This window comes from Azospirillum cavernae (assembly GCF_003590795.1).
In the GTDB taxonomy this organism is placed as follows: domain Bacteria; phylum Pseudomonadota; class Alphaproteobacteria; order Azospirillales; family Azospirillaceae; genus Azospirillum; species Azospirillum cavernae.
On sequence record NZ_QYUL01000002.1, the window covers coordinates 112406 to 227748 of the forward strand.

101 protein-coding genes and 2 tRNA genes (2 of these 103 running past the window's edge) are annotated in these 115343 nt (G+C 67.1%); 52 read left to right on the plus strand and 51 right to left on the minus strand.

Annotation, left to right across the window (positions count from 1 at the left end):
- The 15 genes in view from D3877_RS11985 to D3877_RS12050 are tightly spaced (at most 45 nt apart) and all read left to right on the plus strand, a layout consistent with a single transcriptional unit that may run on beyond the window.
- On the plus strand, nt 1-59 hold the 3' end of the coding sequence (locus D3877_RS11985; protein ID WP_119831042.1) for a phage adaptor protein. It extends 628 nt beyond the left edge of the window; 59 of the gene's 687 nt are visible here — the last part of the coding sequence; its start codon lies beyond the left edge, outside the window; its stop codon occupies nt 57-59.
- A complete protein-coding gene (locus tag D3877_RS11990; RefSeq protein WP_119831043.1) occupies nt 56-2137 on the plus strand; it encodes a hypothetical protein in 2082 nt (693 codons plus the stop codon). The genes D3877_RS11985 and D3877_RS11990 overlap by 4 nt, the downstream gene beginning before the upstream one ends.
- On the plus strand, nt 2134-2841 hold the full coding sequence (locus D3877_RS11995) for a hypothetical protein (protein ID WP_119831044.1): 708 nt from the start codon (nt 2134-2136) through the stop codon (nt 2839-2841). The genes D3877_RS11990 and D3877_RS11995 overlap by 4 nt, the downstream gene beginning before the upstream one ends.
- A 10-nt stretch (nt 2842-2851) precedes the next feature.
- A complete protein-coding gene (locus D3877_RS12000; protein ID WP_119831045.1) occupies nt 2852-3604 on the plus strand; it encodes a hypothetical protein in 753 nt (250 codons plus the stop codon).
- The gene (locus D3877_RS29845) at nt 3604-4281 is read left to right on the plus strand and encodes a hypothetical protein (protein WP_158599895.1); all 678 of its coding nucleotides are present in this window, start codon (nt 3604-3606) and stop codon (nt 4279-4281) included. Before D3877_RS12000 ends, D3877_RS29845 begins: the two co-directional genes overlap by 1 nt.
- 10 nt (nt 4282-4291) lie before the next feature.
- On the plus strand, nt 4292-4966 hold the full coding sequence (locus D3877_RS12010) for a hypothetical protein (protein ID WP_147395176.1): 675 nt from the start codon (nt 4292-4294) through the stop codon (nt 4964-4966).
- Nucleotides 4967-5011: 45 nt separating this feature from the next.
- A complete protein-coding gene (locus D3877_RS30210; RefSeq protein WP_199720783.1) occupies nt 5012-5185 on the plus strand; it encodes a hypothetical protein in 174 nt (57 codons plus the stop codon).
- On the plus strand, nt 5182-5490 hold the full coding sequence (locus D3877_RS30215) for a hypothetical protein (protein WP_199720784.1): 309 nt from the start codon (nt 5182-5184) through the stop codon (nt 5488-5490). The genes D3877_RS30210 and D3877_RS30215 overlap by 4 nt, the downstream gene beginning before the upstream one ends.
- 12 nt (nt 5491-5502) lie before the next feature.
- Nucleotides 5503-6327 (plus strand): hypothetical protein, encoded by an 825-nt coding sequence (locus D3877_RS12020; protein ID WP_119831047.1) that lies wholly within the window; start codon nt 5503-5505, stop codon nt 6325-6327.
- Nucleotides 6328-6330: 3 nt separating this feature from the next.
- Nucleotides 6331-7185: a hypothetical protein gene (locus tag D3877_RS12025; RefSeq protein WP_119831048.1), complete on the plus strand. Its 855-nt coding sequence runs from the start codon at nt 6331-6333 to the stop codon at nt 7183-7185.
- A complete protein-coding gene (locus D3877_RS12030; protein ID WP_119831049.1) occupies nt 7182-7649 on the plus strand; it encodes a hypothetical protein in 468 nt (155 codons plus the stop codon). Before D3877_RS12025 ends, D3877_RS12030 begins: the two co-directional genes overlap by 4 nt.
- Complete coding sequence (locus D3877_RS12035; RefSeq protein WP_119831050.1) at nt 7646-8515, plus strand: hypothetical protein; 870 nt, start codon at nt 7646-7648, stop codon at nt 8513-8515. Before D3877_RS12030 ends, D3877_RS12035 begins: the two co-directional genes overlap by 4 nt.
- Nucleotides 8516-8528: 13 nt before the next feature.
- Nucleotides 8529-9221 carry a hypothetical protein gene (locus D3877_RS12040; protein ID WP_147395177.1) on the plus strand — a complete coding sequence of 231 codons (693 nt, stop codon included), beginning with the start codon at nt 8529-8531 and terminating at the stop codon, nt 9219-9221.
- 1 nt (nt 9222) lies between these two features.
- The gene (locus D3877_RS12045; RefSeq protein WP_119831052.1) at nt 9223-10212 is read left to right on the plus strand and encodes a hypothetical protein; all 990 of its coding nucleotides are present in this window, start codon (nt 9223-9225) and stop codon (nt 10210-10212) included.
- A gap of 7 nt (nt 10213-10219) precedes the next feature.
- Nucleotides 10220-18979, plus strand: coding sequence for a phosphoribosyltransferase (locus tag D3877_RS12050; RefSeq protein ID WP_119831053.1), 8760 nt, complete (start codon nt 10220-10222; stop codon nt 18977-18979).
- On the opposite strand, the gene D3877_RS12055 is transcribed toward D3877_RS12050, so the two are convergent.
- Entirely contained in the window at nt 18960-19181 is a 222-nt protein-coding gene (locus D3877_RS12055) for a hypothetical protein (protein ID WP_119831054.1), read from the minus strand. The two genes, D3877_RS12050 and D3877_RS12055, sit on opposite strands and share 20 nt — an antisense overlap.
- Before the next feature lie 234 nt (nt 19182-19415).
- Between D3877_RS12055 and D3877_RS29850 the strand changes: the two genes are divergently transcribed.
- The 6 genes from D3877_RS29850 to D3877_RS12080 all read left to right on the plus strand — a co-directional run bounded on the left by D3877_RS29850 (nt 19416) and on the right by D3877_RS12080 (nt 27308).
- Nucleotides 19416-19485: transfer RNA gene (locus tag D3877_RS29850), tRNA-Ser, on the plus strand.
- Nucleotides 19486-19736: 251 nt separating this feature from the next.
- The gene (locus D3877_RS12060) at nt 19737-21236 is read left to right on the plus strand and encodes a type I restriction-modification system subunit M (protein ID WP_119831055.1); all 1500 of its coding nucleotides are present in this window, start codon (nt 19737-19739) and stop codon (nt 21234-21236) included.
- Nucleotides 21237-21244: 8 nt separating this feature from the next.
- Complete coding sequence (locus D3877_RS12065; protein WP_119831056.1) at nt 21245-22267, plus strand: virulence RhuM family protein; 1023 nt, start codon at nt 21245-21247, stop codon at nt 22265-22267.
- Complete coding sequence (locus D3877_RS12070; protein WP_119831057.1) at nt 22264-23502, plus strand: restriction endonuclease subunit S; 1239 nt, start codon at nt 22264-22266, stop codon at nt 23500-23502. The genes D3877_RS12065 and D3877_RS12070 overlap by 4 nt, the downstream gene beginning before the upstream one ends.
- A 24-nt stretch (nt 23503-23526) precedes the next feature.
- A complete protein-coding gene (locus D3877_RS12075; RefSeq protein WP_119831058.1) occupies nt 23527-26553 on the plus strand; it encodes a type I restriction endonuclease subunit R in 3027 nt (1008 codons plus the stop codon).
- A 2-nt stretch (nt 26554-26555) separates the two neighbouring features.
- Nucleotides 26556-27308 (plus strand): M48 family metallopeptidase, encoded by a 753-nt coding sequence (locus D3877_RS12080; RefSeq protein ID WP_119831059.1) that lies wholly within the window; start codon nt 26556-26558, stop codon nt 27306-27308.
- A 124-nt stretch (nt 27309-27432) separates the two neighbouring features.
- On the opposite strand, the gene D3877_RS12085 is transcribed toward D3877_RS12080, so the two are convergent.
- From D3877_RS12085 to D3877_RS12105, 5 genes are all read right to left on the minus strand, one after another.
- Nucleotides 27433-27507 (minus strand) — tRNA-Gln (locus D3877_RS12085).
- Between the two features lie 103 nt (nt 27508-27610).
- Nucleotides 27611-29707, minus strand: coding sequence for a hypothetical protein (locus D3877_RS12090; RefSeq protein ID WP_119831060.1), 2097 nt, complete (start codon nt 29705-29707; stop codon nt 27611-27613).
- Complete coding sequence (locus D3877_RS12095; protein WP_119831061.1) at nt 29704-32427, minus strand: DUF4159 domain-containing protein; 2724 nt, start codon at nt 32425-32427, stop codon at nt 29704-29706. Before D3877_RS12095 ends, D3877_RS12090 begins: the two co-directional genes overlap by 4 nt.
- Nucleotides 32428-32477: 50 nt before the next feature.
- A complete protein-coding gene (locus tag D3877_RS12100; protein ID WP_119831062.1) occupies nt 32478-33395 on the minus strand; it encodes a DUF58 domain-containing protein in 918 nt (305 codons plus the stop codon).
- 37 nt (nt 33396-33432) lie between these two features.
- Nucleotides 33433-34398 (minus strand): AAA family ATPase, encoded by a 966-nt coding sequence (locus D3877_RS12105; RefSeq protein WP_238474977.1) that lies wholly within the window; start codon nt 34396-34398, stop codon nt 33433-33435.
- Nucleotides 34399-34601: 203 nt separating this feature from the next.
- On the opposite strand from D3877_RS12105, the gene D3877_RS12110 reads away from it, so the two are divergent.
- The 3 genes from D3877_RS12110 (at nt 34602) to D3877_RS12120 (ending at nt 37263) form a co-directional block, all read left to right on the plus strand.
- Entirely contained in the window at nt 34602-35186 is a 585-nt protein-coding gene (locus D3877_RS12110; protein ID WP_119832405.1) for a DUF1285 domain-containing protein, read from the plus strand.
- A complete protein-coding gene (locus tag D3877_RS12115; RefSeq protein WP_238474865.1) occupies nt 35183-35812 on the plus strand; it encodes a CoA pyrophosphatase in 630 nt (209 codons plus the stop codon). Before D3877_RS12110 ends, D3877_RS12115 begins: the two co-directional genes overlap by 4 nt.
- 209 nt (nt 35813-36021) lie before the next feature.
- Complete coding sequence (locus D3877_RS12120) at nt 36022-37263, plus strand: CCA tRNA nucleotidyltransferase (RefSeq protein ID WP_119831065.1); 1242 nt, start codon at nt 36022-36024, stop codon at nt 37261-37263.
- A 3-nt stretch (nt 37264-37266) separates the two neighbouring features.
- On the opposite strand, the gene hemF is transcribed toward D3877_RS12120, so the two are convergent.
- Nucleotides 37267-38169: an oxygen-dependent coproporphyrinogen oxidase gene (gene hemF, locus D3877_RS12125; protein WP_119831066.1), complete on the minus strand. Its 903-nt coding sequence runs from the start codon at nt 38167-38169 to the stop codon at nt 37267-37269.
- Nucleotides 38166-38663, minus strand: a complete 498-nt coding sequence (locus D3877_RS12130; protein ID WP_119831067.1) for a tRNA (cytidine(34)-2'-O)-methyltransferase — start codon at nt 38661-38663, stop codon at nt 38166-38168. The genes hemF and D3877_RS12130 overlap by 4 nt, the downstream gene beginning before the upstream one ends.
- 276 nt (nt 38664-38939) lie before the next feature.
- Between D3877_RS12130 and petA the strand changes: the two genes are divergently transcribed.
- From petA to D3877_RS12150, 4 genes are all read left to right on the plus strand, one after another.
- Nucleotides 38940-39506, plus strand: a complete 567-nt coding sequence (gene petA / locus D3877_RS12135) for a ubiquinol-cytochrome c reductase iron-sulfur subunit (RefSeq protein ID WP_119831068.1) — start codon at nt 38940-38942, stop codon at nt 39504-39506.
- Nucleotides 39507-39535: 29 nt separating this feature from the next.
- Nucleotides 39536-40786 carry a cytochrome b gene (locus D3877_RS12140; RefSeq protein ID WP_119832406.1) on the plus strand — a complete coding sequence of 417 codons (1251 nt, stop codon included), beginning with the start codon at nt 39536-39538 and terminating at the stop codon, nt 40784-40786.
- Nucleotides 40786-41550 (plus strand): cytochrome c1, encoded by a 765-nt coding sequence (locus tag D3877_RS12145; RefSeq protein WP_119831069.1) that lies wholly within the window; start codon nt 40786-40788, stop codon nt 41548-41550. The genes D3877_RS12140 and D3877_RS12145 overlap by 1 nt, the downstream gene beginning before the upstream one ends.
- A gap of 107 nt (nt 41551-41657) precedes the next feature.
- On the plus strand, nt 41658-42209 hold the full coding sequence (locus D3877_RS12150) for a DUF924 family protein (RefSeq protein ID WP_119831070.1): 552 nt from the start codon (nt 41658-41660) through the stop codon (nt 42207-42209).
- 137 nt (nt 42210-42346) lie between these two features.
- Here the strand turns inward: D3877_RS12150 and D3877_RS12155 are convergent, their stop codons facing one another.
- Nucleotides 42347-43216 carry an ATP-binding response regulator gene (locus D3877_RS12155; protein ID WP_119831071.1) on the minus strand — a complete coding sequence of 290 codons (870 nt, stop codon included), beginning with the start codon at nt 43214-43216 and terminating at the stop codon, nt 42347-42349.
- Between the two features lie 183 nt (nt 43217-43399).
- On the opposite strand from D3877_RS12155, the gene D3877_RS12160 reads away from it, so the two are divergent.
- Nucleotides 43400-43792, plus strand: coding sequence for a DUF423 domain-containing protein (locus D3877_RS12160; RefSeq protein ID WP_119831072.1), 393 nt, complete (start codon nt 43400-43402; stop codon nt 43790-43792).
- 40 nt (nt 43793-43832) lie between these two features.
- Here the strand turns inward: D3877_RS12160 and D3877_RS12165 are convergent, their stop codons facing one another.
- Nucleotides 43833-44195 carry an ArsR/SmtB family transcription factor gene (locus D3877_RS12165; protein ID WP_119831073.1) on the minus strand — a complete coding sequence of 121 codons (363 nt, stop codon included), beginning with the start codon at nt 44193-44195 and terminating at the stop codon, nt 43833-43835.
- A 213-nt stretch (nt 44196-44408) separates the two neighbouring features.
- Here D3877_RS12165 and D3877_RS12170 point away from each other — a divergent pair, with 213 nt between their 5' ends.
- The 6 genes from D3877_RS12170 (at nt 44409) to D3877_RS12195 (ending at nt 49700) form a co-directional block, all read left to right on the plus strand.
- Complete coding sequence (locus tag D3877_RS12170) at nt 44409-44636, plus strand: sulfurtransferase TusA family protein (protein WP_119831074.1); 228 nt, start codon at nt 44409-44411, stop codon at nt 44634-44636.
- 150 nt (nt 44637-44786) lie between these two features.
- Nucleotides 44787-45716 carry a histone deacetylase family protein gene (locus D3877_RS12175; protein WP_119831075.1) on the plus strand — a complete coding sequence of 310 codons (930 nt, stop codon included), beginning with the start codon at nt 44787-44789 and terminating at the stop codon, nt 45714-45716.
- Between the two features lie 125 nt (nt 45717-45841).
- Nucleotides 45842-46123: an exodeoxyribonuclease VII small subunit gene (locus D3877_RS12180; RefSeq protein ID WP_238474866.1), complete on the plus strand. Its 282-nt coding sequence runs from the start codon at nt 45842-45844 to the stop codon at nt 46121-46123.
- A complete protein-coding gene (locus D3877_RS12185) occupies nt 46086-47015 on the plus strand; it encodes a polyprenyl synthetase family protein (RefSeq protein ID WP_119831076.1) in 930 nt (309 codons plus the stop codon). Before D3877_RS12180 ends, D3877_RS12185 begins: the two co-directional genes overlap by 38 nt.
- Nucleotides 47016-47032: 17 nt before the next feature.
- Nucleotides 47033-48946: a 1-deoxy-D-xylulose-5-phosphate synthase gene (gene dxs, locus D3877_RS12190; protein ID WP_119831077.1), complete on the plus strand. Its 1914-nt coding sequence runs from the start codon at nt 47033-47035 to the stop codon at nt 48944-48946.
- Nucleotide 48947: 1 nt separating this feature from the next.
- The gene (locus D3877_RS12195) at nt 48948-49700 is read left to right on the plus strand and encodes a TlyA family RNA methyltransferase (protein WP_119831078.1); all 753 of its coding nucleotides are present in this window, start codon (nt 48948-48950) and stop codon (nt 49698-49700) included.
- Between the two features lie 6 nt (nt 49701-49706).
- Here D3877_RS12195 and D3877_RS29400 read toward each other — a convergent pair whose 3' ends face one another.
- From D3877_RS29400 to D3877_RS12215, 5 genes are all read right to left on the minus strand, one after another.
- Complete coding sequence (locus D3877_RS29400; RefSeq protein ID WP_147395178.1) at nt 49707-50642, minus strand: hypothetical protein; 936 nt, start codon at nt 50640-50642, stop codon at nt 49707-49709.
- A 534-nt stretch (nt 50643-51176) separates the two neighbouring features.
- Complete coding sequence (locus D3877_RS12200; RefSeq protein WP_119831079.1) at nt 51177-53864, minus strand: tetratricopeptide repeat protein; 2688 nt, start codon at nt 53862-53864, stop codon at nt 51177-51179.
- 107 nt (nt 53865-53971) lie between these two features.
- Nucleotides 53972-54973, minus strand: a complete 1002-nt coding sequence (locus D3877_RS12205; RefSeq protein WP_119831080.1) for a glutathione S-transferase family protein — start codon at nt 54971-54973, stop codon at nt 53972-53974.
- A gap of 67 nt (nt 54974-55040) precedes the next feature.
- Nucleotides 55041-55613, minus strand: a complete 573-nt coding sequence (locus tag D3877_RS12210; RefSeq protein WP_119831081.1) for a YceI family protein — start codon at nt 55611-55613, stop codon at nt 55041-55043.
- A gap of 77 nt (nt 55614-55690) precedes the next feature.
- Nucleotides 55691-56542, minus strand: coding sequence for a hypothetical protein (locus tag D3877_RS12215; protein ID WP_119831082.1), 852 nt, complete (start codon nt 56540-56542; stop codon nt 55691-55693).
- A gap of 134 nt (nt 56543-56676) precedes the next feature.
- Between D3877_RS12215 and D3877_RS12220 the strand changes: the two genes are divergently transcribed.
- Nucleotides 56677-57579 carry a LysR family transcriptional regulator gene (locus D3877_RS12220; RefSeq protein WP_119831083.1) on the plus strand — a complete coding sequence of 301 codons (903 nt, stop codon included), beginning with the start codon at nt 56677-56679 and terminating at the stop codon, nt 57577-57579.
- Between the two features lie 3 nt (nt 57580-57582).
- Here D3877_RS12220 and D3877_RS12225 read toward each other — a convergent pair whose 3' ends face one another.
- On the minus strand, nt 57583-59055 hold the full coding sequence (locus D3877_RS12225) for an ATP-binding protein (RefSeq protein WP_119831084.1): 1473 nt from the start codon (nt 59053-59055) through the stop codon (nt 57583-57585).
- Nucleotides 59056-59077: 22 nt separating this feature from the next.
- The gene (locus D3877_RS12230) at nt 59078-59827 is read right to left on the minus strand and encodes a response regulator (RefSeq protein WP_119831085.1); all 750 of its coding nucleotides are present in this window, start codon (nt 59825-59827) and stop codon (nt 59078-59080) included.
- Between the two features lie 293 nt (nt 59828-60120).
- Here D3877_RS12230 and D3877_RS12235 point away from each other — a divergent pair, with 293 nt between their 5' ends.
- On the plus strand, nt 60121-61389 hold the full coding sequence (locus D3877_RS12235) for an ABC transporter substrate-binding protein (RefSeq protein ID WP_119831086.1): 1269 nt from the start codon (nt 60121-60123) through the stop codon (nt 61387-61389).
- 266 nt (nt 61390-61655) lie between these two features.
- Entirely contained in the window at nt 61656-62798 is a 1143-nt protein-coding gene (locus D3877_RS12240; protein ID WP_119831087.1) for a porin, read from the plus strand.
- Nucleotides 62799-63085: 287 nt separating this feature from the next.
- Here D3877_RS12240 and D3877_RS12245 read toward each other — a convergent pair whose 3' ends face one another.
- The 6 genes from D3877_RS12245 to D3877_RS12270 all read right to left on the minus strand — a co-directional run bounded on the left by D3877_RS12245 (nt 63086) and on the right by D3877_RS12270 (nt 69266).
- The gene (locus D3877_RS12245) at nt 63086-64774 is read right to left on the minus strand and encodes a methyl-accepting chemotaxis protein (RefSeq protein ID WP_119831088.1); all 1689 of its coding nucleotides are present in this window, start codon (nt 64772-64774) and stop codon (nt 63086-63088) included.
- Nucleotides 64775-64844: 70 nt separating this feature from the next.
- A complete protein-coding gene (locus D3877_RS12250) occupies nt 64845-65192 on the minus strand; it encodes a RidA family protein (RefSeq protein WP_119831089.1) in 348 nt (115 codons plus the stop codon).
- 50 nt (nt 65193-65242) lie between these two features.
- On the minus strand, nt 65243-66376 hold the full coding sequence (locus tag D3877_RS12255; RefSeq protein WP_119831090.1) for an NAD(P)/FAD-dependent oxidoreductase: 1134 nt from the start codon (nt 66374-66376) through the stop codon (nt 65243-65245).
- 10 nt (nt 66377-66386) lie between these two features.
- Nucleotides 66387-67844 (minus strand): FAD/NAD(P)-dependent oxidoreductase, encoded by a 1458-nt coding sequence (locus D3877_RS12260; protein WP_119831091.1) that lies wholly within the window; start codon nt 67842-67844, stop codon nt 66387-66389.
- Complete coding sequence (locus D3877_RS12265) at nt 67841-68137, minus strand: (2Fe-2S)-binding protein (protein ID WP_119831092.1); 297 nt, start codon at nt 68135-68137, stop codon at nt 67841-67843. The genes D3877_RS12260 and D3877_RS12265 overlap by 4 nt, the downstream gene beginning before the upstream one ends.
- The gene (locus D3877_RS12270) at nt 68118-69266 is read right to left on the minus strand and encodes an NAD(P)/FAD-dependent oxidoreductase (protein WP_119831093.1); all 1149 of its coding nucleotides are present in this window, start codon (nt 69264-69266) and stop codon (nt 68118-68120) included. Before D3877_RS12270 ends, D3877_RS12265 begins: the two co-directional genes overlap by 20 nt.
- 263 nt (nt 69267-69529) lie before the next feature.
- Between D3877_RS12270 and D3877_RS12275 the strand changes: the two genes are divergently transcribed.
- The 6 genes from D3877_RS12275 to D3877_RS12300 all read left to right on the plus strand — a co-directional run bounded on the left by D3877_RS12275 (nt 69530) and on the right by D3877_RS12300 (nt 74935).
- Nucleotides 69530-70453, plus strand: coding sequence for a LysR substrate-binding domain-containing protein (locus tag D3877_RS12275; RefSeq protein ID WP_119831094.1), 924 nt, complete (start codon nt 69530-69532; stop codon nt 70451-70453).
- A gap of 166 nt (nt 70454-70619) precedes the next feature.
- Nucleotides 70620-71654, plus strand: coding sequence for an ABC transporter substrate-binding protein (locus tag D3877_RS12280; RefSeq protein WP_119831095.1), 1035 nt, complete (start codon nt 70620-70622; stop codon nt 71652-71654).
- Between the two features lie 59 nt (nt 71655-71713).
- Nucleotides 71714-72763: an ABC transporter ATP-binding protein gene (locus D3877_RS12285; RefSeq protein ID WP_119831096.1), complete on the plus strand. Its 1050-nt coding sequence runs from the start codon at nt 71714-71716 to the stop codon at nt 72761-72763.
- Nucleotides 72760-73707 carry an ABC transporter permease gene (locus D3877_RS12290; RefSeq protein ID WP_238474867.1) on the plus strand — a complete coding sequence of 316 codons (948 nt, stop codon included), beginning with the start codon at nt 72760-72762 and terminating at the stop codon, nt 73705-73707. Before D3877_RS12285 ends, D3877_RS12290 begins: the two co-directional genes overlap by 4 nt.
- Nucleotides 73704-74504 carry an ABC transporter permease gene (locus D3877_RS12295; RefSeq protein ID WP_119831097.1) on the plus strand — a complete coding sequence of 267 codons (801 nt, stop codon included), beginning with the start codon at nt 73704-73706 and terminating at the stop codon, nt 74502-74504. Before D3877_RS12290 ends, D3877_RS12295 begins: the two co-directional genes overlap by 4 nt.
- Before the next feature lie 131 nt (nt 74505-74635).
- On the plus strand, nt 74636-74935 hold the full coding sequence (locus D3877_RS12300) for a hypothetical protein (RefSeq protein WP_238474868.1): 300 nt from the start codon (nt 74636-74638) through the stop codon (nt 74933-74935).
- 22 nt (nt 74936-74957) lie between these two features.
- On the opposite strand, the gene D3877_RS12305 is transcribed toward D3877_RS12300, so the two are convergent.
- Nucleotides 74958-76742, minus strand: a complete 1785-nt coding sequence (locus D3877_RS12305) for a tetratricopeptide repeat protein (protein WP_119831098.1) — start codon at nt 76740-76742, stop codon at nt 74958-74960.
- Between the two features lie 43 nt (nt 76743-76785).
- On the opposite strand from D3877_RS12305, the gene D3877_RS12310 reads away from it, so the two are divergent.
- Complete coding sequence (locus D3877_RS12310) at nt 76786-77568, plus strand: glycosyltransferase family 2 protein (RefSeq protein ID WP_119831099.1); 783 nt, start codon at nt 76786-76788, stop codon at nt 77566-77568.
- Nucleotides 77569-77572: 4 nt separating this feature from the next.
- Here D3877_RS12310 and D3877_RS12315 read toward each other — a convergent pair whose 3' ends face one another.
- From D3877_RS12315 to D3877_RS30220, 10 genes are all read right to left on the minus strand, one after another.
- Nucleotides 77573-77806 carry a hypothetical protein gene (locus tag D3877_RS12315; protein ID WP_119831100.1) on the minus strand — a complete coding sequence of 78 codons (234 nt, stop codon included), beginning with the start codon at nt 77804-77806 and terminating at the stop codon, nt 77573-77575.
- Nucleotides 77807-77860: 54 nt separating this feature from the next.
- The gene (locus D3877_RS12320) at nt 77861-79681 is read right to left on the minus strand and encodes a methyl-accepting chemotaxis protein (protein ID WP_119831101.1); all 1821 of its coding nucleotides are present in this window, start codon (nt 79679-79681) and stop codon (nt 77861-77863) included.
- On the minus strand, nt 79666-82521 hold the full coding sequence (locus tag D3877_RS12325; RefSeq protein ID WP_119831102.1) for a chemotaxis protein CheA: 2856 nt from the start codon (nt 82519-82521) through the stop codon (nt 79666-79668). The genes D3877_RS12320 and D3877_RS12325 overlap by 16 nt, the downstream gene beginning before the upstream one ends.
- On the minus strand, nt 82518-83690 hold the full coding sequence (gene cheB / locus D3877_RS12330; protein WP_119831103.1) for a chemotaxis-specific protein-glutamate methyltransferase CheB: 1173 nt from the start codon (nt 83688-83690) through the stop codon (nt 82518-82520). The genes D3877_RS12325 and cheB overlap by 4 nt, the downstream gene beginning before the upstream one ends.
- Nucleotides 83690-84655: a chemotaxis protein CheW gene (locus D3877_RS12335; protein ID WP_158599897.1), complete on the minus strand. Its 966-nt coding sequence runs from the start codon at nt 84653-84655 to the stop codon at nt 83690-83692. Before D3877_RS12335 ends, cheB begins: the two co-directional genes overlap by 1 nt.
- The gene (locus tag D3877_RS12340) at nt 84633-85478 is read right to left on the minus strand and encodes a CheR family methyltransferase (RefSeq protein WP_119831105.1); all 846 of its coding nucleotides are present in this window, start codon (nt 85476-85478) and stop codon (nt 84633-84635) included. The genes D3877_RS12335 and D3877_RS12340 overlap by 23 nt, the downstream gene beginning before the upstream one ends.
- A complete protein-coding gene (locus tag D3877_RS12345) occupies nt 85478-85921 on the minus strand; it encodes a response regulator (protein ID WP_119831106.1) in 444 nt (147 codons plus the stop codon). Before D3877_RS12345 ends, D3877_RS12340 begins: the two co-directional genes overlap by 1 nt.
- Nucleotides 85921-87579 (minus strand): methyl-accepting chemotaxis protein, encoded by a 1659-nt coding sequence (locus D3877_RS12350; protein WP_119831107.1) that lies wholly within the window; start codon nt 87577-87579, stop codon nt 85921-85923. Before D3877_RS12350 ends, D3877_RS12345 begins: the two co-directional genes overlap by 1 nt.
- A 10-nt stretch (nt 87580-87589) precedes the next feature.
- Nucleotides 87590-87979 (minus strand): response regulator, encoded by a 390-nt coding sequence (locus D3877_RS12355; RefSeq protein WP_119831108.1) that lies wholly within the window; start codon nt 87977-87979, stop codon nt 87590-87592.
- A gap of 152 nt (nt 87980-88131) precedes the next feature.
- Nucleotides 88132-88584 (minus strand): SPOR domain-containing protein, encoded by a 453-nt coding sequence (locus tag D3877_RS30220; protein ID WP_199720786.1) that lies wholly within the window; start codon nt 88582-88584, stop codon nt 88132-88134.
- Here D3877_RS30220 and D3877_RS30225 point away from each other — a divergent pair.
- Nucleotides 88556-88783 carry a hypothetical protein gene (locus D3877_RS30225; RefSeq protein ID WP_199720787.1) on the plus strand — a complete coding sequence of 76 codons (228 nt, stop codon included), beginning with the start codon at nt 88556-88558 and terminating at the stop codon, nt 88781-88783. The genes D3877_RS30220 and D3877_RS30225 overlap by 29 nt on opposite strands.
- Before the next feature lie 154 nt (nt 88784-88937).
- Here the strand turns inward: D3877_RS30225 and D3877_RS29405 are convergent, their stop codons facing one another.
- The 10 genes from D3877_RS29405 to D3877_RS12405 all read right to left on the minus strand — a co-directional run bounded on the left by D3877_RS29405 (nt 88938) and on the right by D3877_RS12405 (nt 101880).
- The gene (locus D3877_RS29405) at nt 88938-89684 is read right to left on the minus strand and encodes a hypothetical protein (RefSeq protein WP_147395179.1); all 747 of its coding nucleotides are present in this window, start codon (nt 89682-89684) and stop codon (nt 88938-88940) included.
- Nucleotides 89685-89754: 70 nt separating this feature from the next.
- Nucleotides 89755-90141 carry a DUF4280 domain-containing protein gene (locus tag D3877_RS12370; RefSeq protein WP_119831109.1) on the minus strand — a complete coding sequence of 129 codons (387 nt, stop codon included), beginning with the start codon at nt 90139-90141 and terminating at the stop codon, nt 89755-89757.
- A 21-nt stretch (nt 90142-90162) separates the two neighbouring features.
- On the minus strand, nt 90163-90801 hold the full coding sequence (locus D3877_RS12375) for a toxin-antitoxin system YwqK family antitoxin (RefSeq protein WP_119831110.1): 639 nt from the start codon (nt 90799-90801) through the stop codon (nt 90163-90165).
- Between the two features lie 16 nt (nt 90802-90817).
- Nucleotides 90818-92842 carry a type VI secretion system Vgr family protein gene (locus D3877_RS12380; protein ID WP_158599899.1) on the minus strand — a complete coding sequence of 675 codons (2025 nt, stop codon included), beginning with the start codon at nt 92840-92842 and terminating at the stop codon, nt 90818-90820.
- 39 nt (nt 92843-92881) lie between these two features.
- Entirely contained in the window at nt 92882-95539 is a 2658-nt protein-coding gene (gene tssH / locus D3877_RS12385) for a type VI secretion system ATPase TssH (RefSeq protein WP_119831112.1), read from the minus strand.
- Nucleotides 95540-95609: 70 nt separating this feature from the next.
- Nucleotides 95610-95759, minus strand: a complete 150-nt coding sequence (locus tag D3877_RS29855) for a hypothetical protein (RefSeq protein ID WP_158599901.1) — start codon at nt 95757-95759, stop codon at nt 95610-95612.
- 120 nt (nt 95760-95879) lie between these two features.
- On the minus strand, nt 95880-96890 hold the full coding sequence (locus D3877_RS12390; RefSeq protein ID WP_199720788.1) for an eCIS core domain-containing protein: 1011 nt from the start codon (nt 96888-96890) through the stop codon (nt 95880-95882).
- A 102-nt stretch (nt 96891-96992) separates the two neighbouring features.
- Nucleotides 96993-98474 carry a mechanosensitive ion channel family protein gene (locus D3877_RS12395; protein ID WP_119831114.1) on the minus strand — a complete coding sequence of 494 codons (1482 nt, stop codon included), beginning with the start codon at nt 98472-98474 and terminating at the stop codon, nt 96993-96995.
- Nucleotides 98475-98521: 47 nt separating this feature from the next.
- Nucleotides 98522-100459 carry a HAMP domain-containing methyl-accepting chemotaxis protein gene (locus tag D3877_RS12400; RefSeq protein ID WP_119831115.1) on the minus strand — a complete coding sequence of 646 codons (1938 nt, stop codon included), beginning with the start codon at nt 100457-100459 and terminating at the stop codon, nt 98522-98524.
- Nucleotides 100456-101880 (minus strand): chemotaxis protein CheW, encoded by a 1425-nt coding sequence (locus D3877_RS12405; RefSeq protein WP_119831116.1) that lies wholly within the window; start codon nt 101878-101880, stop codon nt 100456-100458. Before D3877_RS12405 ends, D3877_RS12400 begins: the two co-directional genes overlap by 4 nt.
- 480 nt (nt 101881-102360) lie before the next feature.
- On the opposite strand from D3877_RS12405, the gene D3877_RS12410 reads away from it, so the two are divergent.
- Nucleotides 102361-104637 (plus strand): GGDEF/EAL domain-containing response regulator, encoded by a 2277-nt coding sequence (locus tag D3877_RS12410; RefSeq protein WP_119831117.1) that lies wholly within the window; start codon nt 102361-102363, stop codon nt 104635-104637.
- Between the two features lie 12 nt (nt 104638-104649).
- Here D3877_RS12410 and D3877_RS12415 read toward each other — a convergent pair whose 3' ends face one another.
- From D3877_RS12415 to D3877_RS12425, 3 genes are all read right to left on the minus strand, one after another.
- On the minus strand, nt 104650-106224 hold the full coding sequence (locus tag D3877_RS12415; protein ID WP_119831118.1) for a sensor histidine kinase: 1575 nt from the start codon (nt 106222-106224) through the stop codon (nt 104650-104652).
- Between the two features lie 60 nt (nt 106225-106284).
- A complete protein-coding gene (locus tag D3877_RS12420) occupies nt 106285-106521 on the minus strand; it encodes a hypothetical protein (protein WP_119831119.1) in 237 nt (78 codons plus the stop codon).
- 106 nt (nt 106522-106627) lie between these two features.
- Entirely contained in the window at nt 106628-107392 is a 765-nt protein-coding gene (locus D3877_RS12425; protein ID WP_158599903.1) for a transporter substrate-binding domain-containing protein, read from the minus strand.
- Between the two features lie 234 nt (nt 107393-107626).
- On the opposite strand from D3877_RS12425, the gene D3877_RS12430 reads away from it, so the two are divergent.
- Entirely contained in the window at nt 107627-109963 is a 2337-nt protein-coding gene (locus D3877_RS12430; RefSeq protein WP_158599905.1) for a GGDEF/EAL domain-containing response regulator, read from the plus strand.
- A gap of 10 nt (nt 109964-109973) precedes the next feature.
- Here D3877_RS12430 and D3877_RS12435 read toward each other — a convergent pair whose 3' ends face one another.
- Together D3877_RS12435 and D3877_RS12440 are read right to left on the minus strand one after the other, a co-directional pair.
- A complete protein-coding gene (locus tag D3877_RS12435) occupies nt 109974-111218 on the minus strand; it encodes a sensor histidine kinase (protein WP_147395181.1) in 1245 nt (414 codons plus the stop codon).
- Nucleotides 111219-111307: 89 nt separating this feature from the next.
- A complete protein-coding gene (locus D3877_RS12440; protein ID WP_119831123.1) occupies nt 111308-112171 on the minus strand; it encodes a peptidoglycan-binding domain-containing protein in 864 nt (287 codons plus the stop codon).
- 205 nt (nt 112172-112376) lie between these two features.
- Between D3877_RS12440 and D3877_RS12445 the strand changes: the two genes are divergently transcribed.
- Nucleotides 112377-112634 (plus strand): hypothetical protein, encoded by a 258-nt coding sequence (locus tag D3877_RS12445; protein WP_119831124.1) that lies wholly within the window; start codon nt 112377-112379, stop codon nt 112632-112634.
- Nucleotides 112635-112641: 7 nt separating this feature from the next.
- On the opposite strand, the gene D3877_RS12450 is transcribed toward D3877_RS12445, so the two are convergent.
- Both D3877_RS12450 and D3877_RS12455 read right to left on the minus strand, forming a co-directional pair.
- Nucleotides 112642-113070, minus strand: a complete 429-nt coding sequence (locus D3877_RS12450) for a hypothetical protein (protein WP_119831125.1) — start codon at nt 113068-113070, stop codon at nt 112642-112644.
- A gap of 126 nt (nt 113071-113196) precedes the next feature.
- Nucleotides 113197-114633: a GH1 family beta-glucosidase gene (locus D3877_RS12455; RefSeq protein ID WP_119831126.1), complete on the minus strand. Its 1437-nt coding sequence runs from the start codon at nt 114631-114633 to the stop codon at nt 113197-113199.
- 217 nt (nt 114634-114850) lie between these two features.
- On the opposite strand from D3877_RS12455, the gene D3877_RS12460 reads away from it, so the two are divergent.
- The 3 genes in view from D3877_RS12460 to D3877_RS12465 are tightly spaced (at most 5 nt apart) and all read left to right on the plus strand, a layout consistent with a single transcriptional unit that may run on beyond the window.
- On the plus strand, nt 114851-115192 hold the full coding sequence (locus D3877_RS12460) for a hypothetical protein (RefSeq protein WP_119831127.1): 342 nt from the start codon (nt 114851-114853) through the stop codon (nt 115190-115192).
- 5 nt (nt 115193-115197) lie between these two features.
- A complete protein-coding gene (locus tag D3877_RS30845; protein WP_274379630.1) occupies nt 115198-115323 on the plus strand; it encodes a hypothetical protein in 126 nt (41 codons plus the stop codon).
- A gap of 4 nt (nt 115324-115327) precedes the next feature.
- On the plus strand, nt 115328-115343 hold the beginning of the coding sequence (locus D3877_RS12465; RefSeq protein WP_119831128.1) for a hypothetical protein. The gene runs 692 nt beyond the window's last position; 16 of the gene's 708 nt are visible here — the first part of the coding sequence; it begins with the start codon at nt 115328-115330; its stop codon lies beyond the right edge, outside the window.

Below are 115343 nucleotides of genomic sequence, written 5' to 3' on the forward strand. Positions count from 1 at the left end.
GCGACCTTGAGCGCGACCAGCTCCCGACCATCACCGTTGTTGGAGGGGCGCTGGCATGACGCAGCAGACCCAGCATTTCCAAACGGTCGGCGGTCTCGATCTCGTGACACCGCCGATCAAGCGCAACCCCGGCGCGGCCATCGGCGGTGTGAACTACGAGCCCCGCCTCGAAGGCTACACCCGCATCGCTGGCTTCGAACGCACCGATGGGCGGCCCCTCCCCTCCTCCGCCACCTATTGGGTCCTGCCCTTCGACGCGGGCTCCGCCGTCATCGCCGAGGGCGCGACCGTCACCGGCGCGACCAGCGGCGCCGTCGGCGTCGCCCTGATCGATGGGGTGGTCGAGAGCGGGAGCTACGGCGCCAGCGACGCTGTCGGCCATCTGGTGCTCACCGCCGTGACCGGCGCCTTCCAGGACAACGAGGCGCTCCAGGTCGCTGGCATCACCAAATGCAGCGCCGTCGGCGCCGCGACCGCGCGGGGCGCCTTCAACGACGCCGACGACCGGACGTGGCTGCGCGACGCCATCGCGACGGCGCGCGCCAACATCGCGGCTGTCCCCGGTTCCGGCCCGATCCGGGGCGTCTGGAAGCACGAGGGCATCCTCTACGCCTTCCGCGACAACGCAGGCGCCACGGCCTGTGTGATGCACAAGGCGACGGCGGCGGGCTGGGTGGCCTGCCCGCTCGGCAACCGGGTGACGTTCGTCACCGGCACGGGCGTCATCACCGAAGGCCAGACGGTCACGGGCGGAACCTCCGGCGCCACGGGCGTGGTCACGCGGGTGGCGGTGCGTTCCGGCGACTGGACCTCCGGCAACGAGGCCGTGGGCCAACTGGCGTTCGCCACCATCACCGGCGCCTTCGTGATCGGCGAGGCGCTGAAGGTGGGTGGCGTCACGAAGGCCGTCGCCAACGGCGGCTCGTCAGCGATCACGCTGCTGCCGGGCGGGCGCTTCGAATTCACCACCTACAATTTCACGGGTCTCGCGGGTGCGGCTCGGATGTATGGCTGCGATGGCGTGAACCCGGCGTTCGAATGGGACGGGGCGGTGTTCATGCCGATCCTGACCGGCATGACGCCGGACGCGCCGAGTCACATCGCCGCGCACGCCAATTATCTGTTCCTCAGCTTCCAGGCCTCCGACCAGTTCAGCGGCCTGGGCGATCCCTATGCGTGGTCGGTGCTGAGCGGCGCTGGAGAACTCACCATCGGCGAGACCATCACCGGCCATGTCGCGGGCTATGCCGGCACGCTGGTGATCTTCGGCCGCAACCGCATCGGGGTGCTGTACGGCACAGTGTTTAGCGGCGCCAACGCCGACGGCGAGCTGAAGATCATCACCGAGGAGGCTGGCGCCATCGAATGGTCGGTGCAGGCCATGGGTCAGCCGATCTTCCTCGACGACCGTGGCGTGCGCAACCTCGCCTCCGTGCAGGAGTTCGGCGACTTTCAGGCCGGCACGCTGTCCCGCCTGATCAAGCCCCACCTCGACGCCAAGCGCCGGGCCGACGCCGGGGTGGTCGCGTCGCTGCGTGTCCGCGACCTCAACCAGTACCGGCTCTATTGGAGCGACGGCACCGGCTTGGTGATGGACCTCAGCGGCGCCGGACCCGCCTTCATGCCGGTCAAGATCAACATGGTCGTGCGATGCGCCGTGTCGGTTGAGGGGGCGGACGGAGCGGAGGAGCTGTATTTCGGCTCGGATGCTGGCTTCGTCCATCGCATGGACAGCGGAGCCAGCTTCGATGGCGACCCCATCGCGGCCTATGTGCGTCTGGCCTTCAACCACCTTGGCGCGCCCACGCTGAACAAGCGCTTTCACAAGGCGACGGTCGAGGTTTCGTCGGCGCCCAACACCACCCTCTACGCGTCGGCCGATTTCGGCTATGGCGACCCTGACCTTCCATCGGCGGCCGAGCAGACGTTCGATGTGGCCGGCGGGGGTGGCTTCTGGGACGAGGCGGCGTGGAATGAATTTTACTGGTCCACGCCGGTGGAGGGCACGGCCGAGGCGTACATCGACGGCAGCGGCGTCAACGTCTCGCTCGCCATCGGCACCGAAGCGACCCATGAGGCCCCGCACACCATCCACGGCCTGACGCTCCATTCCAGCGCACGGGGGCTGAAGCGATGAGCAACGACTATTTCACCCACGAGAACCCGGAGGCGCGGCGAACGGTTGCGCGCGCCGAGAGCGTGAACGGCACGTTCCAGGCGATTGAGGCTGGATTCGACAAGCTGCCCGCCGAGGGCCAGGTCAAGCGCGGGACCGTCAGCTACGGCGCCGACAGCGGGATCGCGAACGCCTATCGGGTGACGCTGCCGTACCCTCCAACCTCCTACACCGAGGGCATGGAGGTGTCGTTCAGGGTCGGCGTCGGCAACTCCGCCGCGAGCACGGTCGACCTCTACGGAGCCTCTGGGGCGTTGCTGGGCGTGAAGCCCATCCGTCGGCAGGATGGCGGCGACACGGTCGTCGGCGACATGCCGACCGGCAGCATGACGACTCTGCGCTACGACGGCTCCACGTTCCGTATCGTCAGCGTCGGCGCGATGATCACCAAGCCCCAGTTGGATGCGGCTATCGCCAACGCCGTCCTCCCGGTGGGTTCGGGTCAGGTGAAGATCACGGGCAACGACGCGGTCGGCCAATACCTTGATGGCGCGGTGGCCGTGACCGCGCCGATGACCAAGACGATCCAGAACCCTGGCGCCGACGAGGCGCTGCTGCTCGGCATCGACCCGCTCGCCATCACCAACCTCTCCGCCGGTCTGCGGGCCACCATTGAGCGCGCCGCGCGCCGCTCTTCCATCGCCTTCGACGGCGCCAAACTCTGAGGATCTCGACGTGGCCATCGACGCGAACGTTCCCGGCAGCTATCAAAAGTTTACGGAAAGCCTGACCATCACCAACGGCACGAACGCAAAAATCGTTGTGGACTGCCTGCTGCCGGGTGTGGTTGCCGCCATCAGCGGCGAGATGGCCTTGCCCGGCGAACTGCTGCCGCGACAGCGCGTCTGGCAGGGTGGCGGACGGGTGATCGGCGGGTCGATCTCCAGCACCGACGGCACGGCCAAGAGCCTCCTGATCTACGTCGGCCAGTTGCTGACGACGCAGGATGCCACGAACACGGGTGTTCTGGCCCTCACCGCCAGCGGCATTGCCCGCGCGACCGGCAGTTTCATCGCCGACGGCTGGTCCCCCGGCAACGCCGTCATGCTTTTCGGGCCTGCGGCGGCCCGCAACGTCGGCAGCGCCACGCAGGCCAACACAGGGCTTCTCGCCATCGTCACGGCGGTCTCGCCCCTGGCCCTGACCGTCAATGGCGCCTCGTTCACCGCCGATGCCGCACTGCCAGCCGGCGCCCGCCTGTTCCGTGTCGCCTTGCGGACCCGCCGAGGCGTCGCGGTTAACGCAGGTTACGCTGACAATACCCCACCGACCCCGCTGATGGGCGGGGTGCAAGACCCTGCGACCTTCTCGGCGCCTGACACCGGCTGGGAGTTGGGCCAAACGAACGCGCTGATCGTCGCCTTGTTCGCAGCCGCGAGTGCGTTGCCAGCGCGCATCGACGTGATGGCCGAAGTGGGGCTCCGCTGATGGGCCGCTCGCAATACACGGGCCTGCCGCGCGCACCGCATTTGATCGGCCTGCCCGCCGCAAGCATGCAAAACGGTGGCTGGAAGCCCGTCGCGGTCGAGTGCATCTACCTGTCCTCCTCCGAAATATACGCGCCGCTCTACCCGTGCGAGGTGGAAATCATCGTCATTTCTCCCGGCGGTCGGGGTTTTCTAAGCGGCGGCGGGGGCGGCGGCTGCGCCTACAAGCGCCGCCGCGTGCTACCGAACGAAAAGCTCATACTCACAATCGACCCGGGCACAACCGCCACGAACTTTTACGATACGCGCGGCAGCATCTCGATTGACGGCGTGACCGTGACCGGCGGTCAAAATGGTTCGTCGTCGCAGGCCGCTGGCGACCCATTCGGCGGGATCGGTGGCGTCGCGACCGGCGGACAAATCAACAACAACGGTGGTCAAGGCGGTCGGTGGTCCGGCGGAGGCGAGCGCGGTGGGTCCGCCGCCAGCTTGACGGGGCCTGGCCTGATGGCCTCCACCGCCAGCACCGGCCCCTATAGTGGTGGCGGTGGATCCGCAGGCGGCGGGCCAAGCTCGGGCGGCGGCGGGCAGAACTACGGTGGCGGTGGCGGCGGTGGCGGTGAGGGTGGCGGCCAAGGCGGAGCGCATCTGTGCATTCTCCGGTTTATCCCAGTTTGAGTGAGGCACGATGAACGCTATCTATCTCGAAGTCTCGCTGCCGACCCGCGAACCGCGAGCCGGTACTCCGGTCGTCTTGCCGGGTTGGCTGGCAGATCTCAACCTGTCCCCCGCCGAATTGGCCGATCTGACCGACCGTGGCTATTCCGACGTCGGCTATTTGCTGTTCGTGGACAATCCGCCGCCTGTCGCTCCGACCGGGTCGGTTGCCGAGCGCGCGGGCTGGACGCTGGGCGCGACGACGGCGACGCCAGCCTGGGCCGTCCGAACGCTCGACCCCGCAGTGTGGTCGGGCATCCTGTCCTCCGCTCGCTCCGCCGCCGTCGCTGCCAACAACGTCGCTGCCGGTCGGGCGCGCGAAGCCTACCTGACCGCCGTTCCCGGCCAAGCCACGACCTATGCCGCCAAGCAGGCTGAGGTGGAGCGCTGGATCGGCGCGGACCGTCCCGATGACGCGCCCGCCGTCGACTATCCGTGGGCTGGCGACCGCGCCGCGCTGCTCTCCACCACCGTCACCGCCGTCCTGGCCAAATGGGAGGCCGTCACCGCCGCATGGGAGATGGTGGGGCGGCAGATCGAGACGGAGCGGGAGCGCGTCAACCTCGCCATCGCCGACGCCCTGACGCCCGACGCCATCCAGGCGGCGCGGGACAGCGCCGTCTATCCAACGCCCGAACGACCCTAGCGCTGAACGCGCACTCCGTTCGCAGATCCCCATCTGGAGCCGACCATGCTCGACCACCCCGCCGACAACACGGCCATCGCGCTCACCCTCACCGCGCCCGGCTGGGCGGCTGTGCTCGCCGACGTCAACGCCGTGCTGACCACCACGTCGCTCCTGCTCGGCATCGCTTTCCTGCTGTGGCGGTGGCACCGCGCCAACCGCAACGGAATCGACCAATGAGCAAGCCGGTTTGCCAAGCCGCCATCGACCTCGTGAAGCGGTTCGAGGGCCTGCGCCTGTCCGCCTATTTCCGCCCGGCCTCGTCAAACGCCCCGCCGCCGAGCGCGCCCTGTTCCAGAAAGGAGCCTGACCCCATGGCTATGAACATCGTCACCATCGCGCGCGGCGGCATGCTGGCCGGCAAGAAGCGTTACCTGCTGGCCGCCCTGGCGCTCGCCGCGCCAACCGTCGGCTATCTCACCGGCGACCTCGATCTGGCGGAGCTGTTGACCGCCATCGTCCAGGCCCTGGCCGCATTGAATTGAGGAGGGCCGGTTATGGCCTACAACGCAGCAACCGGCGGCGGATCGACGTGGACGCCTGAGGATGACAAGGTCGATTCTGAGGTCTCCCGCATCACGTCGGCGGGCGGCCCCCTCATGCAGCAGGCCAAGACCGACGGTCTGGCCGGCGCGCAGCGGCGTGGCCTGCTGAACAGTTCAATGGCGGTCGGCTCCTCCCAGGCGGCGGTGCTGAACGCCGCCCTGCCCATGGCCGCGCAAAACGCGGCGCAAACCGCGCAGAAGAACCTGTCGGGCCAGGAATACGGCCAGAACCGAGGCTTGCAGGAACAGAAGTTCGGATACGACACGGCGCTGTCCGATCAGGGATATCGGCAAAACTCGGCGCTGTCCGATCAGGACTATCGTCAGAACGCGTCGCTGTCGGATCAAGGATACCGGCAAAACTCGGTGCTGTCCGATCAGGACTATCGTCAGAACCAGGGGCTCACCCAACTCAAGGGCGGGTGGGATTCCCGCCTTCAGGAAGAGAAGTCCGTCCAGGATAAAGCGCTCAGCGACCGCGATTTCCAGCAGAAGAAGGCGCTCCTCTACGACGACAACGTGTCGAAGGAGAAGATCGCCAGTTGGAACGTCAGCCAATACGAAAAGGATCGCGCCACGACGGCGCTGACCGCGATGGAGGGGCTGTACGCCAACGAATTTCAGAACATCGCTGGAAACGTCAACCTGCCCGCCGAAGCGCGCAACACGTACCTGCAACACATCGCGACGTTGCGGGACAGCACGCTGAGTATGGTCGAGCAGATGTACGGCATCAATCTGACCTGGGCCTCGCCCGCAACCCCCAACGTGGCGTAAAGCATGGAACCGCGCAGCGAGACATCCCGTCGGGGATTGGTGGCGGCGGAGAAGGCCGGGCGCGGCGGAGACCGCGCGCTTGGTCATTTGACGCCGGGCGAGCTTGTGGTGCCGCTGTCCTGTCAGACCCATGAGCTGATGGCGCTGTTCGCGCGGATCGCTCACCAGCGCGGACTGAACCCAAACCGCTTCATCGTGGGGTCGGAGGAGGCAAGCCGCAACCCGAAGACCGGGCTTCAGGAGTTCTTGGAGCGCGACAGCGGCGGGGTGGGCGACACCGGCGGGCGCAGCGGCGGCGGGCATGGCGGCGGCCATGATGGCGACGGCGCGAGCGCAGGCGGCGACGCGGGCGATGGTGGCGTCAGCGTCAGCCGCACGTCCACCCCGATGTCGCAGGATCAGCTTGCCGAGCGCGGCGTCACCAGCGTGACCGGATCGGACAAGGCCGAAGGCTTCACGCCCGGCGCGCTCGGGGTTCTGGGGTTCAATCTCGGCTCCCGCCCCAATTCCGAAGGCATGCTCGGCCTGGATGGGCCGGTTGCGGACCAACCGGCGACGCGGACGGTGGTGGGCTGGTCGCCGACCGCCGCCTTGGCGAGCGGCGTCGGGTTGGCGACCGGGTTGCCAGTTGGCTTTGTCGCCGACCAGTTCGGCCTGATCGACCCTCGGAGCTATTCCGAGGTGGCCGATCTTGGCGGCGTCGGCTCCATCCGCTCATCGGGTCAAAGCCTTGCCGATCAAAGCGTCGCCGGGTCATCTCGCGGAACTGGACAGGCTCAGGCCTCCGATCAAGAGGATGACCCCGCCGCGTCGCAGCGCCTGCGCCGTCGCGGCCTTCTGACGAGGAGGACGGCATGATCCGCCCCGCCAAATTTTCCGACATCCTTGGCCTCGCCGACCTGATCGCGGCGACGCACCAGCGCAGCGTCTACGCCGACCGCGCCACGCTGGACGTCGCACGTTTCAAGACCCTGTGCGTGTCGGCGATCCAGAGCCATGGCAAGGGGTCCTGCCTGTTCGTCGCCGTGAGCGATGACGGAACCATCGGTGGCTTCATTCTGGGCGTGGTGGACCGGCTCTATGGAATCGCCAAGGAGCTTTACGCCACCGACCTGTTTTTCTGCGTCGCCCCCGGGACCGACGCGCGGGCCGCGTCCGGTTTGGCTGACGCCTTTCTCAGTTGGGCGGAACGCGCGCCGGGCGTCATCGAGGTGCGGCCCGGCGTCTCGGGCGCGGTCGAGGGGTGGCGGCGCGCCGGAACGCTTTGGGAGCGCAAGGGACTGCGCCTGGATGGCGCGATGTATGTCAGGAGGGTGCGATGAGCGGCGTCGTGAAATCGATTGGCAAGGTGTTCAAGAAGGTCGTCAACACCGCGTCGAAAATCCTTCCCGTGGCGCTTGCCGCTGGCGCGGTGATGTTCACCGCCGGGAACGCGTTGGGGATCACGTCCAGTTGGGGCGAGGCGGTCAAGGGCGTCACCGACAGTTTGGGAGCGGGCAGCGGCCTGTCGAGCATCATCACAGGCGCAGTGACGAATGCCGGGTATGGCGCCGTGGCGGGCGCGGCGACCAGCGCGCTGTCCGGTGGCGACGCCCTGCAAGGCGCGCAGTATGGCGCGGCGGCGGGCGCGGTTCTGGGCGGGGCCCAGGGCGCTTACGACAGTTACGCCAGCGGATCGACGCCAGCGTCCGCCGCCACCGGCAACGACGCGGCCTCCAGCGGCGCGCGGATTGAGGGTGGCGGTCAGCCAAGCGACACGCCGCAAGGAGGCGTCGCCGGGGGCGGCGCGACGATGAAGCCCGCCGTCGCGCCCAGCGCCGTGACCAGCGGCGCGGCTTCGTCCAGCGCCGACGCTGGCGCCGGCATCATCGACAAGGGCGGATGGCTGGAACGCAACGGCGCGCTGGTCGGCAATGTTCTTCTCGGCGTGGGCAAGGGGCTTGCCGGTGCCGACGCGAACGCGCAGACCAAGGCGCTCCAGCAGCAGGCCGACATCGTCCGCCAGAATTATGGTTTGCCGCGCGTCGGGTTGCTGACCGGAACCCAGACCACCAACACGACCGTCGATCAAGGGCCTCCCCGCATGACGCCCGCGCAGCGCTTTAGCCCGACGGCCTACGGCGCCACCGGCCAGGGTCAATACGTCTATGACCCGAGCACGGGCCGCTACACCCTCGTGCAGAGCTGAGGAGCGACACAGGATGCCCGGACTTCTTTCTGGAATGCAGGGGCGCGGCGCTCCGATGATGAATGGCCCCGCCGAGGAGCGCGCCGAAGGTTCTGCCGGTCACAACCCGACCGAAGAGGCGTTGGAGGAGGATCAAGGTGGGCAGATTCAGGGCGATCAACCCAACGTCAGCCCGGAAGAACAGGCCCAGTACGACCAGTTCATGGATCAGGCGTTCCGCCTGATCTACGATCAAAAATCGTTTCCACAGGTCATGAAGCGCCTTGTCGCCACACCCGACCCGGTCGAAGGCTTGGCCGCCGTCGTCGTCATGGTGGTGCAGCGGTTGCAGGACACGGCGAAGCAGCAGGGCGTCCAACTGTCGGGCGATGTCCTCTACCACGGTGGCGCCGATCTGCTGGCCGACCTCGCCGACACGGCGGAGAAAGCGGGCATTCACACATTCAGCCCCCAGGAGCTGGAGAAGGCTCTGTATCGCGCCCTCGACCTTTATCGGACCATGGGGCAGCAGAGCGGCCAGTTGGATCCGCGCCCGTTTCAGCAGGATTGGGATGTCCTACAGCGCGCCGACAAGGCCGGTCGGCTGGACGAGGTTCTGCCGCAGTTCGGCAAAGGCCGGGAAAACAGAGGGGATGAGCCACAGCCATCGGGGCGGCGTGGGCTGATGCCGCCGCAGGGCGTCGCGCAGCAGCAGGGAGGGATGTGAGATGGCGGGGTTGCTGACGGCGCTGGGCGGCGCGGTTGCCGGGATCGGTCAGGGGTTGGCCCAGCAGGCGGAAGAGGATGGCAAGGCTAGGCGGAAAGCGCGGTTGCTTGAACTGCAACATGGCTACCGTATGGACGAAATGGGCGCGCAACAGAGGTTCCAGACGGGCGAGCGGACAGCCACGCAGGACTTCACCACGCAACGCGACACGGCGCGTTTCGGCCAGGAAAAAGATATGGCCGGACTTAATCACGGCTATCGCATCGGCGAGATCGGGGCCAGCGGCGCGAACACCCAGGCCAACACCAGGCTGTCGAGCGAGCTGCAATTGCAGCGCGATGAAAAGCAGCATGGCTACAAGATCGAAGAAATCGACCACACGGCGGAAGCCAGGGAAAGCGCAAAAAGGTCTTTGGGGGATACGTCGGGCCTGAGCGGCGACGACCAGCGGCAGTTCAAGGCGCTGAGCGGGCTGTACGGAGACGATCCGGACAGGCTGCGCCAAGCCCTCGCCGCCTCGGGAAACCCGCGCCTTTCGGCGTTGGCGCAGGGTGGTCAGGGCGGCGGCGCTGCCAAGCCGAAGAGGGCGGAGATGAGCGCCGACGACAAGCGGGTCTATGATGCGGTGATTGAGCGCTATACCGACCCGATGCTGAAAAAGACGGACTGGGCATCGGTTGGTCGCGACCTTCAGGCGGGCGGGCGTGACGATCTCGCGGCGTTTGCGTTCGGGCAGCCTGACCCGCAGGCTTGGCAGAGGCTGGACGTGCCGAAGGATCTCCAGCCACCATCAGGTTCCAGCAGCGGAAGCTCGTCGGCGGCTCGCCCCCCCACAGTATCAGCCGCTCCGGCGACGACCGCCCCCCCATCCGGTAAGGGAACGCAGACGGAGCCGTTCCAGGCAACCACTCAGGCCGACATCGAGTGGTTCAAGAGCAGCGCGCCGAAGGGCGCGGTGATCGTCGTCAACGGCAAGCCCTTCACGAAGTGAGATCAGTATGGCCTTCGATGTTTCGGGCCTGACGCCGCTCGACACCGCCGGATTGCGCCCTATCGGCGGAGATTCCCTCGACGTGTCCGGGCTGACGCCGCTGGATGTGTCTGGCCTCATGCCGATGGATGAACCGACGAAGCCCCCACAGCAGCCCAGCGGCCCGGTCGGCGGAGACCGCGCCTGGACTGACACCCCTCTTGTCGACAAGGTTCTGAACCCCCTGACGGCGGGCGTCCTCAGTTTGAAGCAGGGCGCCGCCGGTCTCGGGGCCGACCTGTCGGGTCGCTCGCTGTCCGTCATGGATCGAATCGATCAGGGCGAATCCGTGCCGGACACGGATGACCCGGTCGGCTACCAGCATATGTCGCCCGGCCAGCGAGCGGCGGCGCGGCGACAGGCGGAGACGGACATCAGTCAATCCGTCGGCATGGTGGCGTCAACCGGACGGCGGATCGCCGACCTTCCGCAGAACCCGGCGGCGCAACGCATGATGGGCGCGAAGAGCTGGGGTGACGCGGGTCGGGCGTTCTGGTCGGACCCTCTGGGCGTCATCGCGTCGGTGGGTCTGCAATCGCTTCCAGCCATGGCGCCCGCGATGGTCGCTGGCGCGGTCGGCGGCCCGATAGCGGGCGGTGTCGCCATGGGCGCGTCGTCGGCTGGCTCCGAATATCTCTCCTCGGTTCTGGAGGGGCTGTCCAACGAGGGCGTGGACACCAGCGATGAGGCCGCCCTCGTCCAGGCGTTCCGCAGTCCGGAAATAATGGCCCGCGTGCGTGATCGGGCCGCGACCCGCGCCGCGCTGATCGGATCCGTCGATGGCGCCACCATGGGCATCGCCGGAAAGACGCTTGTGCCGCAAGCGGTAAAGGGGCGCCTCGCTCGCGAGGTTTTGAACATTCCGACTCAAGTCGTGACGCAGGGAGCCGCCGGCGCCAGCGCTGAGGCTGGCGCGCAGATCGCCACCGAAGGGCGCGTCACCGAGCCGGGTCAAGTGCTGGGTGAGTTCGTCGGGGAGGCCTTCGGCGCTCCAGCGGAGGTCGCCGCGCTGCGCCATCATGCCGCCCGCCCGATGGTGAACATTGCCCCGCCCAACGTCACGCCCGCCGACGTGGCGTCGCCCATCCCCACGGAGCTGATCGCGTCGGGCCGGTCCATCGTTGACGGGCTGTTGGCGCCGAAGGCGGATATCGCCAATCTGCCGCAAGGGGCGGTCCCGGCGGAGCGGCTGCTGGGGCGGGTCGTGGAGCCGACAGCGACCAGCGCGCCCACCGTTCCGGCGGCTCCAGTTCAGGTTGCGCCCGTTCAACCCACCCCCAACGCGAACCCTGCGACGGAGCCTGCGACCGCAGATGCCGCCAGTTTGCCGCAACTCGCGTCAGAGGTCGCGCCGCTGGCCGAGATCCCCGCGCCCACACCGTTGGTTGACGAGTCGGCCCCGGCTTCAGGTTCTGTTGCGCAGGCGGTCAAGCCGCCGCCAGTCACTCAGGCGGTAGCCGAAACCCCCGCGTTCATTTCTCCAGCCGCACATGAGGCGGCGAAAATTAACACGCTCACCGCGCCCGCTCTCGATTCCAGCGCGCAGACCGAAAAGATTCTGCCGGATGCCGCTGCGCCAGCGTTGGAGCCTGCTCCCTTGTCGGTTGATGGATTGGCGCCGATGGCGCATCCGGTTGACAGCCCGGTATTGGGCTCGGTCGCCAAACCTGCCGAGCCGACGACCTTCCGACCGACCGCGCCAGCCTTCGACCTGACCGGCCTGCGGGAACTCGATCAGCAGGGCGCGCAGAACGATTTCCCCGGCGCGTTTCGACCGACGACCGTCGCCTCTCTCCCCTTGCCGCCAATTCAAAGCGACGACGCGCCGCCAGTTGGAAGCGCGCGAGCCTCCGCTCCAGCGCCGGTGGCGGCTCCCTTCATGAGGAAGGACGGCTCTCCGTTCTCCACCGCGAAGTCGGCGGAACTGGCTGTCCGGTCGCGCCCGGACCTGAAAGGGCAGTCGCTGGAGCCGGTGCGGGTCGATGGCGGGTGGGGGCTGCGGCCCCTCGGTAAGGTGGGTGGGGCGGGACGCCAGACGATGTTCGTCGAAAAGAACATCCCACCCGACGCGCATCCAATCGCCGTGCAAAAGAATGACCTGCGGCGATGGGTGAACCGCTTGACGGATGGTGATTACGACCGCTTGGCGTCGCAATACGGTCAGAACACCTTTGGCTGGAAATTTCCAGGAAACGCGGCCGATACGATGGAACCGGGCGCGCTGCGGCAGGAATGGGAGGGATTTCTCAGGTCCGAGGCATCCTTCGCTTCTCCCATGGAGGGTCAGCGCGCCGCGCCGCCTCCCGGACCACCATCCCGCTCCACCTCAGCCCAGCGTCCGCCCAGCCTCTTTGAATTCCTGGCCAGCAAAGGCGGCATCCAGGACCAGAAGGGGGAGTTGCGCGCCCTCGACCTGCGGCGCCAGTTCCTGCCCCGGCAGGGCGCCCTTGTCCGCCCTGGCGGCATGACGCTCGACCAGGCGCGCGAGCTGGCCGAGGAGGCTGGCTACATCCGGCCCGGCGACCGGGCCGAGGGGTTCGGTCGCACCGAGATCACCGACCTTCTCGACGCGATGGACCGGGAGGCGCGCGGCGGCAAGGTCTACCCCATCGACGAACAGGCGGATGTCGTCCAGCAAGACATCGCCCGCCGACAAGCGGACGAGGAGGCGACGCGCCGGGCCGGCGCCGAAGCCGATGTTGGCGCAGTGCTGGCGGATCACGGCATCAACCTGCCGGACGAGCACCGCCGCCGGGCGATTGAGGCGGTGATGCTGGGCGAGGATCCCGAGGATGCGGTGGTGGACGCCATCGAACGGGATGCAATCCAGAAGGAAGCGGCTTATTTTCAGGAAACTGGTGTCGATGCTGATCCACTTCCCTTTGAGGATATCACCCATGCGCAGCAGCGAGGACTACAGCAAGGCGGCCCAGTCGTTGCGCGCGAAGGCGGTGGACGAGAGCCCGCGCGTGACCGAGGGGACCCGGAAAGGGTTGTTGGACGCGGCGAAGAACTTGGACGCGGCGGCCCAGATCGCGGCAAAGCGCGAGGCGGCGAAGAGCAAGTAACCAGCCTCGACGCCGAGCGCGGTCGGCGTGCCTACAGTGGCATCAGCTTTGAGGCTGAGAAGCGGGCGGCCTCCGACATCCGGCAGTTCGAGCGCGCCGTCCAGGCGCTGCGCGACGATCTGTTGGCCCTTGCGAGGACCGACCAGCAGCGCGCGACCGTCGACCAACAGGTGGAGCGGTACCGCCAGGGCTATGTCACCCGCCAAAACATGATTTGGGACGCCAAGGCGCGAACCATGTCGCCGATGATAACCGGGCCGGCGAACTTTCCCGTCGCCCGGAACCAGAAGCGCATGGAGGTTGAGCGCAAGCGCGTCTCGGAGTTCTCCGAGTGGGAGAAGCGCGCCCGCGACGCCGCCCGGAAGGCCGTCTTGGGGCAGCGTACCGATGAGCAGGTGGCGTCCGACCGCTGGGGGGATCTGCGCAAGGAGATCGACAGAGACATAGCAACCATCAACGACATCGACGCAGGCTCGCTCACCTACAGCCGAACGGCCTTCACCAGCAGCATCTCCGGGCGGCTGCAACGACTGTCCACGAACGGCCAAGCCGCACTGGTCCGACAGGCTCTGGAACACATCCGGCAGCGGCAGGCCAGCATGCGCAAGCCGCTGTTCACCGACCGAAACACCGTTTGGACGCTGGCTGACACCGCTCAGGAGGCCGCTGTCGCCCCCAAGGGCACCGGCGAGGATGTCCTGAACGAGTATGATGGCGGTCGCATCGTGAACAACCACGATGCCGAGCGCGTTCAAATATTCCTGGACGTCAAGCCGGACGAGGCGTTGCGGGCCAAGCTGAAGGGATCCGGCTGGCGCTGGAGTCCGCTCGCAGGGGCGTGGCAGCGCAAGAACACGAACGCGGCGCTATCCAGCGCGACGCAGATGATGGCGGGGTTCGAGGTGAAGGCGGTCAGGGTCGCGGCAGAGTCCGCCAACCGACCGGAAGTGGTGATGCCTGCCACCGAGCGCACCGACCAGGGCGAGCAGTTCGTCGTCGATGGCCTGCGCCCCGTCACCGACCGTGATCGCGCCGAAGCGGCGATGGTAAAGCCGCTCCAACCCAAGAAGCGCCAGAAGGCGGCGGACGAAGGGCTGTTCGACGTTGCCGGACGCGGGCAACGGGATCTGTTCTCCAGGGAGGCCGCCGCTTCGGCTGGAGCGCGGTCGCTCGGGGTTCCGAAGATGGCCGATCCGCCCATCTTCAGCCATAGCGACAGCGCGCGCCTGAAGGATCATCCAGATTATACCGCCGCCAAGGCTGGCGACCGGGCCGCAGCCATCCGTTTCGTCTCCGACATCGTCGATCCTATGACGGTCGATGAGGCTCGGCGTCGGTTTGGTGAGGATGTGATCTATGCGCCAGCCGCCGCAGAGGAAGCGAGCGGTCGCAACGCCATCCCTGCCACGGTGGCGGCCTATTACGCGGAATTTTCCGGCGGCGCCGTCGAGCCGAGCATCATCCAGACGGTTCGCGCCCATCACACCGGCGCCAAACCGATGGAACGTCTGATCTCGCGCCCGCTGTTTGGCGGTCCGGTGAAGCCGGGCGGACGGTATGTCCTGGTCGATGACGTCTCGACCATGGGTGGGACGCTGGCCGAGATGGCGCACCACATCCAGGCCAACGGCGGGCAGGTGATTGGAACGATAACCCTTGCCAACGCCAGCCGCTCGGGCCAATTCTCTCCCACGCGCTTGCAGGTTCGCACCATCGAAGTGAGGTATGGCGATGCCATTCGACAACTCTTCGGGATCGCCCCCACCGGACTCACCGCCGACGAAGCCCGGTACATTCTTGGTTTCCGAGACGCTGACACCCTCCGAGCAGCAGCAGCTAAGGCAGGCGACGAAAGAAACCGCCGACTCGGCAAGGCAGGCGTTCAGAGAGATGCGGCGGGCGAAGGTTCCGCCGATTCGGTAAAGCCGAACGAGGACGATTCCCTCCGCCTCGCCCCGGAGTTCGAGCGCAGGCTGCCCGCCATCGAAGCCGACCTCCGGGAACGCCTCCAGCGCTACGGCATCGCCGACCGCGTTGGTCTGCGGCTTGTGGACGCGATCCGCGACCGGCGCACTGGGGAGCCGCTTGAGGGCGCTTCCGGTCGCTATGGTCGCCGCATCATCGAGGTGGCGCTCGACGCCCGAAATCGCACCTTCACCTTCGACCACGAGGTGGTGCATGCGCTGCGCGATCTCGACCTCATCAAATCGGCGGAATGGACCGCGTTGCAGCGGACGGTTCTCCAGGACAACGCGCGCATGGCTGACGTCCGCGCCCGCTACCCGGAGTTCGGGCGGACAAACAATCGGCCCGAACGAACCGAGCGCCTGATCGAGGAAGCCGTCGCCGACCTGTTCGGGGACTGGCAAGCGGGCCGGGTTCAGGCCAAGGGGTTCGTGCGCACGGCCCTGGAGCGCATCCGCGACTTCCTGCGCGCCGTTGGGCAGGCCTTGCGCGGTGAGGGTTTCCGCACCGTTGACAGCGTGTTCCGCGCCATCGACCTCGGCGAGATTGGGCGGCGGGGCCAGAAGGATGCGGCCTTTGTCGGCGCCCCGGCGGAAGCCCACCACGCCGAGACCCAGCCGCGCGGTGAAGATGGTCGTTTCGTGGCCGGTGACGCCTCCGACCGCTTCTCCCTGGAGCAGCCGGACCCGTCCGCCGCTCCATCGCCCCAGGCTGGCGAGCGTCGCCGCAGCATCATGACCCGACTGGCTGGCGCCCAGCCCATCGACCGCGTGGCGCGCATCCCCTTCGACCTGTTCGGCGGGATCAACGACCGCAACCAATGGAAGCCGGGCCTGCACCTGAACCGGCAGGCCGAGCGCCTCATCACCGAGGCCGAGTTCCAGGACGATGGCCGCATGGGGTGGATGAACACCGTGCTGCGCAACGCGCGGGCCGGGCTGATCGACCGCTATGGCTTGGACGCCGCCTATGTCGAGCGTGACCGGCAGCGCGGCCTTGATGAGCGCCGCATCATGGCCAAGGTCCCGGAGCTGATGAAGACGCTGGCCGACCAAGACGTGAAGCCGGAGGAGATGGCGACGCTTCAGGCGGTGTTGACCGGGGAGGAGGTCGCCGACGCGCGGTGGTCCGAGATCGCCTCGCCGATCCGGGCCGCCATCGACCAGCTCGGCGCGGAGGCGGTCGAGCTTGGACTCTTGTCGCCGGAATCTTTCGAGCGGAACCGTGGCACATACCTGCACCGGGTCTACGCCAAGCACGAGGCCGACCAGGGCAGCCTTGCCGCCTGGGTTGATCGCAAGATGACCGGCAGACGCCGCAAGATCATCGGCGACCAGTTCAAGGGTCGGGGCATGTTCATGGAGGTGACGCACGAAGCCTTGATGCGTCATACCGACGAAGCCCAAACGGCGCGCTCCCGATCTGGCCGTCTGCGGATGCTGGAGACGCGCCGCGACGATCTGCTGCGCCGACGGGAGGTGGCCCTCGCCCGCGCCGAAGAGCGCCACGACGAGATGGGGGCGACGCTGGACCGCCGTATGGACACCAGCGAGGCCTCCAAGGCGCTGAAGCGGTCAGGCGGCGCCACGGTGGTGCTGAAGCCAAACCAGTATCAAAAAGGACAAGTGCGTGAGCAGGGCGTTACCCTGACCCGGCTGAACATGAAGGGCCAGCGGGCGCGGGCGCTGATCGACAAGATCAACAGCCAGCTTTCCGACGTGAACAGCCGCATCGTCGAAACCGAGACGCGCATGTTCGCCGCCGACGACCTGCGGGCCGCCAAGGGCCAGAAGTTCCGCATTCTCGACAAGATGGAAGAGGCGAAGGAGGGGGGGCAACCGCGCGTCACCCATCGCGCCTATCTGCCGGAGGGGGCCGCGATCCCGAAGGAGCTGGAAGGCTACCAGGATCGCGGCGTTTGGGAAGTCCGCAGTGAAAAGGGCGGCAGCAAGGACGGCGAACGGCCCGGCAAGCCGGTGCTGTGGCGCGACTTCACCAAGGACGAACGCCAGTCGATGGGCGAGATCGTCGATGCCCGCTACACGGTCGCCAAAACATACATGCTGATGGCGCATGATCTGGCCACCGGGCGCTTCTTCCGCGACATCGCGCAGAACGCCGAATGGGCGCACGACGGCAAAGACGAGCCCCCGTCGGCCACCTGGAAGGAGGCTGGCGACTACAACAGCTTTTGGCACGATCCGGCGATCCAATGGGTGAAGGTGCCGGACACCAAGATCCCCAAAAGCAACACCAAGCGGTACGGCGCGCTCGCTGACCGCTTCGTCCGGGCCGAAATCTGGCGCGACATGGCCGAATTGGAGGCGCTGCAAAAGCCGGGCGTCTGGGACCACATCCTGCGGCAATGGAAGGCGAACAAGACCTATCGGTCGCCCGTGGTCCACATGAACAACATCATGTCGAACGTCATGTTCATGGACATGGCCGACGTCCGGGCAACCGATCTGGCGCACGGCGTTCGGTCGCTGCTGAAGCGTGACGACCTCTATCGCGAGGCGCTCGACCAAGGCGTTTTCGGGGTCGATATGCTGGGCCAGGAAATTCGCGAGGAGGTGCTGAAGCCGATCCTGGAAGAGATCGAGCGGCAAGGACAGGGAAACCAGGGGGGGTGGGAGGCCCGGTTTGGGCTGGCCGGGAAGCTAGCCGACCGCCTGTTCCACGGCGTGAAAACCGCCGACCAGAAGATGCAGCAGGCTTACCAGATGGAGGATGAGGTCTTCCGCATGGCGCTCTACGCCCGTCGGCGGGACCAGGGCGCCTCGGCTGTACAGGCGACGCTGGAGGCGCGCGACACCTTCCTGAACTACGACATCCGGGCGCCCTGGATCAACGCAGCCCGGCGGACGGTGCTGCCCTTCATCTCCTACACCTACCGGGCGGCGCCGATGATCGCCCGCACCATCGTGAACCGACCGTGGAAGCTGGCGAAATACTTCACCATGATGTACGCGTTCAACGCCTTGGCCTACGCCTGGGATAGCGGCGACGAGGATGAGGAGCGCCGCTCACTCCGCGAAAACGAACAGGGCTGGGCCTGGACCGGCATTCCACGCATGATGCGGTTGCCCACCCACGACCAGCACGGGAACCCGGTCTTTCTCGACCTTCGGCGCTGGATCCCGGCGGGCGACGTCTTCGATGCCGGACAAGGACAATCGGTGATTCCCCTGCCGGGTTGGATGCAGCCGGGAGGGCCGCTGGCTATCGGCGCCGAGCTTCTGCTCAACCGCTCCGCCTTCACCGGGCAGAACATCATCAACGAGCACACCGACACCATTGGCGAGCGAATCGGCAAGACCGCCGATTACGTTTACAAGTCCTGGATGCCGTCGGCGGCGTGGGTGCCGGGAAGCTGGTACTGGCAGCGCATCGCCAACGCCATGGAGGGAGCGCGGGATTGGTCGGGCCGCCCCTATTCGGTGCCGCAGGCGGTGGCGTCATCGGTTGGCATCAAGGTGAAGCCGCAGGATGTCGAGGATGGCTTTGCCGCCTGGGGTCGGGAATTCGACCGGGTCGAACGCGAATTGGAAACGGAAGCGCGCCGGGCGAGCAATGATCGGGACCGGGGCTTGCTCAGCGAAACGGGCTTCGAGCGGAAGATGGAGACGCTGACGAAAAAGTTCGAGCGGCTTGGCGAGCGGCGGCGGGAGACCTTCACAGGCTCCAGCCGATGAGCGCCAGAAAAGCGCCCACGGCAAGACCGGCCCATGCACCCATATCACGCCGGTACCAGGGCGGCGCGCTCCGCTGACGATGGATGTGGCGGTCGAGGCGATGCCCCAGGATCAGGGCGCCGCCCATCGTCCACAGGACCGCCCACCAATCCATCGCGCCGCGCAGGCTGAGGCGGGAGATGATGTCGCTCCACCAGGGCATTCGATACCTTTCGCCAAGTTATTGAAGTTGTTGGTAAGTGTTTATAGCGGATTGCCGAGGTGGCGCGGGAGGGACCTGCGTCTCCTTAAAGGAGATGCAGGCCGACCCGGTGAAAGGTTGGTCCCGCAAGGGTCTTGTCCACTATAATCCACTATTCACCCATAACCACCCATACCCACCACAAACCAATATGGCTCAAATAAAGGGGTTCATACTGGTTTGATAGGCCATGACGTCCATATTTTGTAGCTGTTACGCCCCTCTCACGGCGGTAACAGGGGTTCGAATCCCCTTGGGGACGCCATCCTTATTTTTCAAGGACTTCGCGGTCGGGTTGGCTACAGTAGAGACACTGTTTAGCTGCATAAGTTAGCGTCACATGATAGGCCGCACACGCTGTGCGGCTTTTGTCGTTTTCCGCCCTAGAGCGCGTGACGTTTGCAATTCCCAGGAAACGGTCGCCCATCGCCCTCCGCGCCACGGAGGTTGCCGGTCCTACTCCTTCTGGTAGACTGCCGCCGCTTTGCCTGACTGAAAAAGAGACGCTGGGTCCCCATGGCCGTTTTGACGCTCGACACCCTCGAAGGCCATCTGTGGAAGGCGGCCGACATCCTGCGGGGCGCCATCGACGCCGCCGACTACAAGCATTACATTTTCGGCCTGCTCTTCTTCAAACGCCTCTGCGACGTGTGGGAGGAGGAGTATGAGGACCGGCTGGCCAAATACGGCGACGCCGATCTGGCCGCCGACCCGGACGAGCACCGTTTCCACATCCCCCCCGGCCATTCCTGGCGGGACGTGAAGGCCAAGAGCACCGACATCGGCGCCAAACTGAACGAGGCGTTCCAGGCGATTGAAGACGCCAACCACCGGCTGCGGGGGGTGTTTCAGGATGTGGATTTCAACAACAAGGAACGGTTCCCCGACACCACCCTGGAAAAGCTGATCCAGCATTTCGACGCGCTGCGGCTCCGCATCGTCGATGCCGAGCCAGACATGCTGGGTCAAGCCTATGAATATCTGATCGCCAAGTTCGCCGACGATTCCGGCAAGAAGGGCGGCGAGTTCTACACCCCCAAGATGGTCGTCCGGCTGATCGTCGAGTGCCTGCAACCCGCCGAGGGCATGTCGATCTACGACCCGACCTGCGGGTCGGGCGGCATGCTGCTGGAGGCGATCCACCATCTGGAACGCCAGGGCAAGAACACCCGGAGCCTGTCGCTGTTCGGGCAAGAGCGGAACCTGAACACCTGGGCGATCTGCCAGATGAACCTGTTCCTGCACGACATCGACGACGCGGCGATCGCCCGTGGCGACACCCTGCTGGATCCCAAGCATCTGGTCGGCGAGGGCGCCAAGGCCATCCGCACCTTTGACCGCGTCTTGGCCAACCCGCCCTTCTCGCTGAAAAACTGGGGTTACGACACCTGGTCCAAGGGCGACCCGTTCGGTCGCGCCCGCTACGGCTGCCCGCCGAAATCCTACGGCGACCTCGCCTTCGTTCAGCACATGATCGCCAGCCTGAAGCAGAGCGGCCTGCTGGGCGTGGTCCTGCCCCACGGCATCCTGTTCCGGGGCGGGGCCGAGGGCCGCATCCGCGAGGGCTTGCTGAAGGACGACCTGATCGAGGCGGTCATCGGGCTGGCCCCCAACCTGTTTTATGGGGCCGGCATCCCCGCCTGCATCCTGATCGTCCGCAAATCCAAGCCGAAGGACCATGTCGGCAAGGTGCTGTTCGTCAACGGCGTCGAACAGTTCGTCGAGGGCAAGGCCCAGAACCACCTGTCGCCCGCCAACGTCGCGGCCTTGGCCAAGGCGTTCCACGATTACGCCGACGTGGACCGCTTCGCCCGCGTGGTGCCGCTGGCGGAAATCGCGGCCAACGACCACAACCTGAACATCAGCCGCTACGTCCACGTCACCGAGGACGCGGATGACCTCGACGTCGCCGAGGAGGTCGAGAAGCTGCTGGAACTGCGCGACCAGCGGGACGCGGCGGAAGCGACGATGATGGGGTTCCTGCGAGAACTCGGCTATCTGCCGGACGGGGCGTGAGACCGGCGATGGCGGACGGCGAACTCCTGCTCTACCGAACCGACGACGGCACGGCCCAGTTCCGCCTGACCCAGCGGGATGGCGCGGTCTGGATGAACCAGATCGAAATCGCGGAGCTTTACCAGACCTCCAAGCAGGCCATCAGCCACCACATCCGGAACATCCTCGCCGAGGGGGAGATCCAGGCGGAGGGAACTGTCAAAGATAATTTGACCGTTCAAACCGTGGGGCGGCGGCGGGTGTCCCGCCCCATCAAGATGTACCGGCTGGACATGATCCTGGCCGTCGGCTACCGCGTCCGCTCGCCGCGTGGCGTCCAGTTCCGGCAATGGGCGACGGCGACCCTGGGGGAGTATCTGGCCAAGGGCTTCGTCATGAACGACGAACGCCTGAAGAACCCCGGCGGCTGGGATTGTTTCGACGAACTCCTCGCCCGCATCCGCGACATCCGGGCGTCGGAAAAACGCTTCCACCAGAAGATCCGCGACCTGTTCGCCCTGTCGCGGGATTACCCCGACGATCCCAACGCCTCGGCCCTGTTCTTCACCGAGGTGCAGAACAAGATGCTGCACGCCGTCACCGGCCACACGGCGGCGGAGTTGGTCGTCGCACGGGCCGACGCCACCCAGCCCAACATGAACCTGCAAAGCTGGACGGGCGCCCACGTCCGCAAGGCCGACATGGTCGTGGCGAAGAATTACCTGACCGCGACCGAGATCGGCGAATTGAACCGGGTCGTCACCATGTTCCTGGATTTCGCCGAGGACCGCGTGTCGCAACGCAAACATCTGACGCTGGATCAATGGCGGACCAACCTGGACCGCTTCATCACCGTCTACGAACGCCCCCTGTTGACCGGAAACGGTCGGATCAGCCACGATTCCATGACACAGATCGCCCATGACCGTTACGACGCCTTCGACCAGCAGCGGAAACAGCGGGAGGCCATCGCCGCCGACGCCGCCGACCTGGACTCCCTGACCGCCATCGAAACCGAACTGGCGAAGACCCGGAAGGGAGACGGACGATGAGGGCGCCGGAGGGGTGGCGGTCGGTTCGCCTTAAGGATATAGCCTTCCATGTAACTGAAAAATGGGAACCGGGAGAAGGTGGTAATTACCCATATATTGGCCTTGAGAATATTGGACAAGGGACTGGAACTGTATTGGGCATCCAGAAATCAGAAGGTATTAGCAGCATTAAAACAAAATTTTCACAAAATGATGTTCTATTTGGAAAATTACGTCCAAACCTTAGAAAAACTGCATGCGTGAATTTTTCAGGAATCGCTTCAACAGATATTATTGTTCTGAGGGCAATAGAAAAAATTGAGCCGAAATTTCTATTTTTTATAGTGAATGAGGAATCATTTTTCAGCCTCGCGGTTCGTTCTGCTGCGGGAACGAAAATGCCCCGGACTTCGTGGAATTTGCTGGGCGAGTACCCAATATCCATTCCTCCACTCTCTGAACAACGCCGCATCGCCGAAATTCTGTCCAGCGTTGACGAAGCGATTGAGGCAACCCAGGCCGTTATCGAACAGACCCGAACGGTTAAGCAGGGCGTGCTCAACCGCCTACTGACCAAAGGCATCGGTCACACCCGCTTCAAGAAGACCGAGATTGGGACGATCCCTGAAAAATGGACCGTAGCCCCGCTCAAAACCGTGGCACATGTGCAGACAGGGGCTGCAAAGGGGAAGAAGGACATCGACAACCCGGTCGAGCTTCCCTATTTGCGGGTCGCCAATGTCCAAGATGGTCATATCGACCTGACCACCGTAAAAACCATCACCGTTTCAGCGTCACAGATTGAGCGTTACAGTCTTCAAGTTGGTGATGTCCTGATGACCGAGGGTGGTGATTTCGACAAGCTTGGTCGGGGTGACGTCTGGCGAGGGCAAATCTCACCGTGCCTGCATCAAAATCATGTGTTTGCCGTCCGTCCAAACCCTGATGTTCTCATGCCGGAGTTCCTGACGATATTGACGGGTTCTTCGTATGGGAAAAGCTATTTTCTAAGCTGTGCAAAGCAGACAACGAATCTGGCATCCATCAACTCAACCCAAGTCAAAGACTTCCCGGTCCTATTGCCAGACAGGGACGAGCAGGAGAAAATTGTCGCCGTGGTTCAGGCCTTATCAAAAGCGGAACAGTCCGCTCAAAATTCATTGGAGAAGACAATGAACATCAAATCCGCCCTCCTGTCCGACCTCCTCACGGGCCGCAAGCGGGTTCCCGCCGCCTTATTAACCTCCGCCGAATAACGCCAGACGCAAGGACATCACGCCGTGGCTCAAGGACTGGAATGGCACCTCGCCGAGCGACCGACCATCGCCTGTCTTGAGGGCATGGGCTACCGCTTCATCCCGCCCGGCGAGCACGCCGCCCTGCGGGACGGCGAGAATCAGGGGCTGTTCCGGCCCCATCTGGTCGCCGCCATCGAGCGGATCAACGGCGTCTCCCGGACCGACGCCGAGGCGGCCTATGGCGATCTCGCGGCGGTGTCCGACAACGCGGCGTGGCTGGCGATCCTGCGGGGCGATTTCAGCCGCCCGGTCCAGGGCGAAACCCGGCGGCGGACGCTCCGCGTCGTCGATTTCCTCACCCCGGCCAACAACCATCTGACGGTGACGCGCCAACTTCGCGTTAAGGCCGAGACGACCCGCATTCCCGACGTCGTCGTCCATCTGAACGGCATCCCGCTGGTGGTGATCGAATGCAAAAGCCCGATCAACCTCCAGGACAAGACCGGCGAGGCGTTCGAGCAGATCCGCCAGTATGAACGCGACATCCCCCGGCTGTTCCTGCCCAACCTGTTCAACATCGTCACCGACGGGACCAACTGCCTGTACGGCTCCACCGGCAGCCCGTCGAAATTCTACGCGGCGTGGCGGGATCCCTGGCCCCGCAAGGCCGAGGATTTCCCCGACGAGCTGAGCAAGGGGCTGTGGTGCCTGCTGGAGCCGTCGCGGCTGCTCGACCTGATCGCCCATTTCGTGGTGTTCGAGACCACCGAGAATGGCGTGGTCAAGAAGATGTGCCGCTACCAGCAGTTCCGGGCGGTCAACAAGATCGTTGATCGGGTGACGGAGGATCGCCACCGCCAGGGCCTGATCTGGCACACCCAGGGGTCGGGCAAATCGCTGACCATGGTGTTCGCCGCCCTGAAGCTGAAGACCCATCGGACGGTGGTCTCGCCGCATCTGACCAACCCCAACATCCTGGTGCTGACCGACCGGGTGGACCTGCACGACCAGATCAGCGGCACCTTCGCCGCCTGCGGCCTGCCGAACCCGGACGCCATGGACAGCATCCGCGATCTGCGGACCCGGCTGGCCAGCGGCGTCGACGGGCTGACGGTGCTGTCCACCATCTTCAAATTCCAGGGGTCGGAGGAGCCGATCGCCAATTCCGCCGCCTGGATCGTCATGGTGGACGAAGCCCACCGCACCCAGGAAAAGGATCTCGGGGCCTATCTGCGGAAGACCCTGCCGGACGCCCGTTTCTTCGGCTTCACCGGCACCCCGATCAAGACGGACGACAAGGACACCTACAGAAATTTCGGCGTGGTCGGCGAAGGCTATCTCGACAAATACGGCATCGACGACGCGGTGGCCGATGGGGCGACGGTGCCGATCTATTACACCGGCCGCAAGACCGACTGGCGCATCGACGACGCCAAGATCGACATCCTGTTCGACCAATGGTTCGCCGACCTGCCCGACGACAAGCTGGCCGAACTGAAGAAGCGGGGCGTCAAGATCACCGATCTGGTCAAGCACCCCCGGCGGGTGGCCCTGATCGCCTACGACATCTGGACGCATTTCAAGGCCTACGCCCGGCCCGACGGCTTCAAGGCCCAGATCGTCGCCATCGACCGCGAGGCGGTGATTCTCTACAAGCGCGCCCTCGACCGGGTCATCGCCGACGATTTGATCGGCCAGGGCCTGGACGCGGATGCGGCGATGGCCCAGGCGGCCAGCCTGTCGGCCTGCGTCTATTCCCTGTCGCAGGAGGACGGAAAGCCCAGCGAGGACGACCACACCCAGGCCATCCGCGACGACCTCCTGGCCCATTTCCTGGACGACAAGGCCGAGACCGCCGTCAAGAAGGCGTTCGGGTCAAAGGGAAACCCGCCGGATTTTCTGATCGTCTGCGACAAGCTGCTGACCGGCTTCGACGCCCCGGTGGAAAGCGTGATGTATCTCGACCGGCCGCTGAAGGAACATGGCTTGCTCCAGGCCATCGCCCGCACCAACCGGGTCGCCGACGCGAAGAAACGCAACGGGCTGATCGTCGATTACATCGGAGTGTCGGCCAAGCTGGACGACGCCCTGGCCTCCTACCGGGCCGACGACGTCCAGAACGCCATGCGGGATCTCGACGACCTCCGCAGCCAGTTGCGGACGGCTCACGCGGCGGTCGCCCATCTGATGAAGGGGGTGACGCGGACCCCCGGCAAAACCGTCAAAGATGGGCTGAAGGGCGAGTTCGACCAGTTGATCGCCCGGCTGAAACCGGAAAATCTGTGGCTCGATTTCCAGACCAGGGCGCGGGCGTTCATCGGTCTGTACGAGGCGGTCAGCCCGGACCCGTCCGTTCTGGAATTCACCGCCGACCTGAAATGGGTGGCCATCTTCCTGCAATACGCCACCCAGGTGTTCGAGAAGCGAGAGGCCTTTGACCAGCGGAGCTACAGCCGCAAGATCCGCGACATGCTGGACCAGCATCTCGACGCCACCGGCCTGAGCGTGACGGTGAAGCTCCGCCACATCACCGATCCGGGATTCTGGGAGGATTTCGAGGTCGCGGGAAAGAGCGAGGATGATCTGAAGACGGCGGCGATCCGCAAGACCACCGAACTCCGCAAGGTGGTCTATGAACGGCTGTCGCAGAACCCCCACCAGTACGGCAAATTCTCCGACCGGCTGCGGGAGTTGCTGGAGAAGCTGGACGGCGCCCAGATGTCCTGGGCCGACACGCTGAGGATGGCCGAGGATTTGGCCAGGGATCTGGACGCCGAGGCCAAGGCCCATGAGGGATCGGGCCTGTCCAAGGGCGCCTATGGGATCCTCCAGCTTCTCCGTTCCTTCGACGCCGGGGACGGGGATGGGGCCGCCGGGTTGGCGGTGGCGATCGAGACGCTGTACCGGGACGACGCCACCGCCCCGCCGCTGTGGCAGGAGAAGGACGGGGTGCGAAAACGGCTGCGGCAGCAGGTTCGGGAATTGGCCCACGCGGCGGGGCTGGGGGACTTGAAGGCCCTGTCCGAACAGGTCGAGGATTTCGCCCTCAAGCATTTCGCGACGGTGTGAGCATGCCGGTCCTGACCATCGGCGACGCGGAGATCCCCTACAGCCTGCTGCGGTCCGACACGGCGACGCGGGCACGCATCACGGTGACGCCGGAGCGGGTGGAGATCGTGGTGCCCACGGCGGCGACCGACGCCGAAATCGCCGGGGTGCTCCACCGCCGCCGGGCCTGGCTGTTCGAGCAGACCAGCGGCATGGCCGAGCGGATGGCCAAGTCCAACGCCGTCCGGCGATTCGTCAGCGGGGCCAAGATCCCCTACCGGGGCCGGTTGATGCGGCTGCGGGTGGAACCCTGCGACGACACGCTGGTCAGCGTCGCTTACCGGAATGGCTTCCTGGTCGGCTGCCCCCGCTCCCTGGCCCCGGCCTCGCATGACGAATTGATCGAGTCCGCGTTGCGGCTGTGGCTGCGAAAGCGGTTGCGGCAGGATGTCGCCGAGCTTGTGCGGCGTCACGGCGAACCGAACGGGCTGATCCCCAGGGGCGTGCGGATCAAGGAGCAGAAGCATGTCTGGGGCAGTTGCGGAATCGACCGTGTCGTGTCCCTGAACTGGCAGTTGGTCTTCGCCCCCCGGACCGTGCTGGAATACGCCGTGGTCCACGAACTCAGCCACCTCCGGCACCGCAACCATGACCGGCCCTTTTGGGGACAGGTGGCCACCATCCTGCCGGACTGGGAGGTCAGGAAGGCCTGGCTGGACCAGAATGAACATGTCCTGATGCTGCGGCGGATCGAACCGGAAAGCGTCCCTGGGTAGAAAGGGTGGCCAACACAGCCGTTGGCATGAAACGGGTCCGCGCACAAAAGCCCGTTGGATTTTGCGCGCGCCGATTTCAGGCGGGGGTATGGATGAAAGTTTTTATGTTTTCAACATGATGAGTTGGCTGGGGCGGGAGGGATCGAACCTCCGAATGGCGGTACCAAAAACCGCTGCCTTACCGCTTGGCGACGCCCCAACCGTCACGGCGACAACGTATCGCCGGAAGGAGCGGCACCATAATCGGAAGCGACGGGGAGCGCAACAGCCTGTTTGACGGGTCGTGCAATTTTTTTTCGGCCTCAACGTCCCTCCCGTCGCCACCCCCAGGCCAAGGCCACCAGCGCCAGAGCCAGCAGGGCGCCAACCGGGACCAGCGGCGCGTCGATGACGCCCGTCACGATGAAATCGCCGTTGGTTCGCAGGCCGATCCAGGTGGGGCCATTTTGGTCACGGTCGGGGCGGGTGCGGCGGATCTCCAGGCCGGGGCCGGTCTGGCTGTCGGCGATCCAATGGACGCCGCCGCGCGTGGCCTTGGCGACCGGGGCCAAACGGTCGCCGGTGGACCGCACGTCGGCCAGTTCCGGCGGGTTCACCGCGCCGACCACAGCCAGGGCCGTGCGCGCGCCGTCCGACACGCGGTAGATGCCCGGCGCTTTCGCCGTCACGGTCGCCGCAGCGTGGCCGTTGGCGTCCTCGGTCAGCGGCAGCGGGCTGGTTTCGTCGGACGGGGTGGTCAGCGTCACCGGACGCGGGTCGGGTTCCAGGGAGCGGCGCTCCACCGTGATGCGGTTGCCGTCCACCCGCGTGCGCAGGTCGTTTTCCTCAAGCTCCGGCTCTTTCATCAGCCAATGGGCCAGACGGCGCAGCAGCTCCGCCTGCGGGCCGCCGCCCTCGAACCCCCGGCTCCACAGCCAAATCTGGTCAGAGGCCAATTGCGCCACCCGCCCCTTCCCCACCCGGTCCAGCACCAGCAACGGGCGCTCGTCGGCCCCCTGCATGACGACGGCCCCGCTGTTGGGCGTCACCGCCACTTGATGGAACCAGCGGCCCCAGTCGGGTTCGCCGCCGACGCGGTCGCCGGGCAAATCCGCCGTCACCGGGTGACGCCGCCCGATCTCGGTGACGGTCGGGCGGAAGGGCTGGTCGATGGTCTGGCCGGTCGGCGCGGCGGGCAGGATCGCGCCCAGCGGCGTGCGGTAGAGCGACAGGGGGGAGGCGTAACCCTGCCCCGACGCCTCCAGCAGCGCGCCGCCCTTGCGCACGTAATCGGCGATGTTTTCCAAATACATTTGCGGCAGCACGCCGCGCCGCCGGTAGCGGTCAAAGATGATGAGGTCGAACTCGTCGAGCTTCACCTCGAACAATTCGCGGATGGGAAAGGCGATCAGCGACAGCTCGCGTATCGGCGTGCCGTCCTGCTTTTCCGGCGGGCGCAGGATGGTGAAATGGACCAGATCGACCGACGGGTCGGCCTTCAGCAGATTGCGCCACGTCCGTTCCCCGGCGTGCGGTTCGCCCGACACCAGCAGCACGCGCAGCCGGTCGCGCACGCCGTTCACCACCACGGCGGCGCGGTTGTTGGCCAGGGTCAATTCCTGCTTGGCGGCCTCGACCTCCAGTTCCAGCACATTCTGGCCGCCATGGGTGATGGCGAGGTCAATGCGGAAATCGCGGCCCACCGGAACCCGGAAGCTGCGCGGCGCGCCGCCATCCTGCTTCAACGTCACCGCCGCGTCGGGCGATTGCCGCCCCGGCATGTCGTCCACCCGGATGGTCAGATCGACCGACTTGCCGACCAGACCATAGCTTGGCGCCTGGACGATGGCGATGCGGCGGTCGCCCTCGTCATGATCGCCGGTCAACAGCGTGTGAATCGGGCCGATTCCCGCCAGCTTGGCGAGGGTGTCGGGAACGTCGTGAACCTGCCCGTCGGTGATCAGCACCGCCCCCGCCATCCGGCGGCGCGGCACGTCGGCCATGGCGCGATTCAGCGCGTCGAACAGATGGGTCTCGTTGATCGTCCCGCCGCCGTCGCCGCCCGCATGGACGACGCGCAGCTCCAGATCATCAAAGGGCTTCAGCTTGCGCGTCAGATCGGCCAGAGCGCTGTCGGCGCGCGCGCGGCGCTGCCCGATGGCTTGGCTGGGCGAGTCATCGACGACGACGACGACGACGTCCTTGATCGGCTCCCGCTTTTCCTGGATGAGGGAGGGATTGGCCAGCCCCAGCGCCAGAACCAGAACCGCCAGCAGACGCAACAGGCTTCCCCGCGCCCGCCGCAGGGCGGCAAGGGCGACCGCCAGCAGGGCGACGCCGACCAGCGGGGCCAGCAGGCTCCACGGCAACAGCGGGGCGAAGGCGAGCGACGCGCCGGACAGCAGGTCGGCGGGGATCATTGGCCAAGCCTTTCCAGGATGGCGGGCACATGGACCTGATCGGCCTTGTAATTGCCGGTCAGCGCGTACATCACCAGATTGACACCGAAACGATAGGCTATTTCCCGCTGTCGTTCGCCTCCCGGAACGACGGCGAACAGCGGCTGCCCGTTGCGGTTGACCGCCCAGGCGGAGGCCCAATCATTGCCGCCGATCACCACCGGCGACACGCCGTCGTTGCCCCTCCCCTCGCGCGCCTCGATCCACAGCTCGCTCCCGGTCGAGCGTCCTGGAAAATCTTGCAGAAGATAGAAGGACTTGCGCAACACATGGTCGGGTGGGACCGGGGCCAAGGGCGGGATCTCCAGCCCATCGACCAGCCGTTGCAGCGCGCGCGCGCCACCGCCGGGGGCTTGATCGCGGGTGTCGAACAGGATGGCCCCGCCGCCGTGCAGATACTCGTTCACCCGCGCCCGCGCCGGGTCGGACAGGTTTCGTTGCTTGTCCGAAACAGGCCAGTAAAGCAGAGGGTAAAAGGCCAGCTCGTCTCGTTCGGGATCGACGCCGACCACGCCCATGGTCTCCACGGCGGTGCGCAGGTTCAAGACCGCCGCCAACCCTTCCAGCCCGGCGCGCGCGGTGTCGTCCACCGCGCCGTCGCCGGTTTGCACATAGGCCAGATGGGTTTCCGCCGTCACCTTCACCGCCTGTTCGGCGTCGAACGCGCGCGCGGCCTCCGGCGCCAGCAGAAGCAACGCCAGAGCCAACCCGGCAAGCGCCCCGCCCCGCCGCCGCAGCGCCGCCGGAATGAGCAGGCCGCGCAAAGCCAACGCGATCAACAGATCGACGGTCAACAGGACCAAAGCCGCCGCCAGCAGAGCCGGTTTCAACGCCACCTCGCCATGCCCGCCATAGCCGGATCGGGTGACGCCGCCGGGCAAAGCGCCGAGCGGCTCCAGCGCGCCGACGGCGGGCGACAGGTTCAGCGCCCGGCGCGACTCCTCGCTTCCATAAAAACCGGGCGGATGGCGCGGGCCGACCACATCGACACCAGCGGCGTTGCCGGGGATCGGAAAGGCGGTGGCGGTCGGCGGAACCAACCGCCCGGTTCCGTCCAAAAGCTCAACCGGATCCAAGGCGGCGCTGCTGGTCCCGGCGCCACTCACGCCGCCGCTGAGCGCGATGACGCGGCGCAGCATGTCCACAAACAGGCCGGACAGCGGCAGGTTGGACCAATCCGGGCTGGCCGTGGTGTGAACCAGCACCAGCCAACCGTCGCCGCGCCGTTCGGACGTGACCAACGGCGTGCCGTCGGCCAACCGCGCCCAGGTGCGATCCGCCAAATCCAACGCTGGTTCGGCCAAAACCTGCCGATTGACCTGCACGTCGGCGGGAATGCTCAACCCCTCGAACGGCGATTTTGGCGGAAAGGGTTGGAGTTTGGCCGGTTCCGACCAGGACAGCGCCCCGCCCAGCGCGCGGTCGCCCACCCGCAGCCGCACCGGAATCAGCGAGTCGGCGTGCTGGGCCAAACGCGGCCCGGCGAAGCGCAGCAGAACGCCGCCCTTGCGGACCCAGCCGTCAATCGCCTGCGCCTCGCTGCCGTTGAGCGCGCCGATGTCCGACAGGATCAGCACGGCAAGGTCGCGTTTCAGCAACTCCAGCGTGCCGCCGCGCCGCACCTCGGTGTAGGGCGACAGCGCGCGGTCGAGGTAATGCAAATCCGACAGCAGCGGTTGGCTTTCTCCCTCGGGCCGACCGGACACCAGCCCGACCGGGCGCCGCCGCCAACGCTCGTCCAACAGCACCGTGGCCCCCGCCGTCGTGTCGCCCTCGATCCGCAGGCTGGCCGCGTCGTTGCGCAACTCGGCGGGCAGGTCGAGGCGCACCTCGCGCACCCGCTGCCCCGGCTCGAACGCCACGGTTTCGCGGCTCAGCAAGCGCCCGTCGGCGGCGACGAGGCGCAGCGTGACCGGCTCGGGCCGGGCGAAATCGGCGCGGATGACGCGCGCGACCAGGGCCGCGCCCTCCGTCGCTGGCGGCAGCAGCAGATGCGGCGGCTTGTCGGCGGAATCGTCCAGGATCTCCGCCGATCCCAGCCGTTGCAGCCCCTCGGCCAAGGCGCGGGCGGAACGGTCGCCCAGCCCGTCGCTCAGCCACACGGCGTGGGCCGATCCCTGGATGGTCCCCTGCGCGGCGAGCGCGCGGACGGCGGCGAGAGTCGCCGCGCGGTCGGTCGGCCAGGGCAACGGCTCCAACGCTTGGGCCAGACGGCGGGCCTCGCCTGCGGGCAGCAGCAGGGCGGGCGGGCGGACTTCGCCGCCGGGCGGCGGCGCGGTGGGCAGCAGGACAACCGGGCGGGCTTGACGCTCGGCCTGGGCGATCACGCTGTCCATCGCCTGTTTGCGGCTGGGCCAATCGCGACCCGACGCCCAGCCATTGTCCACGATCAGCAGCAGCGGCCCGCCGCCGGGCAGCGCCGCGCGCGGGTTGAGCAGCGGCCCCGACAGCGCCAGAATCACCAGCGCCGTCAGAACCAACCGCAGCAGCAACAGCCACCAGGGCGTGCGGGCGGGGGTTTCTTCCGGGGCGATCAGGTCGCGCAGCAGGGCGATGGCGGGAAAACGCACCCGCCGCGCCGCTGGCGGGGTGACGCGCAGCAGCCACCACAGCACCGGCAAAGCGGCCAGGGCGGTCAAGACCCACGGGGTGGCGAAGGCGATCGGTCCAAGACCCAGCATCGGCGCGTCTTACCGGGGTGAAGGGGAAAGGGGGGAAAGGCGGGCCATCATCACACCGCCTCCCGCGCCAAGGCGCCCCACAGGCCAAGCAGCGCGGTTTGCGGCGGCCGGTCGGTGCGGTGGGCGGCAAAGCTCCAGCCGGTCCCGCGCGCCAGGGCGGCCAGCCCGTCGCGTTGGGCTTGCAGGCGTTCACGATAGGCGGTTCGGATGGCGTCGACGCGCGGAATCAGCAAACCGCGCTCGCCCTCCAACCCTTCAAAGGCGACGCGTCCGTCATAGGGCAGACTTTCTTCCGCCGGATCGAGCACCTGCACCAGATGGCCGCGCAGGCCCCGCCCGCTCAACCCGGCGACGACGGCGTTGATCTCGGCCAGCGGGGCGAGCAAATCGCCAATCAGCACGATCTGCGCGTGGCGCGGCAACGGCTCCACCGACGGCAACGGATTTGGATCATGGGCGGTGTGCGGATCGGTCAACAGGCGGGCCAAACGGTCCACCGCCATCTTGCCATGGTCGGGCCGGACGCCGGAGTTCAGCAGCGCCACCCGCTCCCCCCCGCGCGCCAGCAGCACGGCGGCGGCCAGCAGCAGCAAATCGGCGCGCTCGCGCTTGGTCGGCAGCTCCGGGCCTGAGCGGAAATCCATCGAGGCCGAGCGGTCGCGCCACAGCCAGACGCTTTGCGCCGCCTCCCATTCGTTTTCGCGGACATAGACCGGCTGGGTTTTCGCCGATTGCCGCCAGTCGATCATCGACGGCGCGTCGCCCGTCTGATAGCGGCGGAATTGCCAGAAGGTCTCACCCAAGCCAACCCGGCGGCGGCCATGGACGCCAGGCGCGACGGTCGCCGCCACCCGCTCCGCCGCGACCAGCAGGGGCGGCAGGGTGGCGGCCAACGCCTCGGCCCGGTGGCGGGCGCGCAAGGGGGAGGTCGGCGGCGCGTTCGGGGCAGTGGCGGGGCTGGGCGGCATCGACGCTCCCGTGGGTTTGTCCGGCGCTGGGCTAAGGTTACGCCAACGGCGCGCACAGGCGGTCGATGACGTCGTCCAGCGTCACCCCGTCGGCGCGCGCGGCGAAGTTCAGGGCCATCCGGTGCTTCAAAATCGGTTTGGCGAGCGCCAGCACGTCGTCCAGCGACGGAGCCAGCCGCCCGTCCAACACGGCGCGGGCGCGGGCGGCCAGCATCAACGCTTGGCTGGCGCGCGGTCCCGGTCCCCAGGCGACGTGACGTTGCACCTCGACCAGATCGGTGCTGTCCGGGCGGCCCCGGCGCACAAGGTCGAGAATGCCGTCCACCACCCCCTCGCCAACCGGCAGGCGGCGAACCAGCCGTTGCGCCGCCAGCAGATCGGCGGCGGACAGAACGGCTTGCGCGCGGACGTCGCTGGCGTTGGTGGTGGCGATCATCATCCGGCGTTCGGCGTCGCGGTCGGGGTAATCGACGTCGATCTGCATCAGGAAGCGATCAAGCTGCGCCTCGGGCAACGGATAGGTGCCCTCCTGCTCCAACGGGTTCTGCGTCGCCAGGACGTGGAAGGGTTGCGGCAGCGGGTGGTACTGGCCCGCCACCGACACCCGATGCTCCTGCATCGCCTGCAACAGCGCCGATTGGGTGCGCGGGCTGGCGCGGTTGATTTCGTCGGCCATCAGCAATTGGCTGAACACCGGGCCGGGCAGAAAGCGGAAGGACCGGCGACCGCTCTCGCCCTCCTCCAGCACCTCCGACCCCAGAATGTCGGCGGGCATCAGGTCGGGCGTGCATTGGATGCGTTTTTCCCCCAGCCCCAGCACGGCGCCCAGCGTTTCGACCAGCCGGGTTTTCGCCAGACCGGGGACGCCGATCAGCAGCACATGACCGCCCGCCAGCAGAGTCACCAGGGTGCGGTCCACCACCTCTTGCTGGCCGAAGATGACGCGGCCAATCCCCTCGCGCACCTCGGCCAGCCGTCCGCCCAGCCATTCGATTTCAGCCATCAGCCGACGCGGATCCTCCGCCGTCGCCGGGGGCTGTCCTTGCAGGATGTCCGATGCGTTCAACGTCTGGCGCTCCCTCAATCAGGATCGGGCTGGCGGCGGCGGGGCGGGATGCCCAACTCTGGTGAATCAACTCTAGTGGACCTAGAGGCCGAGTGTGGCGAAAATACGCAGAAGAACGACGCAAAAACCGGATGGCCTGCATGAAAGTCGGTGACGAGATGGCGAATGACAAGCGCCCCCCGCGTCGGGCCGCGTTGACGCCGCCGGTCGGCGCCCCGCCCCTGCCCGCCCGCCTGCCAGGCGAGGAGGCCTACGACATACGCATTGCGCGTGACGGAACATGGTTCCACAATGGCGATCCGATCCGCCGGATCGAGCTGGCGAAGCTGTTCTCCACCATTTTGCAGCGGGATGAGGCGGGCGATTTCTGGCTGATGACGCCGGTCGAGCATGGCCGCATCATCGTCGAGGATTCGCCCTTCGTCGCCGTGGAAATGGCGGTGTCGGGCAGCGGTCCAGAGCAAATTCTGTCCTTTCGCACCAACCTGGACCAGTGGGTCGAGGCTGGACCCGATCACCCGATCCGGGTCGTCGACCACCCTGAAACCGGGGAGCCGACGCCCTACATAGAGATCAAGAGCCGGTTGGACGCGCGCATTCTGCGGCCTGTGTTCTACGAGATGGTGGAGCGCAGCGACATCCGCGTCCGCGACGACGGCGAGTCCGAGGTGGGTCTATGGAGCAACAGGGTTTTCTTCGCGCTGGGCAGACTGCCGGGCGCGTGACGTTGGAGGATGTGCGCCGCCGCTTCGCCGGGCCGGGCGACGACGCCGCGCGGGCCTTTGGCGTGCGCGGCGATCATGACCTGAACCCGGACTTCGCCCCGCTCGCCTCGACCGTTCTGCGCGACGCCGCCGTGCTGGTGCCGCTGGTGGACCGGGGCGACGAGGTGACGGTGATCTTCACCCAGCGCACCGCGACCCTAAGCGCGCACGCGGGCCAGATCAGCTTCCCCGGCGGTCGGCTGGAGCCGGAGGATTCCTCGGTGGAGGACGCCGCCCTGCGCGAAACCGCCGAGGAAATCGGGCTGTCTCGCGACCGGATCGCGATCATCGGTCGGCTCGACACCTATGTGACGCGCACCGGCTTTCGGGTGACGCCGGTCGTCGGCGTGGTGACTCCCCCCTTCGAGCTGTTCCCCGACCCGACCGAAGTCGCCGAGGTGTTCGAGGTGCCGTTGTCGGTCTTCCTCGACCCTGAACACCCCAAGCGCCACAGCCGCGAGTTCCTGGGCAAAGACCGCTTTTTCTACGCCTTCCCCTATGAGCAGCGCTACATCTGGGGGGCGACCGCCGGGATGCTGGTCAATCTGCGCGACGTGCTGGGGGCTGTGTTCGAGCCGACGGGATAAGCGCGCTTGCCCACATGGACTTCTGTTGGTTTGGCGACGCTTTGCCCCCTCCCCATCCCTCCCCCGCGTTGCGGGAGAGGGGGCTGGAGCTTTGTCGGGGGTCAGCGGAGTTCCCTCTCCCGCGTGAGCGGGGGAGGGCTAGGGAGGGGGCCAGCGCAAACGAGGCCGCCCCATTGCCGAAGCGATGGAACTCCGCGTAACGTCCCGCCATGACCGCCGCCGCCCGCCTTGCGCCCCAACCCTGGATGACCGCGCCCGAAAGCCGGGCGGTGTTCGCTGCGCTCGCCGCCGGGGGAGCCGACGCGCGCTTTGTCGGCGGCTGCGTGCGCGACGCGTGGTTGGGACGAGCGGTGAAGGACATCGACATCGCCACCCACGCCCCGCCCGAACGGGTGATGGAGCTGTTGACCGCCGCCGGTCTGCGCGCCATCCCGACCGGCATCGCCCATGGCACGGTGACGGCGCTGTCCGGCGGCAAGCCCTATGAAATCACCACCCTGCGCCGCGACGTCGAAAGCTTTGGCCGTCACGCCCGCGTCGCCTTCACCGACGATTGGGTGGAGGACGCCGCCCGGCGCGATCTGACGATGAACGCGCTGAGCTGCACCGCCGATGGGCTGATCCACGATCCCTTTGGCGGTTTGGCCGATCTGGCGGCGGGACGGGTGCGCTTCGTCGGCGACGCCGTGCGCCGCGTGACGGAGGACGTGTTGCGGCTGCTGCGCTTCTTCCGTTTCTACGCCCATTACGGGCGCGGCGCCCCGGACGCCGAGGCGCTGGCCGCCTGCGTGGCGCTGGCCCCCCGCCTGCCGACCCTGTCGGGGGAGCGGGTGCGCGGCGAGTTGTTCCGCCTGCTGACCGCGCCCAACGCGGCGCCGGTCTGGCGGCTGATGATCGACCAAGGGGTGATGGTCCATCTGCTGCCCACGGCGACCGACACCGCCCGCTTGGACCGTCTGGCCCGGCTGGAGCGTGACGCGGACGTTCCGCCCGACCCGACCCGCCGTCTGGCCGCCGTGCTGGTCGGCGACCGCGCCGCCGCCTTGCGGGTGGCGGAAACGCTGCGCCTGTCGAACGTCGAGCGCGACCGGCTGACGGCCTTGAGCGAACCGCCAATGGCGCTGTCGGCGACCGATGACCGGACGACGCTGCGCCAAGCGCTCTACCGCATCGGCGACGCGGCGCTTTACCGGGATCTTGTTCTGCTGGCGGCGGCGGATGCGCCCGGCCCGCTCGACCTCGCCGCTTTGCGCGCCGCTCTGGCGGTGGCCGAGGATTTGCCGAGCCTGCGCCTGCCCATCGCGGGCCGCGATTTGCTGGCCTTGGGGGTGGAGCGCGGCCCGGCGCTGGGGGCGCTGCTGAAACGGATTGAGGCGTGGTGGATCGCCGGGGATTTCCAGGCGGATCGCGCCGCCTGCCTGGAAGCGGCGCGGGGGCTTATGGGCGCCTGACCCTTACGGCCATTTCACCTCCGGCGGCAGGCTCATCAGGATGGCTTCGGTGTTGCCGCCGGTCTTCAAGCCAAAGGTGGTGCCCCGGTCATAGAGCAGGTTGAATTCGACGTAGCGGCCCCGGCGCACCAACTGGTGTTCGCGCTGTTCCGGCGTCCAGGGGCGGTTCATGTGGCGGCGGACCAGCGCGGCGTAGCTGTCGAAAAAGGCCCCGCCGACGTCCTGGGTGAAGGCGAAATCCGCCTCCCAATCGCCCGAATCGAGGCCGTCGAAGAAAATGCCGCCGACGCCGCGCGTCTCGTTGCGGTGCGGCAGGAAGAAGTAGCGGTCGCACCATTCCTTGTATTTCGGGTAATAGCCCGAGTCGTGGCGGTCGCAGGCCCCTTTCAGCCCGGCGTGGAAATCCGCCGTGTCCTGATCGTCGGCGACCATCGGCGTCAGGTCGGCGCCGCCGCCGAACCAGCCCTTGGTCGTCACCAGATGGCGGGTGTTCATGTGGGTGGCCGGGACCAGGGGCGAGCGCATGTGCGCCACCAGACTGATGCCCGCCGCCCAGAATTCGCCAGTTTCCGCCGCGCCGGGGATGGTGGCGCGGAATTCCGGGCTGAAGACGCCGTGCACGACGGAGATGTTGACGCCGACCTTCTCGAACACCCGGCCCTTCATCACCGCCATCGTGCCGCCGCCGCCCTCCCCGCCCGCATGGTCGGGGCGGGTCCAGCTTTTCCGCTCGAACCGGCCCGGCGGAAGATCGGCGTGCGTGCCGGTCAACTCGTCCTCCAGCGCCTCGAACCCGGCGCAAATGCGGTCGCGCAGGCTGGCGAACCAGGCGACGGCGCGGGCCTTGCGGGCTTCAACGAGGGCGGAATCGGGCGCGACGGAGTCGGTTGGGGCGGCGGCGGTCATGGCGTGCTCGTGGCTGCGGCGTGGGCGGCGAGATTGGCTGCGGCGACATCGGGTGAGGCGGTTTGCCGCAGCGCCTCACCCAACACCATCGCCGCGCTGATCGCAACGTTCAAGGAGCGGGCGGGCGGGCAAAGCGGAATGACCAGACGGGCGTCGGCGGCGTCGTGAACCGCGTCCGGCACCCCGGCGCTTTCCCGCCCCACGAGAATGCGGTCGTCGGGGGCAAAGGCGAAGGATGTGTAGGGCTGGGCCGCGCGCGTGGTCAGCAGCACCAGACGCCCGGCCTGCGGACTGGCGGCGTAGGCTTCCCAAGAGCTGTGGCGGATCCAGGTTAGATGGTCGAGGTAATCCATCCCGGCCCGACGCAGCCGCCGGTCGTCCAAAACGAATCCGCAGGGTTCGATGAGGTCGAGCGGCAGCCCCAACCCCGCCGCCAGCCGCATCAGCGTGCCAGTGTTCTGCGGAATGTCGGGTTCAAACAGGACGAGTCGCATGGGGAATCCTATGGAAAACGCTTTGTTATGTTCACAAACTAATGTTGCGATGCAGCGCGCGACACCATGTCCGGCGACAAAGCCTTTTCAAGTGGGCGTCGCGACGGTATACCGCAACCCCGAAACACCAGAGTCATAGGCTCTGGGACGACGCGGCATGCCCACAAGGTTCATCCACCCGGCGGACAAGCCCGTCAAGTCGTGCTACAGAACGGTCCATCGGTCGTCCGGCGTGGATTTGCGCACGTCGGGCATGCCTTGAGGAGAAACAGGCTTATGGCTCAGACCACGCATCCGCCCGGGACGGGTGGCCACGCGGCCTCCGGCGACGGTTCCACCCGCCGCGACTTTCTGTACCTTGCCACCGGCGCGGTTGGCGTTGTCGGAGCCGCTTCGGCGGCATGGCCCTTCATCAGCAGCATGAACCCGGCCGCCGACACCCTGGCGCTGGCGTCCATCGACGTTGATCTCGCCCCGGTCGCCGAAGGCCAGGCCATCACCGTGACCTGGCGCGGCAAGCCGGTGTTCGTCCGTCACCGCAACGCCAAGGAAATCGAGGAGGCCAAGACGGTCAATCTCGGCGACCTGCGCGACCCGGCGTCCGACGAATCCCGCGTGAAGAAGCCGGAATGGCTGATCGTCGTCGGCATCTGCACGCATCTGGGCTGCGTCCCGCTGGGGCAGAAAGTCACCGACCCGCGCGGCGACTTCGATGGCTGGTTCTGCCCTTGCCACGGTTCGCACTACGACACCGCTGGGCGCATCCGCAAGGGTCCGGCCCCCGCCAACCTCGTCCTTCCGCCGTACGCTTTCACGAGCGATACCAAGATCCGGCTCGGTTGAGCGGCACCAAGGTTCTGGAGACCCCGAGAATGGCTCAGGCTCAAGCCTCGAAATTCAAGAATCCACTCGTGAACTGGATCGACAGCCGTCTGCCGATCTTCACGATGCTGGATCACGAGTACAACCACTACCCGATGCCCCGGAACGTCAACTATCTGTGGGCGTTCGGCGCGATCGCCGGAATCATGCTGGTGGTGATGATCGCCACCGGCCTGTTCCTGGCGATGCAATATTCCTCGCACACCTCGCTGGCCTTTGATTCGGTCGAGCGCATCATGCGCGACGTGAATTACGGCTGGCTGCTGCGCTACGTCCACGCGAATGGCGCGTCGATGTTCTTCATCGCCGTCTACATCCACATGTTCCGTGGTCTCTATTACGGCTCCTACAAGGCGCCGCGCGAGATTCTGTGGATCCTGGGCGTCATCATCTTCCTCGTCATGATGGGCACCGCCTTCATGGGCTACGTGCTGCCGTGGGGCCAGATGAGCTTCTGGGGCGCGACCGTCATCACGAACCTGTTCTCGGCCTTCCCGATCGTGGGCGACCCCATCGTCACGCTGCTGTGGGGCGGTTTCTCGGTCGACAACCCGACGCTGAACCGCTTCTTCGCGCTGCATTTCCTGCTGCCCTTCGTGCTGCTGGGTCTGGTGATCCTGCACACGGCGGCGCTGCATGTCTGCGGCTCGAACAACCCGCTCGGCATTGAGCCGAAGGGTCCGCAGGACACGGTTCCGTTCAACCCGTACGTCACGCTGAAGGACGGCTTCGCCGTCGTCGTGTTCTTCATCGTGTTCGCGGCGTTCGTGTTCTTCATGCCGAACTACATGGGCCACCCGGACAACTACATCCCGGCGAACCCGTTGGTGACGCCCGCGCACATCGTGCCGGAATGGTACTTCCTGCCCTTCTACGCCATCCTGCGCGCGATCCCCGACAAGCTGGGCGGCGTCATCGCCATGTTCGGCTCCATCGCGCTGCTGCTGGTTCTGCCGTGGCTCGACACGTCGAAGGTGCGGAGCTGCAAGTTCCGTCCGATCTACCGCCAGTTCTTCTGGATCCTGGCCATCGACGGTCTGGTGCTCGGCTACGCCGGCGCCATGCCCGCTGAAGGGTCGTGGCTGCTGATCGCTCGGATCGGCACCTTCTACTACTTCTTCCATTTCCTGGTTTTGCTGCCGGTGTTGGGCAAGCTGGAACGGCCTTTGCCGCTCCCCAACAGCATCAGCGAAGCCGTTTTGAAGGGCGGTGCCCACGCCAAGCCGATGGAGAAGGCCTGATGCGCGCGTTGAAGACTGCAATCCTCTCAGCGGCGCTGGCTCTCGGCCTCGCCGGGGCCGCGCAGGCGTCGGAAGCCGTTCATCTCGACAAGCAGAACTGGCCGCATTCCGGCGTGTTCGGCACCATCGACAAGGCGGCGGCGCAGCGTGGCTTCCAGGTTTACAAGGAAGTCTGCTCGGCCTGCCATTCGATGCGTCTGGTCCCGATCCGCACGCTGGCGGGCATCGGCTTCAAGGATGACGAGCTGAAGGCTCTGGCCGCCGGTTACGAAGTCCAGGCCGGTCCGAACGACGCGGGCGAGATGTTCATGCGCCCCGGCCTGCCGGCCGACCGCTTCCCCTCGCCCTTCCCCAACGACAACGCGGCCCGCGCGGCGAACAACGGCGCGCTGCCGCCGGATCTGTCGCTGATCGCCAAGGCTCGCGTTGGCGGCGAAGACTACATCTACAGCTTCCTGACCGGCTTTGAGGATCCGGCGCCCGCTGGCGTCAACCTGATGCCGGGCATGAATTACAACAAGGTGTTCCCCGGCCATCAGGTCGGCATGCCGAACATCCTTCAACCCGACGGCGTGACCTACGCCGACGGCACGAAGGCGACGGTGGAGCAGGAAGCCAAGGACGTGTCGACCTTCCTCACCTTCGTGGCGGAACCGCACCTTGACGAGCGCAAGCAAATGGGCGTCAAGGTCATCCTGTTCCTGCTCGTGCTGGCCGGTCTGATGTACGCGTCCAAGCGCAAGCTGTGGAGCACGCTGCACTAAGCGGTCTGTTTCGCTGGTGTGATTTTCGACTGGACAGGGCGCCCCTTCGGGCGCCCTGTTTGGTTTTGGGGAACAGGGTCTGTCGGGCTTGAGAGCGAGGAACGGCGATGGTGGACAGTCTGATCGACGAGATCGTGGATTTTTGGTTCGACGACGCGATGAAGCCCTATTGGTTCCGCAAGTCGGACAGTTTCGACCGCGCGGTCGCCGACACGCTGGGCGAACCACACGCCGCCGCCGCGCGCGGCGATTGTGATTCCTGGATGGAGGATGTGGACGGCTGTCTGGCCCTGTGCATCCTGCTCGATCAAGTTCCGCGCAACATCTTCCGGGGCGATCCGCGCAGCTTCGCCACCGACGCCAAGGCCCGCGCCGTCGCCGAACACGCGCTGGCCAATGGTTTTGATCTGGAATGCACGACGGACGAGCGGATCTTCCTGTATCTGCCGTTGGAGCATCACGAGGATATGGACAGCCAGAACCGCTCCGTCGCGCTGTTCACCGAACGGGTGGGCGACGCCGTGACCGTTGACTATGCCAACCGGCACCGGGCGGTGATCGAACGATTCGGGCGCTTTCCCCACCGCAACGCCATTCTGGGCCGGGACTCGACGCCGGAGGAAGCGGCTTTCCTGCTGGAGCCGAACTCGTCCTTCTGACCGCTAAGCAGGTTTCTCCAGATCGGGCCACGCATGGCCCGGCCTGGAGAAACCTGCGGACTCTCTGTTTTGCAGGTTTTCCAAGCCCGCCCATATGTGGGCGGAGTTTGGAAAACCTGCTTAGGCGGCGGCCCCGCTCAACTGGGCGGGGTCAGCCAGCGTTCCAGAGCGGCCAGAAGGTCGGCCCGCCGCACCGGCTTGGTGACGTAATCGTTCATCCCCGCCGCCAGACAACGGCTGCGGTCTTCGGGCTGGGCGTTGGCGGTGACGGCGATGATCGGGATCCGGCCCCGGTCGCCCGTCAAGGACCGGATGGTTTCCGTGGCGGCGATGCCGTCCACGTCGGGCATGGCGACGTCCATCAACACAGCCTCGGGGGGAACCGCCGATTTGGCGACGGCGAGCACCGCCTCCGCTCCGCCGGTCGCCAACTCCACCGAAAAGCCGACCTTGGACAGCAGGCCCGCCGTGACCATCCGGTTGGTCGCGCTGTCATCGACCACCAGCAAACGACCGCCCCGCGTGCGCGCCCAACTCATCAGCCGTTCGGCGTCGGTCATCCGGGTGGGCAGTCCAATCGGCATGGTCAGAAAAATGGTCTGCCCGCTTCCAGGCAGCGGCTCGATGGTCAACCGCGCGCCCCGGTCGGCCGCCAGCCGCCGCGCCACTCCCAGGCCAAAGCCGTCGACCGCGCTGAAACACCCGCTCATCGCGATGCGCAAGGCTGCGTGATCGGGACTGTCGGACTGGACGGACAGGCGCAACGTCAGCGGGCAAGACAGGCTGTGGTCGATGGCGCTGAACAGCAAGGCGTTCACCAACGATCCGACCGCGCCGACATCCCCCACCAAACCGGATGGCGTGCCGGGCAGAACCGCCAGATCCAGGGTGACGCCACGCGATTCGGCGGCGGGTTTGACCGTGGCCGACGCCAGACGCAGCAGCGTGGCCGGGTCGAACAAGGCCCCGGTTTTGGCAGCACCGTGATGCAAAATGTCACCGTCCATGGCAGGTCTTTGGCAAAATGCAAATCAGGTTGCAGATCCGGTCCTGGAGTCGCACAGTGGCGGCGCCAAAATCGGCTTTGCGAGCTGTTCTCAGCAAATTGCGGGCCAACATTTGCCGCTGTTCGCAACAGCCAATCGGCGGACGCCGCCGCCCGGCCGCAAAGGCCTGAAACGGGATTTTTTATGACAGCGCTCAATCGTGGATGGATCGCCTTCGCAAGCGCCAACGGGGCCTTCGCCGTGGGCGCGGGAGCCTACGCCCGCCATGGGCTGGCGGCGGAGCCGCACGCGCAGGAGTTGTTTCGCATGGCCGGGGAATACCAGCTTTGGCACGCTCTGGCGCTGTTGGCGGTCGTGCTTCTGGTGGGGCGATCCAGCGGCGCGGCGCGTGGGCTGGCGCGGTTGGCCGGATGGCTGTTCGTCGTCGGCCTGCTGCTGTTCTGCGGAACGCTTTACGCCAACGCTTTGTCTGTGGCCTTGCCGGTCGCCATGACGGCCCCCTTGGGCGGAACGGCCCTCATCGCCGGATGGCTGGCTCTGGGCGGATCGGCGTTGGCGGGGCGTTGGGCGGACTGATCGGGGCGTTGATCGCCGTCTCAACCCCCAAAAAAGGGACTCAAGCCGGGGCGTGGTCGTGGTTGGACGGGGCCTCGGTCGCGTCGTGGTCGTCCGTGATCGTTTCGGATGGTTCGCAATAGAGGCTGTGCAGCGTGCCCATGATGGTCTGCGCCTCGTGCCCGTTCAGGGAGTAATAGATGTTCTGTGCGCTGCGGCGGGTACGCACCAGCTTGTCGCGGCGCAGCCGGGCCAGATGCTGCGACAAGGCCGACTGGCTCAACCCCACGAGATCCTCAAGTTCACCAACCGAACGCTCGCCCTGACTCAGGTAACAGAGAATCAGCAACCGGCGTTCGTTGCACATAGCCTTCAACAGCGCGCTGGCGCGCCGGGCGTTGGCTTGCAAATCCTCAATTTTCATCGGCTGTCGTCGCCTTGAGCAGTCCACGGAACGATTATGTCCGGGCGGCGAACGCCGTCCAGCAAGAAAATACTTCGTACTCAATCATATTCATGCTTGAGCGGTTTTGTCCACTTGTGGATATCCGGCATATGACAGACGGCAGGGAGGCTTCCCGCCACGGGGCAGGCCGACCGCGTGGACAGCGGGCGGCACCTCCGTTAAACTTGCCGTATGACTGATTACCCGTTGGACGCCAAGGGCTTGCAATGCCCGCTGCCGGTCTTGCGCGCGCGCAAGGCGCTGAAGACCATCGCCATTGGCGACACCCTGACGGTCGAGGCGACCGATCCCGGCGCGGTCAAGGATTTCCCGGCCTTTTGCGAGGCGACCGGAAACGCGCTGCGGTCGTCTGGGCAACGGGATGGGGTTTATCATTTCGTAATCGAACGGATCGTTTGAAACCAGCGGCGAACCCCCAACCGAAAGGGAATCGGCGCCGGTTGTGGATGTGACGAATCGTCCTGCATTCCACCTGTACTTTCATCAGCGATGCGGGAAGAATGGTGTTGGGAAACGTCCTGAACGCCAACGAAAAACGACCGAACCGCCATGTTCACCACCCTGTTCACCCACGCGGCTTGCCTGGATCACGACACTGGTCTTGGCCACCCGGAATGCTCCGACCGCTTGCGCGCTGTGCTCGCCGCGCTGGAAACGGAGGAGTTCCACATGCTCGAACGGCAGGAAGCGCCGCGCGCCACGGTGGAACAGCTTTTGCGCGCTCACCCGCAATCACACATTGATCGGGTGATGAGCGCCATCCCGGCGACCGAGCATGTCGGCATCGACGGCGACACCGTGGTGTCGCCGGGTTCGGGCGAGGCCGCCTTGCGCGCGGCGGGCGCGGTGGTCGCGGCGGTGGATTCGGTGGCGACCGGCCAGTCGCGCAACGCCTTTTGCGCCGTTCGCCCGCCAGGGCATCACGCCGAACGGGAAAAGCCGATGGGCTTCTGCCTGTTCAACAACGCCGCCGTCGGCGCCTTCCACGCGCGGGCCGCCCATGGCTTGCAACGGGTCGCCGTCATGGATTTCGACGTTCACCATGGCAACGGCACCCAGGATATTTTCCAGCACGATCCCGACATGCTCTATTGCTCGACCCACCAGTCGCCGCTCTATCCCGGCACCGGCGACGCGGGTGAAAAGGGCGAATATGGCAACTGCGTCAACGCTCCCCTGCCCGCCATGGCTGGATCGCCGGAATTCCGCCACGCGATGACCCACATCGTCTTGCCCGCCATCGACCATTTCAAACCGGATTTGCTCATCATCTCGGCGGGATTCGACGCCCATTCGCGCGATCCGATGGCGGGGCTGCACTTCATTGACGATGATTTCGTCTGGGCCACCCGCAAGCTGGGCGAATTGGCCCGCACCCATTGCGGCGCCCGCATCGTTTCGGTGTTGGAAGGCGGCTACAACCTGCGCGCTTTGGCCTCGGCCAGCGCGGCCCATGTGCGCGAGTTGATGTATTGCTGACGGGGTGAGGCCGCCCGCAAAGCGGCCCTCCGCGCCCTGTGGACAGGACGGCGAACCGCCACGGGTCTTGCGCCGGACGAAGGGGGAGCCTAACTTCGCCAACGCAGGTTCACCACGGTTCAGCCATGTCCTCTTCTTCGATGATCGCCTCCGCCCCGTCTTCGGCCTCCGTTCCGCCGGACATCGCCGCCCTCAGCTTCGAGGATGCCCTGGCCGAGTTGGAACGGATCGTCCGCCAGCTTGAAGAAGGGCGCGGCAAACTCGACGACGCCATTTCGTCCTACGAGCGCGGCACCGCCCTGAAACGCCATTGCGAAGCCAAACTGCGCGACGCCCAGGCCAAGATCGACCGCATCACCGTGAGCGCCGATGGAACCATCGGCGCCGAACCCGCCCGGATTGACTGACGTGCAGACCATTTTGAAACAGGCGATGGCCGATTGCGCGCAGGCCGTCGAAGACACCATCGGTCGTTTGCTGCCCTCCACCGATCTGGCCGAGGCGCGGGTGTTCGACGCCATGCGCTATGGCTGCCTGAATGGCGGCAAGCGGCTGCGGCCCTTTCTGGTCCTGCAATCGGCCGATCTGTTCGGCGTCAACCCCGATTGCGCCGTGCGCGTCGCGGCGGCGGTGGAGATGGTCCACAGCTATTCGCTGATCCACGACGATCTTCCGGCGATGGACGATTCCGACCTGCGGCGCGGCAAGCCGACCTGCCACAAGGCGTTTGACGAGGCGACCGCCATTCTGGCGGGCGACGGCCTGTTGACCCTGGCGTTCGAGCTGTTGGCCGATCACGCGACGCATGAGGATCCCAACATCCGCTGCCAGTTGGTCGCGGCGCTGGCCAAGGCGGCGGGCGGTCACGGCATGGTTGGCGGCCAGATGCTGGATTTGATCGCCGAACGCGAAGCCTTCGATCTGGGGACCACCACCCGCCTGCAACGCATGAAGACCGGCGAGATGATCGCCTTTTCCTGCGAAGCCGGGGGAATTCTGGGCAAGGCGCCGCCGCCGCAACGCGCCGCCCTGCGCGCCTACGCCCATGATTTGGGGTTGGCCTTCCAGATCGTCGATGATCTGTTGGACGTCGAGGGGACCGAGGCGGAAACCGGCAAAAGCGTCGGGCGCGACGCCGAGGCCGGGAAGGCGACCTTCGTCTCCATTCTGGGCCGTGACCGCGCCCGCGCCCAGGCCGACATGCTGGCCGGGCAAGCCGTGGCGCATTTGGACATTTTCGAGGGTCGCGCCCATCTGTTGAAGGCGGTCGCCGAATTCGTCGTCGCGCGGCGCGCCTGAGCGGAGGAACAACCGACGTGACCGTCACCAAAACCCCGCTGCTCGACCTGTGCCCGACTCCGGCCCATCTGCGGACGCTCAAGCCCGAACAGCTTCGGCAATTCGCTGACGAATTGCGCACCGAAACCATCGCCGCCGTGTCGGTGACGGGCGGCCATCTGGGGGCCGGGCTGGGCGTGGTTGAGTTGACCGCCGCCCTGCATTACGTGTTCGACACGCCCTATGATCGGTTGATCTGGGACGTCGGCCATCAATGCTACCCGCACAAGATCCTGACCGGACGGCGCGACCGCATCCGCACCCTGCGCATGGGCGACGGCCTCAGCGGCTTCACCAAGCGGACCGAAAGCGAATACGACCCGTTCGGGGCCGGTCACAGCTCCACCTCCATCTCCGCCGGGTTGGGCATGGCGGTGGCCAGCGTCATGAAGGGGGAGCGGCGCAACGTCATCGCCGTGATCGGCGACGGCGCGATGAGCGCGGGCATGGCCTATGAGGCGATGAACAACGCCGCCTCGACCAAATCGCGCTTGATCGTGGTGCTGAACGACAACGACATGTCCATCGCCCCGCCGGTCGGCGCAATGAGCGCCTATCTGTCGCGCCTGATTTCGTCCAAGCCCTATCTCAGCCTGCGCCATCTCGCCAAGGAGATCGCCGATCAGTTGCCGCGCCCGCTGCGCAACGTCGCCCGCCGGGCGGAGGAATACGCGCGCGGCATGGTCACGGGCGGCACGCTGTTCGAGGAGCTGGGATTCTATTACATCGGCCCGATCGACGGTCACAATCTGGACCATCTGCTGCCGGTTTTGCAGAATGTGCGGGACGCCGACGACGGCAAGCCGGTGCTGATCCACGTCGTCACCAAAAAGGGCAAGGGCTACGGCCCGGCGGAAGCCTCGGCGGACAAGCTGCACGCGGTGGCCAAGTTCGACGTCGTCACCGGCGCGCAGGCCAAACCAAAATCCAACGCCCCGACCTTCACCCGCGTCTTCGCCCAATCGCTCATCAAAGAGGCCGAAGCCGATCCCAGCATCGTCGCCATCAACGCGGCGATGCCCTCAGGCACCGGGCTGGATCTGTTCGCCGAGCGCTTCCCGGACCGCTGTTTCGACGTCGGCATCGCCGAACAACACGCCGTGACCTTCGCCGCCGGAATGGCGACGGAGGGGTTCAAGCCCTTTTGCGCCATCTACTCCACCTTTCTGCAACGCGCCTACGATCAAGTGATCCACGACGTGGTGTTGCAGCATCTGCCGGTGCGCTTCGCGCTCGACCGCGCCGGGTTGGTGGGGTCGGATGGGGCGACGCACGCCGGGGCCTTTGACGTCGCCTATCTCGGCTGCCTGCCCGACATCGTGCTGATGGCGGCGGCGGACGAGGTCGATCTGATGCACATGGTTGCTACCCAAGCCGCCATCGACGACCGCGCGTCGGCCCTGCGCTACCCGCGCGGCGAAGGCGTGGGGCTGGAGATGCCGGAACGCGGGTCCGTGCTGCCGCTCGGCAAGGGCCGCATCCTGCAAGAGGGAAGCAAGGTCGCCATCCTCAGCTATGGCGGACGTCTGGCCGAGGCCCGCAAGGCGGCGGCGGAATTGGCCGCGCGCGGCCTGTCCACCACGCTGGCCGACGCCCGTTTCGCCAAGCCGCTGGACGAGGATCTGGTCCGCCGTCTGGCCTGCGAGCATGAGGTGCTCATCACCATCGAGGAAGGCTCGGTCGGCGGATTCGGCAGCTTCGTGTTGCAGTTTCTGGCGACGTCCGGCCTGTTGGATCGCGGTTTGAAGATCCGCCCGATGGTGCTGCCCGACCTCTATCTCGACCATGATTCGCCCGCCAAGCAGTATGAGGCGGCGGGCCTGACCGCGCGCCACATCGTGGCGACCGCCGTGCAAGCGCTGGGCCTCGAAAACGCGGCGGCGCGAGCGTAAGATGGCGAAGCTGCGGGCCGATGTGGCGCTGGTGGAGCGCGGGTTGGTGGACAGCCGGGCCAAGGCGCAGGCGCTGATTCTCGCCGGGCTGGTCTATTCCGACACCAAGCGCATCGACAAGGCGGGCGACCTGCTGGCCGAAGACGCGCCGCTGGCGCTGAAAGGGCAGGATCACCCCTGGGTGTCGCGCGGCGGGCTGAAGCTGGTCAAGGGGCTGGACGTCTTCGCCATCGACCCGACCGGGCTAACCGCTGTGGACGTCGGCGCGTCCACCGGCGGTTTCACCGACGTGCTGCTGACGCGCGGGGCCGCCAAGGTCTTCGCCGTCGATGTCGGCCATGGGCAATTGGCCTGGAAGCTCCGCACCGATCCCCGCGTCGTGGTGCTGGAAAAAACCAACGCGCGGCGTCTGACCAGCGCCGAGATCCCCGATCCGGTCGATCTGGTGGTGTGCGACGCCAGCTTCATCGGGCTGGAGGTGGTTCTCCCGGCGGCGCTGGCCCTGGTGGTTCCCGGCGGTCGTCTGGTCGCCCTCATCAAACCGCAATTCGAGGTCGGCAAGGGCCGCGTCGGCAAAGGCGGCGTGGTCCGCGAACCCGAACTCCATCAAGAGGTCTGCGACCGCATCCGAGCGTGGCTGGACGGTCTGGACGGCTGGCGCGCGCTGGACATCACCGAAAGCCCGATCACCGGGCCGGAGGGGAACAAGGAGTTCCTGATCGGCGCGGTGAAGGATCAAGTTTTTGCAGACTGATGGGCATCAGGGGGAATGAATGTGCTTGGCGCAGCGCGTGCTGCCCGTTTGCGGTTTGAGCAGACAATTTCGCCCCTGACTTACAAGGAAGTAATCACACGTCGTTTTGGTGCTGCCGATTGAGTAATGCTGGGTCGCTGAATAATCGGTGTTCAGGCTTGTGCCGCTAAACCAAAACGGCACAGGTTGTTGGCTTGGGTAGAGCGATGTGGTTTGACCCGCCCATGACTTGACAACTTCCCCGACCGCTGGAACCATCGTGTCATAAATTGAACTTCCGCCAGCAGGCGTCGTGTGCATCTCAGCGGCGCTGATTGTGTGCCAAAGCGCTTCGTGCTGACCGAACACCGCATTTCCATGCCCATCAGTGCCACCACGGGTCGCCACCATCAAATTCCAGGGATGATAGGCGTAGGTTGGCTCAATGGATTTGTAGATGAGATGGTGAACCTCGGGATATGGTCGAGCGTACATATCATCATCAAATGGCACTGTGCTGTCCTCTAGAGCGCCCCTAAAGGTTGACGAGCTTCTAACATGCGAGTAAAGCGCCGCATTTTTTTTCGACCCGCTGTAACCTTTCACCACATCACTCCACCCCGTTTCCAGAGCGGGAACAGAGGCGACATGCATGCCCCGATGATTTTCCAAAACTTGCCAAAGCCTATCTTGGATATTTTTTGAAAATGCGGACGGGCTTGTTTTACTCATTGCTCCAGAGTTTGTCTTTACGATTTCCTGATGAATTTCGAGGGCGAAATTCTGATAATATTGCGCTTCCTTAGTGTCAAGATTGCGGTAAAGCTGATTAAACTCCGGTTCTGTTTTCTTCAGGCTGTAGATCGGCAAGCTCTGCATTTTTTGAATGGTTTGTGGCCTTCCCGCACTTGGTGGCGGAAGAAAGGTGGGTTTGGCTGGACGACCGTCGGCCTTGGCCTGCACAACGGGTGAGCCAACAGGTGAACGGGGCGGAAACCCGACGGGCTTTGACGTGACGGACGAAGCGGCAAAGCGGGTGGGTGGCAAGGGCGCGGTGGAAACTGGGCGGGGCGGGTGATTGGCTTTTGCCTGAAGCGTGGGGGCAACGCCAACGCGCGGCGGGATGATTGGCGCCGCCGCCGCGCTCTGACGGGCGGGCGGCTTGGGAGCGCTGGGTTTTGCTTGGATGGTCGGGGCCGCGAAGCGGGCGGGCGAAGGGGGAGGAACTGGCGCCAAGCCGGTTGGTTTCCCCGCTTTCGCCTGAACGGGGGGCGCGCCGAAGCGGGTGGGCGGCGGTTGCAACGCAGATGGACGAGCGGGCGTCGCGGGCCGAGCGAAAGCGTTGGATTTTTTCCCAGTCATCAGCAACCCCTTCACCCGGATTACAGCGCACGCCGTGGAGAGCCGTCCCAGACGAAAGGCTCCAACATCCGTGTGCTCACCAGCCGCGACAGTAGCACGACAACAAAGCGTCAGCCACTCGCGTCAAAGCGGTGTTCACGCTGTTTGGCTCCACCGCCGCCACAGCGCCCGGTACACCCGTTCCATCTGCCGGGCCTTATGCGGGCCGTTCAGGAAAGGCGCGGCGGCGACGCGGGCGCGCAGGCCCGCGCGCAGGGCGCTCAACCGCGCCGGGTCGGCGGCCAGAGCGGCGGCGATTCCGACATAGGCGTCGGCGCTCTCGGCGATCAGCGACGGCAGACCCACGGCGGAGAGGAGCGAGGCCGACCAGCGGCTCATCATGTTGCCGCCCGGCAGCGTCACCACCGGAACCCCCATCCACAAGGCTTCAAAGCTGGTGGTCGCGCCGCAGAAGGGGAAGGGGTCGAGGGCGACGTCGATTCCGTGATAGAGCGCCAAATGATGCTGGCGGTCCTGCAAGGCGCCGGGGGTCAGCACACGGGCGGGATCGACGCCTTGCTCCGCGACCACCCGGCGGGCGCGCTCGGCCAAGTCCGGCGCGGCGTAGAGGTTTTTGTATTTCAGCACCAGGCGCGAACCGGGAACCGCCCGCAACAGCCGCCCCCACAGCGCCAAAACCTCGTCCGATTGTTTGGCCGGGTTGTTGAAGCTGCCGAAGGTGACGAATCCCCGTGTCAGCAATGGCGGCGGAACCGGCGTAGGCGCGTCGGTGATCGGGGAATAGGCGAACAGGGTCGGCAGGCGAACCGGGCGTTCGGCGAAACGCTCGGCGTCCTCGCCCGCCCAGCGCCCGCGCGGCGTCATCACCCGGTCGGTGAGGATATAGTCCATCGCCGACAGGCCGCTGGTCGCCCCGTCATACAGGCTGATTTGCACCGGGGCCGCACGATGGGCGGCGACCAGCGGGCGGTTGGCGTCGAAACGCCCGGCGACGATCACCAGCAGGTCGATGGCGTCGGCGCGGATGCGCTCCGCCACCTCGGCGTCGCTCAAGGCGCCGACGTCGCGCCAGCAATCCATCATGCCCCGGAAGCGTTCGGTCACGTCGTCGGGACGGGCGACATGGGCGTAGGCGGTGATCTCAAACCGCTGGTGATCGTGGTTGGCCAGCACCGGCTCCAGATTGCGGGCCACCGGGTGGTTGCGGAAATCGGCGGACAGATAGCCGACCCGCAAACGGTGGTTCGGCTCCCGGCTGTTGGCGAAGGGATTGGCCAGCGGGGGGAGCGGCAAAGCGTGCAGACGCTCGAAACGGCGATGCTCGGCAAAGCGCATGGCCTCCGTCCATCCCGGATCATAGAGGATGGAGGAGAGAAGATTGCGGTGGGCGGCGACGCTGTCGGGCTGAAGGATTTGCGCCCGGCGATAGCCCGCCGTCGCTTCGGCGTAACGGGCCGTGGCCCGGACGACGCTGGCGAGGTTGCACAGCGCGTCGAGATGGGTGGGGTCGAGCGCCAACGTGTGGCGATAGCCCGCCGCCGCCGCGTCGATCCGGCCAAGCTCCTGCAAATCCAGCGCCCGGTTGAAGGCCGCGCCGACGTCGTCGGGCGTCAATTGCAAGGCTCGGCGGTACGACTCCACCCCCTCCCCCGCCCGCTCCAAGCTGCGCAGCGTGTGGCCGAGGTTGAAATAGGGTTCCGCCAGATCCGGGCGCAGCGCCACCACCACCCGCAGCGGCGCCAACGCCTCCGCCGGGCGCTGGTTGGCCAGACGCAGCAGCGCCAGATTGACCCAAGGGCGATGGTCGCGCCACGCCAGACGGGTGGTGCGGCAATAGGCCCGTTCGGCGAGCGACGGATCGCGTTTTGCGCTCGCCACCGCCAGGGCGAACTGCGCCTCGGCGTCGTCGGGCGCGCTGACGGTCCATTGGGTGAAGGCCCGCGCGGCGCCCGCGCCGTCGCCCGCCGCCAAACGGCAGGTGCCCAGCGCGTTCCACAGGATGGGTTCGCCGCCGCCCAGACGGATGGCCTCGGCGAAGGCGGCGGCGGCCTCTGCCTGCTCGCCGCGCGTATGGCGTTGTTGGGCCAGACCGCGCCACGCCCCAGCCTGCCGGGGGTCGAGGGCGAGGGCGTGCTGGTAATGGCGCAGCCCGGCGTCGCTGGTCTCCGGCAGACGGTTGCCGAGATTGACATGGGCGCCGACCAGGGACGGGTCGGCGACGACCGCCCGGCGCAGCGCCTCGGCGCTGTCGTCCAGACGGCCCAGCGCGGCGAGCGCCAAGGCCTGATGATACCACGCCGCGCCGAATCCGGGATCGGCCCGCCCGGCTTGCGCGAAGCTGTCGGCGGCCTCCTCCGTCCGGCCCAACGCGCGCAGGGCGAGGCCCCGGTTGTTGGCCGCCGCCGCGTGGCGCGGGTTGGCGTCCAGCGCCCGCCCGAAGGCCGCCGCCGCTGCCGCCCGTTGGCCCAGCCGGTCGAGCAGAACGCCGTGGTTGAATTGGCTGTCGGCGTGGTCGGGGGCGAGATCGGCGGCGCGACCGTAGGCGTCCGCCGCGTCCTGCGTGTTCCCCAGCCGGTCGAGCGCCATGGCGTGGTGGCGGTGGTACTCGGCGACGCCGGGATTCTGGCCGATGGCCCGCCCGATCAGTTCGACCGCCATGGCGAAGGCCCCGCACTGCGCCGCGAGCACGCCGAACAGATGCAGCGCCCCGGCGTTGTCCGGGTCGATGTCGAGGATCCGCCGGTAGAGGGTTTCCGCCTCCGCCAAGCGCCCGGACTGGTGATGGTCGGCAGCGACGGCAAGGGCTTCGGCGACGGTGGCCATGGCGGCGTCCTTGGACCTTGGCGACGGGGCGCTTGAGGTGGGCGGGACGCCAGAATAGGGGAAAAGGGAAAGCCGTGGCTATGGCGGAAACGCCGCCACTCCCGCCGTCACCCGCGCGTGAGGATCCCTTGACCGGGCAAATGGTCGCGCCCGTGCGGGCTGGTGAAATCCAGGATTGGCCCCTTGGGCACGATGCCGGTCGGGTTGACCGTGGCGATGGAGTAATAACCGGCCTTGATGTCGGCGATCTTCACCGTGTCGGCGACGCCCGGCCATTGGTGCAACTCGCGCAGATAGCCCGACAGGTTCGGGCAATCGGCGATGCGGTGGAGGTTGCATTTGAAGGCGCCGTGATAGGCGGCGTCGAAACGGACCAACGTGACGAACAGCCGCCAATCCGCTTCCGTCAGCCATTCGCCGACCAGATAGCGGTTGCGCGACAGATGATCCTCCAGCCGGGCGAGCGTGGCGAACAGCGCGTCGAAGGCGTCGTCGTAGCTGCTCTGCGTCTTGGCGAAGCCGCAGCGGTAGACGCCGTTGTTGACGGTCTCGTAAATCAGCCCGTTCCAGGAATCGATCTCGGCGCGCAGGGCCACAGGGTACAGATCCAGCCGGTTGCCGGTCAGCCCGTCAAAGGCGCTGTTCAGGATGCGGATGATGTCGGCGGATTCGTTGTTGACGATGCGTCCGTCCTGGCGATCCCACAGGACCGGCACCGAAACCTTGCCGCTGTAGGTCGGATCGCTGGTGGTGTAGAGCTGGTGCTGATGGCGGAAACGCGGCAGGGCTGGCCCGGCGTCCTCGTCGGTCGGGTAGGTCCAACCATCCTCGCCCAGCACCGGGCTGGACACCGAGACGCCGACGATGTCGTCCAACCCCTTCAGCGCGCGGACGATCAGGGTGCGCGAGGCCCACGGGCAGAGATAGGAGACATAGAGGTGATAGCGCCCAGGTTGGGCCGGACGCGCCGCCTCGCCTCGCTCGTCCGGTTCGCCCGTCGGGGTGATCCAGCCGCGAAAGCGGGTCGGCTCCCGGTGAAAGGCGCCGTTCTTGATCTCGCTGGCGGCGACGTCGCCCTTGACCCACACCCCGTTGACCAGTTCCGGCATGCCCTGTCTCCGCAAAAAGAAAAGGCGCGGCGACGAAGGCCGCCGCGCCTCATATCGTGTGCAAAATTTACTTGGTGGCTTCGGCTTCGACCAACAGTTCGATGTCGTCGCTGATGTAGGGCGCGCCGTACTTCATGCCGAAATCGGTGCGCTTCAGCGTGCCGCGCGCCGAGAAGCCGACGGTCTCCAGCTTCGTGGCCGGGCTGACGCCCTCCTTGTTGAAGGTGACGGTCAGCGTCACCGGCTTGGTCACGCCCAGCATGGTGAAATCGCCGGTCAGCGTGCCGGTCTTCTCGCCCGTCTTGACGATCTTCGTGCTCTTGAAGGTCAGCTTGGGGAACTCCTTCACGTTGAAGAAGTCGGGCGAGCGCAGATGCTCGTCGCGCTTGGCGTGGTTGGTGTCAACGCTGGCGGCGTCGATGGTCATCGACACGCTGCTCTTGTCCACGGCGTCCTTGTCAAAGCTGACGTCGCCCGAGGCCGTGTTGAAACGGCCAATCAGGTTGGAGAAACCCAGATGGTTGACGATGAAGGCGACGCTGAGATGGCCGGGATCGACCTTGTAGGCGACCGGGGCGGCGAAGGCCGGGGCGCTGGTCAGGGCGGCGAACAGGACGGCGGCGGAAACGAACTTTTTCATGGAGTCAGGCTTTCCAAATCATGAGTGGTTGAGGATGGCGGGATATTCAGAGACGCATTGAACGCGGAGGGAACGGGTCAGTAAGGCGACGCCTCGCCCCCGCTCAGCAGATAGGCGGCGGCGATGGCGACCAGCGCCGGGATCACCGCCAGGATGGTGACGACGACCGTCGCCAGGGCCGGGGCGAAACGGCCCTCGCCAATGGGCAAGCGGCGGCGCAGGCTTTCCGCCGCCAGGGCGGGCAGCGCGAGCAGCAGCGTGGCCGATTCGGCCTGGGTGAACAGGGTCAGGACGGCGGCGATCAGCAACGGCAGGACCAACGCCACGCGGCCCGACACGCCCCAGACGTGACGCTCCGTCGGCCAGTTCCACAGCAGGAACCCGCCGGTCGCGGCGGTCAGCGCCAGTCCCAATTGCGCGATGGAGGCGGAGGAGCCGATCAGCGCGGTGACGCCGACCGACAGGGCCAAGGCCAGCAGAACGGCGGCGGGCGCGGTGGTCTTGTCCGCCCCCGACAGGGAGTCGGCGAAGGACGCCCACAGCCCGACCGCCGCCAACACCGCCAGCGTGACGAAGGCGCGGGTCGAATCCAGGCCGGGCCAGGCGATCCAGACCAAGGCCAGAAGCAACCAACCACCAACCAGCGCGGAGGCGGCGCGGCCCCGCAGACTCAGCGCGTCGGCGGCCAGCCCCAGCAGCAGACCGGCGGCGACCGACCAGAACAGCTTGCCCATGCTCGACGGCGGCGGAAAGGCGGGAAGACCGATCACCAGGATGAACAGCGCCAGAAAGGCCAGGGCGATTCCGCCGCTGGCCCACAGCCGCCCGACCCGTCCGCCGATCAGGCGCAGCGCGCCGACCGCCAGCAGGCCGAGCAGCAGCGGCAGCACGCTGGATTGCACAAAGGGATCGCTCATCAAATCGGACATGACGGAACCATGGGTCGTGATCGTGAAACGCAGTCGCGTCGTGCTGAGACGCCGCTGTGCGCTCCGTTATTCCCACAGACGCTACACTGTGCGAAAATAAGCGGGAATTCAGTTTTGGCGCATATGGTATCTGCATGAATGCACAGAATGATTGGGACGACGTCCGCTATTTCCTGTCGGTGGCCCGGCAAGGGTCGCTGTCGGCGGCGGCCCGGCTGCTGGGGGTCAACCATTCGACCGTGCTGCGCCGCATCGCCGCCCTGGAAAGCGCCATGGGCGTCCGCCTGTTCGACAAGCTGCCGCGCGGCTACGTCCTGACGGCGGCGGGGGAGGATCTGCACCGCACCGCGTTGGCGATGGAAGAAACGCTGGCGGCGGCCAGCCTGCGTTTGTCGGGGCGCGACGCCCAGATCGACGGCACGCTGCGCGTCACCACGGTGGACATCATCGCCATGCACGTCCTGCCCCGGCATCTGGCGGCGTTCCGCGAGCGTTATCCGGGGATCCGGGTCGATGTGACCATCGCCGAGGCCTCGCTGAGCCTGACCCGGCGGGAGGCGGACATCGCCATCCGCCTGATTGGCCAACCGCCCGACACGCTGGTTGGCCGCGCGCTGTCGGGCTTGGCCTTCGCCCCCTACGCCGCCCTTCCGGTCGCCGAACGTCACGGCGGCGCCACCCTTGGGGAGGCTGACTGGGCTGGCGTGGACGAGAGTTTCGACCACACCAGCATGGCCCGCTGGATGAAAGGAACGGTCACGGCGGACCGCGTCGTCTACCGGGTCAATTCGGTGGCGGCGCTGGTCGAGGCGGTGCGCGCGGGGCTGGGTTTTGGCCTGCTGCCCTGCGCTCTGGCCGACCGGATGCCGGATCTGCGCCGGGTCGGCCCGCCGATGGAGGACACTGACATCAAAATATGGCTGCTGACCCACCGCGACCTGCGAATGATGGGCCGGGTCCGCGCCTTTCTGGACTTCATGGCGGTGGCGTTGGGCGGCGAGCGCGATTTGCTGGAAGGGCGGGGCGGACCCGCCTGACGCTCACAGCATCCGGGGCAGCGTCACCCGCACCCGCAGGCCGCCATCGGCGCGGTTGGACAGCTCGATGCGGCCCTGGTGGGCCTCGATGATCGACTTGACGATGGACAGGCCCAGGCCGCTGCCTCCGGTTCTGCGGTTGCGCGACCCTTCCAACCGGACGAAGGGCTTGAACACGTTGAGCAATTCGGCTTCGGGGACGCCCGGCCCCTCGTCGCAGACGTCCACGGTGATTTCGGCGCTGTCGGCGTCCACCGACACGAAGGCGCACTCGCCGTATTTCAGGGCGTTGTCGATCAGGTTGGCGAAGGCGCGGCGCAGGCTGGCCGGGCGGCCGGACAGGCGCAGCGGGCGCGGCTGGTCGAAACGGTCGGGGCTGGGGCCGCCGCCGCCGAAGATGGTGCGCACGGCGGTGAATTGCAGCGGCGGCGGCTCCTGGTAGATCACCGGCGATCCGGTGTCGGCGTAATCGTCGCACAGGCTTTGCAGCAGGCTGGCGAAGGCGACGACCTCGACATCCTCGCGCAGCACGTCGTCGCTGAGAAACTCCAGCGTCGCCGTGACCATCGCCGCCATTTCGTCGATGTCGGCCATCATCTTGGCCCGCAACGCCTCGTCCTCGACATATTCGGCGCGCAGGCGCAGGCGGGTGGCCGGGGTGCGCAAATCGTGGCTGATCGCCGCCAGCAGATGGGTGCGCCCCTCCATCATGTCGCGCAGCACGCCGCGCGTGCGGTTGAAGGCGCGGGCGATGGCGGCGACCTCCTCCGGCCCATCGTCCGGCAGGGGGCGCGGGTGCAGGCGGTCGTCGGGGCGGATCGCCTGCTCGGCCATCGCCTCCAGCGGGCGGACCAAACGTCCGGTCAGCCACAGCAGCAGCGCCACCGCCAGCCCAACCGCCCCCACCCCGCCCAGCAGCAGGCCAAAGGGGGTGGCGCGCGCCCGCCAATAGCGCGCGCTGGAAAATTCCAGCCAACCGCCGTCGCTGAGTTGCGCGTAAACCCGCGCGTCGCGCAACTGCGCCGCCGCGTCTTCGGCAACCGTGGACAGGGCCATGGCGAGGGTTGGCGTCGGGGCCGGGCGCGGCGGCGGCATCGCCCGCTCCCCCGCCACGAAGATGATTCGCGGGGCCAGCGGCACGATGTCGAGCTTCCACTGGGGCGGCGGGGTCGGCGTGCCGGGCGGCTGCCAACCGACGGTTAGATCCGACAGATCGGTCAGCGCCAGCGCCGGACCGGGGGGAACGCCGTCCAACACCGCGCGCTCCGCCGCCTCCACCGCCGCCGCCATGGCGGGGCCGAGGCGATGGGCGGTCAGCAGCTCATGCGCGCGGTCGTCCAAAATCCGATTGGCCAGCAGCGCCGCGCCATGGGTCAGCAGCAGCAGAACGCCGAAGGCCAGCAGGATGCGGTGGCGCAGCCGCGCCGACCGGAGACGGTCGCGCAAGGCGGCGATCACGGGCCGCTCAAACGTCATCAGCCGCCGCCATCAGCCGCCATCAACCGGCATGGCGGGCGACCGCCGCGCCGGATTCGCCCAGATCGGCGACCGTCGCGGTGAATTGATAGCCGATGCCGCGCACCGTCTTGATGAGCGCTTGGCCGCTCGGCCCCTCTTCCAGCTTTCGGCGCAGGCGGCTGACCTGGATGTCGATGCTGCGGTCAAAGGGAATCGAGGTGTCGCCGCGATGCTTTTCCAGCAGCTCCGTGCGCTCCACCACCTGTTGCGCCCGCCCCAGCAGGGTGGAGAGCAAGGCGTATTCGCCGTGGCTAAGGTGAACCACCACATTGTCGGGCGTCCGCAGCTCCCGCCGCCCCTGGTCGAGCGACCATCCGGCGAAGCCCAGCACGCGCGGGCGCTCCTTGGGCGGTTCGACGCTGCCGCAGCGGCGCAGGATCGCCCGGATGCGGGCCAGCAATTCGCGCGGGCTGAAGGGCTTCATGATGTAATCGTCGGCCCCGACCTCCAGCCCGACGATGCGGTCCACCTCGCCGCCCATGGCGGTCAGCATGATGACCGGGGTGGCGGATTTGGCCCGCAAGGACCGGCACAGGCTGGTGCCGTCCTCGCCCGGCAGCATCAGATCCAGGATGATGAGATCGACCGGCCATTGCGCCAGCACCTTCGCCATCTCCCGCCCGTCTCCGGCGGTGGACACGCGAAAGCCGCTCTTGACCATGAAGTCATAGAGCATGTCGCGGATCTCCGGGTCGTCGTCCACGATCAACAGGTGGCGGGCGCGTTCCATGGTCTTCGGTCTGTCCTCAATCCCGATCAACAACGCCGTCAGTCTAGCGCGTCTGGCGGATCATCCGCGAGGGCGATCATAGGACGTTTGCCGGTTCAACCGCGCGGGCGGGTTTGTAACGGCTGTGTAACAACGGCGCTTTGGTGAAAAGGCATTGTTACCAAATTGTCCGTGCATCGAACGGCCCAGCGATTAGAGTTCCCCTCAAGCGCCGCCCGGCGGTCGGCCCCATCGCCGATCACCACGCCGCGATGGCGCACTCCAATGAACAACGTCTAGGGGGAACGTCCAAAATGCGCTTTCTGCGTACGCCGCATGTTGCGATGACCGCGCTGGCCACCGTGCTGGCCTGTGGCCTGTTGAGCGCTCCGGCCAAGGCCGAGCCGACCGTCGAGGTTCTGCATTACTGGACCTCCGGCGGCGAATCCAAGGCCGCCGGCGCCCTGCGCCAGGATTTCGAGGCGGCGGGCGGCAAGTGGATGGACGCCCCGGTGGCGGGCGGCGGCGGCGACGCGGCCAGCACCGTTCTGCGCTCCCGCGTGCTGGCGGGCGATCCGCCGAACGCCGTGCAGCTCAAGGGGCCGAACATCAAGGATTGGGCGGCGCAGGACAAGCTGGCCAACCTCGACGACGTCGCCAAGGCCGAGGGCTGGGAAAAGATCCTGCCGCCGTTGATCCTCGACGTCGTCAAATACAAGGGCCATTTCGTCGCCGTTCCGGTCAACATCCACCGCGTCAACTGGCTGTGGATCAACCCGCAGGTGTTCGCCAAGGTCGGCGTCTCCGCGCCGAAGACCTGGGACGAGTTCAACGCGGTGGCGGGCAAGCTGAAGGCGGCGGGAATCATCCCGTTGGCCCATGGCGGCCAGCCCTGGCAGGACGCCACCTTGTTTGAAAACGTCGTGCTGGGCCTCGGCGGTCCCGACTTCTACCGCAAGGCGTTGGTCGAGCAGGACAAGAAGGCGCTGACCGGCGACACCATGATCAAGGTGTTCGACCAGATGCGCAAGCTGCGCGGCTTCATCGACGACGGTTTCCCCGGTCGTGAGTGGAACCGCGCCGCCGCCCTGCTGATGAACGGTCAGGCGGGCATGCAGATCATGGGCGATTGGGCCAAGGGCGAGCTGCTGGCCGCAGGCAAGGTGTCGGGCAAGGATTTCGTCTGCGCCCAAATGCCGGGTCAGGCGGGCTACATCGTCAATTCCGACAGCTTCGTGATGTTCAAGTCGGGCAACGCCGACCGCAGCGCCGGTCAGGCCCTGCTGGCCAAGCTGATCCTTGGTCAGAAGTTCCAGGAAACCTTCAACCTGCTGAAGGGGTCGATCCCGGCCCGCCAGGACATGGCGCGCGACAAGTTCGACGACTGCGCCGTCAAGTCGATGGACGATCTGAAGTCGGCGGTCGCCGCCAACGGTCTGGTGCCGTCGATGGCCCACGAGATGGCGGTTCCCGGCGCCGTGCGCGGCGCGTTCCTGGACGTTGTGACCTCGCATTTCAACTCCTCCATGACCTCGCAGGACGCGGTCAAGAAGCTGGCCGAAGCCGTCGATCTGGCGAAGTAACGCCGCCCACCACGCCGGTTTTCCGCCCTTCCCGGCAATCGTCAAACGCCGGGACGGGCGGGCCACGGACGGGGCGCGCGCCGTCGCGCGTTTCCGCCACGGGCTGGATCGGCGTCGCCGGTTCGGCCTTTTCCCACGGGCCATGCCCCGCCCCCGCTTCATCGCAACGATGAACGCCAGCGGCCCCATCGACTGCGGACAATGCGGTTGCGGACGGGCGGCGGCGGACGGGGCTGCCTATCCGTCAAGTCTGGAGGACAATGCCAATGTCACGTTTTGCACTGCTGCTCGGCGCGGCCACGGTCGCGCTTGCGTCCGGTTCGGCCATGGCGCAATCCAAGTCGAAGTTCGACATCACCGTCGGCGGCGACGCCTATTTTGAAGCCGGTTTCGTCGGCCAGGACCGCGACGCCGGTCTGCGCTCCACCGATTTCCGCAACCGTCTGCGTCTGGTCGTCACCCCGATCGCCAAGGCCGACAACGGTCTGGAATATGGCGCCCGCATCCGTTTCGGCACCGACACGCCGAACGCCAACCGCGCCACCGTCGCCGACCGCGCCTACATCTTCGCCAACGGCAGCTTCGGCACCGTCAGCGCCGGCATGCAGAACGGCCTGTCCGACGAATACGCCATCATCGCCCCGTCCGATTGGGGCACCGGCGGCGTCGACGGCTCCTTCCCGGCCTATTTCGGCAACACGTCCTCGCCCGGCACCACCGGCAATCTGCGCACGCTGATTTCCGGCAACAGCTCGACCCGCCTCACCTATCTGACGCCGAAATTCTCCGGCTTCCAGTTCGGCGTGACCTATCAGCCGAACTCCGACAGCGTGAACACCGACATCAACCGTCTGAAGACCGCCGCCCCGAACGGCAACATCACGGGCGCCTACCGCGACATCTATGAAGTGGGCGGCAACTACGCCGGGGCCTTCGGCGACGTGACGCTGGGCGCCAGCCTCTATTATTCGGGCGGCAAGTCGAAGAACTCCTCGACCACGACGGCGACCTACGAGGATCTGTCCTCGACCATGGCCGGTCTGTCGGTCGGCTATGGTGGCTTGAAGGTGGCGGGCAGCTACGCCTGGTCGGGCGACAGCGGCTACGTCAAGCGTTCCAGCCTCGCCACGGCGACCAGCCGCGAGAAGCAGAGCGTCTGGACCGTCGGCGCGCAATACACCTTCGGCGCGACCACGATCGGCGCGGCTTACCTCGACGCCCAGGACGCGGGCAGCCTGACGGCGGCGGGCAAGGCCAAGACCGAACTCATCACGCTGGGCGCCCGTTACGTCATCGCCCCCGGCTTCTCGGTCGGGCCGGAATTCAACCATTTCAAGATCACGTCTGACGTCGCTGGCGCCAACGACAAGGGCAACATCTTCATCGCCCGCACCGATCTCGCTTTCTAAGCGGCGGAGCGTTTTGAACCCGGACGGCCTCTTTGAGACGGGGGGCCGACCGTGGCTGCGGCGCGCCGTACTCGCGCCGTCGTCCATGCGTTTGACGGTCAATTTTGACGCGTGTGGACGCTTCATGGCGTTGGCCCGGTTCGCCGGACCAGCGGTCTCATTCTGGTGTTGTCCTCCAACCTCTCATGATTCTCCTGGGGAGAGGTTCCCTTATGGCCGGACGGCGACGTCCGGCCCTTTTTTGGCGTTCTGGAACAGCGGGCGCCGTCGCTCGTTCCGGCTGCCGGTCAGCCGACGCGCAGATCGCTCAAGAAGGCGGCGACCCGCGTTTGCAGCCCGTCGGTCTGCGCCGACAAGGCCCCCGTCGCCTGCCCAACCTCCGCCGTGGCCGCGCCGACCTGATCCGCGCCTTCGGCCACCTGCTCAATGTTGCTCGACACATCCTCCGTGCCGTCCGCCGCCCGTTGGACGTTGCGGGCGATCTCGGCGGTGGCGGCGGCCTGCTCCTCCACCGCCGCCGCGATGGCGGCGGCGATGGCGTTGACCTCTTCAATGATGTCGGCGACGGTCTGGATGCTGTCGGCGGCCTTGCCCGTCTCGCTTTGGATGCCCGCGATCTGGGCGGAAATCTCCTCCGTCGCCCGCGCGGTCTGGCTGGCGAGATTCTTCACCTCGCTGGCGACGACGGCGAAGCCCTTGCCCGCGTCGCCCGCGCGCGAGGCTTCGATGGTGGCGTTCAGCGCCAGCAGGTTGGTCTGCCGCGCGATGGTCTGGATCATGTCCACCACCGAGCCGACCCGGCCCGCCGCCTCGCGCAGATCCGACACCCGCGCGTTGGTTTGGCGGGCCATCCCGGCGGCGCGCCCGGCGATGCCCGAGGATTGCGTCACCCGATGGCCGATCTCGCGGATCGAGGCTGACAATTCGTCCGCCGCGACCGCCACCGCCTGCACGTTGCGCCCCGCCTCTTCCGCCGAACGCCCGGCGGCCTGGGACCGCGCGCTGGCCTGATCCGTCGCCAGGGCCAAACGCTGGGCCGCGCCGTTCATCCGATCAACCTCATGGGCGACCAGATCGACCACGTCGCCGACATCGACGCCGAAACGGTCGGCCAACTCGTTCAAGGAGCGGCGTTTTTCATCCTCGGCCCGCCGCGCCTCCTCGGCCTTGTCCTCTTCCAAACGCCGGACCATCACGGCGTGCTCGCGCAGTTTGCCGACCGAGCGGGCCATGCGTCCGATCTCGTCACGCCGGGCGGCCCCGTCAATGGTCACGTCGAGCGTTCCAGCCTCCAACGCCTGCATGGCCGTGGATAGACGCGACAAGGGGCCGGTGATCTGGAAACGCACCAGCAGAAGCGCCGCCGCGACCGCCAGGACCAGCCCGGCCACGGACAGCAAAAGGATGGTCTCCAGCACGGAATCATAGTCGGTCTGCGAGGCCGCCGCTTCGCGAGTCAGAGTCGCCCGGCGTTCCGTCACCACGGTCTGAAGCGCGGCGTCGGCGCGGCCATAGGCGGCGGAGGCGTCCTGCAACAGGCGGTAGGCGTCGCGACTTTGGTAGGTCATCAGCGCGTCGCGCACCCGCCCGACAATGTCCAGATAGGTTCCGAGTTCGGTTTCGATCACCGCGTAATCGGCGGCGTTGCGTTCGGCGAAAAAGGCGCGGTTGGCGGTCAGCCGCCCGGACAGCGTCGCGATGGCGCTTTCGGCCTCGCCTTCCAACCGCTTGATTTCGGCGGAATCCTCCGACGCGTAATAGGTCAAGAGGATGCGGTGCGCGCGGCCCATCGCCTCGGACATCTCCATGGCGAGGAACAGACCTTGGGCGTCGTTGCCGACGATGGATTGCGTCCGTCCGTTCAAGCTGGACAGCGCGTCAACGCCCTTCACCGCCACCCCGACGCTGAAAACGGCGAGAAGACCAAGAGACAGCAGGATCTTGGCGGAAATGCTGATGTTTTCAAGCCAACGCATCGGGGGTCTCCAAAGCGAAAAGCCGCCCGCCTCCACTGGGGAGACGGACGGTGAAACGGAACGCGGCGCGTCAGACGGCGGCGGTGACGACGACTTCGATCTTGATCTCCGGCTTGCCGAGATCGGCGACGCCGATGGTGGCGCGGGCGGGCAGATCGTCGCCGTTCAGCCAGGACAGCCACGCCTCGTTCATCTCGTCCTTCAAGGACATGTCGGTGATGAAGAGTTGCGCCGACAACAGCTTCGTCTTGTCGGTCCCGGCGAGCGCCAGAACCTGTTCAAGCTTGGCGCAGATCTGCGTGACCTGACCGCCCATGCCGACGCTGACGTCGTCGGCGATGACGCCGCCCAAGAAGGCGATGCCCGAATGCACGACGACGCGGTGCATGATCTTGGTCTTTTCAATGCGCTTGATCACAGAACACTCTCCGGTTTGGTGAAGGGTTGAAAAGCGGGAACGCGGGGGAATCAGGCGGCGAAGCGCCCGATGTGGAAGGGGGCGATGGGCAGGTCACTGCGTCCCGTCGCAATCAGATCGGCGATGATCCGCCCGACGATGGGGCCAAGTTGGAAGCCGTGGGCGGAGAAGCCGAAAGCGTGGAAGACGTCCGGTTGGGTGGCGCTGGGGCCAATCACCGGGATCTGGTCGGGCATCCTCGCCTCGATCCCCGCCCAGGAACGGACGATGGTCGCGCCACGCATCACCGGAAACAGATCCCACACCGTGCGGGCGTTGACCGACACTTGCGAGAAATCCAGCTCCGTCCGGTTTTCGTCGCGCACCGCCCGCCCCAACAGACCGCCGCCGATCAGCACGGTGCCGTTGGGAAACTGCTTGAAGGACAGGGTGCGCCCGCAGGCCCCGACCACCGGCTTGATGAAGGGCGGCACACGCGCCGTTATCATCAGCATCGGCGCGATGACCTCCAGCGGCGCCCGCTCGCCCAACTGCGCGGCGACGCGGTCGGCCCAGGCCCCGGCGCAATTGACCAGGATCGGCGCCGCGTGACGGTCGCCGTCGGTGGTCTCGACGCTCCAGACGCCGCCGCTGCGGGTCACGCGGGCGACGGTCGCGCCTTCCTGAAACCGCACGCCCAGCGCCTGCGCCTTGCGGCGGAAGGCGAAGGTGGTGCGGAAGGGAATCGCCGCCCCGTCGCCGCGCGAGATCAACGCGCCGACGCAATGATCGGCGATGGCGGGGACCAGATCGCGCAGTTCGGCCTGCCCGATCACCTCCTCATGCTGGAAGCCCAGGGCGCGCAGTTCGGCGGCGCGCGCCTCCGCTCCGGCCAACTCGCCCTCGGTCTCGGCGACCTTGATTTGGCCGTGGCTTTCAAAGCCGCAATCATCGTCCACCAGATCGCCGATGCGCCGCCACAGCGCCATCGCCGCGACGGTCAGCGGCAATTCGGCGGTGTGGCGGCCCAACTGCCGCACGCCGCCCGCGTTGACGCCCGACGCGTGACGCCCGACATGGTCCTTCTCCAGAACCAGCGCCCGGACACCACGCAGCGCCAGATGCAGCGCGGTCGAGCAACCATGCAGGCCGCCGCCGATGACGATGACGTCGGGAGCGCCGAGGGGGGTGCCGGGGGCGGTCATCGCGTCATCCTCAATGCTTTTGCACGGCGTTGACGTCGGCCTCGGTCTTCGGCAGCGCCGCGAGTTCGGCCAGCGTGATCGGCTTGACCGGCGGGCGTAGCCGGTAATAACCGACCTCCGCCGGAGACACCCCTCGCTCGGCGGCGATCACCTCGGTCACGGTCGGGCCGCAAAGCCGCCCCTGGCACGGCCCCATGCCGCAGCGCAGGAAGGATTTCGCCTGATTGGGGCCGCTGCACCCCAGCCGCACCGCCTCGCGCACCGCGCCCGCCGTGATCTCCTCGCACCGGCAAACGATGGTGTCGTCGGCGGGCACGCGGAACGCGGCGCTTGGGCGATAGAGCGTGTCGAGGAAGGCGCGGCCCCGCAAGGCGCGCTCCAGCCCTTCGCGGTGAGGAATGGCGGCGGCGTCACGCTCGGCCCGGTCGATGCGGCCCAAACGGCGCAGAATGTCGAGCGCGGCGATGCGTCCGGCCTGCTCCGCCGCCACCGCCCCGCCGATCCCGGCGCCGTCGCCCGCCAGCGACACGCCTTCGACCGACGTCGCGCCCCAATCGTCGGTGGTCGGACGCCAGCAGCGTTGCCCCTCGTCCCACTGCTGGGCGCAGCCGGTGGCGTTGGCGAGATTCAGATTCGGCACGACGCCGTGATGCAGCAGCAGCGTGTCGGCGGCGAGGCTGCGCTCCTCCTCGTCTCCGCGCCGATAGACGACGGCGGCGAGCTGGCCCTCCCCCACCGCCCGCAACGCGGTGACGTTGTCGACGACCTTGACCTTGCGGCGGACGTCCAGCAGCAGCTTGGCCCCCTTGCCCAGATAGGGCGAGCGCAGGAAGCCCGGCAGCAGCGGCAGCGCCGCCCGCCAGTTGGCGCGGGGCGTGGTGTCGAGAATGACGTCAAGCGCGACCCCGGCCCTCAGATACTGCCACGCCAGCAGCCACAGCAGCGGCCCGGTTCCCGCCAGCGCCACGCGGCCCGACGGCGCCAGCCCGGAGGTCTTCAGCAAAATCTGCGCCGCCCCGGCCCCCAGCACACCGGGCAACGTCCAGCCGGGAATGGGAAAGGGCCGTTCCAGGGCGCCGGTCGCCATCAAAACATGGCGCACCGTCAGCATCGACGCCGCCCCGTCGCGCGACAGGCCGATCTGGAGCGTGCGCTCGCTCGTCCCCGCCGCTGCCGCCGCGTCCTCGTCACGCGGACGGGCGACGCTCCACACCGTGCTTCCCGGCCAATGAACCGCGCCGCTGTCGCGCAACGGCCCCAGAAGCTCGGCCCCGCGCCAGTAATCCGGACCCAGCACGCGACGGTCGCGCACCGGGGTGTCGGTGATGGCGCGGTAGATCTGGCCGCCCGCCTCGGGTTGCTCGTCGAGCAGCACGGTGGACAACCCACGCGAGGCCGCCAGGGCCGCCGCCGCCAGACCCGCCGGGCCGGACCCGATCACCGCCAGATCGAAATCAGCCGCGCTCATCGTTCAACCTCCCGTTTGCCGTCCTGGGTTTCCACCGCCATGCCGGGCGTCACGCGCACTTGGCAGCCTTGGCGGTTGCCCGTCCCGTCGATCGTCACCAGACAATCGAAACACACGCCCATCATGCAGTAGGGACCACGCGGCGCGCCCGACACCGGGGTGTTGCGGCAGGCGGCGATTCCGTTCGCCAGCAGGGCGGCGGCGACGTTGTCGCCGGATCGGGCCTCGGCCGGGCGGCCATCGATGGTGAAGGACACGCGGTCGCCCGCGATGTCAGGCAGCCTGCGGAACATGGAACCTCCGGGCGCTGAAAACGGTGAACGCGTCGGTCAATCCCCCCGCCGCGATCAGCGGGGCGAGGACCAGCGCGTGGTTGGAGGCGAGCGTCACGCCGCTGTGGCAGGTGACGACGAAGGCGCCGGGCATGATGGTCGATTGCTCATAGATCGGAAAACCGTCGGGGCTGAGCACCCGCAACGCCGCCCAACTGCGCACGACGTTCAACTTCGCGAGCAACGGGAAGAACCGAATGGCGCGGGCCGCGATGGCCGAGGACACGCCGGGTTGCAGCGTCGTGTCGAAACCGGCCTCCTCAAAGCTGTCGCCGATCATCACCCCGCCCTCGTCGGTCTGCCGGACATAGCCGGTGGGGTGACGCAGGAAGGGCGCGGTCTTTTCGGTGACGATGACGTGACCGCGCTGGGGCCGCACCGGCGCTTCCAGCCCGACCATCGGGGCGAGCCGGGCGCTGTCATGCCCGGCGGCCAGAACCACCTTTCCGGCCCGGATCTCGCCGCCCGCCGTGGTCAGGCGAAAGCCGTCGTCTTTCGGGTCGATCCGCTCAACCCGATGGTTGGGGCGGTAGGCGACGCCGTTGCGCTCCATGCCGCTGTGCAGGGCGCGCAGCAGGCGCAGCGAGTTGCAGTGACCGTCCAGCGGGCAATAGGTGCCGCCGACCACCTCGGGACCGATGAAGGGCATTTCCTTCAGCAGCGCGGCGCGGTCCATGACTTCGTAAGGGTAGCGCACCATGTCGGGCTGGTTGTGCAGCCGCATCATGGCGTTGGCGCGGTCCTCCAGGTCCTTGTCCGACAGGGCGGGCATGAAGCCGCCGGGCCGTCGATAAGCAATGTCCACCCCGGTCTGCTCGCGCAGCGTCTCGGCGAAGCCGCCCCAGGAATCGGTCGCGGCCTTGGTCCAACCGGCGTATTCCGGCATCCCCAGCCCCTTGCCCTGCAACCAGACCAAGGCGAAGTTGCCGCGCGAGGGGCGCACCGCGACGTCGCCCTCGTCCAGCACCGCCACCTTTTGCCCGGTTTGCCCCAGGCCCCAGGCCAGCGCCGTTCCGACCAGCCCGCCGCCGACCACCACGATGTCGAAGTCTTCGCCCCGATTGGCCTTGCCCTGATTGGGCTGCGTCATGATTCCCACTCCCGTCCTCGACCTTGTGGCGTTCTTGCGCCGTCTCCGCGTCCCCCCCTCCCCCCGGGGACAGGGTTGGGATCAGGGGGGAAATCGCGGCGGCGGAACGCTGGATTGTGCGCTTGGAAGAACAGGCCACCGTTATGCTTGCGGCAGCATCGTCGGCGAACTTATAACTGTCAAATCAGATAGGAGGGGGTATTCATGCGTGAATGTTATGTACGGCCCCCGACAGGGCGCGGCGCGGCAAGGGGACGGACGGCATGATAAATCCACGGCAGATTGAGGCGTTCCGCGCCGTCATGCTGACCGGCGGCATCACCTCGGCGGCGGAGTTGATGAACATCTCCCAACCAGCGGTCAGCCGCCTCATCAGCGACCTGCAACACGCCTTGAAGCTGACGCTGTTCGAACGGCGCGGACCGCGCATCGCGCCCACCAGCGAAGCGATGTCGCTGTTCCAGGTGGTTGACCGTTCCTTCGTCGGGCTGGACTTGATCGAGCAAACCGCCCGCGATCTGACGGCAAGGCGCAGCGGCGCCTTGCGCGTCGCCTCCATGCCCGCGCTGGGCGTCGGCTTTCTGCCGCGCTACGTCGCGCGTTTCCTGGCCGAACGGCCAAAGGTGGACATCGCCCTGCGCGGCAGCACCTCGCCGATCATCCTCGATTGGGTGGCGACCGGGCAGTGCGAGCTGGGTTTCGCCCACACACCCATCGACCACGCCGCCGTGCTGACCGAAAAGCTGGTGGGGCTGCCCGCCGTCGCCATTTTGCCGCCGGGTCATCCGCTGACCGCCAAGGACGTGCTGACGCCCCAGGATTTCGCCGGGGAGCGGTTCATCTCCACCACGCCGCCGACGTTGCTGCGCTACCGCATCGACACCATTTTCGCTGACCATGACGTCTCCCGCATCATGCGGACGGAGGTGCAATTGACGATGAGCGCCTGCGCCATGGTCGCCGCCGGTTATGGCGTGTCGATCGTCGATCCCTTCACCGCCTGCGAATACACCGGGCATGGGCTGGTCATGCGCCCCTTCGCCCCGCGCGTCGCCTTCGACCTCGCCATTCTGCGGTCGGCGCAGATCCCGCTGTCGATGATCGCTGAGGATTTCCTGGCCGGTTTCCAGGAAGACGTGAAACGCTTCCGCGCCGAGATTGGCGACCTTGACGAGGCCCCGAAGTGATTGGGAAGGCGGAATTATAACATTCCCGGATGAATGATGGCGGGAATTCGATTTGACGGTTATGTGATCGCGCCGCCACCCTGCATCGGCGTCACGAACACGCGACGGCCAGCGCCCAAGACACGGCGCAAGCGCCGATGAACAGGGACAAGAAGGAGATCAGACGATGCGGTCGATGGTGTGCGGCTTGATGGCGACGACGGCCCTGTGGTGCGGCGCGGCGCTGGCCCAGGACAAGACGATCTATGTCGCGGCCTATGGCGGCTCCTTTGAGCAGACCATGCGCAAGGAGGTCATTCCCGCCTTCGAGAAGGCCACCGGCGTGAAGGTCGAGTATGTCGCCGGGAACTCGACCGACAACCTCGCCAAGCTCCAGGCGCAGAAGGGCAACCAGCAGATCGACGTCGTCATCCTCGACGATGGCCCGATGTATCAGGCGGTGGCGCTGGGCTTCTGCGCCGATCTGGCCAAGGCCCCGGTCTATGACCAGCTCTATGATCTGGCGACGATGCCCTCGGGGAAGGCGGTCAATTTCGGCGCGGTCGGCACCGGCATCGTCTACAACAAGACCTATTTCGAGGAAAACAAGCTCACGCCGCCGTCCTCTTGGAAGGACATCGAGGATCCGGCCTTCAAAAAGAAGCTGGTGATTCCGCCGATCAACAACAGCTACGGCCTGCACGCGCTGGTGATGATGGCGCGGCTGAACGGCGGCGGCGAAAAGGCCATCGACCCCGGTTTCAAAGAGTTCAAGGACAAGATCAACCCCAACGTTCTGGCCTATGAACCCTCGCCCGGCAAGATGACGGAGCTGTTCCAGAGCAATCAGGCGGTCGTCGCCGTTTGGGGGTCGGGCCGCGCCAAGGCGTTGGCCGACACCGGCTTCCCCGCCGCCTTCGTCTATCCCAAGGAGGGCGGCGTCGTGCTCGGCTCCGCCGCCTGCCAGATCCCCGGCAGCAAGAACGCCGCCGAGGCCCAAGCCTTCATCCAGCACATGCTGGCGGTCGAGGCGCAAACCTCGCTGGCGGTCAGCGCCGGGTTCGGCCCGGTCAACAAGACGGTGGAACTGCCCGCCGACAAGCAGGTCGGCATTCCCTACGGCCCGGAACAGATTGGCAAGCTGCTGGTCGTCGATTGGGCCACCATCAACGCGAATCGCGAAGTCTGGAACAAGCGCTGGACCCGCGAAATCGAGCGTTGACGTTTGAAAGGCTCCTCTCCCGTCGCGGAGAGGAGCCTTATAGGCCCGGAGATGACGGCATGCCTTACTTGGTTCTCGACCAACTGACCAAACGCTTCACCGGCTGGACCGCCGTGGACGCGCTGTCGCTCACGGTGGAGCAGGGGGAGTTGATTTCCCTGCTGGGGCCGTCGGGCTGCGGCAAGACCACGACCTTGCAGATGATCGCCGGATTCCTCGATCCCAACGCCGGACGCATCACGCTGAACGGTCAGGATCTGCTGGCGAAGAAGCCGAACGAGCGCGGCCTCGGCATCGTCTTTCAAAGCTACGCCCTGTTCCCCCACATGACCGCCGCTGAGAATGTCGCCTTCGGGCTGGAGATGCGCAACGTCACCCGCGCCGACCGCGACCGCATGGTCGCCGACGCGCTGAAGCTGGTCGGGCTGGACAGCTACGGCGACCGTTACCCCCGCCGCATGTCGGGCGGCCAACAGCAGCGCGTCGCCTTGGCCCGCGCGCTGGTCATCAAGCCGAACCTGCTGTTGCTGGACGAACCGCTGTCCAACCTCGACGCCAAGATGCGCGAAGAAATGCAGATCGAGCTGCGCCGCATCCAGCGCAGCGTCGGCACCACGATGATTCTCGTCACCCACGACCAATCGGAAGCGATGGCGCTGTCCGACCGCGTCGTGGTGTTGAACAAGGGCCGCATCCAGCAGGTCGCCACCCCGCAAGAGGCGTATGACCGCCCGGCCAACGCCTTCGTCGCGAATTTCCTTGGGCGCACCAACCTGCTGCCGGGCCTTGTCGAACAGACCGCGCAGGGCGTCAGCATCGCCGTCGCCGACGCGCGTTGGCCCGTCTTGCAGTCCGTCCCGCCGGGGCCGGGGGCGCTGGCCGTCCGCCCGGAAAAAATCAGCTTCGTCGCCGAAGCCGGTCTCAGCGGAATCGTTCAGGCCCGCGTCTTCCAAGGCACGCAATGGTTGTTCGAGGTTGAAACCGCCGCCGGACGCATGATGGTGATCCGCCAGCATGACGGCGGCGTCCTGCCCAACGAGCGCGAGCGCGTGATGGTCGGCTGGCGCCCGGAAGACATGGCGGTGATGCCCGCCCAGGAGGCGGCATGACCATGGCGGCTCCCGACGACGCCACCCTCGACGCCGCCGACGGCGCCACGCCCTCCCCCGCCGTCGCCCCCGCGCCAATGCGGGCGGGCGAACGCTGGTCCTGGACGCCCTATCTGCTCAGCCTGCCCGGAATCGCGCTCTGCGCGGTGTTCCTGCTGGTCCCGCTGGCGATGACGGCGCTGCTGTCGCTGAACAGCTTCAGTTTCTACGGCGGCATCGCCGATGTCTGGAAACTCGACAATTACGCCGACATCCTGGCCGACAGCTATTTCCACGAAATCTTCCTGCGCACCTTCCGCATCGCCGCGCTGGTGACGCTGTTTTGCGCGGCGCTGGGCGCGCCGCAGGCCTACATCCTGCGCCGCATGACCGCGCCTTGGCGCAGCCTGTGTTTGTTGATCGTGCTGGGGCCGCTGCTGATTTCGGTGGTGTCGCGCACGCTGGGTTGGGCCTTGCTTCTGGGGTCGACCGGGCTTTTGAATCAGGGGCTGCTGGCGCTGGGTCTGATCGCCACCCCCATCGAGTTCATGTACACGGAAACCGGCGTGGTCATCGCCTTGATCCATGTGTTGGTCCCCTTCATGGTGCTGTCGGTCTGGGCCTCGCTGCAACGGCTGGATCCGCAGGTCGAAAACGCCGCCATGTCGCTCGGCGCCGGTCCCACCACGGTGTTGCGCCGGATCGTCTTTCCGCAGATCGTGCCGGGCATCCTGTCAGGCTCGATCATCGTCTTCGCGCTGGCCGCCAGCGCCTTCGCCACCCCGGCGATCATCGGCGGGCGGCGGCTGAAGGTCGCGGCGACGCTGGCCTACGACGAGTTCCTCAACACGCTGAACTGGCCGCTGGGCGCCACGGTGGCGATCCTGCTGCTGCTCGCCAACATCGTCATCATCGTCGGCTGCAACCGTCTGGTCGAACGGCGCTACAAACAGGTGTTTGAATGAACCGCAATGGGCCGCTCGCGCTGATCTTCAACGCGCTGTTTCTCGGGTTCCTGCTGGCGCCGATCCTGGTGGTGTGCGCCGTGGCCTTCACGCCGGACGGTTATCTGTCGCTGCCGACCAAGGGCGTGTCGCTGCGCTGGTTCAAGGCCATCGGCGACAACCCGGAATTCGTCCGCGCCTTCAAAGACAGCCTGCTGTTGGGCGTCGCCTCCTCGACCTTGGCGATCATCGTGGCGGTTCCGGCCGCGCTCGCCATCGCCCGCCACAAATTCCCCGGACGCGAGGCGGTGCAGGCGCTGTTTCTGTCGCCCCTGATGGTGCCGCACATCGTGCTGGGCATCGCCTTTTTGCGCTTCTTCACGCAAATCGGCTTGGGCGGAACCTTCGTCGGGCTGGTGTTGAGCCACGTCGTCATCATCCTGCCCTTCGCGTTGCGGCTGATCCTGGCGGCCTCCACCGGGATGGACCGCTCCATCGAAAACGCGGCGGCCTCGCTCGGCGCGTCGGCCTGGACCAGCTTCCGCCGGGTGACGCTGCCCTTGATCCTGCCCGGCGTCGCCAGCGGCTGGGTTCTGGCCTTCATCAACAGCTTCGACGAGGTGACGATGACCGTCTTCATCGCCTCCCCCGAAACCACCACCCTGCCCGTCCGTCTGTTCCTTTACATTCAGGACAACATCGACCCGCTGGTCGCGGCGGTGTCAGCCCTGCTGATTTTCATGACGGTCGCCGCCATGCTGGTGTTGGACCGCGTGTATGGGCTGGAGCGGCTGCTGGTTGGACGCGGGCGGGACTGACATTGCCCAACGGCACGGTCGCGCTGAACGTTGTCGAACGCGCGGCCTCACCCGTTCAAAGACGCTCCGCCGTTGCGCGCGTCGAGTCCTATAAAAAGATTGTAACCCATTCCACGTTGTAATCGTTCTAAATGAACGTCATGATCGGCAACGACAAGGCGCAACCCGCTGTTTCCTGTTTGGAGTGGCTGATGCTGGAGCCGTCCGCGATCCGCCGGGCCATTGACGAGGTGGAGCTTGCGGTTGAAAACCTGCCGCCCGACCGCCCGACTCCGGTTCAAAGCGGATCGGCGCTTGGGAAACTCTACACCGTTTATGCGCAAAGCGTGCTGAACGCCCACGGAATCATGGCGGATCTCGACGATCTGTGCTGCCAATGCTGCCGGGTCTGCCCACCCGGCGACTGTTTCCGGGACCGCAACCGGGCTTGAATCAAGCGGGGCGCATCGCGCCCTATTTGTCCCCGATGAATCGAACCCAGGGAAAATCCACCCAATCGAACCAGCGCACGGTCGGCGCCGCGCCGCGCGCCGTCAACGCGTTCAGCACGCAAAAGGGCGCGGCTTGGTCCAGCATCCAATAGCCCTCGCCCCGCCGCAACGCGTCGGCGATGTAGGCGGCGGTGAGGGCCAAAAAGGCGCGAGACGCTTCGGTCGGTTGAAACCACGCGAAACAGACCGTGATTTCCCGCGTCGGCCCCCGTCCCCGACCATCGCGCAACAACCCGACATCCACGCCGCGCAGCCCATCGGACAGGCTGGTCAGATCGGCGCGCAGCGTGCAATCGGCGTCGACATGGACCAACGGACGGGATAGCCGCGCCAGCAACTGATGCCAGCGCAGAAAGCGGACGCAGGCGTAATAGGTGGTCCGGCGGTGATCGTCCCAACCGCTGAAATCCAGCCGTTCCCGGCTGTAGCCGATGGGCAGGCGAGTCCGCCAACGCTCAAGGGCCGCTTCGGTCTCCGGCGATGGGTTGACGACATGGACATGCACGCCGCCCCCGCCGCCGGGCGGCAGGGTGGCGGCGATGGACTCCAGCAAATCACCGACGAAGCGCTGGAAATAGACGTCGTCGCAGGACACCGCGATCAACGGCCCATCCCCCGGCGGCGGTTCGATCATCATCTCCAGGGGTGGAAAATCCGGCAGCAGCGACTCCAGCGTCGGCAAGCGGTCCAACATTCCCCGGTCGGTCTGAATCAGCGACCAGACGCGCAGCTCGAAATCCGCAACCCGTTCGTCGGCGGTGAAACGACGGCCAACGCGGCGCATCCAACGCGCGCCCAGATCGCTGCGGCCTTTCCGGTAAAAATGATAGGCGATCACCGCCGCCGCGCGGGTGTCGCGTGGATCGCGCCGCAACACCTGCGGCGCGGCGCGGGCCGCCGCCATGACCAGCCCATCATCGGCCAGCCCCGCTTGCAACAGCTTCAACGCCGCCCCCAGCAACGCCCCGCCCGCCGCCGGGTGGTCGGGGCGAACCACCAAGGCGCGGCGCAGCCAGCCCAAACCGCGCGCCAGCTTCGCCCGGTCCAGCGGTCGCCCGGCCACCACCGGCTGGTCCATCCCGGCCTCGCTCAGCAGGCGAACGGCCAGATTGTGCAGCGCGTCGGCAAAGGCCGGCTCCAACGCCGCCGCCTGCCGTCGCAAGCGCGCCGCAGCGGCCAGACGGCCCAGCGCCGCCAGCGCGTTGGCCCGGTTGACGCGCGGCTCCGCCGCCTCGGGCCGCTGGGCGATGGCGTGGGCGAAGGCGTCGGCGGCCTCAGCGGTTTGCTCCAGGACCAGCAAGGCCATGCCCAGATTGTTCCAGGCCTGCGGATAGACGGCCCGCTGGGCCAGCGCCTGCCGGTACGATTCCGCCGCCGCCGCCGCATCCCCCCGCTCCAGCCACAAATTCCCCAGATTGTAGGCGGCTTCGGCCAACCCTGGTTCCAGCCGCAGGGCGCGGGCGAAAAACGCCGCCGCCCGCTCCGTTTCGCCGACCGTCCGCAGGGTCAGGGCCAGATCGCTCAGGAAATCCCCGTCGCTGGGCCGCGTGGCGACGGCCAACCGCAAGCGCCGCAGGGCCAGCGCCGCCCGCCCGCTCTGCCCGTCCAGCACGCCCAGCAGATGCAACGCGTCGGGCTGGTCCGGCACGGCCCGCAGGATGCTATGATACAGCGCCTCGGCCCGATCCAGGCGGCCCGCCTGATGGTGGTCGACCGCAGCGGCCAAGGCGTCGCGAAGTGAAACCATGCCGCCTGTCTACACGCAGGCCAGAGAACGAGCAAGAATCGCCATGACCGCGCCCGCCCCCGATTTCGGCCCCGGCCCTCTGGTCAGCGTCGTCACGCCAAGCTGGCGGCGCGAAGACTGCCTGCCCCGGCTGCACGCCTGCCTCCAGGCGCAGACCCACGCGAACATCGAGTGGTTGGTGTTCGACGACAGCCCGCACCCGTCGGCCTATCTCAAGCCCTTGGCCAGCCCGCGCCTGAAGTATTTTTATGCGTCGAGCCGCTACGCCATCGGCGAAAAGCGCAACATTCTGGCCGAACACGCCAGCGGCGACGTCATCCTCCACATGGACGATGATGATTTCTACGCGCCCGGCTATGTCGCCCGCATGCTGTCCTGGCTGGATCAGGGCTATGACCTCGTCAAGCTGTCGGGCTGGTTTCTGCACAGCGCCGTCCATGGCCGGTTCGGCTATTGGGACACGGCGCGCGGCGGCGCGCATCATCGCTGGGGCCGCAACGCCTGCGCCTATGTCGAGGCGCCCGACGCCCCGGCGTCCGCCGACAATCTGGATGGTTACGGTTTTTCCTACGCTTACCGCCGCGCGGTGTGGGAGGCCGGACGCTTTCCCCCCCTCAACGCCTGCGAAGACGCGCCCTTCGTCAAGACCGCGCGCGAACGGTTCCGCGTCGGCGCCTTTCCCGACGCCGAAGGTCTGTGCCTGCACACGCTGCACGCGCGCAGCACCAGCCTGTGCCTGCCGCAATATGAATTGCCGATGCTGCTGCTGGAACGCCTGTTCGGCCCGACCATCACGGCCTACACCGGCGCCGACACCGGCGGTTGAGGCGTCAGATCTGCACGTCCAGGAACATGCCGCGCCGGTAATTGCGCGGCAGGGTCAGAATGCCGTTGACCACCAGAGCGGCCAATTCGCGGATGCTGGGGACGCGCTGACGGCCCTGGCCGACGCCCTCGGCGCGGGCCTTCAGTCCAACCGGCCCGCCGGACCCGACACGCCCACCGCCGGGATCCGAACGGATCGCCTCGTTGGAACGGTCGCCTGTGCGTCGTGTTTCAACCATGGTCCCAACCTACCAGATCCGCCGAACCCCGGCAAGCTGGGCGCCGAAGCGGATTTACCCCTCGCCCTGCGTCACCTGCTGGGCGCGCTGTCGGGTGTCGTCGGTCAGGGCCGCCAGACCGCGCATGGTGGCGGCGATCTCTTCGCTGGCCGACGCGTTGGCGTGGGAAATGTGGGACAGTTCCATCAGCGTCTCTTCGATGGCGTCCACGCTCAGGCGCTGGCGCTCCACCTCATCCACAATGGTCTGCGACAGGCGGTCCGTCTCGGCGATGGTGGCTGAGACCTCTTGCATCCGCTGGCCGACCGCCGCCGCGACCTCCAGGCCGCGCGCGATCCGTTCATGGCTGCGGCGGGCCAGACTGGCGATCTCTTGCGCCAACCCCAAGGTCTGCTGCGCCAGGGCGCCGACCGCCCCCGCCACCACGGAAAAGCCACGCCCATGCTCGCCCGCCCGCGACGCCTCAATCGAGGCGTTCAGCGACAGAATGTTGGAATGAGCCGCCAGTTTGCTGATGGCGACGGTCACACGGTTGATTTCGTTGCTCATTTCGGCGATTTCGCGGACCGCTTCGGCCATCGCGCCGATGTCGGCCAAACTCTCCGCCAGCCGATCGGCGGAATCGCGTGAACGCTCCTGCCCGGTGCGCGACACGGCGGCCACCGCCGTCATCGCCTCGCGCGTGTCCAGGAAAGACCGGCGCAGCCGCTCCACCGAGTTCATTTGGCCATGCGCCCCGTCCGACACCTGGGCGATGGCGGCGGCGGCCTGCCCGGTGGCGATGGACACCTGCATGGTCGCCTGCACCACCGTGTCGGACAGCGAGCGGGTGTCCTCCAACGCCTTTTTGAAGCGCTGCATCGCCTTGCCCAGATCGGCGACCTCATCGTCGAATCGGGTTTGCGGCACCGAGACGGTGACGTCGCCATCGGCCAAACGGCCCAGCGCCTCCGTCATTCGGCGCAACGGCAGGATCACGCCCAGCCGGACAATCGCCACCACCACCGCAAAGGCCAGCAGCGACAAACCGCCCGCGATGGCGCCGATGCGCAGGCGTTCGCGATTCAGCCGATTGACCCGCGCCTCCACCACATCGATGAACTGGCTGTTGGCGGCGCTGTAAAAATGATCGATGGCGTCAAAGGTCGCGGCGAGCAGCCCCGGCTTGCTGTCTCCATTGTCCAGCATGGTCATGGCGTGGCCCATCATCAGGCCGAAGGGCTGGAAGGTTTCGTTCAGCGTGTCCGCCATCGCCGGGTTGCCCTGCGGCCCGGTGGCCGACGCGATCGCCTCCTCAATGTCTTGCAACAGGCTCTCGATCCGACCGCTGAGCAGCTCGATTTTCCCGCGCGCCGACTCCTTGTCCTGAATGTCGGCGTTTTCCCCGCCGCGCAGTTCGATCAACAACTCCCGCAAATCAGCCAGACGCAAAACAAACACGTCCCCCAGATAGAAGGAGGCCATTTCCGGATCCAGCGGAATGCCGGAATGGTTGGCGACCAATTGCGCCAATTTGCGCAAGGCCCGCCGCGCCTCGACCTTCATCGGGCTGCGGTCCTTGGCGCGGACCAGCGCCTCGACCTCCAAAGACAGATCGTCGGCGCCCAGAATGGCGCCGTAACGCTCCCGCAACTCCACCAGGCTTTGGGCCAAGCCGCCGCTGTCAAGCCGCTCCCGCAGCACCAACGACCGGCTGATCGCCGCGTGCACCTTGTCGATGCCGCGCAGATACGCCGCCCCGTCGGCTTCCCAGCGGGCTTGCGCGATCAACACGCTTTTGGACTCATTCTGACTCCACAGGCCATAGCCGATGGGAATCAGAAACAAGCAGGCGGCCAACCCAAGGCGGGTCGCGATGCTCAAACGGCGGAGCATGGGTCCTCCCTTTCACCGCTGCGGCGGTCCGGGTTGGCGTGAGGGGGCGGTTCCAGCCAATCCACCGCGCGGGCGAACAGGGCCGGGGTGTCGAGCGCGAACATGACGCTGCCCGCGCCGATCACCGCCGCTCCGGCGATCAACGCGTTTCCTTCGATCAACGGGTGCAGGCGTTTGAAGAACACCTCGCGCCGCACCGCCAGCCGGTCGATCATCAGCCCGATCTGCGCGTCGCCGTCATCGGCCACCACCACGGTGCGGCGAACGGTCGGCGCGTCGGCGGACGGCGCGCGCAACCCCAACAGCGCGCCCAGATCGACCACCGGCAGGAAACGCCCGCGCAAGGACAGGCTGAGCCGCCGTCCGATCCGGCGCAGCCGGTCCGGCGTCACCTCCACCACCTCGCGCACCGAGCGTTCATGGATGGCCACCATCTGCCCGGCGACCTCGGCGGTCAGAACCCGCTGCATGGCGGCGGACACCGGAAATTCGATGGTCATGCGGGTGCCAAGGCCAGGGCGGCTGTCGATGGCCAGATGGCCGCCCAGCTTCTTGATCGCCGTCAGCACGATGTCCATGCCGACGCCGCGCCCGGAGGTCGCCGTCACCTCGTCACGGGTGGAAAAGCCCGGCAGCAGGATCAGGTTCAGCGCCTCGCCGTCGGGCAGGGACGCCGCCTCCGCCGCGCCGATCAACCCCTTCGACACCGCCTTGTCGCGGACGCGAGCCACGTCGATGCCGCCGCCGTCATCCTCCACCTCGACAATGGCGAGGCTGGCGGTTTGCCGGGCGCGGATGCGGATGGAGCCTTGCGCCGGTTTCCCCGCCGCCGCCCGCCGTTCGGGCGATTCGATGCCGTGATCGACGCTGTTGCGGACAATGTGGGTCAAGGGATCGACCAGCATCTCGATCATCGCCTTGTCAACCTGGACGTCTTCGCCCGCCGTGGTCAAGGCGACCTCCTTGCCGACCAACACGGCGGTGTCGCGGATCGGGCGCAGCAGGCGGGTGAACAGCGTGCCGATGGGCACCACGCGCAGGGCGATGGCCCCCTCGTACAATTGCCGCACCGCGCGGTCGAGGCGCCGCATCTCGTCGTAGGTCGCGCGGGCCGCCGGGTTGGTCGGGCGCGCGCCCTCCTCCCCCAAACTGAGAGACAGGGCGGTCAGGCCAAGCCGCAATTCGCCGATCACGTCCATGAAGCCGTCGATGGCGGCGCTCGGCACCCGAACCATCGCGTCGGCGGGACGCGGCGCGGCGGCGGGCGTGGTTGCAGGTGCGGCGACGGATGGCGCGGCCATTTGGGCGGCGACCGGAGCGGCGGGCGAGGACGTAGGCGGATTTGGAACCGACGGCGCGGTGGCGGTCGCGGCCAGCGCCGGAAGGAGAACGGGGGCCGGGCCGGGCGTCGCTCCACCAATCTCAGCCCCCGGCGTGGCGCTGGCGTCGGTGACGCGGATGGAGCGCACACAGGCGCGGCCCGGATCCAGCTCCGCCAATTCGCGGGCGAAGCCTGTGGGGTCGCCACGCACCGCCACCACATACTCAAACATGCCGCCGCGCAGATCCAGGCGCGAGCGGTTGTACAGGCAGCGCTCCTGCCGCAACCGTTCGCTCACGGCCTCGGCAACCGCCGGATCATGCTCCAGATCCAGCAGAACCAGCAGCAGCGCGCCGCCGTCGGTCTCGGCCACCGCCATCCGCATCAGGATGTCGGCGGGCCATGCGTGGGCGTGCTCCACCGGCAAGGCCACCGGGGCGTCTTCGGCGACCACCCCCTCGGTCCCCAGCCAGCGGTCGCGCAGCGCGGTGATCTCGTCGCGCGGAATCTCCATGCCGGAACTGACCGAAATGCCGGTCAAGGCGCAGAGATCGGCCAGATCATCGACGTCCGGCGTCTCTTCCCCGCGCAACAGGCGGGCGGCGATCAGATCGGCCAGCTCCGCCCCGGCCTCGACCTCCAACCCGACGAACAGGCGGGCGGCGTGCAGCCAGACGGCGGGGTTTTCGGGGGTGGATTTCAGCGCGCCCGCATGCTCCAGCAGCAGGTCGGCGAACAACCCCTCCAGCGCCGCCGACAGGGCGAAGGCCCCGACGCTCTGCCCGCTGGCGCTTTCCACCCCGCGCAGCCGCAGCACCAAATCCAACCAGCCCCAGCGCCCGGCGGCCCCACCGGCGATCCGCAACGCGGCGCCGACGATTCCGTGCAATTCGGCGGGTTCCGCCGCCTCGGCCAGCGCCAGCGCCGCGTCGCCCGGATCCTCGGCGTCAATCGCGCCGATCAGGCCCAGCACCGCGTCCTGAATCGCTTCCAACACCGACGGATCAACCGTCAACGCCGGAGCGGCGGGCGGGCGTTCCGGGGCGGCGACCGCGTTCGGGACGGGAGACGGGGCCGATGCAACCGGCGCAACCGGGGCGGCGACCGGAGCGACCGGCGCGGCGGCGGGCGCGCCGCCGGTCAAATGGGTTTTCAGCCGGGCGACGATGGCGCCGTTCACCGGCTGGTCGGTGCGCGTCGCCATGGCGGTGTCTTGCAGGCGGCGCATCTCGTCCACCGCCTCCAGCAAGGCGCTGACCAGATCGGTGCTGAGCGTCGTCTTGCCCGCGCGGACCAGATGCAGCACGTCTTCCGCCGCGTGCGCCACCGTTTCGATGCAGCGCAGCGCCAGCGCCGCCGAACCGCCCTTGACCGAATGGAAGGCGCGGAACAGCTCGTCCACCCGCGCCGGATCAACCGGGCTGGCGGCCAAAATGCTTTCGATGGCGGCGAGATACTCGTCGAGTTCCGCGCCGAACAGCGACCAGAATTCCTCGATGGGATCGTCCAGGTCGCTCATCCCTCTCTCCCCGCCATGGCGGCCAACCGTCGGCCAAGCGCCGCCGGTTCGGCCACCTCGCTCGCCAGCCCGGCCTCGATGGCCGAACGCGGCATTCCCCAGATCACGGCGGTGGCCGGATCCTGCACCAGCACCGGCGCGCCGCGCTGGGCCAGCGCGCGGGCGCCGTCGCAACCGTCGCTGCCCATCCCGGTCAGGATCACCCCCACCGGACGCCGCGCCGTCAAGGCGGCGGAGCGGAACAGAATGTCGGCGTTCGGGCGGTAGACCGCGCTGCCGCCGTCCAGCAGCCGCAGGGCGAAGACGTTGGGGCGCACACGCGCCACCTCGCCGTTGCGCCCGCCGGGCAGCAGATAGACGGTGTTGGCGGTCAACTCCTTCCCGTCCTCCGCCTCGACCACCGCGACTCCCAGGGTCGAGGCCAGCGAATCGGCCAAGCTGCGGCTGAACACCGCCGGAATGTGTTGGGCGATGACGATGGGGGCGGAATAGGGGCAGATTGGACGCAGAAAATCCGGCAAGGTCTGCGGCCCGCCGGTCGAGGCCGCGACCACCACCAAATCGGGCGCGCCAACCATGGTGACGCTGCGCAGCGGGGGCGCCGCTGTCGGCGACGGGGCGGCGGCCCTGCCCTCGCCAACCGGCGACGACACAGGCGCGCACGAGCGCTCCGCCGACCTGTCAACCGCCGGGGCCAACGGCTCCGCCGGGCGCGGCTTGGGCGGCGGGCTGTCGCGTCCGGTCAGAATGGCGGCGGCTACCGCCAGCTTGCTGCGCAGCAGCTCGCCGACCTGGGCCAGATCGGTTTTGAAATGCTCCGACGCCTTCGGCACAAAATCAATGGCCCCGGCGCTGAGCGCCGACAGGGTCAAGGCCGCGCCTTGGGTGGTGAAGGCGCTGACCATGATGACCACCGGCGCGCCGCCGCGCGGCGGGCGCACCCGCTTCAACACGCCGATGCCGTCCAGGCCCGGCATGTCGAGATCCAGCGTCACCACGTCGGGCCGCAGGTTGCGGATCGCCTCGACCCCGGCCAAGCCGTCATTGGCCTCGCCCACCACGGTGAAACCCGGCGTGTGGCCGACGATGTGGCGCAGCGAGGCCCGCATGAAGGCGGAATCGTCGATGATGAGAACGCGCAAGGCTTTCGGATTCGGCAGCGTCAGCATCAGGCCCCCGCCCGTTGCGCCGCGTCGGCGTTGACCAGATCACGCAACAGAGCCTCGCCGGTGATGACGGAATAGGCGTGATCGTCGCGGCGACCGATTCCATCAACGCCGGGCGACGGGAACCATTCCGGCTCCGTCACATCCCGGCGCAACGGCAGTGGGCGGAGGATTTCGTCCACCCGCAAGGCCAACGACCCGACCGACGACGACAAAACGACGAAATCGGCGCGTTCGGGCAAAATCTCCGGCTCCGCCAGATCCAGCACGGGAACCACCGCGCCGATCACCTCGACCGCGCAGCGGATGCGCCCCTGCGCGCCCGGCACCCGGAACAGGCGCTGGCGGTAGAGAATGCGGCGGACGTCGGCGTAGCTGGCGGCGAAAGAGCGACCGGCGATGGTGAAAATCAGATGCATCGGCCCGACAGACGCGTCGTTCGCCTCGGCCGCCACACTGTTGGACGGCCCGCCGCTCGCGGCGGAAGTCGGCGCGACCGGGGCCGACGGCACATCGCCGATCCCATCGGCGCCCAGCACGAAGGCCCGCCCGATCCCTTCGATCACGGCGGCGGAGCGGCATATCCGACCCGGCGGAATCCAGGGCGCCGACCCGAACGCCGTCGGGTTGCGGAATCCCAGAACGCTGTCGGCCAGCAGACCGACGGTTCCCGCCGGACCATGCAGCAAAATCACGTCGCCCCGACGCTCCGGCGGTTGATCGAACAGATTGGCGGGATCGACCACCGGGATGAAACAGCCATTGTGCAGCAGCACCGCCGCCACCAGCGGCGTCGGATAGCCGGGTTGGTCGAGAATCGGCTCCTCGACGATCTCCAACACGTCGGCGGTCGGACAGCAATAGGTCTGCCCGCGCCGATCAAACACCAAAACCGGGGTCAGGGCGGCGCCGTCTTGCGTGGTTGCGGCGATGTCAGCGACCATGTCAGCGGCCTGCCGGGCGGTCATCGGCGTTCCCCTTGACGAACAGCCCGGTTCCGTTGCGGAACAGGGGTTGAAAGCCGAACTGCTGCGGGTCGGCGGGCGGCGCGCTGTCCCCCGGCCCCAGCAGCAGCAACCCACCGGGACGCACCGCCGCGCCCAACGCGGCGAAGGCCGCTTGGCGCGCGGCGTCATCCATATAGATCAACACGTTGCGGCAAGCCACCGCGTCGAAAAACAACGGCGCGGGCGGCATTTTGAGGATGTTGTGCTCGGCGAAGCGGACCACGGCGCGGATCGGGTCGGCGACGCGGCGGCGGCCATCCTCGGTCAGCGGCAAATCGGCCTCGTCCTCCGCCCCCACCTGACGGCAGGGCGACATCGGGCCGGTGCGGTACAGCCCCTCGCGCGCCACCGCCAGCGCCGAACGGGAAATGTCGGTGCCCAGCACGCTGACATTCTGGCCCAGACGGCGCAGCGTGATCGCCAGCGAATAGGCCTCCTCCCCGGTGGCGCAACCCGCCGACCACAGGGCCAGCGTCGCGTCGGACCGGGCCGGAGCGCTGGCGTCGCACAGCAGGGATCCCATCAGCGCCAGTTGGCGGCGGTCGCGGAAAAAATAGGTTTCCCGGTTGGTCGCGCCGTCGATCAGCCGGGCGACCAGCGCGTCGCGTTCCACCCCGCTGGCGAGCGCCGCGCCCGGTGGCAGATGGTCGCAGGCGTCGATCAACCGGGCGCCGACCGGCCCGGCGGGGTTGGCGCCAATCAGACGGCAGGTGTCGAGCGCCAAGGAGGAGGCGACGATGGGAGGGCGCGCGGGCGGCGGATCCAGCGGCGGCAGGGCGGCCATCAGCCCTCCTCGGGCGGGGCCAGCGCCGCCCGCATCGCGGACAGGATGGCCCGCCCGCTGACCTCGACCAGATCGGCGCTGACCGCGCCCGACGGTTTGGCGACGACGGCGGCGGCCCCGGCCATCAGGCAGGCGCGGCGTTCCGCCGATCCCGGCCCGGCGATGGACGACACCACCACCACCATCGCGTCGCTGACCGCGCGGATGGCGGGCAAGGCGTCCAAGCCGCCCATCACCGGCATTTCCAAATCCAGCAAACACAGATCGGGCCGCAGCTCCCGCGCCTGCTCAATCGCCGCGCGCCCGTCCGCCGCCGTGCCGACCACTTGCCAGCGCGCCGCCCCATCGGCGTCGCGGTCGCTGTCCAACAGCCGGGACAACAGGCTGCGCATCATCGACGAATCGTCGGCGATCAGCACGCTTGGCGCGACGGCCCCCGGCATCACGCCGCCTTGTCCGAATCGTCGTCGGCCTCGTCATCGCCCAAATCAATGACCACGCCGCCGTCGGTCGCCGCCGGATCCGACGCCTTGCGCCGCCGCCCGGATTCGGCCATCCGCCGCGTGCTGTCGGCCAGCCGGGTCAGTTCCACCATGGTGGCGGAAATTTCCTCGCAAGCGGTGGCGTTGGCGTTGGCGGTTTCGGTCAGGCGCTGCAAGCTCGCCTCGATCTGCTGGAGCACCGCGCCCTGCTCCTCCATCGATTTGGCGATGTCTTCGGACAGGCTGTCGGTTTCGTTGATCGAACCCGCGACGCTGTTCATCACCCCGCCAACGTCGGTGGCGATGCTGACGCCGTTTTGGATGCGCTCGCCGCTGTCGGCGGCCAGAAGGGCGATTTCCTGAGCCAGATCGGCGGTTTGCTGGGCCAGATTGCCGACCTCTTCGGCGACCACGGAAAAGCCACGCCCATGCTCGCCCGCCCGCGCCGCCTCGATGGCGGCGTTCAGCGACAGGATGTTGGAGCGGGTGGCCAGCTCGCTGATGCTCTGGGTGATGGCGTTGATGCGGGCGCTGGTGACGGCGATTTCCTGAACCGCGCCGGTCATCGCCGTCATCTGGGTCAGTCCCCCGGCAAGCTGGGTCGCCGCCTTGCGCGAGCAATGCTTGGCCGACAGGCTGACCGACGCGATGGTGCCGATGATCGCCGTGGTGCGCGACACCGAATTGGTGATCGCCTCGACCGACTGCATCTGACGTTGGGAGCCGCCGGACACCTGCTCGACCGCCGCCGCCGCCTGGCTGGTCGCGGCGGCGACCTGTTCGGCGGTGGATTGGGTGCGGCGGGCCAACTCGTCCGATCCGCGCAACGTGTCCTTCAAAAGCTGGACGGCGCGGGCAATGTCGCCGATCTCGTCGCGCCGGTCCAGCCCGCGCACCCGGCGGTCAAGGTTGCCGCCCAACAGCGCCTTGGCGGTGCCAATCAACGTGTGCAGCGGGCGCACCACGGTCAAGCGCAGCAGCAGGAAGGCGAACAGGAAGGCCCCGGCCAGCGTCAGCCCGACGATGCGCACCACCAGCGTGCTGGCCGCGTCGGAATTGGCCGACGTCGCGCGGGCCTGGTTGCGCGCCTGTTCTTGCGCCTGTTCGATCAGCCTGGTCATCAAGCCGTCGAACTCTTCGACCGACGCGGTGACGGCGCGGCCCAGATCGCGCAGCGAGTCGGGCGGCGCTCCGGCGGCCAGGGCAAATTTCGCGGCGACCAAGGTGTCGATGCGCTGGCCCAGCCGGTCAAACCCCTCGCGCGCCACCTTCAATTCTCGCGACAGGCTGGGCAGGTTGCGCTCCGCCTCCGTCATCTGGGTGATGAAGGCGATGGATTCCTCCTTCAAACGCCCGGTGGTCTGGCGGGCGCGCAAACCGCTCGGCTCGCTCAGCGTCTCGAAGGTCAGACGGACGGCGTTCATCGCGGTCGCCCGCGCCCGCGCCATCCAGACGATGCCGACCGCGTCATGGTCGATCAGGCTGATGAGTTCGCTTTCGGTGTCGTCCTGGATCTTGTTGATCCGGTCAATCCCGACGAACACGACCACCGCCAGCACGGTGAGGATCAGCAGAACCTTGCCGATCAGCGGCACAGACAGGGCCGGTTTCATCGCCATCCCCCCAAAATCAGGTCAGTTTGCCAAGGGCCGCTTCGACCCGAACCTTCAGATCCTTGACCGCCACCGGCTTGCGCAAGAACAGCCGGACCCCGGCGGCGATGGCCGTCTTGACCGAGCTTTCCTCGGCGTTGCCCGTCACCATGATGATCGGCAGCTTGGCGGTTTTCGGGTTGCCGCGCAGCATCTTGAACAGCGTCAGGCCATCGGTGCCGGGCATGTTCCAATCCAGCGTCATCAGGTCGAATTCGGTGGTCAGCACCGCGTCGATCGCCGCCACCGCCGACGTGCATTCGGTGACGTTGCGCACGCCCAATTGCGAAAACGCGTAGCGATGCAGGCGGAGCATGCTGTCCTGGTCATCGACGCAGATGACCTTGAGTTGATCGGCCCGAGGCATTCCTTGCCCTTTCGGTGCGAAGATTGGCGAGATGACGCAATGTCTCTAAAGACACGGGAAATCTTAATAAAATGCGAAACACTTGGCGCCAGGGCTGCGGTAAATTCACACAGAATGTGACATGACCTTGCGCGCGCCGCGCAAGACTCCGATCACGGCGGCAACCAACTGACCATCCAGGTGTCGAATCCCTGCGCCTCAGCCTCTTTGGCCAAGCGTTTTGCGTGCGTCGCGTCCTCTTGCGGCCCCAGCGTCACCGTCAGCCAGCCCGTCGCGTCGGGCGGATCGGCGACGACGACGACCGGGGTGAAGCCCTTGGCCGCCACAGCGCTGGACAAGGCCCCGGCGCGGGATTCAATCAGAAAGCGCCCGACCGCCACCGAATAGACCATCGGCGGGGCCGGATCTTTGACGGGCGCGGCGACGGGCGGCGGCGGGACAGCGGCGGCGACCTGCCCCGAATCGGCGGGCGCAAGGGCGGGCGCGGCGGGCGGCGCGTTGGACGCCTGCTCCAGCAACGGCCCGCGCAGGTCCGAGTTGGGCGGGGCGGATGGCGGTTCGCCGAAACCAAAGCCCTTGACCTTCACCGTCTTGATCGCGGGCACCGCCTCGCCGCTGGGACTCGGCGCATTGGAACTGGGGGCGTTGGAGCCGGGGGCGCTGGGGTTTGCCGGAGCGGCGGGCGCGGCGGCAGGGGGGGTGGCGCGGGAGCGGCGGCGGGAGCCGGGGCCGAGGGCGTCGGCGCCGGAGCCGGAGCCGACAAGGTCGGAGCCGGGGGCAAAACCGGGATCGGCGGCGCGGTGACGGACGGCAGCGCAAGAGACGGCTTGGCCATGGGCGGCGCGTCTGGAACTCCCACCAGATTGGCGCCGACCACCATCCCGAACAGAAAGGTCAGAAGACCGAACAGCAACACGGCCCCGATGAGGAGCGGCAACGAACTGCGCAACGCCGCCATTCATCGCCCCTTCGCGGCGGCGGCGGACGTCGGAGCCACCGACGGCGCGATTGACGACGATGCGGGCGCCGCCGACTCGGCGCGCGGTGGGCTGACCGCTGGCGCGACGGGTTTGACGGCCTGGGCCGGTTCCGCTGAGGCGGCTTTTCCCGATCCACGGTCGCCCGACGCGGCCCCCGTCGCAGGCAAAGGCGGTTGCAACCGGGTCGCCTGCGGCTTTTCGGGCGCGACCGAGGCGCGCTGGTCGCTGAACATGCCGCGTTGCAAGCCAACCCCGCCCATCTGGAGCTTCTGCCAGGGGATGAAGCGCTCGTCGGGCAATTGCGCCTGCTGGCGGAAGGCGGCCATCGGCTGATAGGTGCCGGAATAATTGCTCCACCAGTCGAGCTTGCCGCCGTCAAACCGCATGGTCCCGGCGTAGAGCACCGGACGCCCGGCGGCCAAACCGGCGTGACCGCTGCGAGCGGACACATAGGTGTGCTGATCGTTGCGAGTGTTTCCCTGCACCCGAACGAAATTGTAGGTGCCGTTGGGCCGGGTCCGCAGATTGCGTTCGGCGCTGCTCAACAAAAACTCGTCGCCTTGGCTCCGCACCAACTCATCCCCAGCGCTCGCCCGCTCGCTCTTGCCCGCGCGCAGCGGCGTGAAGGTGGCCATCCGCTGCACGGTCGCGCCGCCCCCGGAGGCAGCCCCAGAGGCGGGCCAGCGCGTTGGCGGCGGGGCGAAGCGTTTGGGCGGATTGGACATGCGGAACCCAGCGATGGGAAACTCGCCCCAGTATAGCGGAACCACCCAGCCCCGCAACCGCAGCGCCGCCTCACACTTGCGTCTGGAACTGCCCGGCCATGTTGATGCTGATGGAGCCGCCCCAACTGCACAGGCATTTGCTGCCATTGTCCAGGGTTGGCATCTTTCCGATCATCACCGTGGGAATGCCGGGCATCCAGGGGGCCGCCGTCATTGGGATGCAGGGCATCGGCGTCAACACCCCCAGCGCCGCCGCCGTCGCCGCCGCGACCATCGGGTTGGCCATGCTGTTGCACATGCCAAAGGGCAGGATGTTCACCATCGGCTTGTAATCCATGATGTTGGCGGCGGGAACGCCCCCGGCCATCACGCAATTGGCGGGCAGAACCATCAGGCTGCCCGGCGCCACGCCGAAGCTGCACTGGACCAACGCCCCCATCACCACCTGCATGCCCATGGCGCGCCTCCCGCTTTCGTCTCACTTGCCCAACAAACGGCCCAACAGCGACGTCTTGGCCGGAGCCGCCGGATCCTCGAAACGGGTCGGCCCCTCCACCGCCACGCCCGCGCGGAACAGCGTGCGTTCGGCGGGCGCGCCGCCGGGGTGGAACTCCAGCGACTCGCCGTCGGCCAGCCCATCCTTGTAGGGGGTGCGGCGACGCGGCGTCCCGTCGGGGAAATATTCGGTGGTCGGGCCGTGCTGGCGGTCGTTCTCATAGGCCATGCTGACCAGCGGCGCGCCGTCGGGCGAAAAACACTCGGTCAGGCCATGCTTGCGCCCCTGGACATAGCGCACGACGGAGGCCAACCGACCGGCCAGATCATAGCCGCGCAACGCGCCGTCCAACTGACCGGCGGCGTAGGTCAGTTCGGTTTGCAGCCGACCGTCGCGGTAGATTGTGGCGGGGCCGTCCGGTTGACCGGCGCGGTAGCCCATCCGCATCTGCACGCGTCCATCAGCGGCGTAGGCGATGAAAGGCCCATCCATCGCCCCGTCGGCGTTGAGATGGGCGACCGACAGCAAACGCCCATCCTCCGCGCGGGTTTCCACGCGGGTCAGGCCGGGCGGCGGAGCCTCGTCGTTTGGAAGAGCGGCGGGGTCGGAAAGTTGGGTCATCGTCCGTTCGTTGGGTTCAGTTCAACTGAATCAGCCCGCCCTTGACCGTGGTCATGCCGCCGCCGTCGATGGTGGCCTGGGCGCTGCCCTTCACCGTCACCGTCGCCCCGCCCTGAAGCGTCGCGCCGGTGTCGGCCTTCACCGTGGCGTTCATGCCCTGCAAGGTCGCGTCGCTGGTCGCCTTGGCCGTCAACGCGGCGGAGGAGGTGAGGTTCATCGCCTGCCCCGAACTCATCGTCAGCCCCTTGCCCGCCTTGATGGTCACGGCGCCGCTGGCCTCGATGGTGATGTCGCCGTCGACCTTCAGGGTGTAATCCTTGGTCACGTTTTGGGTGAAGGCGTCCTTGTTGGTGCGGGTTTCCGCCCCCTCCACCGTCACGCCGCGCGTGCCTTTGACCGAATGGGTCTCGTTGCCCTTGGAAATCGCGGACGTTCGGTTGCCTTCGGTGACGGTCAGCGTGTCGTTGCCCTTGGTGATGGTGACGGAACGGTTGCCCTTGTTCAGAGTCAGTTTGTCGTCGGCGGCGTCCACCGTGGTGGTGCGGCTGTTGTTGATGAGGACGGTCATGTCCTTTTGCGCCTGGACGTAGATCTCCTCCGAATCCGCCTTGTCTTCAAAGCGGATTTCGTTGAAGCCCTTGCCGCCTTCGGAGCTGTTGGACTTGATCGTGCTTTTGGTCTGATCGTCGGTCAGGGTGTAGGGCGTGGTGTTGGTGCCGTTGTAGACGCAGCCGGTGATGATCGGTTGGTCGGGATTGCCGTCGAGGAAGCTGACGATCACCTCCATGCCGACGCGCGGCAGGAAGAAGCTGCCCCAGCCCTTGCCCGCCCAGCCCTGCGCCACCCGCACCCAGCAGGAGCTGTTTTCGTCGTTCTTGCCCAACTGGTCCCAATAGAACTGAACCTTCACCCGGCCATACTGGTCGGTGTAGATCTCCTTGCCCGATTTGCCGACAACGATGGCGGGCTGGGTTCCGGCGATGCGCGGCGCGACGGCCCGGCGCGGAGGGCGGTAAACGGTGGCCGAGGGCAGCGCGGAAAAGCGGTTGTCATACTCCCGGTAGGTCGCGCGGTGCTGGACCGCGTGCAACACCCACTCGGCGTTCAGATCGGCGCGCGGGTGGCCGGACAGGGTGAATTTCTGCCCCGCCGTGAAGCCGCGCACGACGCTGGCCCCGCTCAGCCGCTTGGCGTCGGCCTGCAAGGCGGCCAAGCGGACGCTGGCGAAGCCGTCGCCCTGCCCCTTGCTGGTGTAATTGCCCGGATAATCATAGATTTGCGGCGCGCCGGACTTTCCGGTGACGCTGGCCTTCAACTCGGTCGCGGGCGTGATGAAGTTGTAATCGTCGGCCTGATAAGCGCCGCTGGTGACGGCCTGCTCCAACGAGCAACTGGTCACATGCGCCCCGTCCACCCAATCCTTGCCGCCCGGCAGCGCCATGTACGGCACCGGCGACACCCCCGCCACCGCCGTGAAGGCGGAGGAATCATCGGCCAACACCAAGGTGTGGGTTCCCGCCGCGTGGGTGAAGAAATAGCAGATGCCCTCTTCCTCCATCAGCCGCGAGACGAAGTTCAGGCAGGTCTCGCCATACTGCACGCAGTAATCGCGTTTGGTGTAGGTGGCGGTCGTCGAATCCTTGACGTCGCTGTAACCCAGCGTCGTGAACACTTTTTTGATGATCTCGACGGCGGTCATCGTCTGGTAAATGCAGTTGTCGCTGCTCAGCCTCAACATCCACAGCCAGGGGCGCAATTCGGCGACGTAGGAGGTCGCCGTCTGCACCACGCGGACGCACAGCCCGTCTATGATCCGCTTCGCCCCCGCCCCATCGACCAGCGTCACCGTCAGATGCGCGCCGACCAGCTTGGACAGATCCAAATCCTGCGCGCCGCTGGACGACTGCATGACCAGCGTGAAGTCGAACAGGTCGGAGACATACTCGCTGCCGCTGAACTCCGTCAGGATCAGCGCGTCCTTGCCCAGCGGCGTGCTGACCGACAGCGAGGCGTTGTCTTGCGTGGTGGCCTTGTCGCTCACGATGAGGCTTTCACAAGGGGGGCTTTCACAGGGGGGCGCTTAAACGCGGCGAATGGCGGGACCGTCGAAGGTGTAACGCAGCGCGCCGAAGGCGTCGAGATCGACATGAACCGACTCCAGCGGCGCGCCGGTCGCCAACCGGGACAGCAGTTCCGAGGACAGATCGGGCAGCAGCGTGTTGGTCAGCAGGTGATCGATGGCCCGCGCGCCCGCGTCGGTCGCCGCGCAGCGGGCGGCGACACGGGCGACCACCGCGTCGTCATAGGTCAGTTCCGCCCGATGGGTGTCCAACAGGCGTTCCTGCACCCGCGCCAGCTTCAGCCGGACGATGGCGTGAATGCGCGGTTCGTCCAACGGCACATAGGGAACCACCACCATGCGGCCCAGCAGCGCCGGTTTGAAATGGCGCGTCAGTTCGGGGCGGATCGCCTCGGCCAACCGATCCGCCGCCGTCACCCCGCCCGCCGCCAGCCGGGCGATGGTGTCGGACCCCAGGTTGGACGTCAGCAGGATCAGCGTGTTCTTGAAATCGACCACCACCCCTTCGCTGTCCTCCAGCGTGCCCTTGTCGAACACCTGATAGAACAGCTCCAGCACGTCGGGATGGGCCTTTTCCACCTCGTCCAGCAGCACCACGGAATAGGGGGCGCGGCGCACCGCCTCGGTCAACACGCCGCCCTTGCCGAAGCCGACATAGCCCGGCGGCGCGCCCTTCAGGCCGGACACCGAATGGGCCTCCTGATACTCCGACATGTTGATGGTGATGAGGCTGCGCTCCCCGCCGAACAGCAGATCGGCCAGGGTCAGCGCCGTTTCCGTCTTGCCGACGCCGGACGGCCCGACCAGCAGGAAAACGCCGGTCGGCTTGCCCGGCTCGCCCAACCCGGCGAAAAAAGTGCGGATGCGGCGGGCCACGGCGTCGAGCGCGGCGTCCTGCCCGACCACCCGCTCCGCCATCCGCTCGCGCAGGCCCTGGGCCGCGTTGCGGTCGTCGACAATCATCCGCCCGACCGGAATCCCCGTCCAGCCCGCCACCACCGACGCGACGGCGCGGTGATCGACGTCGAGCGGGACCATCGGCTCCCGGCCCTCCTGCATCATGTCCAGTTCCAGCCGCAAGCCGTCCCGCTTGGCCCGCGCCCGCAGATAGGCCTCGCCGGAAAGGTTGGGGAGTTCATCCTCCAGCGCGCGGATGCGTCCGGCGATTTCCGTTTCCTGCTGCCAGCGGGCGTTCAGCCGGTGGCCTTCATCCTCCGCCGCGATCTGGGCGCTTTCCAGTCGGTCAATCCGCTCGTCATGATCGCGGCCCGAAACGCTTTCCCGTCTCAGCAAGGCCAATTCGGCGGCGTGGGCCTTGGCGCGGCGTTGGGCCTCCTGCAAGGCCGGGGGCGGGGCGGTTTGCGCCAGGGCCACGCGGGCGCACGCGGTGTCGAGCACCCCCACCGCCTTGTCCGGCAATTGCCGGTCGCTGATGTAACGGTGCGACAGGCGGACGGCGTGCTCCACCGCCTCGTCCAGAACGCGCACGCCGTGATGCGCCTCCAGCGTCGGGATCAGGGCGCGCAGCATGGCGACGGCGGTCGCCTCGTCCGGCTCCGCCACCTTGACCAGTTGGAAACGCCGGGTCAGCGCCGGATCCTTTTCGAAATAACGCTTGTACTCGGCCCAGGTGGTGGCGGCGATGGTGCGCAACTCGCCGCGCGCCAGCGCCGGTTTCAGCAGATTGGCGGCGTCGCCCTGCCCCGCCGCGCCGCCCGCGCCGACCAGCGCGTGCGCCTCGTCGATGAACAGGATCACCGGGTTGGCGGCGGCGGCGACCTCGGCGATCACCCGCTTCAGCCGGTCCTCGAACTCGCCCCGCACGCCGGCGCCCGCTTGAAGCAAGCCAAGATCAAGGATGCGCACCGACACCCCGCGCAAGGACGGCGGCACCGCCCCCGCCGCCACCTGCTGGGCGAAGCCCTCCACCACCGCCGTTTTGCCGACGCCGGGATCGCCGGTGAGGATCGGGTTGTTCTGCCGTCGCCGCATCAAAATGTCGATGACCTGCCGGATTTCGGCGTCACGCCCGATGATCGGGTCGATCTTTCCGGCACGGGCCTGCGCGGTCAGGTCGATGGTGTAGGCGTCCAGCGCCGGGGTTTTCGACGGCCCCGCCGCCGCGCCTGAAGCCGACGCCGCAGCGGTCGCTGGGGCGGCGAATGCGCCGGTCGGCCCGCCCTGATCCTCCACCCCGCCGCGCAACAGGTTCGGCAACTCTTCCAGCAGGGCGCCGCGCGGGACGCGGACCAGCGTCGGCGCGGCCTCCAGCGCCATGCCGCGCAGCAGGTCATCATCCAGCAGCGCCGCCAGGATCGCCCCGGAGCGGATCGCCGCCCCGCCCAACCGCAGCGACGACACCACCCAGGCGCGTTCCAGCAAGCGCAACAGATGCTCGGAAAAGGCCGGGGTCTGCCGGTTGCCGCGCGGCAGCCGTTCCAACGAGCGCATCAGGTCGGCGGACAGCCCCCCGGCCTCGACCCCATAATGCCGCAGCAGGCGGGCGACGTCGGAGTCGGGCAGCGCCACAAGGCAATGCAGCAGATGCTGCACCTCCACCGCGAAATGGGTCTGCGTCAGGCAAAGCTGGGCCGCCGTCTCAAGCGCGCGCTTGGCCGTGGGGTTCAGTTTGCCGATGAGGGGCTTCAAGGGGGACATGCGAGGAACCGATCTTAAAAGCGCCGACGATCACCGCAAGACGCGCGGTCGCCCAGCAACAGCAATTTTTTCAGCGGGCGTCATGCGCGTGGGTCCGCGCAACCGGCAACGCCACGTCCCGCAACGCCCTGTAGGTGTTGTAGAGTCGATCCGACGTGGCGTCGAACCATGCGTCGAAGTCGTTGCGGCGACCGACGTGCAACGCCTCACGCCTTGACATTTTTGCCGTCTGATTGATCGTCCAGTAGCTTATTTCGTCAAGATACCGATTCAACATGCGACGCGACCACCAGTATCGGAGGCTGAAGAGGAGGTTTGCTCATGCGGGCGCTCCAACGCGTCAAATCTTCCGATAGAAATCCCGTGGCCCCCGGCTGGCTCCCGCTCCCAACGCGTCGTCCACCCCCGCCGCCTTGACGACGTCCCCGGCGAAGGCGGTGCATTGGCGGCGCGCCAGGCTGAATTGGACGTTGCCGCCCCGGTATTCGGCGATCTTGGCCATCGCCTTGTCCGCCTGCTCCGCCGAAATCGGGATGCTGCGGGTGCGCACGCCGGGCTTGGCGAAAGCGCTTTCGTCGCGGTGGACCCGCCCCGGCACGCCGGTGGTCAGACGGCCCAGATCGCGCTTGGCGTCCAGTTCGGACAGGTTGGCGGGGGAAAAGCCCCAGGCTTCGCGTTTGCCGCCGGGCCGCTCGACGGCGACGAAGCCATGCCCGGCCATCGCGTCGGGCAAGCCTGATTCCTGGTGCAGATAGGCGCCGACGATCAGGCGGTAGCCCGACCCCACCGCCGCCCCGGCTTTGGGTTGCCCGACGTTCGATTGGGACGACGGAAGCTGGCCCGGCTTGGGCGCGGCCATCTTGGCCTGAAGGCTGGGCGCGACGACGTGCGAGGCGGCGCGCAGGCCCATCCGGTCGGCCTCCGACTCCAGCGAGGGATCCTGCACCACGGCGATGCCGTTGCCGAACGGGTTGCGCACCCGGCCCGACCGTTGCTGGACCACATGGGTCAACTCATGCCCCAGCAATTGCTGGCCCTGCGGGGTGTCCGGGTTGTACTGCCCCGGCGCAAAATAGAGGTTGGATCCAAGCGTGAAGGCCAGCGCGCCGATGGACGGCGCCTCCGCCCCGACATGCACGCGAACGTCGGAAAAATCGGTCTTGAAAAAGGATTCCATCTTCTGCCGCACCGACTCGGGCAAGGGCCGTCCGCCCGCCCCCATGCGCAGCAGGCCTGAGGGCAGTTGCTGCGCGTTGCCCTGCGCCATCGGCTGCGCCGTTCCCGTTCGGCCCGCCATCGGCAGGCGCGGACCAGACGCGGCGAAGCGGCCCTGTATGACGCGACCTGACATTCCGTGATCCCGCAGAGCTTGAGACGGCATGGAACACACCTCCCGCACGTTGTCCCATCTTCCCGGAGCGCGCGCGGCCTGTCAATGCGCCGTCATCGGCTTTCAGTCCGCCGCCATCAACCGACCGACGCCGGTGGAGCGCCGCAGGTTCGACAGCATGTCGGCGGCCAGATCGGCTTCCCCGGCGAAAGTGCCGCGCGGCTCGCCCGGGCTGTCCTGCGCCAGCAGGGCGGCGGCGGCGCGGCTCAGCGTGTCGGCGGCGTCCGGGTTGTGGGCCAGCAGGACGCCCAGCGTGTCCATGGTGATCTCGCCCACCAGCGTTTCGGCGCGGCAGCGCACGGTTTCCCCATGGGTCGTGCCAAGCAGCAGGGCGTCCATGCCGACCAAACGGCCCGGCCCCAACGGGACGGGGGGCGGGGCCGCCGCGCGCCCGCGCGGGGCCTCGGCGGTCATCAACCCTTCGATGACGATGTAAAAGGCCACCGCCGCCTCCCCCGCCTGGACCAGCGTCAGCCCGGCGGGCAGGCGGCGTTGGCGAATCTCCGCCGCCAGCACGCGGCGGTCGGCCTCGGCCAGGGCGCTCATCGGCGCGGTGGTCGCCAGCAGCCGGGACAAGCTGTCCGCGTCCATGGTCCGCCCGGCGAGGCTCGTCGGATCGCCCGCCGCCTGTTCCTGCTTCGGCCAAGCCGGGCGCAGACCGGCGCGGTCGAGATGGCGCAGAATATGCTGCAAAATCAGGCTGCGCACGCGGTAACGCCGGTCGATGGGCGGGCTGAAAAACACCGCATACTCGACCCCATGCGGGGTGATCGCCCGCACCCGGCTGTAGGGCGGCGGCGCGTCGGGCAGGGCGTGGGGCAGGATCGCCTCGATCGCCGCCGCCTCCAGAATGCGCAAGGCGCGCTCCGTCGGCACGCTGGCGTCGAGCGTCACCGTGGTCATGAACTCGAACCACGGATTGGGCAGCGAATGGTTGGTGATGGTGGACGCGGCGATTCGGCTGTTGGGGACGATCACCAGATTGCCCGCATCGTCGTTGAGCCGGGTGCTGCGCCAACTGATTTCGGCGATGCGCCCCTCCAACACCGTGTCGCCCGCCTTGTGCAGCACCACATGGTCGCCGATCTTGATCGGGCGGTCGAGGTTCAGCGCCAGCCCGGTGAAGATGTCGAGCAGCAATTCCCGCAACGCCATGCCCAAGACGACGCCCGCCACGCCGGACGCCGCCCACAGGACCGTCAGATCCTGTTTGAAGACGAAGCCCGCGATGGCGCCGAAGGACAGCAGGAAGATCAACAGGCCCGACAATTGGCTGAGCAGGCGCGGCACCGGCGCGCCCAGCGCCGCCGCCACCAACCCGTCGAGCAGGACATACTGCACCACCCGTTGCAGCAGCATGCCCAAGGACAGGATCAAGCCGATGCTGAGCGCGTAGCCCAACACGCGCCAACCGCTTTCCAGCGCCTCCGCCCCGGCGGCCTGATAGGCGCTGCCCTCCAGATACAAGGCGCCGCCCAACAGCAGACACCCGGCCAACGGCAAAAACAGCTTGTTCAGCCGGGATATGATGGTCGGCACGGGCATCGGGCGGTCAGGCTCCTCACACGGTCAAATCACAGGGTCAAACAGGGTCAGACGAGCCGGAAACGGCCAATCTGGTCGCGCGCCCGGTGGACCATGCGGGCCAGATCCTCCATCGTCGCGCTGATTTCCTCGGCGGCGGCGGCGTTGCCCTCGCTGCTGGTCCGCAGTTCGGTCAGGCGTTGGGCCAACTCCTGCACGGCGGCGGTCTGCTGGGCCATCGCCGCCGAAATCGCCTGCACAGCGGCGCCGCTGTCGCGCGCGGCCTCGGCGATGCGGTCGATGGAGCCGCGCGCCTCGCCCGCCGTCGCCACGCCGTCGCGCACGGTGTGCGCCGATTCGGCGACGATGCCCTCAATGTCGCGCACCGCCAGCGCGGCGTCTTCGGCCAGACGCCCGATCTGCTGAGCGACGATGCCAAAGCCCATGCCCTGCTCGCCCGCCCGCGCCGCCTCGATCCCGGCGTTCAGCGACAGGATGTGCGTCTTGTCGGCGATGCGGGTGATGGTTCCGGCGATCCGTTCGATCCGGTCATGGGCGTTGGCGATCCGGCCCACGGCGTCGGACAGTTGGGCCAGCTTGCCGCGCCCCTCGTCCGCCAGGGTGGCGGTGACGGTCGCCAGATCGCGGCCCCGGTTGGCGTTGGCGGCGATGTCCTCCACCGACTGGGCGGTCTGCGTCACCGCCCCGGCGACGGCGATCAGGCTGACCAACTGGCGATCCGATTCCTCGGCCACCTGCCGGGCGGCGGCCGATGTTTCGGTGGCGGCGACGGCGATCTGTTCCGTGTCGCCCGCGACGTTGCCGATCAGCTCACGCAGACGCTCCAGCCCCCGATTGACGTTGCCCTTCAAGATGGCGAAATCGCCCTGGTAGGATCCGGCGACCGTCGCGGTCAGGTCGCCGTCGGCCATCCGCCCGGCCAGCGCGCCGACCTCCCCCAACAGGCTGACCAGCGCGTCGAGGCTGCGGTTCATGTTGGCCTTCAGCGCCCGCAAATCGCCGTCGTAATGGCCGGTCATCCGGCCCTTCAGATCGCCAGCGGCCAGAAGCTGCATGACGCCGACCACCTCATACAGCGGCTTGGTCAGCGTTTCGATCAGAAGATTCAGCCCGCCGACCAGCGAGGCGTATTCGCCGTGATGCTGGCCCTTTTCGGCGCGAGCGGCCAACGCCCCGGCCTGGGCCGCGTCCACCAGGGCGCCAAGATCCTTGGCCAACCCCTTCACGGCGACAATCGTCGCCTCGGTGGCGCGGGCCATCTCGCCGATGTCGTCGGTCCGCTCGGTCATGCCGACGGTCACGTCCAGATCGCCCGCGCCGACCTTGCGCAAGCTGCCGGTCAGTCCGGCGACCGGGCGGGAGATCAGCGTCTCCACCAACCACATGCAGACCAGCGAAAAACCGATGGCCAGCGCCAGACCGATCAGGATGACCGCCCGGCCACGGGTGGCGACCTGCTTGGCCTGCTGGCTGGTTTCCTCGCTGGAGGCTTGCGCCAGCCGCACCAATTCGTCCAGATCGTCGCTGAAACCCAGGAACAGCCGGGTCGCGTCCGCGACCTGCGCGTGGGCGTCGGTGTTCTCGTTCTTGCGCGACAGCGCCAGAGTCTTGTCGCTGCCGGTCAGGTAGGTGGCGTAATCGCGGGAGAAATGGCTGTAGCGCTCCCGCTCCACCGGGTTCTCGATCAACGGCTCGTAACGCTTGCGCCACGTCTCGATCTCCGCCCGCAGACGGGAGATCTCGATGTCGAGTTCGCGCATCTCCTGAGAGTCGGTGGACAGGATGTGCCGCAATTCCGCCGCCCGGTGATCGCTGGTCGCCGTGTTGACGGCGTTGACGGCGACCACGGCGGGGAGAATCCGTTGGGTGATCGTGTCGACGTCCGCCGTCAACAGCTTCAGCGCGTGCATGGCCACCCCGCCGAACGCGGCGAACAGGACGATCACCAGCAGGAAGGCCAGACGAAGCTTGGTCTTGATGGTCATGTTTTGGCAATCACGGACGGTTTCGGGGCAAAATCAGGGTGGGACATCGTGGTGGACGCTGGAACCGGATCGCTCCCGTCCCGCCATCCGGCGTCGACCCAATCCCGCCAGGCCGCCACCAACAGCCGCCGCACCGGCCAAGGCAACCCGCGCGGCGCATGATCCACAGAATCGTCTTTCAAACGGAACGTCCAGCGCCCAGTCGTCGCGTCGAACCGGGCCGCGTCGAACAGCGCCGCGACCACCGGGGGCGCCCCCTGAACGCTCCGCCACGCCGCCGCGCCGCCATCCAGGGCGTTCACCCGATCCACGCGCAACGGATGCCGACGCCAACGGCCCGGCCCGGCCAGACGCACGCGGTCGGCGGCGCCCGCCGCCTCATCCGCCCCACGCCCGGCGCCCCCGCTCGTCACCTGGGCGACCAGCGCGAGGGGAATCGCCACGGCCACGCCCTCCCGCTCCACCACCAGCCAGCGCGGTTGGCCACCGCCCGAATCGCGCGTCGTCAGCGTCGCGGCGGCGGACTCGGTCGCCGCGTCGTCCGCCGGAGACCAGCCAAACAAGGGGCCGGGATCAACCACCCGCAAGGGCGGGGCGTCGGCGCGGCGCCACCAAACCGATCCCCCGCCATCGGGATGGCGCACCGCGAACAGGGCGTCCGGGGGGCAGCGCTCCACCCCAATCGCGCGATCAACCAGCAAGGCCGCGCGTTCCCCCGGCGCGTCGCCCCGCAGCACCACCGCGTGCCCGGCCAGCCCCCGCGCGCCATCGCCTCGCTCGGACAAGGTCCGACCGGGCAACAACCCACCGCCGACGGCGACCAGCCACGCCGACGAATCGGGCAGCGGCGCCACCGGCTCGGCCCGTTCGATCCGGTCCAACCGATCAAGCCGCAACGCCAGCTCGCCGCCGCCTTCTTGGCTCACCCGCAACAAGGAACGCTCCGCAACCTGCGGCGCGCAAACCGAGGGGGCCGCCGATTCGACACGCCCCACCACGCGGAAGCCGCCACACCAGGGCAGCAAATCGGCAAGCTCCAGGACCGGCGCGCTGTCCTCGCGCGCCCACCGGGCGTCATCGACGCGCAGCGCGACATCTCCGACGACCGTCGCCACCACCACGACCACACGCCCGCGCCGACCGGCGCCGGATACGCTGGAGGATTCCGACCCAAGCCCCAACGCGCCGACAAGATCGACGCAGACCACAGGGGAATCATTGACGCTGGCGATCCCATCGACCCAAGGAACCACAATCGGCAGGGGCGTGACCGGCCCGGCTTCGGCGATGGTCCGCACGCTGGCCACCGGCACGGCCCAAACCCGCCCGGCAACCGTCAGCCACACGGGCAGAGACGCCGTCGCCAGCGCCGGCGCCGTCCCAGCGGCGGACGCCAGCGCATCCGAGACCCCTATCGCCATCCCCCGCGCCAAACTTGACCCCGATCCCCGTTGCCGCCGGAGAGACAAAGCGCCACCGACGTGTTGAGCGACAGACTAGGGCAACCCACGTGTTATCCAAGCGCAAATTCGCGCCGACAACACCGAAAGTCGGCGGCTGTCACGAGCTGTTCACAAAGCTCCGACCGCGCGCCGACGTCGCCACCTGGCCCTCACGTCAGCGGCGGCGGGACGCTGCGGCTGGGACGACGGCGATCAAAGGCGGTTTCCTCCACGGTTTTTACGCCTATTGATTGTTCTCTTGCCAATCGCCTCCAGCCTCACATCTTAAGGGTGCAAAAAGGCGTCATGGGTTTCCCCTATCGACAGAGGTCTGTTCCTGCGTCACCATCACAAAATTGGCTGTTCTGTTCAAAAACGGCGCCGTCCGATTGATGGGCTTGGAGTCGTTCGAGCCGTGTCACGCGATCATGAGGCAGCCGCCGGGCGGGGTATTCTCTGATGAGCGCACAAGATCAGGATGACATCCTCGCGATTATTGAGGATGACGAGCCGACGTCCAGCGCCGCGCCCCCGGATCGGGTCTGGCGGATGCTTCTGGTCGATGACGACGACGAGGTGCACCTCACCACCGCCTATTCCCTGCAAGGCGTTGAGATTCTTGGCCGCAAGCTGGAGCTGTCGCACGCCCGATCCGGGGCGGAGGCGCTGGAGCTGTTGCGCCGCGATTCCGATTTCGCGGTGATCCTGCTCGACGTCGTGATGGAGACGCCCGACGCGGGCCTGCGGCTGGTCCGCATGATCCGCGAGGATCTGGCCTTGAGCAGCCCGCGAATCATCCTGCGCACCGGCCAACCCGGCTACGCCCCGGAAATGGCGGTGATCCGCGATTACGACATCAACGACTACCGCACCAAATCGGAATTGACGCGCACCCGGCTGCTGACCTCGCTCTATGCGGCCTTGCGCGCCTACAACCACATCCAAGCGCTGGAAACCAGTCGGCGCGGGCTGGAACAGATCATCGGCGCGTCCGCCGAGCTGTTCCGCCGCAACTCGCTCACCGCCTTTTGCGAAGGCATCTTGACCCAGTTGGGCGGCCTTCTGGACATTGAAGCCAGCGGAATCGTGCTGGCCCGTACCAAACCGGCGCTCAACGGCCTGCGCCACGAGGTGGGAAGCGACGAGCCGGTCATCCTGGCCGCCGCCGGTCCCTTCCGCCATCTGGCGGGCGCGCCGTTGAGCCAGATCCCCGACGAATCCCTACAGACGCTGCTGCGGACAACGCTGGAGCAACGGACCAGCATCTTCCAGGATCACGCCACCGTTTTGCACATTCGGGGCCGGTCCGGGGACGATCTGGCGATCTTTTTGGCGACCGGCCGCAAGGTTGGCGCGGTGGGGCGGCAGTTGCTGGAGGTCTTCTCGTCAAACGTGGCGTTGGGGTTCGACAACGCGTCGCTGCTCGACCACATCCGCGCGCTGGCCTATTTCGACCCGCTGACCCGCCTGCCCAACCGCACCCTGTTCCAGGACGAGGTCGCCGCCTCGCTGACCCGCCTGCGCTCGGAAGGCGGCGGCAGGCTGGCCATCCTGTTGATTGATCTCGACCATTTCCAGACGGTCAACGACGGGCTGGGCTACCGCACCGGCGACGCCCTGCTCCAGGCTGTCGCCCTAAGACTGCATGACAGCTTCGCCGAAGCGGGCGCGGTCAGCCGCTTGGCGGGCGACCTGTTCGGCGTGCAGGTCCGGCTGCTCAACCAAGGCGACGAGAACATCCTGCTGCGCGCCATCCAACACTGCTTCGCCGAGCCGTTCCTGATCGCCGGGCACCCGATCACCGTCCGGGTCTCGGGTGGCTACACGCTGGCCGACGCCGCCGAACTGGACGTGAACCGCCAGATTCGCCGGGCCGGGATCGCGTTGAAACGGGCCAAGCGCGACGGGCGTGACAACATTCTCCACTTCGACGCGGCGATGGAGGATGAGTTGCACCGGCGCCTGTCGCTGGTCAACCGCATCGCCGAAGCGCAATCGACCAACCAATTCTCGCTGATGTACCAACCGCAGTTGCGCCTGTCCGATGGCGCCGTCATCGGCGTGGAGGCCCTGTTGCGTTGGCGGCGCCCGGATGGAAGCTGGATCCGCCCCGACACCTTCATTCCGGTGGCCGAGGACGCCGGCCACATCGTGTGGCTGGGCGAATGGGTCCTGCGCGAAGCCTGCCTGCACCTGACTCGGTGGCATCAACGGGGGCTTGGCCGTCTGCGCATGGCGGTCAACGTGTCGGTGCGCCAGTTGCGCGACGACCATTTCCTGTCCATGACCGAACACGTGCTGAAGGAATGCGGGGCCGACCCGACCGACATCGAGCTGGAGATCACCGAAAGCAACGCGATGGAGGACGATCACATCCTGTCGGTGGTGCAGACGCTGCGCAAAATGGGGTTCAGCATCGCCATCGACGATTTCGGCACCGGCTATTCCTCGCTGTCGCGGCTTCAGAAGCTGCCCGCCTCGGTCCTGAAAATCGACCGTTCTTTTGTCATGGACATCGACCACCGGCCGGAAAACCGCTCCATCGCCGCGATGATCGTCAAGGTGGGGCATGAGTTGGGCATGATGGTTCTCGCCGAAGGGGTGGAAAGCCCGACACAGGAAAACACGCTGCGGGAACTGTCCTGCGATTCCGGGCAGGGCTACCTCTACGCCAAACCCCTGCCCTTCGACGCGCTGGAAATCTGGCTCCAGAGCCGCAAACTCGCCGCCCTGTGACGGCGGCCCGCGTCAGCCGCCCGGAGACGTCTCCGTTGAATGGATCGGCGCGACCCGTGGCAGAATCATGGTGAATGTGGTCCCAAGCCCAACCCGGCTTTCCACCGTGACGCTGCCGCCCAGCACCCGCGTGACGATGGCGTAAACAATGTGCAGTCCAAGGCCGCTGCCGCCCGCGCCGAATTTCGTGGTGAAAAAGGGATCGAAAATGCGTGGCAAAATGGCGGCGGGAATCCCCACCCCGTCGTCGACCACGCACAGCCGAATCCGGTCGGCGTCCCCTGCTTCCTCCAACCTCTGCGCGAACACCCGGATGGAGCCGCCCTCCGCGCCCTCGGCAAAGGCGTGCAGCATGGCGTTGGCGACGAGGTTGGTCAGAATCTGCCCCAGGGCGCCCGGATAGCTGTCCATGACGATGCCCGGCGGCAAATCAAGGGTGAAGACCACCGGCGACCGCTTGTAGCTGGGCGCCAGCATGGCGATGATCTCACCGCACACCACATCCAATTCGAAGGTCCGGCGCAACTCGCTGGTCTGATCGACCGCGACCCGCTTGAACCGGCCAATCAACTCGGCGGCGCGCGTCAGATTGCCGACCAACAGCCGGTTGGCGGTGTTGAAACTGTCGGAATAATCGCGCAGCACCGACCGCCGCAGCTCCTTCCCTTCCAACAGGGCGCGGAATTCGGTGATCTTGTCGCCCAGCGTGGTGGCGACGGTCAGGCCATTGCCAAGCGGCGTGTTGATCTCATGCGCGATCGCCGCGACCATCCCGCCCAACGCCGCCATATTTTCCGTGCGCACCAGCTCGCTTTGCGCCCGTTGCAGGGTTTCCAGCGCGTCACGCAACTCCTGGGTGCGTTCGGCGACCGTGCGCTCGACCTCCTCCATCTGGTGGGCTTGGCGTTCGATGAAGCGGAGCCGCTCGGCCTCATGCTCCTTCAGGGTGCCCAGCGCCACCGTCATACGCCCGACCTCGTCCATCCGCCGGGCGACGGGAATCGGCACGTCCACGACACCGGCGGCCAACGCCGTCACGCTGCGGGTCATCGCCCGAATCGGCGCGGTGACGCCCCGGACGATCAACGCCAGCAAGCCGCAAATCGCCATCAACAGGCCAAGCCCCATCAGGGCGATGTTGCGGGCGCGCTCCAAAATCGCCGCCTCAGCGCGGGCGGTGGCAAGGCGAAGCTCCAGCGCGCCGATCCGTTGCTCTCCCGGCCCCTGCCGATGACGAAGCGTCTCATGCTCGACAATCAGCCCTTGGGCGGGCGCGGAAAAATCGCCGAAGGCGGCAAACACCACGTCATCCTGATCCAGAATCCGCATCGCGGAAAAATCAGGGTCGGACAGAATCGGCTGCAACACCGCTTCCGCCGCCATGCGGTCCATGTTCCACAGCGCGTCGCCGGCGCCGCCCGCCAGCAGAGCCACGGTTTGGCGCGCCCGCTCGCTCAACGCGCGGCGGGCGTCCTGGTCGGAATAATCAATCGCGACCACCACCGACACCGCGACCACCAGCAGCAACGGGGCGCAAATCAGCGCCACCGTGCGCGCCAACAGACTGCGGTCAAAGATGGTCGGCATCCCGGTTCTCCCGATGGCCATTGGCGCGGACGCCCACATGACCACCCGGAGGACCAGGGGTCAGCGTCGAACGCCCCGCTTGCGATAGCCGCGCCCAACCGGCGCCGGGGCGGGCGCGCCATCGGGGGATTGTGGCCGCAAACGCGACCAATTCCAACGGAGGCTTGTCACCTCGGGCAAACCGTCGCGCAGCACGGCGACGATGGCCGGAGCGGCGTCGATGCCCACGCCCTCATGACAGGCGAGCACATTCCAGTTGAGCGTCTTCTGGTCCAAGACTTCGATGGTGAGGCGCATGACACTCCCGTTGGCAATCGACCGAAGGAGACGAGACCCTACGCGTGATTTGTGACCGTATCGTTTCGATTGTCTGACGATTGAAGGGTACAACCAAGCCCGCCGATCATTCCACGCCTTTTTCGACCTGGAACTCCGCCTTCATCCGCGCCACCCGGTCCGTGTTGGCGGCCATCCAGGCGTTGAACGCGGCGATCACGTCGGGACGCTTGATGGACGACAGATGGTAATCGCTGCGGGTGTGCGGCAGGCCAGGATCGAAGACCAGCGCGCCGGGCTTGTGCAACACGCGTTCAAGCTGGTGGTTGACCACCGCGACGTTGGCGTAAGCGCCGTTGTTGCGCCCGGCGATGGTCGTTTCCAACAAGGCGGGGAAACTGTTGTTCTCGTGCAGGGAGACTGTTCCCGCCATGATCCGGTCCTGCCAGTCCCAGGCGGTGAAGCCGCGCATCAGCCCCAAGGACCGAACCGCGTCAACGGTCATGCCCTTGCTGGCCGGAACGACGCTGACGCCGTCGACATAGGCGATCACCGGAACGCTGTAAACGACGTCATGCCCCGTCTTCTGGCTGGCCGACCACATCGCGTTGTCGGGGAACTTCAGGTCAATGTTGCCCGCCAGCAGTTCCGAAAACAGTCGGACCACCGGCAAAGCCTTGTACTCAAGCCGATAGCCCTTGTCCTGGGCGAAAGCGTCGAGCAAAACGCGGGCAAAGCCGGTGTACTCGCCATTCTCGTAACTGTAAGCCGGGAGGTACTGACTGCTTTCCACGCCAACCGTCAAAGTCTGGGCGCGGGCCGGAAGCGCCGTCAGCAAGACGGAGAAAGAGAGGCCCATCATCAGGCTGGAAAACATTCGGTTGAACATCATGGTCAATCCCATCCAAAAGCAAAATGCGCTCTCGGCATGCTTACGCCGGTCCAACGACCGCGATGGGTCAGTTTTATGATTTTTTGCCGAACGCCGCGCCTTGACCTCCGGCATCGGACGGCGGACACAAAAACTTTACAAAACCGCCGCAAGAATTCAACAGGCCAGGGGATAGAAGGGAACGCTGAGGACAGACGGCGCCCGTTTGATCCCAAGGCTTGCGGACATGTCCTGATGACGATTGAGCCAGACAACGGACCAGCCGGATCCGACGCGGCGGCCATCCACCCAGATGACGGCGCGGCCAACGATCATCTGACGATCATCGAAGACGGCCCCAACGACGGATCGCCCGAACCGGACGCGCGCTGGCTGCTTCTGATCGTGGACGACGATCCGTCGGTCCACTCGATCACCCGCTTCGCGCTGGAGGATTTCCGCTTCGAGGGGCGGCGCCTGTCCTTCCTCAGCGCCTACAGCGGCGGAGAGGCGAAGGCGATCCTCAGCGACACGCCGGACATCGCCGTGGTCCTGCTCGACGTCGTGATGGAAACCGACACCGCCGGGTTGGAGGTGGCCGAACACATCCGGGGCCGACTCGACAACCGCTTTGTCCGCATCATCCTGCGCACCGGCCAGCCGGGGCAGGCTCCCGAACGGGACGTCATCGTCAATTACGACATCAACGACTACAAGGCGAAGAACGAGCTGACGGCGCAAAAGCTGTTCACCGCCGTCCTGGCGGCGCTGCGCGCCTACAACCAGATCGCCGCGCTGGAAATGAGCCGCCGGGGGCTGGAGAAAATTCTCGCCGCCTCCACCACCCTGTACGAACAGCGCTCCGTCGCGCAGTTCGTCGATGGCGTGGTTTTGCAAATCCGCTCGATCATTCACGACGCGCAAGGGGCGTTGCTGTGCGCCGTCAGCGGACGGCATTTCAACGGCGATCTGGACGATGTGCGGGTGGTGGCGGGAATAGCGCCCTTCGCCTTCCGCTCCGGCGTGCCGATCCGCACCACCCTGCCCGACGCGGTGTGCCATGAAATCGCCGCCGTGCTGGAGCGGGAGGAGAGTTTCTTCGCCGACGACCGTTGCATCATCTTTTTCAAGACGGCCAACCATTCGGCCAGCGTCGTCTATCTGTGCGGCCACCGCCCCTTGACGGTGATCGACCGCAAGCTGCTGGAGGTCTTTTGCTCCAAGGTCGCCATCGGTTTCGACAACGCCTATCTGTTCGAGCAGATCACCCACGAAAAGACTCACGACGCCGTCACCGGGCTGTGGAACCGCACGGCCTTCGTCGAGTCCCTCAACGCCCGGCTGGCCGACGTCGATCATCGGATCGAGATGGCGATCTGCGTGCTGGATTGCGACCGCTTCCGCGACGTCAACGAAAGCCTGGGCTATGAGGCGGGCGACCGGCTGCTGGCGACGCTGGCGCGGCGGATCGAATCGGCGCTTGACGACGGGGATGGGGGCGGGGGCGACGTCGCCGCCCGTCTGGGGGCCGACCAGTTCGTCGTGCTCAAGCGCGGCGACCGCGCGGCGTTGGAGATCTGGGCGGAACGGCTGATGGCGGCGGTCGGCGCCTCGCTGATTCTGGATGGCTGCGAGGTGATCCCGTCGATGGCCGCCGGCCTGACCATGGTCAGCGACGACCGCCGGGCCGAGGATCTGATCGCCGACGCCGACCGCGCCATGCGCGGGGCCAAATGGCTGGGCGGCGGGCGCTATGAATTCACCGTCCACCGCCCGCCTTTGAGCGGCGAAGGGCGGTTGATGCTGGTCACGCAGTTGATCCACGCCATCCGCCGCCACGAGTTCGAGCTGTTCTACCAGCCCATCGTGCGCACCGCCGATGGCCATCTGTGCGGGTTCGAGGCGTTGATCCGCTGGCGCCACCCCCATCGCGGCCTGCTGGCGCCGGGCGCCTTCATCGGCGTGGTCGAGGAAACCGGCTTGATCCTGCCGCTGGGCAGTTGGGTGTTGGACCGCGCCGCCCGGCAATTGGCCGAATGGGGGGCCAGCATCCCCGGCGCGGAACGCTTGCAAGTCAGCGTCAACGTGTCGGCCCGCCAATTCATGAATCACGATCTGACCGGGGAGGTCGCGGCGGTGCTGGCCCGCACCGGCTTGGCCCCCGAACGGCTGAAGCTGGAGATCACCGAAAGCCTCATCATGAACGAGCCGGACACCGCCGAACGGCTGTTGCGCGCCCTGAAGGCGTTGGGCGTTCATCTGGCGCTCGATGATTTCGGCACCGGCTATTCCAGCCTCAGCTACCTCGACCGCTTCCCCTTCGACGTGCTGAAGATCGACCGCTCCTTCGTCAAGGCGATGCTGCACCGGCGGGAAACCATGACGGTGGTGCAGGCGATCTGCACGCTGGCCAGCAATTTGGGCATGGAGTTGGTCGGCGAAGGGGTGGAGGCCCAGCCAGAAGCCGACGCGCTCGGCGCGCTCGGCTGCCGCTGGTCGCAGGGCTATCTGTTTGGCCGCCCGATGCCAGCCCAGGAGGCCGCCGCCCTGATCCACCGCAGCGCGCCGCTGCTGCTGGCTCCCGCCGACTGACCCACCGCCGTCAGGGCGCGACCAGCGGCAGCCACGCGACGAAGCGGGCGCCGCCGCCCTCGGCGTCCTCCACCCGGATGCCGCCGCCCAGCCGTTGGGCCAGCAAATTGAAAACGATGTGCAGGCCAAGCCCGGTGCCGCCCTGCCCGCGCCGGGTGGTGAAAAACGGGTCGAAGACGCGCGGCTGGACGTCCGCCGGAACGCCGCCGCCATTGTCGGCCACCACCAGTTCCAGCGCGTCGCCCGCCAACGGCTCGACCGTGATCGTCATCCGGCGCGGACGACCATCGGTCCAGGCGCCGCCGGGGCCGGGCGCGAAGGCGTGGGCGACGGCGTTCATCACCAGATTCGTCAACACCTGCGCGACCGCGCCCGGATAGCTGTCCAACTCCAGATCGGGCGGACAAGACAGGGCGACGCCCACCGCCTCCTTGCGCAGCCGGGGGTTCAGGCTGAGCATCACGTCGTCCAGGCATTGAGCCAGACGAAAATGGCGGCGTTCGTCGCTGGTTTGATCCACCGCGATCTGCTTGAAGCCGGTGATGAGTTCGGACGCGCGGCGGATGTTCGCCTCCATATAATCCGACGCCTCCAGCGCCGCGCCGACGAAGCGGTCGATGTCGGTGCGACGGATGCTGCCGCCGCCCGCCAGCGCGCCGAAACTCTTGGCCCGCTCGCCAAAGGCGGTGGCGGCGGTCAGGGCGGAGCCGATGGGGGTGTTGATCTCATGCGCCACCCCGGCGACCAGCGCGCCCAAGGCCGCCATCTTTTCCGACTGCACCAGGCTGGCCTGCGCCTCGCGCAGATGCTCGTTCGTCGTGGCCAACGAATGGGCGACCGCCTGAAGCAGATCAATGCCGGTGACGATCCCGGCATAGGCCCCGTCCTCGGTCACGATGAATCCGGTGTGCAGCGCCTTGGGGTTTTGCGTGAACAGACGGCGGCTGACCTCGTCCACCGTCAAGGCGGCGTCAACGATCAAGGGGTCGCGGTCCATCATCTGGGTGATCGGCTTGTGGCCGAACAGGTCGCGGCCATAGCGCGCGGCGAAGCGCGACATGAAGCCCAGCCGGTCGATCAAACCAACCGGACTCCGTCCGCGCAGCACGGCGAAAGCCGGAACGGAACGGTCCTCTTCAAACAGGCGGGCGACCTGCTTGCCCAGCGTCTCCGGCGGGATGGCCGGGGCGGGGCGCCGCAAGGACCGGACAACGGCCACATCTCCACCCGCCACCGACATAAGCACACCCACCACCTGATTGACGCCAACGGCGATGGGTAGCAGACGCGCGTTACAGTTTTCCGCGCGGGCGACGATCACGCGGACGACGGGCCGTCAAACGCTCAGCGCCGCCGCGCCTCGGCGGTCAGGCGCGGACCGGCGCTCAACTCCTCCCGGCGGCGTGTTCCGAAGCTGGGTTCGACGCGGGTCTCGCGCGGCGCCTCGTCGGCGGGACGTTCGACCGGCGACGCGCCGCGACCGCTGCGCCACCAGGCGAAACCGATTCCCCCCAACGTCGCCGCCAGCAATCCCATGACGCCATAGCGCAGGCCGCTGGTCATCCAGCCAGGCATCCCGGCGGGACCCATCGCGGGCGGCTCGACCAGCGGGGCCGGTTGCCCTGCGGCAGTCGTCGCCGTGACCGCCGCGCGGGGCGCGGCCAAGGGAACGGGACCATCCGCAGCGGCATGGTTCACCGGGGTTTCAGCGACGGATCCTTGCGGTTGGGCAGAGCGCGCCGGACTGCTGCCCCCGCTGCTGGACGAGGAGGGCGGAGCCGAACCGAATTGCGCCATGCCGCCGACCGTCTCGTTGCCGCTGTCCACCCGGTGGGTCGGGACGGCGCGGGGAACGACTTCCTTGTCGCGCGGAGACTGGCCGATCTGGCTTTTCGACAGGCTGCCCATGGTCGGGGCTGCTTTTTTCTCGCGGTCGCCCATCATCCGGGCGGTGGTCGCGGCGTCGAGCTGGCCGGTGGCGGGCAAGCCGACCGACTTCTGATAGGCGCTGAGCGCGGCACGGGTTTGCGCCGTCATCTGGCCGTTGGCCCGACCGCCGATGTCGAACCCCTTTTCCTTCAGAATGGTCTGCGCCCATTGGATGTCGGCGGTCGCGGACTGCGCCCGCGCCTCCGTCACCCCGGCCAAACAAACCACCGCCGTCGCTGCGACGACGACGCGCAGCGTCCGCCACCGATCCCCAGACATGCTTCTCCCCTTCCACCCGTGGCGTTCCGCCACGACCGATGCCTGTCAACGGTGTTACCAGATTGCGGCGGCTTTCCGGTCGCGAATTTTGGAACGCGGCCATGTCCGTCGCGCAGCGTTGCCAAAAAAGCGCGCCCATAAATGGAAGGACGGGCCACCGCGTGTTAGCCTTGGCCCTTGGGGGCTTCGGACAAGGGACAGGGTCATGACCATGGTGAAAAGCGCGGTTCTGCTGGCGGGCGTCACGCTGCTGGCCGGTTGCAGCAGTCCCCCGTCCTACCGGGAATGGACCGCCAGCAAGGAGGTTCCCAGCGTGGCGTTCGACGAATGCACCGAAGAGGTGGACGTCACCATGCGCCTGCGCGGCTATCCCAACCGCCCGCTGCCGGAAACCCCGCAATTCCAGTACCGCAAGGAAATCTTCGGCCAATGCATGCGGCGCAAGGGCTACACGACGGAATGACCGCTCCCTACCGCCCCGGAGTCGCGTACCGCAGATAAGCCAGCCCGCCGACCAGCAGGCCGATCAGGATCACCGCCAGATAAAAGCGCACCGGCAGCGGCACCCTCTCCTTGCCTTTGACCGTCGCCGGTCGCGACGGATCGCGCGGTTTGCCTCTCGTCGGTTTGGCGGCGGGGGGCGGCTTGCGGACGCCCTTCTGAGTCGGGTCGTAGAGTTCGATCAGCGTCCAGTTGAACTCCATGCCCTCGTAATCGGCCTCGGCGTTGTAGTCCAACTGGATCAGCCGGAAATAGGCGCGCGGGTTGACGCCGATCATCGTCTCGAACCGCGCCTTGGCGTGGGGCAACTCCTCCCCCACCTCCAGGGTTTTCCAGCCCTTGCCGCGCGCCTTCTGGATCGCGAACCGGGTGGGGTGGGATGCGGGGGGAGCGGCCATGATCGGGAACGGTGCGTCGCGGCGGGTCAAAGAGCGGACGCGCACTCTAGCACAGCCCGCCCGCCATGGTAGGATCGCCGCGCCATGGGTGTTCAAACCATCCTCGCCCGGTCCCCTCCGCGCCGGTCAGGCCGTCGGCACGGCGTTCTTGCGGATGACCTTGGCGTACCAGTCGTAGCTGGCCTTGGGTGTGCGGGTCATCGTCTTGCGGTCCACCTGGACCAGCCCAAAATGGCGGCGGTAGCCCTCCGCCCATTCAAAATTGTCCAGCAGGGTCCAGACCAGCCAGCCCTTGACGTTGGCCCCCTCGTCCATCGCCTTGCGGGCGGCGAGCAGATGTTCGCGCAGGAAGGCGATGCGGTCGCCATCCTCGACCCGACCGGAGGGGCCGACGGTGTCGACGTAATCGGCGCCGTTTTCGGCGATGTAGACCGGCGGATTGCCGTAGCTTTCCTGCAACTCGCCAAGGATCTCGGCCAGTCCGTCCGGTTCAAACGGCCATTCCATGGCGGTGCGCCGCGTCCCTTCCGGGGGCGAGCCGTAGCCCGTGCCGAACAGCCCCTGCGGGTCGGGCTGCTGGTGCATCCGGCTGTAGTAATTGACGCCGAGGAAATCGAGCGGCTGACGGATCGCCTCCAGATCGCCGGGCTTGGCGATGGCGGCGAACTCGGCCTCCAGCTCCTCCGGGTAACGGCCCTTGAACAGCGGGTCGAGGCAGGAGCGGTTCCACAGCGCGTCCCACATCTTCGACGCCGGGTAATTGGCGTCCAGCCCGCCGACCGGCCAGGAGGGTTGCAGCGACAGCACGGTGCCAAGCCGCCAGCCCTTGCCCCCGCCAACCGCGCGCAGGGCCGCCAACGCCTTGCCCTGCGCCAAATTCTGGTGATGGATCGCCGTCAAGCAGTTCGTCCGCCCGGTGACGCCCGGCGCGTGCAGGCCAAGCCCATAGCCGAAGATGGCGACCACCGACGGCTCGTTCAGCATGGTCCAGTTTTTGGCCCGGTCGCCCAGCCGGGCGGCGACGGTCAGCGCGTAGTCGGTGAACCACGCGGCGCTGTCGCGGTTGAGCCAGCCGCCCTTGTCTTGCAGGGCTTGCGGCAAATCCCAATGGAACAGGCAGGGCCACGGCTCGATCCCACGGGCCAGCAGCGAATCGGTCAGACGGTCGTAGAAATCCAACCCCTTTTGATTGACCGCTCCGGTCCCCTGCGGCAGCACGCGCGGCCAAGCGATGGAAAAGCGGTAGGCCCGCATCCCCGCCTGGGCCATCAGATCCACATCCTCCTGAAAGCGGTGGTAGTGGTCGCAGGCCATGTCGCCGGTGTCGCCGTTGGCGATGCGGCCAAAGCTGTGGCTGAATTTGTCCCACACGCTGGGGCCGCGCCCATCCTCAGCCACCGCCCCTTCGATCTGATAGGCGGAAGTCGAGCAGCCCCACAGGAAGCCTTCGGGAAAGGGCTTCATCGTCCCGACGCCGGGAGCCGCCAGAACCCGCGCCCCGCCGCCCGCCGACGCCAGGGTCGCCGTCGCCGCCGCCACTTTCAGGAACGTCCGCCGCCGCATCACACCGTCACTCCACCATAGCCACGCGCGCGCGCCATTCTTTGGCCGCCGTCCCGCCGCGCACTCTAAGCCGCGCGGCGGCTTTCGCAACGGATGGATTGACGCGATCTTGTTTATAGGACTATAAACTTAACAATCAACGCCATCCATGCGCCCGCAGGCTCCCCGCCTACGGGCGTTTTTCGTTTCAATTTGCCCTCTGCGGAGTGAGCCAGCCATGCCGACCTTTTTGCCGCGCGACGAAGATTTTCATCCTATCCCCGCCTTGCGCCTGAAGCCGGGCGGCGCCCACGCCGTGCCGGTGGGCGACAGCAGCGCCCGCAACGCCGCCGCCTTCGCCGCCGACACCCGCGTGATCGCGGTGCACAGCGACGTTCCCGCCTTTCTGCGCAGCGGCGACGCTGCGGTCAGCGCCAGCGCGTCCGACCATTTCCTGCCCGCCGGGACCTATCTCTATCTGTCGGTCGGCGACAACCGGCAGAGCGTCCGCCACACCCACATCGCCGCGTTGGCCGCCGATTCGGCGCCCGGAACGCTGCGCGTGTCCGAGATGGAGTGAGCGCCATGCTGATCCGTCTTGGCCGGGGGCTGGCCCCGCTGGCCGCCCGCCTGTGGCGCGTCGTTCTGCTGACCAGCCAGTCCGGCGCCCGCCTGTCCACCGAATCCGGTTTTCCCCTGCGCGCGGAGTGATCCCATGCCCGCCTTGCCCA

Excerpts from the sequence above, each read along its gene's own strand:
- D3877_RS29845 (WP_158599895.1), top strand. The coding sequence starts at position 3,604 with ATGGGCCGCTCGCAATACACGGGCCTGCCGCGCGCACCGCATTTGATC.
- D3877_RS12020 (WP_119831047.1), top strand. The coding sequence starts at position 5,503 with ATGGCCTACAACGCAGCAACCGGCGGCGGATCGACGTGGACGCCTGAG.
- D3877_RS12310 (WP_119831099.1), top strand. The coding sequence starts at position 76,786 with ATGACCGCGCCCGCCCCCGATTTCGGCCCCGGCCCTCTGGTCAGCGTC.
- D3877_RS12340 (WP_119831105.1), bottom strand. The coding sequence starts at position 85,478 with ATGGCCGCCCTGCCGCCGCTGGATCCGCCGCCCGCGCGCCCTCCCATC.
- D3877_RS12200 (WP_119831079.1), bottom strand. The coding sequence starts at position 53,864 with ATGGCCACCGTCGCCGAAGCCCTTGCCGTCGCTGCCGACCATCACCAG.
- D3877_RS12040 (WP_147395177.1), top strand. The coding sequence starts at position 8,529 with ATGCCCGGACTTCTTTCTGGAATGCAGGGGCGCGGCGCTCCGATGATG.
- D3877_RS12335 (WP_158599897.1), bottom strand. The coding sequence starts at position 84,655 with ATGACCGCCCGGCAGGCCGCTGACATGGTCGCTGACATCGCCGCAACC.
- D3877_RS12060 (WP_119831055.1), top strand. The coding sequence starts at position 19,737 with ATGGCCGTTTTGACGCTCGACACCCTCGAAGGCCATCTGTGGAAGGCG.
- D3877_RS12050 (WP_119831053.1), top strand. The coding sequence starts at position 10,220 with ATGGCCTTCGATGTTTCGGGCCTGACGCCGCTCGACACCGCCGGATTG.
- D3877_RS12110 (WP_119832405.1), top strand. The coding sequence starts at position 34,602 with ATGAAAGTCGGTGACGAGATGGCGAATGACAAGCGCCCCCCGCGTCGG.
- D3877_RS12280 (WP_119831095.1), top strand. The coding sequence starts at position 70,620 with ATGCGGTCGATGGTGTGCGGCTTGATGGCGACGACGGCCCTGTGGTGC.
- D3877_RS12130 (WP_119831067.1), bottom strand. The coding sequence starts at position 38,663 with ATGCGACTCGTCCTGTTTGAACCCGACATTCCGCAGAACACTGGCACG.
- D3877_RS12070 (WP_119831057.1), top strand. The coding sequence starts at position 22,264 with ATGAGGGCGCCGGAGGGGTGGCGGTCGGTTCGCCTTAAGGATATAGCC.
- D3877_RS29405 (WP_147395179.1), bottom strand. The coding sequence starts at position 89,684 with ATGTCCAATCCGCCCAAACGCTTCGCCCCGCCGCCAACGCGCTGGCCC.
- D3877_RS12205 (WP_119831080.1), bottom strand. The coding sequence starts at position 54,973 with ATGCCGGAACTGGTCAACGGGGTGTGGGTCAAGGGCGACGTCGCCGCC.
- D3877_RS12420 (WP_119831119.1), bottom strand. The coding sequence starts at position 106,521 with ATGCGCCTCACCATCGAAGTCTTGGACCAGAAGACGCTCAACTGGAAT.
- D3877_RS12165 (WP_119831073.1), bottom strand. The coding sequence starts at position 44,195 with ATGAAAATTGAGGATTTGCAAGCCAACGCCCGGCGCGCCAGCGCGCTG.
- D3877_RS12400 (WP_119831115.1), bottom strand. The coding sequence starts at position 100,459 with ATGACCATCAAGACCAAGCTTCGTCTGGCCTTCCTGCTGGTGATCGTC.
- D3877_RS30210 (WP_199720783.1), top strand. The coding sequence starts at position 5,012 with ATGCTCGACCACCCCGCCGACAACACGGCCATCGCGCTCACCCTCACC.
- D3877_RS12430 (WP_158599905.1), top strand. The coding sequence starts at position 107,627 with ATGACGATTGAGCCAGACAACGGACCAGCCGGATCCGACGCGGCGGCC.
- D3877_RS12220 (WP_119831083.1), top strand. The coding sequence starts at position 56,677 with ATGAATGCACAGAATGATTGGGACGACGTCCGCTATTTCCTGTCGGTG.
- D3877_RS12055 (WP_119831054.1), bottom strand. The coding sequence starts at position 19,181 with ATGCCCTGGTGGAGCGACATCATCTCCCGCCTCAGCCTGCGCGGCGCG.
- D3877_RS12175 (WP_119831075.1), top strand. The coding sequence starts at position 44,787 with ATGTTCACCACCCTGTTCACCCACGCGGCTTGCCTGGATCACGACACT.
- D3877_RS12210 (WP_119831081.1), bottom strand. The coding sequence starts at position 55,613 with ATGAAAAAGTTCGTTTCCGCCGCCGTCCTGTTCGCCGCCCTGACCAGC.
- D3877_RS12315 (WP_119831100.1), bottom strand. The coding sequence starts at position 77,806 with ATGGTTGAAACACGACGCACAGGCGACCGTTCCAACGAGGCGATCCGT.
- D3877_RS11995 (WP_119831044.1), top strand. The coding sequence starts at position 2,134 with ATGAGCAACGACTATTTCACCCACGAGAACCCGGAGGCGCGGCGAACG.
- D3877_RS12155 (WP_119831071.1), bottom strand. The coding sequence starts at position 43,216 with ATGGACGGTGACATTTTGCATCACGGTGCTGCCAAAACCGGGGCCTTG.
- D3877_RS12225 (WP_119831084.1), bottom strand. The coding sequence starts at position 59,055 with ATGACGTTTGAGCGGCCCGTGATCGCCGCCTTGCGCGACCGTCTCCGG.
- D3877_RS12145 (WP_119831069.1), top strand. The coding sequence starts at position 40,786 with ATGCGCGCGTTGAAGACTGCAATCCTCTCAGCGGCGCTGGCTCTCGGC.
- D3877_RS12375 (WP_119831110.1), bottom strand. The coding sequence starts at position 90,801 with ATGACCCAACTTTCCGACCCCGCCGCTCTTCCAAACGACGAGGCTCCG.
- hemF (WP_119831066.1), bottom strand. The coding sequence starts at position 38,169 with ATGACCGCCGCCGCCCCAACCGACTCCGTCGCGCCCGATTCCGCCCTC.
- D3877_RS12415 (WP_119831118.1), bottom strand. The coding sequence starts at position 106,224 with ATGCCGACCATCTTTGACCGCAGTCTGTTGGCGCGCACGGTGGCGCTG.
- D3877_RS12440 (WP_119831123.1), bottom strand. The coding sequence starts at position 112,171 with ATGTCTGGGGATCGGTGGCGGACGCTGCGCGTCGTCGTCGCAGCGACG.
- petA (WP_119831068.1), top strand. The coding sequence starts at position 38,940 with ATGGCTCAGACCACGCATCCGCCCGGGACGGGTGGCCACGCGGCCTCC.
- D3877_RS12445 (WP_119831124.1), top strand. The coding sequence starts at position 112,377 with ATGACCATGGTGAAAAGCGCGGTTCTGCTGGCGGGCGTCACGCTGCTG.
- D3877_RS12425 (WP_158599903.1), bottom strand. The coding sequence starts at position 107,392 with ATGATGTTCAACCGAATGTTTTCCAGCCTGATGATGGGCCTCTCTTTC.
- D3877_RS12170 (WP_119831074.1), top strand. The coding sequence starts at position 44,409 with ATGACTGATTACCCGTTGGACGCCAAGGGCTTGCAATGCCCGCTGCCG.
- D3877_RS12150 (WP_119831070.1), top strand. The coding sequence starts at position 41,658 with ATGGTGGACAGTCTGATCGACGAGATCGTGGATTTTTGGTTCGACGAC.
- D3877_RS12090 (WP_119831060.1), bottom strand. The coding sequence starts at position 29,707 with ATGATCCCCGCCGACCTGCTGTCCGGCGCGTCGCTCGCCTTCGCCCCG.
- D3877_RS12065 (WP_119831056.1), top strand. The coding sequence starts at position 21,245 with ATGGCGGACGGCGAACTCCTGCTCTACCGAACCGACGACGGCACGGCC.
- D3877_RS12105 (WP_238474977.1), bottom strand. The coding sequence starts at position 34,398 with ATGGCTGAAATCGAATGGCTGGGCGGACGGCTGGCCGAGGTGCGCGAG.
- D3877_RS12255 (WP_119831090.1), bottom strand. The coding sequence starts at position 66,376 with ATGACCGCCCCCGGCACCCCCCTCGGCGCTCCCGACGTCATCGTCATC.
- D3877_RS12025 (WP_119831048.1), top strand. The coding sequence starts at position 6,331 with ATGGAACCGCGCAGCGAGACATCCCGTCGGGGATTGGTGGCGGCGGAG.
- D3877_RS12095 (WP_119831061.1), bottom strand. The coding sequence starts at position 32,427 with ATGCTGGGTCTTGGACCGATCGCCTTCGCCACCCCGTGGGTCTTGACC.
- D3877_RS12290 (WP_238474867.1), top strand. The coding sequence starts at position 72,760 with ATGACCATGGCGGCTCCCGACGACGCCACCCTCGACGCCGCCGACGGC.
- D3877_RS12275 (WP_119831094.1), top strand. The coding sequence starts at position 69,530 with ATGATAAATCCACGGCAGATTGAGGCGTTCCGCGCCGTCATGCTGACC.
- D3877_RS12240 (WP_119831087.1), top strand. The coding sequence starts at position 61,656 with ATGTCACGTTTTGCACTGCTGCTCGGCGCGGCCACGGTCGCGCTTGCG.
- D3877_RS12100 (WP_119831062.1), bottom strand. The coding sequence starts at position 33,395 with ATGCCGCCCAGCCCCGCCACTGCCCCGAACGCGCCGCCGACCTCCCCC.
- D3877_RS12035 (WP_119831050.1), top strand. The coding sequence starts at position 7,646 with ATGAGCGGCGTCGTGAAATCGATTGGCAAGGTGTTCAAGAAGGTCGTC.
- D3877_RS12350 (WP_119831107.1), bottom strand. The coding sequence starts at position 87,579 with ATGGCGATGAAACCGGCCCTGTCTGTGCCGCTGATCGGCAAGGTTCTG.
- D3877_RS12010 (WP_147395176.1), top strand. The coding sequence starts at position 4,292 with ATGAACGCTATCTATCTCGAAGTCTCGCTGCCGACCCGCGAACCGCGA.
- D3877_RS12185 (WP_119831076.1), top strand. The coding sequence starts at position 46,086 with ATGGAACCATCGGCGCCGAACCCGCCCGGATTGACTGACGTGCAGACC.
- D3877_RS12370 (WP_119831109.1), bottom strand. The coding sequence starts at position 90,141 with ATGGGCATGCAGGTGGTGATGGGGGCGTTGGTCCAGTGCAGCTTCGGC.
- D3877_RS12345 (WP_119831106.1), bottom strand. The coding sequence starts at position 85,921 with ATGCCGGGGGCCGTCGCGCCAAGCGTGCTGATCGCCGACGATTCGTCG.
- D3877_RS12285 (WP_119831096.1), top strand. The coding sequence starts at position 71,714 with ATGCCTTACTTGGTTCTCGACCAACTGACCAAACGCTTCACCGGCTGG.
- D3877_RS12390 (WP_199720788.1), bottom strand. The coding sequence starts at position 96,890 with ATGTCAGGTCGCGTCATACAGGGCCGCTTCGCCGCGTCTGGTCCGCGC.
- D3877_RS12450 (WP_119831125.1), bottom strand. The coding sequence starts at position 113,070 with ATGGCCGCTCCCCCCGCATCCCACCCCACCCGGTTCGCGATCCAGAAG.
- D3877_RS12195 (WP_119831078.1), top strand. The coding sequence starts at position 48,948 with ATGGCGAAGCTGCGGGCCGATGTGGCGCTGGTGGAGCGCGGGTTGGTG.
- D3877_RS12030 (WP_119831049.1), top strand. The coding sequence starts at position 7,182 with ATGATCCGCCCCGCCAAATTTTCCGACATCCTTGGCCTCGCCGACCTG.
- D3877_RS12140 (WP_119832406.1), top strand. The coding sequence starts at position 39,536 with ATGGCTCAGGCTCAAGCCTCGAAATTCAAGAATCCACTCGTGAACTGG.
- cheB (WP_119831103.1), bottom strand. The coding sequence starts at position 83,690 with ATGCTGACGCTGCCGAATCCGAAAGCCTTGCGCGTTCTCATCATCGAC.
- D3877_RS12460 (WP_119831127.1), top strand. The coding sequence starts at position 114,851 with ATGCCGACCTTTTTGCCGCGCGACGAAGATTTTCATCCTATCCCCGCC.
- D3877_RS12305 (WP_119831098.1), bottom strand. The coding sequence starts at position 76,742 with ATGGTTTCACTTCGCGACGCCTTGGCCGCTGCGGTCGACCACCATCAG.
- D3877_RS12405 (WP_119831116.1), bottom strand. The coding sequence starts at position 101,880 with ATGGCGATAGGGGTCTCGGATGCGCTGGCGTCCGCCGCTGGGACGGCG.
- D3877_RS12410 (WP_119831117.1), top strand. The coding sequence starts at position 102,361 with ATGAGCGCACAAGATCAGGATGACATCCTCGCGATTATTGAGGATGAC.
- D3877_RS12295 (WP_119831097.1), top strand. The coding sequence starts at position 73,704 with ATGAACCGCAATGGGCCGCTCGCGCTGATCTTCAACGCGCTGTTTCTC.
- D3877_RS29855 (WP_158599901.1), bottom strand. The coding sequence starts at position 95,759 with ATGTCAAGGCGTGAGGCGTTGCACGTCGGTCGCCGCAACGACTTCGAC.
- D3877_RS12245 (WP_119831088.1), bottom strand. The coding sequence starts at position 64,774 with ATGCGTTGGCTTGAAAACATCAGCATTTCCGCCAAGATCCTGCTGTCT.
- D3877_RS12260 (WP_119831091.1), bottom strand. The coding sequence starts at position 67,844 with ATGAGCGCGGCTGATTTCGATCTGGCGGTGATCGGGTCCGGCCCGGCG.
- D3877_RS12320 (WP_119831101.1), bottom strand. The coding sequence starts at position 79,681 with ATGCTCCGCCGTTTGAGCATCGCGACCCGCCTTGGGTTGGCCGCCTGC.
- D3877_RS12230 (WP_119831085.1), bottom strand. The coding sequence starts at position 59,827 with ATGGAACGCGCCCGCCACCTGTTGATCGTGGACGACGACCCGGAGATC.
- D3877_RS30215 (WP_199720784.1), top strand. The coding sequence starts at position 5,182 with ATGAGCAAGCCGGTTTGCCAAGCCGCCATCGACCTCGTGAAGCGGTTC.
- D3877_RS12325 (WP_119831102.1), bottom strand. The coding sequence starts at position 82,521 with ATGAGCGACCTGGACGATCCCATCGAGGAATTCTGGTCGCTGTTCGGC.
- D3877_RS12120 (WP_119831065.1), top strand. The coding sequence starts at position 36,022 with ATGACCGCCGCCGCCCGCCTTGCGCCCCAACCCTGGATGACCGCGCCC.
- D3877_RS12215 (WP_119831082.1), bottom strand. The coding sequence starts at position 56,542 with ATGTCCGATTTGATGAGCGATCCCTTTGTGCAATCCAGCGTGCTGCCG.
- D3877_RS11990 (WP_119831043.1), top strand. The coding sequence starts at position 56 with ATGACGCAGCAGACCCAGCATTTCCAAACGGTCGGCGGTCTCGATCTC.
- D3877_RS12235 (WP_119831086.1), top strand. The coding sequence starts at position 60,121 with ATGCGCTTTCTGCGTACGCCGCATGTTGCGATGACCGCGCTGGCCACC.
- D3877_RS12160 (WP_119831072.1), top strand. The coding sequence starts at position 43,400 with ATGACAGCGCTCAATCGTGGATGGATCGCCTTCGCAAGCGCCAACGGG.
- D3877_RS12180 (WP_238474866.1), top strand. The coding sequence starts at position 45,842 with ATGTCCTCTTCTTCGATGATCGCCTCCGCCCCGTCTTCGGCCTCCGTT.
- D3877_RS12080 (WP_119831059.1), top strand. The coding sequence starts at position 26,556 with ATGCCGGTCCTGACCATCGGCGACGCGGAGATCCCCTACAGCCTGCTG.
- D3877_RS12045 (WP_119831052.1), top strand. The coding sequence starts at position 9,223 with ATGGCGGGGTTGCTGACGGCGCTGGGCGGCGCGGTTGCCGGGATCGGT.
- D3877_RS12355 (WP_119831108.1), bottom strand. The coding sequence starts at position 87,979 with ATGCCTCGGGCCGATCAACTCAAGGTCATCTGCGTCGATGACCAGGAC.
- D3877_RS30845 (WP_274379630.1), top strand. The coding sequence starts at position 115,198 with ATGCTGATCCGTCTTGGCCGGGGGCTGGCCCCGCTGGCCGCCCGCCTG.
- D3877_RS12395 (WP_119831114.1), bottom strand. The coding sequence starts at position 98,474 with ATGCCCGTGCCGACCATCATATCCCGGCTGAACAAGCTGTTTTTGCCG.
- D3877_RS12265 (WP_119831092.1), bottom strand. The coding sequence starts at position 68,137 with ATGTTCCGCAGGCTGCCTGACATCGCGGGCGACCGCGTGTCCTTCACC.
- D3877_RS12270 (WP_119831093.1), bottom strand. The coding sequence starts at position 69,266 with ATGACGCAGCCCAATCAGGGCAAGGCCAATCGGGGCGAAGACTTCGAC.
- tssH (WP_119831112.1), bottom strand. The coding sequence starts at position 95,539 with ATGTCCCCCTTGAAGCCCCTCATCGGCAAACTGAACCCCACGGCCAAG.
- D3877_RS12455 (WP_119831126.1), bottom strand. The coding sequence starts at position 114,633 with ATGCGGCGGCGGACGTTCCTGAAAGTGGCGGCGGCGACGGCGACCCTG.
- D3877_RS12300 (WP_238474868.1), top strand. The coding sequence starts at position 74,636 with ATGAACGTCATGATCGGCAACGACAAGGCGCAACCCGCTGTTTCCTGT.